Here is a 104,456-nt window from a genome sequence, read left to right as displayed (position 1 = left end):
ACGCGGCCGGCCGATGGCCGACCCTTGCCCCGCTCTGCGCGCGATGCCATACAAAACCGTAAGGTCGGGACGAACAGGAAGGCCAACCCGTCGAACAAACAGGAAATCCCTAACTCATACCTTGACAGCAAAATCCTCATGTGAGGGGGAGGGGCTTAACCTGCGGCTCCGTAGTGCCTCATCGAGGCAAGGAGCGTGCCGCGAGTCTTCTCCCCCCTTGTGGGGGAGATGGCCGGCAGGCCAGAGAGGGTCTTCGCGTCGGCCTCGACAATCGATATCCCCATTTGCTTCATCGCCCTTCGCAAATATGACATCTGTTTGAAACACATTAGGCCGACATTCCAATCCGCGGATCGCTTTAACCCGAAACCCCACGGTCATCCCCGCGCTAGCTGCCCTGCCAAGGCGCGAATGAAAAAGCGGTCCGCCCCCTTTCCTGCCGCAGATGGGCTACCGAAAAAGCCAGAAAATATTTTCAGCCCTCTGTCGGCTGATGCGCCAATCCCGCGTCCTTGGATCAGCCCGACCGACAGGGCCTATAAAAGTGAGGAGATTTCGATGAACGACCAAACGATGCAGACCGAAATGCCGCCGATGCCGAAGGTCCTGGGCGGGCTCATAGCCTATCTCTCCGTCGACGGCGCCTTCAAGGCGGCCGAATTCTACAAATCTGCCTTCGGCGCCGAACAGGTCTTCGCCTATCCGCCGGACGAACAGGGCCGGACCATGCATATCCATCTCTATGTCAACGGCAGCTCGATGATGCTCGGCGATGGTTACCCCGAACATGGTCATCCGGCTCTGCCGGCCCAGGGCTATACGATGCAGCTGATCTATGAGGATGGCATCGATGCCGCCTGGGAGCGGGCGGTGAATGCCGGCTGCGAGGTCGTGGTGCCGTTGCAGGTGATGTTCTGGGGCGACCGCTGGGGCCAGCTCAAGGACCCGTTCGGTGTCGCCTGGGCGATGAATTCGCCGGTGAAGAAGGGCTGAGGCCTGAAGAATCCATCAATACAAAGGCCGCCCGCTGCAATCGCAACGGGCGGCCTTTCTATGCTCGGAGATTACTCCGCAGCAGCGGTCACGGTGCGGCGGCGACCGACGGTCAGTTGCGTCAGGATGAAGGTCAGCGCCGCCACCAGTCCGATGCCGGCCGTCATCGGCAGCGCGGTGCCGTCGGCAAACACGCTGGCAATGGCGATGATGATCGCCGCGGCGACGAATTGCAGCGTCCCCAGCAGCGCCGAGGCGCTGCCGGCGATCGGGCCGTGTTCCTCCATGGCCAGCACGCCACTGGTCGGAATGACCAGGCCGAGGAAGCCATAGCCGACGAACAGGAAGGCCGCCAGCACCGGGAATTGGGTGACGCCGGCTTGCGTCAGGACCGCGAGCGCCACCAGCGTGAAGGCGAAGCCCGCCACCGCCGCCCGCATCACCCGCACCAGGCCGAAGCGGCTGCCGAGAGTGCCTGTCAATTGCGACACGCCGAAGAAGGACACGGCATTGATGGAGAAGGCCAGGCTGAATTCGGTCGGGCTGAGGCCATATTGGCGGGTCAGCACGAAGGGCGAATTGGCGAGGTAGATCAGGAAGCTGGAGATCGCCAGCCCGCCGATGAAGGTCATGGTCAGAAAATGCTTGTCGCCGAGCAGTGTTGCATAGGCCTTGACCGCCGAGCCGACGCTGCTTTCCGCCCTATGTTCCCTGCCCCGCGTTTCGCGCAGCTGGGTGAACAACAGCACGAGACCTATGGCCGCGGCAATGGTCACCGCCCAGAACACGCCGCGCCAGCCGAAGACGCTGATCACGCCGCTGCCGGTGAGCGGCGCCAGAATCGGCGAGATCGAGAACACCAGCATCAAGAGCGACATCAGCCGTGCGGCTTCGACGCCGGTATGCATGTCGCGCACCACGGCGCGCGGAATGACCATGCCGGCCGCGCCGCCAATGCCCTGCAGGAACCGGAAGGCGATCAGCGTATGGATATCGGTCGACAGCGCGCAGCCGATCGAGGCCACGGCAAAGATGGCAATGCCGATATAGAGCGGCAGCTTGCGCCCGAACATGTCGGACAGCGGCCCATAGAAGAGCTGCGACAGCGAAAACGAGATGAAGAAGGCAAGCAGCGTGAACTGCGTCACCGCTGTGTCGGCGTGGAGGTCCTCGCCGATCGAGGGCAGTGCAGGAAGATACATGTCGATCGCGAAAGGCCCGATGGCGGAGAGCAGGCCCAGAACGACCGCAATTCGATAAAAGGGAGCCGTCATTGTCGTAAACTTTCAAGACGCGGCAAAGCGCCGGATTGCGCGGCCGCTGGATTGATCGGGTTCGGGTGGACGGTGGCGAGGCGGCGTCGGGAACACGCTGTCTCGGCAAGATGCAATGTCCATTAATTTGGACACGAGTGTAAAATTAGACACTATTGTCTAATTCGTCAAGGCGCATTATCTTACCCGCATGAAGAAAAATATTGCGATTGCGAAGAAGCCGGCCGCAGCTGTGATGAAGGGTCAATGCGCCAAGCGCATGTCGATCCTGGAGGCAGCAGCCGACGTGTTTTGCAGGGAAGGTTTTGGTGGGGCGAGCATTGACGAGATCGCGGCTGAAGCCTGCGTCTCACGCCAGACCATATACAATCATTACCGGGAAAAGGAAACCCTTTTCATGGCGGTGGTCGAGGATGTGATGACCCGCACCAACGGCATGCTGTTCTCGATCCTCTCGACCTTCCCCGACAAGGCCGACAATCTCGAAGCCGATCTGACCGCCTTCCTGGTCAGGATCAATCGCAACTGCGTCTGCAACCATGACGGCCGTTTCCTGCGCAAACTGGTGCAGAGCGAAGGCGAACGGCATCCGCACCTGTTCGAATCCTGGCGCCAGCAGGGACCGCTGAAGATCACCACCGCACTCGCCGCCCTGCTCGCCCGGCTGAGCCTCGCCGGCGCGCTGGACATCGACGATTTCGATGTCGCCGCACGGCAATTCATGGCGCTCGGCAATGCCGATCTGCACATGCAGATGCTGCTCGGGGAAACGCCCAGCGACGTTGAGATCGAAAGTGCCGCGCGTAATGCGGTGCGGACTTTTTTGAAGGCTTATGGGAAGCAGCCGGCGCGGGAGCCGGCGAAGGTGATTGCGATGGCTTCGGCTTGATAGCCGCAAGGTCTCATCGCGTGCGGCACCCCCCCTCTGTCCTCCTGAGTTTATCGAAGGGCGGACATCTCCCCCTCAAGGGGGGAGATTGACCTGCGGCGCCACCGCTGCCTGACCTCAACATCACTGAGGATGTCACGGTAGAGGAGGCCGAGGCAGCGCCCCATCCAATCTCCCCCCTTGAGGGGGAGATGCCCGGCAGGGCAGAGGGGGGTGCGCCACACCCAAGAAGCACAAATGGCCGCCCCGCTCCATCCTCCCACCTTGCCGACCCCACCCAGCCCAGCGTAGACATACCCCAAAACATATCGGGAGACTCCACTATGGATCTGGGAATCAAGGACCGCTGGGCCATCGTCTGCGCATCGAGCCGCGGCCTCGGCCGAGGCTGCGCCATGGCGCTCGCGCGTGAAGGCGTCAACATCGTCGTCAACGGCGTCAACGAGGAACGGCTGACGAAGACAGCCGAAGAAATCCGTGCCGCCGCAAGCGTCGAAGTCATCGCGGTGGCCGCCGACGTGGCGACCATAGAGGGCCGCACAAAACTGCTCGCCGCCTGCCCCAACCCCGACATCCTGATCAACAATGCCGGCGGCCCGCCGGCCGGCAATTTCCGCGATTTCACCCATGAACAATGGCTCGCAGCACTCGAAGCCAACATGCTGGCACCGATCGAGCTGATCAAGGCGACGATCGACGGCATGATCACCCGCCGCTTCGGCCGCATCGTCAACATCACCTCCGGCTCGGTGAAGGCGCCGATCGCCTCGCTCGGCATGTCGAACGGCGCCCGCAGCGGGCTGACCGGCTACTGCGCCGGCGTGGCACGCGAGGTTTCGCGCTACAATGTCACGATCAACAACATCCTGCCCGGTTCGTTCGACACCGACCGGCTGCGCGGCGGCGCCAGCCGCCACCTGCCGGCAGGCAAGACGGTCGACGACATCATGAACGAACGCCGCGTCGAGGAAGCCTCCGGCCGCTTCGGTAATCCCGAAGAATTCGGCATGACCTGCGCTTTCCTCTGCGGCGCCAATGCCGGCTACATCACCCGGCAGAACATCCTGCTCGACGGCGGCACTTATCCGGGGACGTTCTAGCGCCAAACAACAGAGCTCGAGTGCTGCACTAAGTTCAAACTGGAGCGAGGCCAGCCCAACAGTCGCGGCATCCCTTCTTTGGCCCGATCGCGGCATCGGCGCCGCGCGCGGCAATTCAGCTAAAACGCAATTGTAGACATGCAGTGATGATTCGATCTCTCCAAACCTATAACCCACACGACACCAGCTATCGGTTGCGAATTGACAGCTATATCCCGATTAGCTTCTCGCTCCTGAGCAGAGGCGAACCCGTAATCTTTCTGTATATAGGAGACGGAAACAGAAATCTTATCGAGATACAGCTGATCCAAGAACTTACTTACTTAAGAAAGTTCGTTTTGATCGACTACGAATTTCACAGTCACAAGAAGCTTAGCTTGAACAAAGAGCCTGTCATGGGGCTTCCTGTCCTCGACATAGATATTACGTCCTGCACCAAATCAAGCTGGTACATGCCGGCTATGGATATCCACGCGCCGTTCAGCGTCTATGTCGATGAAACGACCGTCGAAATTCAGTTCAACAACGCGCAAAAGCACGATGAAATCCTGGAATTCGGCGCAGTGTTATTTTTTCTCCAGGAAACAGAACTTGTTGGCGTCAGCTTTGACAGAAGTCTCGCGACCGACTTTCTTGTCGACCGGATACTCAAGGCTTAATCCAAAAGCTCCCTGAGCCGCCCCGCCAGCTCGGCGGCCGTATACGGCTTCTTCAGCCAGTTGCCGGAACCCGCGACTTCCTTGCCGGCGACGCTCGGTTCGGCATAGCCCGAGGTGAACAGCACCTTGATCTCAGGCTTGATCGTCCGGGCTAAGTCGGCAAGCTCGTTGCCATGCATGCCGCCGGGCATGACGATGTCGGTGAACAGCAGCCGGATCTCGGCGTGTTGCTGGAGCAATTCCAGCGCGTCGGGTCCATTCTCCGCCTCGATGACGTCGTAGCCGATGTCGTTGAGCCGCGCGACGGTGACGCGGCGCACCCGGGGATCGTCCTCGACGACGAGGATCCTCTCATAGCCGCGACGCATCTGCGTTTCCCGCGGCGAGCCGCCGCCATTTGCGTTGGCTGGCTCTTGCTGATCCTGGATGACGGGCAGGAAGACACGGATGCTGGTGCCGTGTCCCGGCTCGCTATAGATCTGTATGTGGCCGCCGGACTGCTTGACGAAACCGTAGACCATGCTCAAGCCCAGCCCGGAGCCCGCACCCACTTCCTTGGTGGTGAAGAACGGCTCGAAGGCCCTCAGCTTCACTTCGTCGGTCATGCCGATGCCGGTATCGGTGACGGCGATGACGATATAGTCGCCGATGCGCACGTCGGAATACATCTGGGCATAGTCGGCATCGAGATGAACCCGCGATGTCTCGATCGTCAACATGCCGCCGCGCGGCATCGCATCGCGGGCATTCAGCGCCAGATTGAGCACCGCATTCTGCAATTGCGAACCGTCGACCAACGCCATGTTGCGGCCGGACGCCACCAATGTCTTGAGCTCGATGGCTTCACCGATCGAGCGGCGCAGCAGATCGGAGAAGCCCTCCATCAACTGCCCGACATCGATCGGCTTCGGCGCCAGCGGCTGGCGACGGCCGAAGGCGAGCAGCTGGCCGGTCAGCTTGGCGCCGTCGTCGGTGGCGTCGCGCGCTTCCTTGAGCAGGATCGCCTGCTTCGGATCGGTGATCCGCGCCTCCAGCATTTCGAGATTGYCGCTGATCACGGTGAGCAGATTATTGAAATCGTGCGCCACGCCGCCGGTGAGCTGGCCCACCGCTTCCATCTTCTGCGCCTGTCGCAGCTCCTCCTCGATCCGGTGGCGGCTGGTCAGGTCGCGGATGAAGCCGGTAAAAATGCGCCGGCCCTCGGCGATCGCCTCGCCGATCGCCAGCTCCATCGGAAAAGTCGTGCCGTCTTTCCTCAGGCCCGTGACGACGCGCCCGTAACCGATGATCCGCCGCTCGCCGGTCTGCAGATAATGATTGATATAGCCGTCATGCGCCTCGCGGTTGGGCGAAGGCATCAGCATACGGACATTGCGGCCGCGAACCTCGTCGGCGGAATAGCCGAACAGCGTTTCGGAGGCGGTGCTGAAGGAGGTGATCAAGCCGGCTTCGTCGATGACGATCATCGATTCCGGCAGGGTTTCGAGAATCGAGCGAAGATGCGCCTCGCGGGAGGCGAGATCGATCTGCGCGTCCTTGAGTTCGGAAATGTCGCTGTTGAGCTGGATGATCACCAGGTTTTCCGGCCGGCCGAGCGACAGGCACGACATCTGGCTGGAAACGGGAACGGCATGTCCCCTCTTGTGGTGATGAATGAGTTCGCCGCGCCAGCGGCCGGTGGTCTTCAAGGCATGACGGATCGAATCGGCATGTTCGGGGTATTCGGTTTCCAGGAGCTCGCTGACGATCTTGCCCGTGGCCTCCTCGCGGCTCCAGCCGTAGGTCAGCTCGGCTCCACTGGACCATCGGGTGATGGGGGCGTCAAAACCGTGAACGATGATCGTTGCCTGGTCGAGCACGCGGACGATTTCGTCAAGGCCTGCTTCAGTCGTCAGCGCCGGCGTCCAGCCAAGAGTCATTCTCGCCTTTCCGTCACCTCCTCAGGTCGGCCATACGGCTGGGCGCGTATGCTTCCGGGGCGATGACTCCACTTCGTCAGCGTCGGCATCCCCTGCGAGACGCAGCAGCGTGTCGACCTTCTTGATGGTCATGTCATGACGGCCCGACTGTCCGATGATTCCCCGGCCGATCAGGCTCGTAACCGTTCTCGATACAGTCTCGATGGTTAGACCAAGATAGTCCGCCATATCAAGACGCGACATCGGAATTTCGATATTCATCGACAGGTTATTGTCGTTCGACATGCGCCTGGACAGCATGACCAGGAAACTGCAGATGCGCTCCTCGGCATTCTTGCGCGACAGCAGGACCATCTGGTCCTGGGCGCTGGCCATCTCGTCACAGAGCTTGGCGAACAGCTGCGGCCGCAGTTCCGGCGACTGGTTGATCGCTTCCTGGAAGGCCTGGCTGGAGAAGCGCCGCACCTTGACGGCGGTCACCGCCTCGGCATTGTAGAGATAGACATCGCGCATCGACACGCCGACCAGATCGCCGGGATAGAGGAAGCCGGTAATGGCGCGGCGGCCGTCGCCGAGGATCTTGAAGATCCTCAGCACACCTTCGACCACTTCGAAAACGTGCTTGGCTTTGTCGCCTTCCCAGAACAGCGGATTGCCTGCCGCGAAGGCTTCCACCGGCCTATCGCTGAACACGGAGGCGAGGGAGACCTTTCCATCGCCTGCAGCGACGTTGGACGTGACAACCGATTGGCGGGACAGGTTAGCAGCGGAAAGCATCGTATTCGCTCCAGTTTTGATACTGGTAGTTCACCTCATCGTCGTAACGGTGAAATGATAGCTATGTAATCAAGCGTGGAATCATGTAACAGTTTGTAACAGCGCCGCGGGTGGTTCGCGGGAGGAATGGAATGGCTGTCACGGACGACATCGAACACATTCTGGTTGTCGACGACGATGCACGCATAAGGCAGATGCTCGCCCGCTATTTCGAGGACGAGGGTTATCGCGTCACCACGGTCGGCGACGGCGCCGCGATGCGAGCCCAGATTGCCGCCACCACATTCGACATCGTCCTGCTCGACCTGGTGCTGCCACGCGAAAGCGGCCTGGAGCTCGCCCGCGAGATTCGCGCCAAATCGGACATGCCGATCATGATGCTCACCGGCAAGGACGACGTGCTCGACCGCATTGTCGGCCTCGAACTCGGCGCCGATGACTATATGGCAAAGCCCTTCCACCTGCGCGAAGTGCTTGCCCGCGTCCGGACGATCCTGCGCCGCCGTAGCGTAGCCGCCGCGCCCGCCAACCAAAATGCCGGCGAAAGGTTCTCCTTCGAAGGCTGGACACTCGATCTCGGGCGGCGCGAGCTCACCGCGCCGGACCATTCCGTCACCGATCTGACGACCGGCGAATTCGACATGCTCGCCACCCTGCTCAGGCATGCAGGGCGGGTGCTCAGCCGCGACATGCTGATGGATCTCACCCGCGGCCGCAATCTCGAGGCTTTCGACCGCACGATCGACGCCCAGATCGCCCGTCTGCGGAAGAAGATCGAGGCCGATGCCGGCAACCCGCAATTCATCAAATCGGTGCGCGGTGTCGGCTATGTCTTCACCGGCCGGCTTGATCGTTAAGACCCATCCTGATCAGGCAAGACTGATCTGCACCCCGGAATAGCGCATCGACGATGACCAGCGCTCGGCAATCCGCGACCAGCTTTGACCGCCCGGCGTCCAGATGCGGATGTCGCCGCAGCCGGCAGCCTCAGCCTTGGCGGTCGCGGCCTCCAGCAGATCCTCGATAATGCCGTCCTCGTCGCCGGCGCTCGCCGTCACGAACAGCGGTATTTCGAGCACGCGCCCGAAGAGCAGGCTCTGCACCACTTCGGTGACGAACAGCCCCCTGATGTGGCCCTGCCTGTCGGTGGAAACGAAAACGTCGTCGTGCAGGCCGGTGGCACCGCGCCATTTGACGATGCGATGGCAGTAGGCGCGCCAATCGTCTCTTTTGACATCGCCGCGCGACGCCTCGATCAGGACATAGGCGAGGTCGATCTGTTCCTCGCCGATGGGGTGCGTCGCATAGGCGCTGGACATCCAGAACTCCGGCTTCTCCGACGGCATCCGAAAACGCATTGGTGCTGGCTGAACTGTCATTTTAAGTGCCGCAGTCGTTTCAGTTGCCCTGGACATTATCCATTCCGATCGCCGAATACATTGATTGGAATCAAGAAATCGGTTTCAGGCTGAAATAGTTAGCACAGGGTTACCGAAAGCGGTCGCCGGTTTCGCAATGAAAACGTGCGCAAACAATGCGCTAAGGCGCGGGACGCGAATCCTGCAGTCGTAAAGCGATCTAGGAATTCCTTCAGGACAGGGAACGTCTTGCCGGAATTTCACGCCTCTCCGATGGCCTGCGCTCGTTGGCGAGCAGTGTCGCTATTTCGCCTGACGCCACCGGCTTGCTGTAGAGGTAGCCCTGGCCGAGGCGGCAGCCGAGCATCCTCAACAGCGCCTCCTGCTCGCGGGTCTCGATGCCCTCGGCGATCGCCGTCAGGCCGAGATCATTGGCGAGCGTCAGCATCGTGCGGGTAATGACGGCATCGCCCGGAACCGTGGTGATGTTGCTGACGAAGCCGCGATCGAGCTTCAGCGTGGTCAGCGGAAACTGCTGCAGCGAGCTCAGCGACGCATAGCCGGTGCCGAAATCGTCGAATGCGATCCTGACGCCCATCTCCCGCAATTGCCGGAACGACTGCAGCCCGACCTCGTCGTTGAGCATCGCGATCGTCTCGGTCACTTCCAGCTCCAGCTGGCCCGGCTCGATGCCATAGGTCTCGATCAGGTCCGTGACGATCTTGACCAGCTTTTCGGAACGGAACTGCGAGGCGAAGAGATTGACGCCCATGCTGATCGGCGGCAGGCCTTCGGCCTGCCAGGCAGCGAGCTGCGCACAGGCGGCTTCGAGCGTCCACCAGCCGACCGGCAACGACATGCCGCCGTCTTCGACATCGAGCAGGAAGTCGCCCGGCTGCAACAGGCCGCGGGTCGGATGTTGCCAGCGCAGCAGCGCCTCTACCCCGTGGATGCACCCATCCGCCAGGCCGACCTGCGGCTGGTAGAACAGGCGGAATTCATCATTCTTCAGCGCCTGCAGCAATTCGCGGCGCACCTGGTCGCGCTCGCTGGAACGGATCCTGAAATGCTCGTCATAGACCCTTACCCTGCCGCCCTGGGCATGACGGGCCTCGTTGAGGGCCAAAGTCGCATTGGCCGACAATTCTGCCGCCGTCGCGCCATGCCGGGGCGCCAGCGCAAAGCCGACGCTCGCCACGGCCTCGATGATTCCGCCGCCAAGGTCGAAACCGCCCTCGAAGCTCTGGAGCAGGGCCTCACCGACCTGCCTGCCGTCCTTTTCATTGTCCACGCCGGTGACGACCACGGCGAAATGCCCTGCCCTGGCGCGGGCGATGACCGCCGCATTGGGAAAGCGGCGCCGCAGCCTGAGCGAGACGGATTGCAGCAGCGCATGCCCGATAGGTCGGCCAAGCGTCTCGCTCAGAGAATCGAAATCGTCGATCGAAAGCACGAACAGCGCCGGGCGCTCGCCACTCTCCAGCATGCCGCCAACCAGCCGGCCAAGGGCGATGTCGCTGCCGTCGATAGCTTCGCTGCGCTTGACGCCGAGCTGGCCAAGCGCCGCCGCCGCCTTCTCCGCCAGATCGCGCAGGACGATCGCAATGCCCGCGCCATTGGCGCTCTCCCAACGCGACACGGAAATCTCTACCGGCACGACGGAGCCATCGCTCTTCTTCGCGTCGCGCCTGAGCGGCCGGCTGACCAGCCCCTCCTTCGCGCCTTCGAAGACCGAGATCAGGGCCGTGGCGTTCATGCCAAGGCGCCCGTCGGAAACCAGATCGTCCATCCGAAGGCCCCTGATTTCCTCGAGACTCCAGCCGAAGAAATCGACCGCCGGCCGGTTGGCGAATTCGATCGCGCCGGATGGGCCGACCGCGATCAATGCCTGGCCCAGCGCCTGGGCAAGCCCAGCCAGCGCAATCGAGGATGTTTCGCTGCGGCGGAGCGCGATCTGGTTCATGGCAAGCGCCGCCAGATCCTTCAACGCCGCCTGCTGCTCTTCGCCGAACTGCCGCGGCACGGTGTCGACGACGCACAGCGCGCCGATCCGTGCACCTTGCTCGGTGACCAGCGGCGCACCGGCATAGAAGCGGATACGCGGCTCACCCGTGACCAGGGGATTTTCGGCAAAGCGCAGATCGAGCCAGGAATCCGGCACGACCATGACCTCGTCGCTCATGATCGTATGGGTGCAGAAGGAAACCGAGCGCGGCGTCTCCGTGATATCGAGCCCGACCGTGCTCTTGAACCATTGCCGGTCTTCCTCGATCAGGGTGAGAAAGGCCATGGGTGTTTTGAACAGCCCGCGCGCCGCCCGGGTTATCGCATCGAAGCGCGGCTCGGGCGCCGTTCCGGCAATGCCAAAATCCTTCAATTCCGCCAGGCGGTCCTGCTCGGCGTCTTCCTGCAAATGTTCACGTCCTGAAATATCCAGCATTGCGGCCCACCCGGAAAGCATCGACGGCCATATGTTAGCCGATGCTCAACTTATGGTTCGAAATGGGAAAGCCGTCTTTGCGCTACATCAATTATGGCCGACTTGACAAAAGAAAATTTCGCTTTCCGCGATAATTCTCCAGTCGAAGAATTTCAGGCGATCGAGCGTGTGCGTCAGCCTTCGCGATCAGCACCGGCGGCCAGCATGGCATTGATTTTGCTACCCGAAGCTGCAACGGAAAGCTTTTTGAAGTTGCCGTCATCGATGATCGCGGCCATCTGCTCGGCAATCGCCGCGTGGGTAACACGGGCGATCATCGAGCCGAGCGAGATGCGACGGGCGCCGATGGCCGCAAACTCCGGCACCGACAGTTGAATCAGCGGCCCCGCAGCCAGTGCGTTGACGGGCTTGCCGACCGACGCGACGACCCGCTTCAATTCCTCCACCCCCGGCGGCACCGGAATATAGAGCAGGTCGGCGCCGGCCTTTTCGAACGCCTGGATGCGGCGAATGCCTTCATCGAGATCATAGACCCCGTTCATCACGCCGTCGGCGCGGGCGCAGAGAATGAAAGGCCTGCCGAGGGATCGGGCAGCGTCCACTGCCGCCCTGATCCGCTCGACGGCCAGATCGAAGGCATAGGCGGGATTGCCTTCGATCATCTGGGTATCTTCGATAGAGCAGCCGGAAAGCCCGGCCTCGGCCGCCAACCGGATGGTTTCGGCGACATCATCCGGCGCATCGGCAAAACCATTCTCGAAATCGCCGGACACCGGCAGCGGCGTGGCGCGCACGATATCCTCGGCATGTTTCAGCGCTTCCTCGCGGCTGACCCGGCCCATATCCGGGCGGCCGAGCGTGAAGGCGAAGGCCGCCGAACTGGTCGCCAGCGCCACAGCACCAGTGGCAGCCATCATCCGCGCCGAGCCCATGTCCCACGGATTGGGGATGACGAAACAGCCCTTCTGGTGCAGGTCATGGAATGTCTGGTGGCGTTCGGCGAGACTGGTCACGGCAAATCCTCCCATTGTGTTGCACGCATGCTTAACATGGATGCCGCCACTTTCTGTCAGCATGGCGGTGGTTGTTGGTCAGATAACGCTTGATACAACAGATCTACATCGATACCAATAAATACTATATAGTGGTAACGAAAGGAGCCGCACCATGACCAAAGCAACCTCAGTGTCGCTAGGCGACCACTTCGAGAATTTCATCACCTCCCAGGTTCAGAGCGGACGTTATGGATCAGCGTCCGACGTGATGCGGGCCGGGCTCAGAATGCTCGAAGAGCATGAAGCCCGCGTGAAAGCCTTGCAAGATGCCTTGATCGCTGCCGAAAACTCCGGCGAGCCCAGACCATTCGACAATGCCGCTTTCCTCAAGCGGATGCACGAAACCCATGGTCGCTAGACGCCAGTATAGGCTTTCGCCGCTTGCCGAGCAGGACCTTGCCGATATCTGGGTCTACACGTTCGATAAATGGTCACCCGAGCAGGCTGACAGCTATCACGCTGAAATTGTCGACGCGTTTGAAGGCCTCCTATCCGGCGAAAAAATCGGCCGAACAGTTGATATACGAGATTCTTATCTGAAATATGCTGTCGGCTCGCATATGATCTATTACCGCAAGACCGACAACGGGATCGACATCATGCGTATTCTGCACCAGCGTATGGATGCCGCCCGCCATCTGCACTGAGTGGCGAACGGCACTTTTGCCTACGCCCTCACCCGCTCCGCCTTCGGATCATACATCGGCGCCAGCGACGCCTTGGCCGGCACCCGCTGCCCGGCAATCTCGATCTCATACTTCGAGCCCAGCACATCCGCCTCGCTCTCGCCCTCGCAGGGCACGTAGCCGAGCCCGACGGCGCCGCCGAGATGATGGCCGTAATTCCCCGAGGTAATGATGGAGACGATCTTGCCGTCGCGGACGATGGCTTCGTTGTGGAACAGCAGCGGCTCCTTGTGGTCGAGCAGGAACTGCACCATGCGCCGCTTCAGCCCGGCCTCCTGCTTCCTCAGCACCGCCTCGCGGCCGATGAAATCCGGTTTGTTGAGCCGTACGGCAAAGCCGAGACCGGCTTCGAGCACATGATCCTCGTCGGTGATGTCATGGCCGAAATGCCGGAACGCCTTTTCGATGCGGCAGCTATCGAGCGTATGCAGGCCGCAGAGTTTCAGCCCGACATCCTGCCCCGCCTCTTCCAGCGCCTCGAACACGTGGCACCCCTGATCGGACGACACATAGAGTTCCCAGCCGAGTTCGCCGACATAGGTGACGCGATGGGCGCGCGCGAGGCCCATGCCGACTTCGATTTCGCGCGCCGTGCCAAACGGGTGATGCGCATTGGAGAAATCATTGGGGCTGACCTTCTGCATCAGGTCGCGCGCTTTCGGCCCCATGATGCAGAGCACGGATTCGCCGGCCGTGACATCAGTGATGACGACGAATTCGTCGGCGCCGAGATTCTTCCTCAACCAGGCGAGGTCGCGCGTCAGCGTCGCCCCCGGCACGACGAGGAAGAAGGCCGTTTCCGAAAGCCGTGTTACCGTGAGATCGCTCTCGATGCCGCCATGCCGGTTGAGCATCTGGGTATAGACGATCTTGCCCGGCGCCACATCCATGTTGTTGGCGCAGAGCCGCTGTAGGAAGGCCAGCGCATCGCGGCCCTCGACGCGGATCTTGCCGAAACTCGACATGTCGAAGAAGCCGACACCATTGCGCACGGCCAGATGCTCGTCCCGCTGGTTGTCAAACCAGTTCTGCCGCTTCCAGCTATATCTGTATTCGCGCTCCTGCCCTTCCCGGGCAAACCAGTTGGCGCGCTCGTTGCCGGCGACTTCACCGAACACCGCACCGCGGGCTTTCAGATGTTCATGCAGCGGCGAACGCCGCACGCCGCGCGCCGTCGCCATCTGCCGATAGGGAAAATGGTCGGCATAGAGCAGGCCGAGCGTTTCGGTAACGCGGTTCTTCAGATAGGTGCGGTTCTTCTGGAACGGCTGGGCGCGACGGATATCGACTTCCCAGAGGTCGAACGGCGCCTCGCCATCGTTCATCCATTGCGCCAGCGCCATGCCGGCGCCGCCGGAGGAGACGATGCCGATGGAATTATAGCCGGCCGCAACCCAGTAGCCTTTCAGCTCCGGCGCTTCGCCAAGATAATAGCGATCGTCAGGCGTAAAGCTTTCCGGACCGCAGAAGAAAGTGTGGATGCCAGCCGTTTCCAGCATCGGCATGCGACTGACAGCCATTTCGAGAATGTGCTGGAAATGGTCGAAATCATCCGGCAGCTGGTCGAAGCAGAAATCCTCTCGGATCGCCTCACCCGCCGGCGGCCAGGGCTTTGCCTTGAGCTCGAAGGCGCCGACCAGCATCTTGCCGGCATCTTCCTTGTAATAGGTGTGCTCGTCAGGCACGCGCAGCACCGGCAATTGCTTCAGCCCGGCAATCGGCTCGGTGACGATGTAGAAATGTTCGCAGGCATGCAGCGGCACGGTGACACCGGACATATCGGCGAGGTTGCGGCCCCACATGCCGGCGGCGTTGACGACATTCTCCGTCTCGATGGTGAAACTCTCGCCATTCTGCTCGCAGGTGACGCCGGTCACCCGGCCGTTCTTCTGCAGCACGGCCGTGACCTTGACGCCCTCGATGATGGTGGCGCCGTTCTGCCGCGCGCCCTTGGCCAGCGCCATGGCGATATTGGCCGGATCGCACTGGCCGTCGAGCGGCAGATGCACCGCCGCCTTGATGTCGTCGATATGGAGATGCGGATACATCTCCTTGACTTCCCGGGGCGTAATCTCGCGGACATCGACATTGAAGGCGCGGGCGAGCGAGGCCTGGCGATAAATCTCTTCCGTCCGCTCGTCGGTCAGCGCCACGGTCATCGAGCCGTTCTGCTTCATGCCGGTGCCGATGCCGGTCTCGGCCTCGAGCTTGACATAGAGGTCGGCGGAATATTTCGCCAGCCGCGTCATGTTCTGGCTGGCGCGCAACTGCCCGATCAGGCCGGCCGCATGCCACGTCGTGCCCGAGGTCAGCTGCTTGCGTTCGAGCAGCACGACATCGGTCCAGCCGAGCTTGGCCAGGTGATAGGCGACCGAACAGCCCGACACGCCGCCACCGATGATGACCGCGCGTGCCTTGGTGGGAATTGTTTTTGTCACGCGCGCAGCCTTTCATTTTCCGGATCGAACAGCGGCTTGTCCTCCTGGACAACCGCCCGGTACTTGTCGCCGAAGATTTCGACATCCACTTCCGTGCCTGGCACCGCCAGGTCGGCGCGCAGCATGCCGAGCGCCACCGACTTGCCGATGCGATAGCCCCAATTGCCCGAGGTCGTCTCGCCGACCACCTTGCCGCCATGCCAGAGCGTCGACATGTAGGGCGCGTCATAATCGCCGGCATCGATGACCAGGGTGACGAAACGCTTGGTCACACCCTGCTGCTTCTCTCGCTCCAGCGCCGGCTTGCCTTTGAAGCTTGCCTTCGACCAGTCGACGAAGCGCTCCAGCCCGCCCTGCAGGATGGTGTAATCGGTCGAAAGATCCCCCTTCCAGGCGCGATAGCCCTTCTCGATGCGCAGCGAATCCAGCGCCTCCATGCCGAAGGGTTTGAGGCCGTGCTTCTGTCCCGCCGCCCAGACGGCATCGAAGACGACGCCGGTGTCCTCGGTCTTGGTATGCAGTTCCCAGCCGAGATCGCCGGCAAAGGAGACGCGCACGAGCTGCAGCCAGCGGCCGGCAATCTGGCAGGACTGATGCGTCAGCCAGGGTTTCGTCAGATCGGCATCGGTGACTTCGGCCAGGATGGCGCGCGACTTCGGACCCGAGAGGATCTGGCAGGAGAAATTCTCAGTGACGTCATCGATGGTGAAGGCGGCATCCTTGGGCATGTGCTTTTTCAGCCATTCGAAATCGTGCCATTGCGCCGTCGCCGCCGTGATCAGGAAGAAGAAATCCTCATCCAGCATCATGATCGACATTTCGGTGACGATCCGGCCCTTGTCGTCGGAGAAATAGGCAAGGCCGATGCGGCCCGGCTTGGGCACGCGGCCGGTGATCAGGCCTTTCAGCCACTCGGTGGCGCCTGCTCCCTTGATGCGGAAGCGCGAAAAGCCCGGGAGGTCGAGAATGCCCGCGGCATCGCGGACGGCCAGGCACTCTTCCTCGATGCGCGGCGACCAGGGGCCATTGCGGTTCCAGGTCTGCGTCGCCTCTTCGGACGTATCGTCGCCCGGCTTGGCATACCACATGGCACGTTCCCAGCCATTGTAGGGCTTGAACTGTGCGCCGAGCGCCGCGATCCGGTCGTGGATGGCCGAATGTTTCTGGTCCCTCCCGGCCGGCCAATAGTGCTTGGGGAAGGACATGCCATATTCATGGCCGTAGATTTCCACGCCCTTGGCGATCGCATAGTCCGGCTTCGAAGCGAAGCTGGTATAGCGGCGCGGGTCGCAGGACCACATGTCCCATTCGGTCTCGCCCTGGGTGACCCATTCCGCCAGAACCTTGCCGGCGCCGCCGGCCTGGCAGATGCCGAAGGTGAAGACGCAGGCTTCGAACGCATTCGGCACGCCCGGCATCGGCCCGATCAGCGGATTGCCGTCCGGCGCATAGGGGATCGGCCCATTGATCATCTTCGACAGGCCAGCGGTGCCGAGGATCGGCACGCGGGCAATGGCATCGTTGAGATACCATTCCAGCCGTTCGAGATCGTCGGGGAACAGCTGGAAGGAGAAATCCTCCGGCATCGGGTCGTCCTTGGTCACCCAATGCGCCCGACAATTCTTCTCATACGGCCCGAGATTCATGCCGTATTTCTCCTGACGGAGATAATAAGAGCTGTCGACGTCGCGCAGCAGCGGCAGCTTGTGGCCGGCTTCCTTCGACCAGGCTTCCAGTTCGGGAATCGTGTCGAACAGCATATATTGATGGCTCATCACCATCATCGGCACATCGCGGCCGAACAGTTTTCCCACTTCGCGGGCATAATAACCGGCGGCGTTGACGACATATTCGCAGCGCACCTCGCCCTTCGGCGTGGTCAGCACCCATTCGTCATTTTCGCGCCGCGCGGCGGAGACCGGGCAGAAACGGACGATCTTGGCGCCCATGTCGCGCGCGCCCTTGGCCAGCGCCTGCGTCAGTTGCGCCGGGTCGATATCGCCGTCATAGGGGTCATGGAGCGCGCCGGCCAGTTCATGCGTCTCGGCGAAGGGATATTTCGAGCGGATTTCCTCGGGGGAAAGGATGTTGAGATCCATGCCCTGGTAGCGGCCCATGCCGACGACGCGCTTGAACTCCTGCAGCCGCTCCTTGGAATGGCCCAGCCGCACCGAGCCGGTGACGTGATAGTTCATCGGATAATCGACTGCTGCACCCAGGCCGCGATAAAGCTCGGCCGAATAGCGCTGCATGTTCATGATCGACCAGGACGACGAGAAGGTCGGCACATTGCCGGCGGCGTGCCAGGTCGAGCCGGCGGTCAATTCGTTCTTTTCCAGAAGCAGGCAATCGGTCCAGCCGGCCTTGGCCAGATGGTAGAGGCTAGACGCGCCGACCGCGCCGCCGCCGATGATCACCACGCGGGCATGTGACGGAAGTTCAGACATGTTCTCTCCTCCCCATCCGCCTCAAAGGGCCTTTTCGAGTTCCGGCAGCGCCTCGAACAGGTCGGCAACCAGGCCAAAGTCGGCCACCTGGAAGATCGGAGCTTCCTCGTCCTTGTTGATCGCCACGATCACCTTACTGTCCTTCATGCCCGCCAGATGCTGGATGGCCCCGGATATGCCGACCGCGACATAGAGGTCGGGTGCCACCACCTTGCCGGTCTGCCCGACCTGCCAATCGTTCGGCGCATAGCCGGCATCGACGGCAGCGCGGCTGGCACCGACGGCCGCACCGAGCTTGTCGGCCACTGGCAGGATGACCTCGCGGAACTTTTCCGACGAACCCAGCGCCCGGCCACCCGAAACGATGATCTTGGCCGAGGTCAGTTCCGGACGATCGGAGGAAGAGAGAGCATCGCCGACATGGCTGGAAAGACCGGGGTTTGCTGCAGAGGCAATTGCTTCGACAGAGGCCGAGCCGCCCTCCGCCGCAGAGGCGAAGGACGCGGTGCGCACCGTGATCACCTTCTTCGCATCGGTCGCCTGCACCGTCTGGATCGCATTGCCGGCATAGATCGGACGCTTGAACGTGTCAGCCGAGACCACTTCGATGATTTCCGACACCTGCGCCACATCGAGCAGGGCGGCAACCCGCGGGAAGACGCTCTTGCCGGTGGCGGTGGCCGCCGTGACGATCGTGTCGTAGCTCGGAGCAAGGCTGACGATCAGGGCGGCGAGCGCTTCGGCGATGTTGTGGCCATATTCGTCGCTATCGGCGAGCAGCACTTTGGCGACGCCGGAAAGCTTTGCCGCCTGGTCGGCAGCAGCCTTGGCGCCCTTGCCGGCGACGAGCACATGCACATCGCCGCCGATCTTGGCGGCGGCAGTCAGTACCTTGGCGGTCTGGTCGGACAGGGCGGAATTATCGTGGTCGGCAACAAGAAGAATGGTCATATCGGTCTATCCTTAGAATTCATGGGTTCCTGAAATCCATCAGGCCCTGCCGAATACGGTGGGGCGCGAGAACCGGAGCGGAGCGTATTTCAATACGTGAGCACCGGAAGCGCAGGGCCACGCCGTTTGCAGGCGGGCCTCATGGATTTCCTCAGATGACGCCGGCGGTCTTGAGGCTGGAAACCAGCTCGGCGACGCTCTTGACCTTGACGCCCGCCTTGCGGCCCGAGGGCTCCTCGGTCTTCAGCACCTTGAGGCGCGGAGAAATGTCGACGCCGAAATCGGCCGGGATCTTCTTGTCGAGCGGCTTCTTCTTCGCCTTCATGATATTCGGCAGCGAGGCATAGCGCGGCTCGTTCAAACGCAGGTCCGAGGTGATCACCGCCGGCAGCTTGACCGCAATCGTCTGCAGGCCGCCATCGACTTCACGGGTGATGTTGGCGCTGTCGGCACCCAGGATCTCGACCTTGGAAGCAAACGTCGCCTGCGCCCAGCCGAGCAGCGCCGAGAGCATCTGGCCGGTCTGGTTGCTGTCATCATCGATCGCCTGCTTGCCGACGATCACCAGGCCCGGCTGTTCCGCCTCGACCACGCCCTTGACGAGCTTGGCGACGGCCAGCGGCTCGACGATCTCCTGATCGGTCTCCACCAGGATCGCCCGATCGGCGCCCATGGCCAGCGCCGTGCGCAGCGTTTCCTCCGCCTTGGCCGGACCGACCGACACCACCACGACTTCGTCCGCCTTGCCGGCTTCCTTCAGACGCAGTGCTTCCTCGACCGAAATCTCGTCGAACGGGTTCATCGACATCTTCACATTGGCAAGCTCGACGCCCGAACCATCCGCCTTCACGCGGATCTTCACGTTGTAGTCAACGACACGCTTCACGGTCACGAGAATTTTCATGGAGGCCTCATACGAGAAAATGTGCGGTGAAAAAATTCGATCAATTTTTCACGTTAGGAAAAATCTACACAGAAATCTTCAGAATGCAAGCGTGAAAATATTGCATGATTTTTTCATATGGCCTATATCTTACGGCATGTCTCCCGAACCTGGGAACCGGTTTCGGGACAAAGACACGCGAAAAATAATGACCCGAAGCCATCACTGGACAATGGACAAATGCCCCCTCGCCCGCTGCTCTCGCAGGACAACGACATCGCCGCTTCCGACGACAGCTCGCTCGACGAAACGGTCATCGGCGGCCAGATCCGCGAACTGCGCAAGGTCAAGGGCAGAACGCTGCAGCAGGTGGCCGACGCCGCCGGCATCTCGGTCGGCTATCTCTCGCAGATCGAACGCAACCAGTCGCAACTGCCTATCGGCGTGCTGAAAAAAATCTGCGACGCGCTCGACGTCCACATGAACTGGTTCTTCCAGCCCTCAGCCGACGTGCCGGCTGAGGAGCGCGACATCATCGTCCGCGCCCAGAACCGAAGGCGGCTCACCTTCACCGGCCTCGGCATCCAGGAAGAACTGCTCTCCCCTAATCTCGGCGGCCCGCTGGAACTGTTGCTCTCCACCATCGAACCCGGCGCCGACAGCGACTATTATTCCCACGACGGCGCCGAAGCCGGCCTCGTCATGTCAGGCCAGCTCGACCTCTGGATCGGCGACAATTTTTTTCAGCTCCACGCCGGCGACAGCTTTTCCTTCAAGAGCACGGAGACGCATCGTTGCGCGAATTCCGGCGGCGAACCGGTGAAGGTTGTGTGGGTGATCACACCGCCACATTATTGAGGCGGGTTTTGTGATGTTGGCTTGAAATCGCTTCATGCRGCCGGCATTTCGGTCTGCTATCTCAGCCAAGTCGAGCGCAACCAGTCACAATTCCCCATCGGTGCTGAAAGAAATCTGCAACGCACGCCGGTCGTCCAGAAGCCAATCATCTCACCTTGACCACCACCTTGCCTTTTGCCCGCCCCGTCTCGACATAGGCCAGGGCATCGCTGGTCGATGCGAAGGGGAAAACGCGGTCCACGACCGGCCGTATGATGCCGGAATCGATCAGTGAAGTGATCTCGCGCAGCTGGTCGCCACTCGCCCTCATGAACAGAAACGAATAGCTGACGCGATGGCGCTTTGCCTTCTTCCTGATCCCGGAGCTCAAGAGACGCATGACCAGCCGCAAGAACCAGCCTGATCCGAGTTCGTTGGCGAAATCGGGATCGGGCGGACCGGAGATGGAGATCAGCTTGCCGCCGGGTTTCAGCACGCGAAGGGATCTCTCGAGCGTGTCCTTGCCGAGACTGTTCAGGACGACGTCATAGCCACTGAGAACCTTTTCAAAATCGTCTTTCTTGTAATCGATGACGATATCGGCGCCAAGATTCCTGACCAGGTCGACATTGGCAGTGCTCGTTGTCGTGGCAACCGTTGCGCCGATATGCTTTGCCAGCTGAATCGCAAACGTTCCGACGCCGCCGGAGCCGGCATGGATCAGGACTTTCTGGCCCTTCTTGAGGTTGGCTTTCTCAATCAGTGCCTGCCAGGCGGTCAGGCCGACGAGAGGAATCGAGGCCGCTTCCTCCATGCTCAGGTCCTTCGGCTTGATCGCCAGGTCGGCTTCGCGGATGGCAATGAATTCCGCAAAAGTACCGATACGGTCTTTGTCCGGCCGCGCATAGACCTCGTCGCCCGGCTTGAAGCGCCTGACTTTCGGCCCGACCCGGACCACCACCCCAGCCACTTCGTTGCCGAGAATGAGCGGCAAACGATAGGGCAGGATCAGTTTGAACTCGCCATCCCTGATCTTGGAATCGAGCGGGTTTACGCCGGCAGCGTGAACCTGGATCAGCACGTCGCCGTCCCGCAGTTCCGGGTCCGGCCGTTCGCCAATCCGTGCGCCATTCTTCTTGCCATATCGATCGATGAAGAACGCCTTCATGTTGTTTTCCCATCCATTGTGTTTATCTTTCCGGTTTTCGCCGATTGCAGGAAGGCGCTATTGCTGGCGTATCCAGGTCTGCGAACGGCCGAGCAGCGATATGCCGATATAGCCGCGCACATTGAGTTTCCTGCCGCCGTCGAGCAGGTGCAGCTTGCTGCGATAGAGCTCGCCACTCTCCGGATCGAGGATTTGGCCATCGGCATAGTCGTCGCCATCCTTTTTCAGTCCGGATAGAATCTGCAAGCCGACGATGGGCGCATTCTTGAGCGCGCCTTCGCATTTGACGCATTTTGGATTCTGATCTTCGCTGGGGGCCGGGAAGACCTGTTCGACGGTGCCCTGCAACGTTCCGTTCGTTTCGGTGATGCGTATCAGTGCCCTGGACTTGCCGCTGACATCATCGATGTTCTTCCACAGGCCGACGGGAGATGTGTCATCCGCCCTGGCGATGGAATAGGTGAGCGCAGTTGTCAGTGTGATGGCCAGCATGGCCGCATGCTTGAAAGTCATCCGTTGTCTCCGGGAGCTTGAGTGTCATTTGTCTAAAAGCCGGCCGCGGCCGGGTTTGATGGGCGCTCCGCGCCCGCGGTGCCGGATCTTTCACCTGCAGCCCTTGGACTGCATCGCAGCCTCGATTGCATTGAGTTCGCCCTTGCCACGGGCAACATCGTCTTGCCTGTCCTGGCCGGTGACGGCGGCGATGGGAATATGGATGACGGCCATGGCTCCCATGTCACGCTCAGCTGCCCTGCGCTGGGCCTCCTCGAGGTTTTGCTGGGCGACCTGTTTGGCAGCCCGATCGGCGACAAGCTGGGTGCAGGGCAGCTGCAGATAGGGATCGGTCGAGACCGACAGTGCCGCTATCTGCCCGGGCTGCTTGGCGCAGCCGGAAACGACCAGCGCCAGCGCACACAGCACCGCTGTTTTCATAGGAATTTTCCCGGGGCTCACCCGCATGGTCATCAAACTCGATCGAGACCCAATTGCTTGCGCAGGATTTTGTCGACCATGGCCTCCGGGAAATAGCGACGCAGCGAGCGAACCTGGCCCGACTGTTTGCCGGCCGAATAGCGCAGTTTGGGTTTGGCGGCAGTGGCCGCCTTGACGACAGTTGCCGCAACGACCTCCGGAGAATCGCCGGCGCCGACCCATTTGCGCATCAATGCCTCGGAGCTTTTGCGCGCCGTGTCGTAAACCGACAGCGGCTGGTCGACCCTTGTGAGGTTGTCTTCAAACGACGTTCGGGTGACACCGGGCTCGACCAGCACGACCCGGATACCGAAGTTCCGCACTTCGTGATCAAGGGACTCCGAATAGCCCTCGATCGCATGTTTCGTGGAGGCATAGAAGGCGTTGAAAGGCGACGGGATAAGACCCAGGATCGAGCTCATATTGATGATCCTGCCCCGCTTCTGGCTCCGCATGATGGGCAGGACCGCATTCGCCACGCGAGCAACCCCGAAGACATTCACATCGAACAGCCTTTGTGCCTGAGCGATCGAAGACTCTTCCGCACCGCCAATGAGGCCAATGCCGGCATTGTTGACCAGGACATCGATCCGGCCGGCCTCCGACAGCACCGTCGAGACAAGAGAATGGACAGACGCATCGTCCGTCACATCGCAGACCAGCATCGATACGTTGCGCGGGCTGCTGCCGGTCATCCGGCGGCTCGTCCCGAAGACTTTGAATCCCGCCTGGGCCAGGGCCTCGGCGGTGGCGCGGCCGATGCCCGAGGAGGCTCCCGTCACGATCGCGGTTCGCTGCGACTGCATGTTCATTCCGTTCTCCAAATCCGCGGCAAGCCTTTCGCCGCTCTTTAAATTATGATCGTACTATGATATAACACTCGTAATATCATTTGAAAAGCCCTAAAGAGAATCATGCGCTACGAAAAAGGTCGAAAGGACGCCTCGCGTCGCCACATCATGAAGGTCGCAGCGGAGCGGTTTCGCTGTGACGGTATTGCTGCATCCGGACTTGCCAGCGTTATGAGCGATGCCGGGCTGACCAACGGGGCCTTCTACGCCCATTTCGAATCCAAAGCGGACTTGGTGCGGGAAACCGTCGCGGCAGCGCTGGAAGATCTGTCAAAACAGGTAGAGGACGCCATCGCCGCGGGAGGACTGGCGGGAGGCGTGGCAACCTACCTGTCGCCCGAGCATCGGGATGACCCGGCACATGGCTGCTCATTTGCAGCGCTTCTGCCGGAACTCGCGCGTCAGCCTCCCGAGGCACGCCAAGTCTATACGGAACGTTTCCTGACCCTGGTCAACCAGCTGGCAGCGACCCTGCCGCCGCAAACACCGAATGCCGAAGACGCGGCAATGGCGATGTTCGCGACCCTTATCGGCACGCTTCAGCTTGCCCGCACCCTGGAGGGGACTGCGTTGTCGGCCCGCATGTTGAAAGCAGGAGCGGATGCGGCGCTGCGGCTGGCAGAGCCGCGGCAGGACTAAGCGAGCACGGTGGGCATGAGGGCTCCGGCCAGTTCGACCTCTGGACCGGTGACATTTCTTTCAGCTCCACGCCGACGACAGCTTTTCCTTCAAGAGCACCGAGACGCATCGGTGTACGAATTCGGGCAGCGAGCCGGTGAAAGTGGTCTGGGTGATCACGCCGCCGCTTTATTGAGACGGGTGTGATACTGGCCTGGCGAAGCTTGATATCGCCCGGCAGCACCTGATCGAAAATGCTTGGCAACAGCCCGGCGTCGGTGGTAATTATTACCACCGAGCCTCGGAGACCAACCATGACCAATGTCGAAAAAGTCAGTGTCTCGATGACGCCGCAGCATGCGCAATTGCTTCGTGACGCCGTCGAAAGCGGTGCTTATGCCAGTGGCAGCGAAGTCATCCGCGAGGCAATGCGGGATTGGTCGGCTAAGTGGCAGCAACGGCGCGGCGATATCCAGCGTCTACGAGAGCTTTGGGCTGAAGGCAAGGCCAGCGGCCCTGCCACGCCTGTCGACTTCGACGAACTGCTTGAAGAGGCGCGAGAGGAACTGAAAGCCATCCGCTCTCATGGTGGCTAAACTTATCTGGACGCGACAAGCACGTGCCGACGCCAAGAAAATCTATCTCGACATTGGCCAGGAGCAGCCACTGAGCGCCGAACGATATTTCCAGCAATTCCGCCAGAAGGCGAACATGCTGGTGGATTATCCCCGCCTTGGCCCCCGTCATCCGGAGATCTTCCCAACGGCCCGTATGCTGGTCGAAGCGCCTTATGTCATCCTCTATGAAACGATCCCCGATGATGACGATGCGGATGTGCGCACCGTGGAAATCGTACGCATTGTCGATAGCCGCCGCGACCTCACTACACTTTTCTGAAAACTCCTATCGCGTCACATACTCCAAAAACTCCCGATGCCCGAGTGCGCGTGCAGATGCTAGCCGATATTCCTTCACCAGGCTGTCAGCCGTCTCGCGGGCAAATTTCCTCAGCGCCGGATCACGCTCCATCTCGGCGCGCGCGACAGCCGGATCGAGCAGGCCAAGCCCATCCAGCACCGGATAATGAAGCTGGGTCTCGATATGTGGCAGGCCATGGAGGAAATCGCCGAAATGCTCGTGCCGCGGCATTTCGCGTTTCCAGCGGGCCAGCCGCTCCCTGGTTTCCGGATGAATGCGTTCGGCGCGGACATTGCGCCAGAACGGCGTGTCGTCACGCTCGGTAACATAGTGGGTGTTGACGAAGGTCCTGAAGTCATCGACCTGCCGGCCGAACTTCTTGTTGTAGTCGGCGCGGTCTTGCTCCGTCATCCGCTCGGGGTGCTTGAGATAATGTTCGGCAAACAGCATCATCTGGACCACCGTGCCGTGGATCGATGTCGATTCCAGCGGCTCGATGAAGCTTGAGCTCAGGCCGACGGCCAGGCAATTGCCCATCCACGGCGTTTCCAGCCGGCCGATGCGGAAATGGATGTCGCCGCGCACCTCGATCTCATGGCCGAGCAGGGTTTCGATCTCGCGCTTGGCGCCTTCCGGATCCAGAAATTCGTCGGAATAGACATAGCCGCAGCCATAGCGCCATTGGGTCGGGATCTGCCACATCCAGCCGGAGCTCAGGGCGTGCGCAAGCGTGTAGTTGGCGAGCTCTTCGCCTTCCTTGACATCGACCCAGAACGGCATGGCGCGATTGACCGGCAATTCCTGGGCATAGGAGATCCAGGGGGCGTTGAGTTCGCCGACGATCAGCCGCTTGCGGAAGCCGGAAGCGTCGACGAAGAAATCGCCCTCCATCCGCGCGCCATCCTCAAACACCAGGGCCGCGATATTGCCGGTCTCGGCATTGCGCTCGACACCGGCAATCGTCGCGTCGATGATCTCGACGCCCCTGGAGCGGCGCTTAAGGAACTGGCCAACCCGCGCCTGGTCGAAATGGAAGGCATGGTGGAACGGGCCGAGCGCGATCAGCGATCCGTCATCCCTAAGTGCATAAGGCGCTTTCTTCTGTTCCAGCAGCGGACCGAAAAGGTGCATATCCTGCACCTTGCGGCCGGCGGCGACGGAAAAGACGTTGAGATAGTCAGAGGGCGCGCCTTGCGGCGGGGTCACGACCTGATGCGGGTCGTCGATCGGGCCGTAATAGGTAAAACCCTTGTGGCGCCAGTCCTGGTGGCGGATGCCGAGCTTGAAGCTCGCGCCGGTCTCCCTGAAGAATTCGAATTCGTCGAGCTTGAAATATTGCATCATCACCCGGAACGCCGCGGTCGATGCTTCGCCGACACCGACGGTGGGGATTTTCGAGGATTCGACGACCGATATCCGCGCGGCGATTTTCTGGCGCTTGAGACCATCCTGGATGATGAAGGCTGCCAGCCAGCCGGCCGTGCCTCCCCCGACGATGACGAAATGCGGCTCTCTCTCCATCCCGCGGCTCCCCCCTGGATTTTGCGTTTCTCATGAAGGGGATACGTTATCCTGCCACCGATGAACAAGGCCGATCGGCTGATATGGCGTCAAAAATGCGGATGGTTCACGCAACCTTCGCCGCGAGGATGCGGACAGGAGCGGTGACGGAAAGAGGCCTTAGCCCCGCGCCGGCACAGTCTCGATTGGCATCGGCCGCAAGCCATTTGGCAGTATCTGCCACTGCTAAAGAGCGTACCCATCCTTAGAAAACGGGGGGCGCCGAGACCCGATATCTCGGCGCTCAAGGATGGAAGTCGAGCCGGCCCAGCCGCCGAGACATCCTAAAGTAACGACAGCCATCGCCCCGACCGCTGACCTTTTGGCGCTGGCGGCAGCCAAACATCTAAAGGACATCTCATGCAGACCTTCAATCTATTCAGACGAATGGCCATCGCAATGGCGCTGGTCACTGCCGGACTGCTTTTTGCCCCCGCGGCCTTTGCCGGAGAGCCGGCTGCAGATGCCATTATCGGTACCTGGGCAGCTGACGATGGCAGCGTCAAGATCGACATGTACAAATCGGGCGACGCGTACCAGGCCCACCTTCTCTATGGCAACCACGTCGTTGAAGCCGACAACGTCACGTTCAAGAAGGACACCAGGAATCCGAACCCCTCGCTGCGCTCCCGTTCCCTCAAAAACATCGTACTCCTCTGGGGGCTGTGCTGGGACGGCGGGAAATGGACCGGAGGCTCGATCTACGACGGCTCCTCCGGCCGCACCTATAATTGCAAGGCTGAGCTCGATGGCGGAAAAATGCTGTTGAGGGGCTATCTCGGCGTCTCGCTGCTCGGCCAGACCCAGGTCTTCCACCGGGTCAGCAGCTGACATCTTGCGCGTTGGACGATTGACGTCCGGCGCGTCTCCACCTGTTCAATCGTTGCTTGGTGGTGTGTTCGGGCGCATGATTGGCGCATTATGCAAATGCCCTGGCATCCTTCGTCAGTGATCGATCCGACATGGGACCCCATAATAAGTCTCATAACCAAGAGAGGTCGACATGATTGACAACAGACAGAAGACAGCGCTCGTCACCGGGGCATCCTCCGGCATGGGCAAGGCGATCGCCAAGCGGCTCATCACCGATGGCTACAAGGTTTACGTGGCCGCTCGCCAGGTCGACAAGATGGATGACCTTGCCCGGCTCGGCGCCAGGCCGCTCAGCATGGACATTTCCAGGGACGATGAGATCCAGGCCGCCGTCCAGACCATTCTGACCGAAGCCGGTGGCGTCGATGTCCTGGTCAACAATGCCGGCTTTGGCCTCTACGGCCCGGTCGAGGATATCGGCCTCGAAGAGGCCCGCTATCAATTCGAAGTGAACATGTTCGGCCCCGCACGGCTGACCCAGCTGCTGCTGCCGGCCATGCGCCAAAAAGGCGCCGGGACGATCGTCAACATCACCTCCATGGGCGGCAAGATCTATACCCTGCTCGGCGCCTGGTACCATGCCACCAAGCATGCACTGGAAGGCTGGTCGGACAGCCTGCGGCTGGAACTGGCGCCTTTCGGCATACGGGTCGTCATCGTCGAGCCTGGCTTGATCGAGACCGGTTTCGGCGATGTGGTTGCCGATGGCTTGCTCAAGCGGTCGGGCCAGGGCGCCTACGCCAAGGTGACGCAGGCCGTCGCCAAATCGACACGGGAAGCCTATGGCCATGGCCGCTGCACCGACCCCCGCGTGATCGCCGACATCGTTTCCAAAGCGGTTCGGTCGAGAAAGCCGCGCACGCGTTACGTCGCCGGCAAATATGCGAAGCTCCTGATCACCATTCGCAAGTGGTTCGGCGATCGGATGTTCGACCGCATCATTCTGAGCCAGATGCGCTGAGGGAGACGAGGATGAGTGGAGCGCCGGCGGACAGGTGTAAAATCCCAAGGGCCTTCTGGCTCACGGTCGAACAGATCGGCGTGCCCGCGGCGGCTCTGTTGCGGCAGGCACGCCTGCCGGCGACCTTGCACCTGAGCGGCCAGGGCTTGGTCACGACAGCACAATTCTTCGCGGTGTGGCATGCGCTGGAGGAGCTGACGCAGGATCCGGGTCTCGGCATCAAGCTGGTGGAAACGGCGGAAACCTCCGTACATCCGCCCTCCAGTCTGGCGGCTTTCTATGCCCGCGACTTCCGCGACGGCCTGTCTCGCCTCGCACGGTTCAAGCGCCTGTGCACCCCCGAGCAGCTGCATTTTTCCGAAGAGGGCGGCGAGTGTACCGTCATGTTCGAATGGATCTACGCCACCGAGCCCGAGCCGGCGATCGCCGTGGATGTCGATTTCGCCACCCTGGTGGAGCTGGGTCGACGGGGCACCGGCCAGCGGCTGACGCCGGTGCGGGTGGAACTGCAGCGCCCGCGGTGCAAAGGCGGCGCACATCAGGCCTATTTCGACTGTCCGATCCGCTACGACGCGCCCCGCGATGCGCTGGTTCTGAAGTCGGCCGATCTGGACCGCCCGTTTCCCGGCCACAATCCGGAGCTGCTCGAACTCCTCACCCCGGCCCTTGGCTCTGCCCTCGGTGAAATCCAGGCCCGCAGTTCCATCCGTGAGCAGGTCAAGATCGTGCTCAAGCGCAGCCTGGCGAGCGGCCGGCCGGAACTGTCCGACGTGGCTGCCGACATGGGCTTGAGCGAACGCACATTGCAGCGGCGGATTACCGAGGAGGGCGCGACCTTGCGGGAACTGCTCATCGAGGCTCGCCAGGAGCTGGGGCGGCAGCTGCTTTCCGATCCCGCGGCCGAGATCGACGAGGTGGCCTGCCTGCTGGGTTACCAGGATGCGAGTTCCTTCTACCGGGCCTTCCGCGACTGGGAAGGCGTGACGCCGAACCAGTGGCGGGAACGCCATGCCCACAATTCCGGCAGCCAGCTTGGTCCCGACATCTCCCTGCATTGACGGCGCAACCGCTTTGGCGCCGAGCGCAAACGGATTGGCATGCCTTGCCACTGTCGCAGCAGCGTCCGGGTGTTACCTCTCGCGCACAGCATAGGCTGGAACGTCAACAATCCTGGAACATTATCATGTCTGGCAAAGTCTGGTTCATTACTGGAGCATCCCGCGGCTTCGGCCGCATTTGGGCGGAAGCCGCCCTTCAACGCGGCGACAGGGTCGCCGCAACGGCGCGCTCGCTGGCAAAACTCAAGGATCTGGTCGACCGCTACGGCGATGCCGTCCTTCCTCTCACCCTCGACGTGACCGACCCGGACCAGGCCTGGGACGCGGCCACCAAGGCGCACGCGCATTTCGGCAGGCTCGACATCGTCCTCAACAACGCCGGCTACGCCCTGGTCGGTGCCATTGAAGAAGCGCGCGAAGCCGACGTGCGGGACGAGTTCGAGACCAACTTCTTCGGTGCGCTGCGGGTCATCCAGGCCGCGCTGCCGCTGCTGCGCCAGCAGGGCCACGGCCATATTCTGGGCGTCTCCAGCGTCGCCGGCCTCGTCGCGCATCCGATCTCCGGTTTCTACAACGCCTCCAAATGGGCCTTCGAAGCCATGCACGAGGCGCTGGCGCAGGAAGTGAAAGGGTTTGGCATCCAGGTCACCCTGCTGGAACCGGGCGCCTATGCCACCGATTTCTCCACGGAATCCTCCCTCGCGATCTCGTCAATGCTCGAGGCTTATGCCGAACTCCGCAGGCATGCCTTTGAAGCAGGCGCCAAGATGGACTTTGGCGATCCCCATGCAACAGCAGAGGCCGTTCTCGCGATCGTCGACCACGAGAACCCGCCGCTGCGGTTCTTCCTGGGTACGGAAGGCATGCCCGCGGTGCGCAAAGCCTATGCCGAGCGTCTCGCCTCCTGGGAGGCATGGGCGGATGCTTCGAACATGGCACAAGGCTCGGCGCCCCAGCACAGGATTGCATCGCTCTAGGCTCGACGCTGTGGCCGTTTGTCGGCTTGGGTGTGGGGCTGGCGCCCCCACCCTAATTCCCATGCCCATTCTCTCTTGCCGCAAGCAGCTGAGCCTTGGCGCGTTCAATGAACTCATGCTTGAGCTCGTTGTATTGCGCACGACTGTCCGGCGATGCCGCGGCCGCATATTCTTTCTCTCGGATATATGCCGCACGCAGCTCCGGATTCTGCCGCAACGCATCTCTCAAGGCCAAGTTCGACTGCCAGGACTGGCCCATATATTCGACGACATGCACCAGATGTGTCCGCTCGGTCATGTCGCGGCCGCGTCCGAAAATGTAGTGCCCTGGCACGCCCGCATGCGCTGCATAATCGTAACCGAGCCCGAGCAGGGGGTCGTGGCACTTCTGCCAATTTGACAGCGGGAGAACACCCACCAGAATGTCCAGGATCGGTTTGGCACGCATGCCTGGCACCGCTGTCGAGCCGTAGTGCTCTATTCCTCTGGGGATATCGCCAAGCGCCGCGGCAAGCCGCTGCCGTTCGGAGTTGAACTCGACCTCCCAACCCGGATGGTAATCGAACAGGACATTCGTGTTGTGTTTGAGGCCCAACATGTGTGTTTCCTCGATATAGGACGAGGATACTACACCACGTTGCAGAGCCGAAAAAGCAGTCGCGCAAAGCCTGCGTTATCGGCGAGCAGGGAAACGGTCGCTTTCTTGCCTCGGGGGGCCGCACTACGCAAACTTGCGGAACGAGGACAGCAAAACTCTATGAAAGTTCGACTTTCATACCAGTGACGGCGGCTGAGATATCGCGAAGCCTTGTCAAAAGATGGACGCCCTTGATCTCCAAGCCTTCGAGGTCGGCGGAATTCGCGAAAATCAGATGCGTGCAATCGGGCCAGCCCGGCCCGCCGCCAACAATGGCATCCCAGAGAGCATCAAGGTTTCTTCCGAAAAAGGCGCAGTTATCCCTTCCGACGGCACTTTCATACCTGTTCCAAAACACCTCGCCGCTGGCGGCGTTTGCGCAATCAACTATCAGGGGCATGCTGGCAACCTTGGCAAGTTTGATCGTCGTTGGATCCACGACGGGCTGATGGCGGACAATACCATTCGGCAAAACTGACACATCTTCCTGAAAGAATTCAATGTCCGTACGGGTTGTTTTTGCCCGCACTGCCCTTGGGTTGGCCTTACCCAGATGACGGCAGGTTCCCGATCGCCACCGCCCGCCCATCATCCCTCCCCCCACATCTTTTGCCACGACCATCATCCAGGCCTTGACAATCGCTTCATCCTGCCGCTTTATCACCATATCCAATGCTATGGACACATGTCTATTATATTGGACACTATCAAAACGAGGGGAATGACCATGACCAAATCGCTACGCGCCTATGCACTCTCTTTCCTGGCCTCGCTCGCGCTCAGCGCCGCGCCGGCATTGGCGCAGGAGGCCAAAAGCAAGCTTGACGAAGTCCTCGCACGCGGACATCTCATCGTCGGCACCGGCAGCACCAATGCGCCCTGGCACTTCAAGGATGCCAACGACAATCTCGTGGGTTTTGACGTCGACATGGGCCATATCATCGCCAAGGCGCTGTTCGACGATCCCAACAAGGTCGAATATGTCGACCAGTCGTCGGATGCCCGCATCCCCAACATCACCACCGGCAAGGTCGACATCACCTGCCAGTTCATGACCGTCACCGGCGCGCGCGCCCAGCAGATCGCCTTCACCATTCCCTATTATCGCGAAGGCGTGGGCCTGATGCTGAAGGCCGACAGCAAATATGCCGATTATGCCGCGCTGAAGGCCGCAGGCTCCGCCGTCACCATTTCCGTGCTGCAGAACGTCTATGCCGAAGCCATGGTGCATGCGGCCTTGCCGCAAGCCAAGGTCGACCAGTATGATTCCCAGGACCTGATCTATCAGGCGCTCGAATCCGGCCGTGCCGATGCAGCCGCCACCGACCAGTCGTCGATCGCCTGGTACATGACCCAGAATGCCGGTCGCTACAAAGATGGCGGCTATGGCTGGAACCCGCAGACCTATGCCTGCGGCGTCAAGCGCGGCGACCAGGACTGGCTGAACTTCGTCAACACCGCATTGCATGAGGCAATGACCGGCGTCGAGTTCGATTTCTACGCCAAATCCTTCAAGACCTGGTTCGGCAAGGACCTGACCCCGCCGCAGATCGGCTTCCCGGTCGAGTATAAGTAAGCCACCCTCCCAACGGCCCCGCTGAGCGGGCGGGGCCGCCGCATATGAAGTGAAGGCCCCTCCCCAACCCCTCCCCACAAGTGGGAGGGGCTTAACCTGCGGCGCCGCCGTGCCCCGATTGAGGCAGAAAGCGAGCCGCGAGTCTTCTCCCCCCTTGTGGGGGAGATGGCCGGCAGGCCAGAGAGGGTCTTTTGCCATATTCGATTGTCCCAAGGGCAGTCCGAATGCACCGCAAACAGTAGGCTTGCATGGGTTACACACTAAATTTCGCCGCCGTCTGGCGGAGCTTCGATCTGTTGCTCGAAGGCCTGGCTCTGAGCCTCGGCCTGGCATTCGCTGCCATCCTGGTCGGTTTCTTCGTCGGCCTGGTGGTCGCCTTTGCGCTCGTGTCGAAAAAGCTCTGGCTGAGGAAACCGGCCGGCCTCTATGTGACGGTCATCCGCAACACACCGATCCTGGTTCTGGTGCTGTTCAGCTATTTCGCCCTGCCGGAACTCGGGCTCAGGCTCGACAAGATCGAAAGTTTCATCCTGACGCTGGCGCTCTATTCCGGCGCCTATCTGGCGGAAGTGTTTCGCGGCGGGCTTCTTTCCGTGCCGCCGGGCCAGCGCGAGGCGGGATTGGCAATCGGGCTCAGCGAGATGCAGATCCGCACTTCGATCATCATTCCGCTGATGCTGCGCAACGTGCTGCCGTCGCTGTCGAGCACCTTCATCTCGCTGTTCAAGGACACCTCGCTCGCCGCAGCCATCGCCGTTCCGGAACTCACCTTCGAGGCGCGCAAGATCAATGTCGAGACGTTCCGCGTCATCGAGACCTGGATCGTCGCCAGCTGCCTCTATGTCGCCACTTCATCGCTGCTCGCCGCATTGCTGCGGATGATCGAGCGGCGGCTTGCCGTGCCGAGGTGACCGTCATGGATCTTTCCGTATTCTTCCACCAGGCCTGGATCGCCCGCATCCCCCTCCTCAAGGGCCTGGGGATGACGATCTCGATCTCCCTGCTTGCCATCGTCATCGGCACGCTCATCGGCATCGCCGTCGGCCTGACGCTGACCTATGGCTACAAGCCGTTCCGTCTGCTGGTGCGCGCCTACACGGATTTCATTCGCGGCACCCCGGTGCTCGTCCTCGTGCTTGCCAGCTATTATGTGCTGGGCACGATCGGCATCGATCTCAGCCCGTTCGAGGCCGGCGTGCTGGCGCTTTCGGTGTTCTGCAGCTCGCATGTCGGCGAGCTCACCCGCGGCGCCTTGCAGGCGATCCCCAGAGGGCAGACCGAGGCGGCGAAAGCCATCGGCCTCACCTTCTCGCAGACCTTCCTCTACGTGCTCGGCCCGCAGGCGCTACGCGCCGCCCTGCCTGCCTGGGTCAACACCGCCGCCGAAATGGTCAAGGCCTCGACGCTGCTCTCCATCATCGGCGTCGCCGAGCTGCTGCTGCGCAGCCAGCAGATCATCTCGCGCACCTTCCTGAGCCTCGAATTCTATTTCTTCGCGGGCTTTCTCTATTTCGTCATCAACTACGCCATCGAGCGTTTCGGCCGCTACGTCGAGCGCAAGGTGACGGTTGCATCGTGAGGTCAAGGTGACAGACACACTGCTTGAGATACGCGACCTGCACAAGCGCTACGGCACCGTGGAAGTGCTCAAAGGCGTCGACTTCTCGATGAAGCGCGGCGAGGTGATCTCGATCATCGGCTCCTCCGGCTCCGGCAAGACGACCATGCTGCGCTGCATCAACATGCTGGAGGAATTCCAGGCCGGCTCGATCGAGATCGACGGCCAGGCGATCGGCTATGACATGGCAGGCGGCGTGCGCCGCCGCAAGAAGGAGGCCGAGATTGCCCGCCAGCGGGCGCTGACCGGCATGGCCTTCCAACAATTCAATCTCTTCCCGCATATGACGGCGGCCCGCAATGTCATGCTCGGCCTGATCAAGGTCCGCAAGATGGGCAAGGACGAAGCCCGCGCACTGGCCGAGAAATGGCTCGACCGGGTCGGGCTGCTGTCGCGCATCGACCACTATCCTGGCCAGCTTTCGGGCGGCCAGCAGCAGCGCGTCGCCATTGCCCGGGCGATCGCCATGAACCCGAAGCTGATGCTGTTCGACGAGGTCACCTCGGCGCTCGATCCGGAACTCGTCAATGAAGTGCTGCAGGTGATCAAGGCGCTGGCCGAGGACGGCATGAGCATGCTCCTGGTGACCCACGAAATGCGCTTCGCCTACGAGACCTCCAACCGGGTGATCTTCATGAACCAGGGCCGGATCGGCGAACAGGGAAATCCGCGAGAGATGTTCGTGAAGCCGCAGACCGAACGGCTGGCCGAATTCCTCAAAAACTCGACTTTCAACTAGACATCAGCAGACGGAGAATGAACGTGACGATCAAGCGATATGGCGCGGGTGAAACGGGCGCGGGCGGACAGGCATTGCCCTTCGCGCGCGCCGTCGAGGCGAACGGCTGGCTCTACGTTTCCGGCCAGGTGCCGATGGAAAACGGCGAAATCGTCAAGGGCGGCATCGTCTCGGAAAGCCGCAAGGCGATCGACAACATGATCGCCATCCTGCACGAGGCGGGCTACGGCCTCGAAGACGTGGTGCGCGTCGGTGTCTGGCTCGACGACCCCCGCGATTTCTGGAGTTTTAATGGCGTCTATGCCGAATATTTCGGCGCCCACCCGCCGGCCCGCGCCTGCGTGCAGTCGCGCATGATGGTGGACTGCAAGGTGGAAGTGGATTGCGTGGCCTATAAGGTGAAGTGACGGCCTTTGCGCGAGGGCTTTGACGCGGAAAGCCATTCATTGGTGGCCGGGCGTCGCGCCGGACGCTACTTTGTCTGTGCCGGCCACATAGGTTCTTACGCTACATCTTGACCTGCCGCCCTATGCGGCAGGTTCCTGCAAAGCCTTGGATTTGCGATCAGGCGTGTGCATGAGGATGGTGCTGCTGCCAGACCGACCAAAGCGATGCTGCGGCCACGAGAAGTCCGAGCACCACGTCAGTCCACATCGCATTCACGTTGGTTGCAAAACCAAGCAACCAGGGAGATGCGACCAGCCAGCAGCCTAGCACCAGGCCAACCCATTCTTCCCACTCGGCGAAAACCGAAATTTCGGCAACCGCCAGCGCGCCAAGCAGTCCTCCGACAAGCCACGCGTTCCAGCTCGGCATGGTTTCGGGTACGAAACCGACAACCCATGGCGAAGCGAAGACGCATGCCGCGAGGACCACATTGACAAGATCCAGCGCACTCTTTCCTTTCATCTGAACATTGGGCATGTCAGACCTCCATACTAGAAGTTCAACTGAAGTATTATACCTCTTCTTCGACATTCGACCCAAGGAAAATAATGACGGAAGGACCGTCTTTTGAAAGATTTTGTCTTTGAGATCTTAGCTGTTCGCGGCCGTCCCGCCTGTCTTAACTTTCGGTGGGGACGAAAGTATCAGGCAAGTGCTCGCCTTCGCTCGGGGCATTCCCCACCGCCGACAGCGTGGAGCTCGACCGCCCAGGTCATCGCTGCGTCCGGCCCACCCCGTCACCATGGTGCCCAATGACGTGAAGCGCAATGGCGCCTCGAAGGATCAGCCGCAGCCACGATGCGTCATGACACGCTCCTTAAGTGATCAGGCCTGCGGCAACAGGCTTCATTTGCGAAGCACAGTCGATTGGCTGCCCACTGCTGTCACAGGACTTTCAGAACAAGAAATCGCCAGCGGAAAGCGCGCGCACCCTGCAGCGCCGCCGCACAGCGGCGCTGGGAAAATCGCCGATCGCCTGTTGCAAGGGCCTGCGCACAGAGCGCGCCCAATCGCTGCTGTATGGCAGCGGCCTCGTCATCGCCGGCCAATTCGATCGCTGGATCGGCGACAATTTCTTTCAGCTCCACACCGGCGACGGCATTTCTCCAACCGAGGTCTATCCAGTCGCACGCCCAACAAATGCGAAGCCGCCCAGTTGTCAATTGTCAAACTACCTGAAAATATCTCCGGGTACTGAGACTGCAGGAACGATGATGGACACCCAGGCTGACCCGCGGACCGATTTCGAAACGGCCGGACTATTCGATGCCGGTCACACCGCGTTTCTCGAGACCATCACGCATCTTCGCCCCGCTTTGCACCGCTACTGCGCGCGCATGACGAACTCCGTCCTCGATGGCGAGGACGTCATGCAGGAGGCGTTGTTCGAAGCCTATCGCAAATTGGCAATGCACGATCAGAGCATGGCGCTCAGCCATTGGCTCTTCCGCATCGCGCACAACCGATGCATCGACTTCCTGCGCCGGCGGCGTGTTCGCCAACAGGCGGAGACGGCTGTCATGCCGTCCGATGTCGTTCTTCCGATCGAGCCGCCGGGTGGCGGTGTCAGCCGTGCCGTTGAGCGACTGGTCTATCACCTCCCGCCCAAGGAACGCGCCTGCGTCCTCCTCAAGGACGTCTTCGACTATTCGCTCGACGAAATCGCCGATCTGGTCGGTTCGACATCCGGCGGCGTGAAATCCGCGCTCAGCCGCGGGCGCGCAAAACTGCAGGCATTGCCGCAGACGCCAGCAGCCGGATCGATGCCGAATGCCGAGGCCATGGAACTGCTGCGCCTCTATGTGGATCGCTTCAATCGGCGCGACTGGGACGGCGTGCGTGAGCTTGCCAGCGCCGATGCAAGGCTGCGGGTCGCCGATTGCTTCTCGGGCCGCCTGGCCGACTCGCCCTACTTTGTCGAATACGAACGTCCGATCATTCCCTGGCGCATGGCGCTGGGTTCGATCGACGGCGAAATGGTGGTCATCATTCTGCGCGCCGACCTGCCGGAGCAGACCCCATTCTCGGTGATCCGTCTCACCACGACCCAGGACAAGATCAGCGGTATCACCGACTATATCAAGAGTTCCTGGATTCTCGACGCCGCAGAGCTGATCACGATCGCCGAGACTTGAAGCGGCACGCGGCCAAAAAAATGCCGCGGCCAAAAAAATGCAGTCGCCACGTATCTCGCGGCGACCGGGCTACGTCTTAGGAGCGCAACCATCGTCGACACCAGTTCGAACGGTTCGAACTGGTGTCGATGACAAAGGAGATCGCTCATATGACTTTAAAGACTTATTCCGGCAGCTGCCATTGCGGCACGGTCCGCTTCGAAGCCGACGTCGATATCGCCGCGGGAACGATTAAGTGCAATTGCTCAAGTTGTACGAAAGCGCGATCCTGGCTCGTCTTCACGCCAGCCGACAGGTACAGGCTCGTTGCAGGCAGCGAAACCCAGGCCGAATATCAATGGATACCGCCAGGTCGATCGGAGCCATCGATCCAATTTCATTTCTGCAAGGCCTGTGGCATCCGCACGCCCGGCCGTGGCGATCTTGAAACGATGGGCGGTGTTTTCTACGCCGTTCAGGTTCAATTGCTCGACGATGTGAACCCGGATGAATTGGCCGCAGCACCAATTCACTACCTGGATGGCCGCCACGATCGCTTCGACCGACAACCTGCCGATATACGTCTGCTTTGAAGTCGCCCGAATGGCTCGGGAACTGTGGACATGTGGTGGTAATGGTTATCGTCTGTTGCCACCACACCTCGCTCGATCGCGCTCTTTGCGCCGTTTCTGACTTTCCGGTTCGGTGCGGAGAGGGCCGCGTGCGGTCGGCGAGCACGTTGGCGTGTTTACGGTTTCAATGACATCAGGGAGGGCGGGAGCATCGACCCCGTCGAAAGCATCATCACACTTTCGGCTGAAAACCTGGAATATCTTCCTCATAGGAATCGATGTCAGGTTTCAGTCGCTTCCTTTGCATGTCAGCGCGGGAGGGGCTCAACGTGTCGAAGCGTGAGACGAAGGCCGACAGGCCGCCATTGCAAGCCGCACCCCCTCCAGCAAATGCGCGAGGTCACTCTCGCGTTCGAACTCGGTGCCCCGCTCAATGTCGGTCTCGACGCCAAGGTCGGGTTTCATATCCACGGCTATGGTGATGTAGCGGGCGGCGGCGGCCTCGTTGCCATTCATCGCGTGAGCGGCCGCGCGGAGGATTTCTGGCGCGCGGTGGTGGAGGGGTAGTCCTTCGATCGCCTCGACCGCCTCGGCATAGCGGCCAAGCACGTAGAGCGCCATTGACCGATCGAAGTGATACCATGGCGGATGAAACGGATTAAGGGCTGCCGCGCGATTGAGCCATCCAAGCCCGTCGAGCGCGTAACCCCGCATCGTGCGAAGATAACCCATTTGGGCAAGCGTGTCGGCATCGTAAGGATTGAGGTCCAGTGCACGTTGCAGGTGCCCCTCCGCGGCAGCATGTTCGCGAAGATATAACCGCACCAGCGCCATAATACGGTGGCAACGCGCCTCTTCGGGCGCGAAGGTGAGAGCCTGAAGCGCATTATTGCGGCACGCCTCCAGGACAGGTCTTGGAGCAGAGCCATATTCGGCGATTATCAGGTCGCTCAGTGCGAGATAGGCGTAAGCCAACCCATAACTTGAATCGATCGCGATTGCGCGCAGGAAATAGTCTCTCGCCTTCTCGTTAACGTCCTGCCCATAACCTCTCAGATAGACAATTCCCCGCGTGAGATATTCGAAAGCGTGCAGGCTTGCAGCCGGTTTCGTTGCGCTACGGCGAAGTACGGATTCTTCGATATTGGCGACGAGACGACTGATAATGCGTCTGGCGATGATCAAGTCGATGCCCAGAAGATCGGCCTCGGCGCAATCAAAACTCTCGCCCCAGATCTGCCGGCCGCTCGGAGCATGCGTCAGCGTCACGGAGATACGGAAACCGGCTGTCGTTCGGCGAAATGTCCCTTCGACGAGATGATCAGCGCCAAGTTTTTCGCTGACGACCTGCGGCGAGGGCCGGTTGGTCGCAGGAAAGGCAAAGGCCGATGCACGAGCGATGATGGTCACAGTCTTGAAACGGGCTAGACCATCGGTAATCTCTTCGATAATGCCATCCACCAGCACAGGGTCACTGTCACCAGCGACTGTGAAAGGGAGAACGGCAACGACCGGTTCGGAAGCCACCGTGGATACCGAGACATTCCTGGGAGACATTTGCGCCGCGCCCCTGACATTGGGATCGCCAATCTGCAGCGAATAGACATGGACTGGATCAGGGATGTTCTTGAGTTGCACTGCGCCGCGGTCGATAACCGCGACTTCGAGCCGTGCCCTGACTTGCCAGTAGGCCTGCTCGGACAAACATATGCAGCCGGGCTCGCAAACACCTTCAAGGCGCGCGGCCACATTCACCCCGTCACCCATCAGATCACCGTCGCTCTCTTGTACGACGTCACCCAGGTGAATGCCGATCCGCAACTCTACGCGGCGGTCGCTGGACCGGCCGGAATTGCGCTCCAGCATCTCCGTTTGGATTTTGATGGCGCACTGCACGGCATTTACGACACTGCCGAACTCGACAAGACTGCCGTCGCCGGTGCTCTTGACCACACGACCATGGTGCATGGCCACGGTGGGCTCGATAAGATCGCCGCGCAGCACTCGTAGCTGCGACAGGATATCGTCTTCGTCTATCCTCGCCAGCCGGCTGTATCCGACGACATCGGTGACCAAGATTGCTGCCAGCTTCCGGATTTCACTCATGCGGCACACTGCCCCATCTGGAGACCGGCAAGATACGGGGAGGCCAGGTCAAAGAAAAGATGCAAGTTGGCAAAATCGCCTCGGCCTTGGTTGGGAATGTGTGCTCGACAGGATTGGGTCAGCTTCTATTTGAAAACTTGACATGGTTTGCATGCAGGATTCGATTTCAGGTTTCGTTTCCCCCGGGCGGCGGAGAGATCGTCATCTATGCCATTAAGCCCCAATAACGGCGACCGATCAAATGGCGCCCGGCAAAGCCCGCCCCCAATCCAAGCACCATACCCCACCAAAAATCTCACAATGCAGTTGCAGTTATGGATCATCCCTACAAAGCAACAGGGCGAATTCCTGATTTTGCATCACCCGGCCGCTGGTCAGCCTCTCCAACCAGGCGGTGGAAATATCGGAGACGTCTTGAAGTCAAAGTTTGTCATGATCCACCCGCTTCCGTTCCTCATGAATATATATCTTAGAAATAGGAATTGATTGACCGGAAGATCCGGGTGCGGAAAATGCACATAGTCGATGATAATATTAATCGAGTTACCGTATTTCGTATTCAAGACTTCATCATCAACGTCGGCTTTGCCATTTTTGGTGAGGAGTTTGAAGGCGGTCGTCAATTGCTCGGAATTGGACTTTGTTGACGTCGTTGAGCGTAAATCTTTCTCAAGGGCGGCCGCCGCCTCATCAGGCTTGGCGTCGGCCAAGAGTTTGGATATCTCCGAAGACGCGGTGCTAGGCTCGACGACTGGATATGCATATTCGGCGGCGGAGGCTGGATAGACGTTCAGAAGCGCCAGAAACGCAATGTAGCAGCATGCTTTGTTCATTGTGCTCTCCCTGTGGTCACTGCTTTAAGATGAGCTTTCGCATTGGCTCGGCTTGTCGCGGAATTCATGACGCTCCAACAACCAGCCTGTCTTGCGCTTTACGTGCCCGATGAGCATCATCTGCGGCACGACGCCGAAATCGGACTCCAAAATGAGCCAAGTCACTGACTATTTGATCGACCAAAATGGCAAAAACTGGAAGGAATTGCTCTCCGATTGGCTTCCGGTCTTTCCGCCCAGGTTCACGGTCTGGCTCGTCAACAAAGTCGGCGACATCATCGCTGTCTTCGAGGACGGGAGCGTCCATTTTCTTGATCTTGGCGCCGGCAGCCTGACGCGGATCGCCGACAATCAAAACGACTTTGCCGCTCGGCTCAAGCAAGGCGACAACGCCTCGATTTGGCTTGCAACATCGCTTGTCGACAGCTGCGTCGCTGCCGGCATGGCTCTGGGTGAAGACGAGTGCTACAGCTACCGCATTCCGCCATTCCTGGGCGGTGAATATGCCGTCGAGAACCTGGAACCAACGGATTTGTCCGTTCACTACAGTGTCCTTGGACAAATATGGCAGCAGATCAAGGACCTGCCGGATGGCACACGATTGGGGAACTTTTCGATAAGCGATTGATAGGGCCACGCTTGCCCAAGTCTTGAATTTCGCGGGCCGATCACCCCCCCAGCGACATCATCTCACTCATATAAACGCTTCTCGCCATTTGCCCCCAACTTCGCCGCATAGAAGGCCAACCCAGTTCAGCGGCTTGGCAAGGCATCCTGCACGTCATGGCAGAGGAGTGCCCATCAGCTTCAATCATTCGTGATCCGCAGCCTCGTGCCCTCACGTCATCATAAAATAATCGTGATCAGGGCCGAATAAACTCCCTCGGCGACGCGTCTTCCACCATGCCGGCAGACCGCGCCAAAAGCGGTCGCGCGTGCGACTTTACCCGAGGGAGGCAAATGTTGCGGCTCAACGACCGACATGGTGATTTTACGCGTGCACCTGCTGCGCCGAGGCCTTTTGCGCTTCCCTTCACCAGACACAAATCCTTCATTTCGCAAGACAATTCATTGGCGGGAGGCATTCGATCAGCACTTCGATCTTGACTTGCCTCCGCCCGCACTGAAACATTGGATCATCGGCCCAGCGCCACAATCGGGAGCACTTACGTCCATGCGCACGTTCATCCGATCCGCCCTCATTCTCGGTACTTTGCTACTTCAGCCCTTCGCCGCCCACGCCGCCGGCGCCAACCACAGCGTGGTCACCGTCAAGGATGCGGATTATTTCGGTTTCGACCTGCGCACCGTGCAGAACCTGACGCTCGACCAATGCAAAACCACCTGCATGGGCGACGACCAGTGCAAGGCCTTCACCTATAATGTGAAAGCCAAGTGGTGCTTCCTGAAGTCGGATTTCAACAAGATGAACCCCTTCGTCGGCGCGATCGCCGGCAAGGTGGTCGACACCATAGCCGAGCCCGATATCGGCGCCGCACCGCCGCTGAAATTCCTCACCGAACAGCAGACCAACGACGCCAAACAGATGCGCGCCAATCTCGCGACCGCTGACGGCCAGGCCGATATGGGCCTGCAGTCGCTGCTGTTCATCGCCCGCAAGGACGTGACCTCCGGCACGATCGACCATGCGCTCGCCACGTTCAAGAGCGCGCTGGTGATCTCGCCCGACGATTCCCAGCTCTGGACCGAGATGGCCGATGCGGCCAACCGCATCACCGCCAACAGCGACGTCAACAATGCCGGCCTGCAGGCGGCGATCAACGCCTATCAGGTGAGCCGCAGCAAGGGCCTGCGTGCCGCAGCACTCTCCAGCCTCGCCAAGGCGCTGGCGAATATGGAGAATTACCGCCCGGCGCTGACCGCCTACAAGGCCAGCCTGAAGCTGGTGCAGAGCCCGGCGGTCGAGACCGCCTATGAGGACCTGCGCGCCCGCCAGGGTTTCCGCGTCACCGGCAACACCATCGACAATGACAATGCCAATCCGCGCGCCTGCGTGCAATTCTCCGAAGCGCTGGTGAAGAGCGGCACCGATTATTCGTCCTATGTCACCGTCGACGGCGCCGCCCCCAAGGCGATTTCCAACAAGGGCAGCCAGCTCTGCGTCGAAGGCCTCGTCCACGGCGACCGCTACAAGATCGCGCTGCGCGCCGGCCTGCCGTCCTCGGTCGACGAGCCCCTGCAGAACCAGGTCGACCTCGACGTCTATGTCAAGGATCGCGACGCCTCCGTGCGCTTCACCGGCGACAATTTCGTCCTGCCGGGCACGGCCCGCCATGGCATTCCGATTGTCTCGATCAACACGCCAAGCGCCCTGCTGAAACTCTATCGCATCGGCGACCGCAACATCACCTCGATCCTGACCAATTCGCAATTCCTCTCCCAGCTCGACGGTTATCGGGCGCAGACGGTCGAAAACGACCAGGGTCAGCTGATCTGGCAGGGCACGATCGACATCAAGTCGGAGCTCAACAAGGAAGTCATCACCTCCTTCCCGGTCGACACGGCGCTGCCGAAGCGCGAACCCGGCATCTATGTCCTGACCGCCGTCGCCGGCGACAAGGACAGTTCCGACAATTGGGACGGCAAGTCGACGCAATGGTTCGTCGTCTCCGATATCGGCATTTCCACCTATGCCGGCACCGATGGCCTCAATGTCTTCACCCGTTCGCTCGCCTCCGCCAAGCCGCTGCCCGGCGTGACGCTGACGCTGCTGGCCCGCAACAATGAAGTGCTCGGCACCGCGACATCGGACCAGAACGGCCGCGCCGTGATCTCCGCCGGCCTGATGCGCGGCAAAGCCGGCATGACACCCGCCATGCTGACCGCCAGGAGTGGCGACAAGGACTATGTCTTCCTCGACCTGACCCGCGCCGGCTTCGATCTTTCCGACCGCGGCGTCACCGGCCGTGCCGCCCCCGGCGCCGTCGACGTGCTGAGCTGGACCGAGCGCGGCATCTACCGCGCCGGCGAAACCGTACATGTCTCGGCCCTTGCCCGCGACATCGCCGCGCAAGCGATCGACAAGCTGCCGCTGACGTTCATCTTCACCCGCCCCGACGGCGTCGAAGATCGCCGCATGGTCGTCAATGACAGCCATGCCGGCGGCTATAATCTCGACCTGCCGCTGCTCAACACCGCCATGCGCGGCACCTGGACGGTCCGCGCCTATACCGACGTCAACCAGGCTGCGCTGAGCGAAGAGACCTTCCTCGTCGAAGATTTCACCCCCGACCGCATCGAATTCACCATGACGGCCAAGGATAAGGCCATCGAGCCTGGCCTGGCCGCCAAGGTCGATATCGACGGCCGTTTCCTCTATGGCGCGCCGGCTGCCGGTCTTGACCTCGAAGGCGATATCGGCGTCAAGCCGACCCATACCAGCGATGCCTATCCCGGCTATCTCTTCGGCCTCGCCGACGAGCAGGCCGGCGACGACACCCGCACGCCGCTCGATAGCCTGCCGTCCCTCGACGACCAGGGCAAGGCCACGCTCGACATCAACCTGCCGAGCCTGCCCTCGACCACCCAGCTCCTGCAGGCCAATATCGTCGTCCGCATGAAGGAAGCCGGTGGCCGCGCCGTCGAACGCCACGTCACGCTGCCGGTCAGGACCGGCAATGAAATGATCGGCATCAAGCCGGAATTCGACGGTTATGTCGGCGAGAATTCGCTGGCCGCCTTCCATGTCATCGCGCTCGACCGCGACGCCAAGAAGACCGCCATGACCGGCCTGACCTGGCGCCTGATGGCCATCGACCGCGACTACCAATGGTATCGCGATGGCACCTCCTGGCGCTATGAACCGGTCGACACGCCGAGACAGGTCGCCAGCGGCAATATCGACGTGACCACCGACGGCGCCCGTGTGCAGGCGCCGGTCACCTGGGGCCGCTATCGCCTGGAGATCGAGACCGCCAGCAGTGACGGCGCGACGTCGAGCGTCGAATTCGACGCCGGCTGGTATGTGCCGCAGGCCTCGACCGATACGCCGGATGGCCTTGAAATCGCGCTCGACCGCGACAGCTACAAGGTCGGCGATGTCGCCAAGCTGCATATCTCGCCGCGCTTTGCCGGCGAGGCGCTGATCAATGTCGGCACCGAAAGCGTCATCGAGACGATCAACGCCTCGGTTTCGAAGGACGGCACCGATATCGAAATCCCGGTCACCAAGGATTTCGGCGCCGGCGCCTATGTCACCGCGACGCTCTTCCGCCCCGGTGATGCACAGGCAAGCCGCATGCCGATGCGCGCCATCGGCGTCAAATGGCTGACGGTCGATCCGGGCGAGAACCATCTCAACGTGTCGCTGACCGCTCCCGACAAGATGCTCCCGCGCCAGCCGCTCGATATCGCCGTCGCCGTCAAGGGCGCCGGCGCCAACGAAGACGCCTATGTCACGGTCGCCGCCGTCGATGTCGGCATCCTGAACCTCACCAACTACGAACCGCCGGCGCCGGAAGACTGGTATTTCGGCCAGCGCCGGCTCGGCCTCGAAATCCGCGACATCTATGGTCGCCTGATCGATGGGTCGCTCGGCACGATGGGTGCGCTGCGCAACGGCGGTGACGGTACGGAAAGGCCGCTCGGCGCCAACCCGCCCACCCAGAAGCTGATCGCCTTCTTCTCCGGTCCGGTGAAGCTGGACGCGCAAGGGATGGCGCATGTCAAATTCGACATCCCTCAGTTCAACGGCACGGCCCGCCTGATGGCGGTGGCCTGGACCAAGGCCGGCCTCGGCCATGCGACCCGCGACGTGATCATCCGCGACCCCGTGGTGATCACCGCCTCGATGCCGAAATTCCTCGCACCCGGGGATCAGGCGGAATTGCGCCTCGACGTTGCCGACACCGATGCGCCGGCAGGCGACTATACACTGACCATCTCGCCGGATCCGACGATCTCGATCGACAGCAAGGCGCAGACCCGCAAGGTGACGCTGACTGCCGGCGGCAAGACGGCGCTGATCGTGCCGGTCAAGGGTGGCCTGCCCGGCCAGGGCGCACTGACCTTGACGCTTGCCAGGGAGGGCGGCTTCAACATCACGCAGAATGTCGATGTCCTCGTCCGGCCCTCGACGCTACCGATGACCGAGCGGCGCCTGGTGCGCATCGATCCGGGTCGCACTCTGCTCGTCGACAGCCAGCTGCTGGCCAATTCGATCATGCAGGGCGCCTCGATCAGCGTCAACCTGACGCGGTCGCCGGCCTTCGACATACCCGGCCTCTTGATGTCGCTCGACCGCTACCCCTATGGCTGCGCCGAGCAGACCACCAGCCGCGCGATGCCGCTGCTCTATCTCAGCGAGCTCAACGCCAAGGCCGGCCTGCCGGATGACGGCGAAGTCAAGAAGCGCGTGCAGGAGGCCATCTATCGCGTGCTGTCCTACCAGGCCTCGACGGGCAGCTTCGGCCTCTGGGGTCCGGGCTCCGGCGACTTCTGGCTCGATGACTATGTCACCGACTTCCTGACCCGCGCCCGCGAGCAGAAATATGACGTGCCGGAACAGGCTTTGGTCTCGGCGCTCAACAATCTCGAAAACCAGCTCGGCTATGACAACAATGTCGCCGGCCGCGGCGAAGAGATGGCCTATGCGCTCTATGTGCTGGCCCGCAACCGCAAGGCCGCGATCAGCGACCTGCGTTACTATGCCGACACGATGATCGGCCAGTTCCCCACCGAACTGTCCAAGGCCTATATCGGCGCGGCCCTGGCGCTCTATGGCGACCACGAACGCTCCGAGCGCATCTTCGCCGAGGCCGCGCATCAGCAGGGTCTGCTGACCGAGGTCAATTGGGCTCGCTCCAACTATGGTTCGAACCTGCGCGACGATGCGGCGATCCTGGCTCTGGCGGCCGAAAGCCGTCCGATGTCGCAGATCGTGCCTGACATGACCAACGTCGTCGGCAAGGAATGGGAGAAGTCGACCTGGACCAGCACCCAGGAACAGGCCTGGCTGACGCTCGCAGCCCGCGCACTCAAGGATGCCGACCAGGATATCCGCGTCGAGGTCAATGATCAGGTGAAGAAGGGCGGCTATGAAACCCGGCTGACGGGTGACGCGCTGCTGACCCATCCGATCAACATCGTCAACACTGCCAATGATCCGGTCACGGCAGTGGTGACGACGGTTGCCTCGCCCAAGGAGCCGCTGAATGCCGGCGGTAACGGCTTCGACATCTCGCGCGCTTACTATACGATGGACGGCGAGGAAGCCAATATCAGCGACATCAAGCAGAACGAGCGTTATGTCGTCGTCCTCAAGGTCAACGTCAACAACGACTGGTCGTCGCGCCTGATGATCACCGACCTCTTGCCGGCCGGCTTCGAGATCGACAATCCGAGCTTGGTCAACAGCGCCGACCTGACGAATTTCGACTGGCTGCCGCAGACCCAGGCTGCCCATCTCGAATTCCGCTACGACCGGTTCCTCGCGGCGGTCGACCACAATCCGGGCGACAATGCCGAGATCACGCTCGCCTATGTCGTCCGTGCGGTGAACCCGGGCGTCTATGACCATCCGGCCGCACAGGTCGAAGACATGTACCGGCCGCAATTCTCGGCCCGTACCGCAGCCGGCAAGATGGAAGTCGAAAAGAAATGAAGCTCGGGCACAGATTGCTGGCCTTCTCGGTGGTCCAGGCGGCATTGGCCGCCGGGATCACCTGGGGTCTGCATGCCGCCGACCAGGCCTTTCCGCCGCCGCTCACCGCGGCGTCGGAGCGTTCACGCGAAGTGCTGGATGCCGATGGCCAGCTGCTGCGCGCCTTCACCACCAAGGACGGCAAATGGCGCCTGAAGGTCAAGGCGTCCGACGTCGATCCGCGCTATCTCAAAATGCTGGTCGCCTACGAGGATCAGCGCTTCTACGATCATGACGGCATCGATCTCGTCGCCATGAGCCGCGCCTTCCTCCAGGTCTTCACCCATGGCCATGTCGTCTCCGGCGCTTCGACGCTGTCCATGCAGGTGGCGCGCCTGATCGAGCCGCGGCCGGAACGCTCCCTGGGCGCCAAGCTGTTGCAGATGGCCCGCGCCGTGCAAATCGAACGGCGGCTGACCAAGGCTGAGATCCTCGATCTCTATCTCAATCTCGCCCCCTATGGCGGCAATGTCGAAGGCATCCGCTCGGCGAGCCTCGCCTATTTCGGCCGCGAGCCGAAACGGCTGACCGTCGGCGAAGCAGCCCTGCTCGTGTCGCTGCCGCAATCGCCCGAACGCCGCCGCCCGGACCGCTTCTACGACAATGCCCGCGCCGCCCGCGAACGCGTGCTGGAGCGGCTGTCGGTCGAGACCGTCATCGGCGACAGCGAAGCCGGCCGCGCCCGTTTCACCGCCATTCCGCGCCGGCGCCTGATGCCGGCCTTCGCCGCCCATATCGCCGAGGCAGCCCTGCGCAAGCAGCCGAAGCAGCAGGTCTTCAAGACGACGCTGAAGCGCAATATCCAGCGGGCGCTGGAAGACGTGGCCCGCGATGCCGCGTCGCGGCTTGGCCCGAAAGTCTCGGTCGCCATGGTCATGGCCGATGCCCGCACCGGCGCCATCGTCGCTGAGATCGGCTCGGCCAATTATTTCGACGCCAGCCGCTTCGGCTGGATCGACCAGACGCGCATCCTGCGCTCGCCCGGCTCGACGCTGAAACCGTTCATCTATGGGCTCGCCTTCGAAGACGGCATGATCGCCCAGCAGACGATCATCGAAGACCGTCCGGCCGATTTCTCCGGCTATCGGCCGAAGAATTTCGACACATCCTACCAGGGCGACGTCACCATCCGCCAGGCGCTGCAGATGAGCCTCAACGTACCGGCGGTGCGCGTGCTCGATGCGGTGGGTACGACGAAACTGCTCGTCCGCTTCCGCCGCGCCAACGTCAAGCCGGTGCTGCCGACCGACGACACGCCGGGCCTGGCGATCGCGCTCGGCGGCGTCGGCATCACGCTGCATGATCTTGTGCAACTCTATTGCGGGCTGGCCAATCGCGGCCATCCGGTCAATATCGGCGACGGCATCCACGAGCAGCCGAGCCAGATCGACGGCGAGCCGATCCTCGATGCGGTCGCCGACTGGCAGGTGACCGATATCCTCTCCGGCATGCGCCCGCCGCTCGGCGCCATCAATCGCGGCATCGCCTACAAGACCGGCACCAGCTATGGCTTTCGCGACGCCTGGACGGTCGGCTTCGATGGCCGCTACGTGCTCGGCGTCTGGGTCGGCCGCGCCGACAATGCCGCGATCCCCGGCCTTTCCGGCTTCGTCTCGGCCGCGCCCATCCTGTTCGACGCCTTTGCCAAATCGGGCGTGGCCTATACGCCGCTGCACGAAGCACCGGCCGGTGCGTTCAGGCTCTCGGAGTCGGAGCTGCCGGTCACCCTCAAACGCTTCGCCCGCAATGCCAATGGCCTCGTGACGATCAGCGCACGCGAACCTGCACCGCAGATCGTCTATCCGCCCGAGGATGCGCAGATCGAGCTCGACCTCGCGACAGCCGACGCCATGCCGCTGTCATTGAAACTGCAGGGCGGCAGGCCGCCGTTCCGCTGGCTGGCGAACGGCAGGACGCTGGATGATCCGACCCGCAACCGGACCTATCAATGGCAGCCGGACGGGGCGGGGTATTCGACGCTGACGGTGATTGATGCCGTCGGGCGGGCGGCGACGGTGCATGTGTTTTTGAAGTAGGCATGCACGGTGGCGACACGACTGTTGGGTCTACCCCATTTCCGGACGGAGAACCGGTATCCACTTCTCCTGGAATTGCTCTGGGAATACGCAGCTCTGCCTATTTCAACCCGACTACTCATCGTTTGCAGAGGAACTATGTATGCAGTTTGAGATCCGCTTTCGAAGGACACATAAGAAACCAATTGCAGTGGAAATTGAATGCGCCGCCGACGCGGACTATGGCGTCAAGCTCCGCGAGGCCCTGGGCCAGGCGCTGGAAGCCAATGCAGATCTGACGGGGGCGGAGCTCAAAGGGATCAACCTTCAGGACGCACTTTTGCGAGGAGCCGACCTCAGCGACGTCGATTTGCGGAAAGCGGACTTGCGGGGCGCTGCGCTGACAGGCACCGATCTGACCGGCGCCGACCTTCGGGAGGTTGATCTCAGGGACGCCGATATGGCAGGCGCCACGCTGACGGGCGCCGATCTCAGGGGCGCCATCCTGCCGGCTGCGCCGAAAATCGACAATATCCACCGGACTGTCTACGCTGCGGCATCGCGACCCGGCGCACTTGATATGGAATACTGGCATACTTCGGAGACAACGCACAGCCGTGCCGGCTGGGTCGTGACATCCGCCGGAGATGCGGGACTGAAACTCGAAGAGAGCGTCGGTACGGCGACTGCGGCGATCCTGATCTATCTGGCCAGCGATCCGACAATCGATCGCGTTCCAGATTTTTACAGCGAAAATGCCGAGGCACTCGCCGACATGAAACGTCTGGCCGACGCCGAAGAGGCGAGATGATGGACCACAACGCGCTGGAAGGCTGTAAATGAGCGCAGCGCAGTCTGCCTTCCAGCAAGTTGGCCCAGTCGGCCCGAAGCTGCGATTTCGGCCAACTCGCAGAACAATCGTGGAATATGTAACATTAAAGTGGCTCGACCGCCCAGAGGGGGGTGCCACACGGTAAAATGCCGAAGCCCCAAGCAATCGCAGCGACAGCCGCTAAGCCACCAACTGCCCCGCCTCACCCTTCGCCGCATCGCCAATCCTGAACTGCCCAATCAGCGCCATGAGATTATCAGCCTCCGTGGCGAGATGCTGGGTGGCGGCATTGGTCTCCTCCACCATGGCCGCATTCTGTTGCGTCATATGATCCATCGAATTGACGGACGCATTGACTTCACCCAATGCAAGCGCTTGGTCACGGCTCGCCACGGCGATCATCTCCACCCGTTCGGAGACGGTGACGATTTTTTCCGAAATCTCCGTCAGGACCCTGCCGGTCTCCTGCACCAACTGCGATCCTGCTGACACTTCATTACTCGACGTTTCAATCAGGCCCTTGATTTCCTGCGCCGCCTGTGCCGACCGCTGCGCGAGCTCGCGCACTTCCTGCGCCACGACCGCAAAGCCCTTGCCGGCCTCTCCGGCGCGTGCCGCTTCAATGCCGGCATTCAGGGCCAGCAGGTTGGTTTGAAAGGCGATTTCATCGATCACGCTGATGATCTGGACGATCTGGTTCGAGGCTCCCTCGATCCGGCCCATGGCATCGATCGCATTTGCGACGACCACCGAGGACGCATCCGCGGACTGCTTGGTCTCGGAGACGATCTGATTGGCCTCCTGCGCCCGCTCGGAAGAGGATTTGACCGTCACGGTAATCTCCTCGACCGCTGCCGCGGTTTGTTCGAGAGAGGCGGCCTGCTGTTCGGTGCGCTTGGACAGTTCGTCGACCGCCGCACTCATCTCGCCGGCATTGCGCTGGATCAGGAAGATATTGTCGCGGACATTCGCCATCGTCGTCTGCAACCGTAGCAGCGACGTGTTGAAATCACTGCGCAGCTGTTCGAGACGGCCGAAGAAAGGCGTCTCGATCGTCTGCGAAATATCACCCTGCGACAACCGGCCGAGGCCTGCGGCAAGCGCATTGACGGCAAAGTCGATCTGGCCGTCGATATCGAGCTTTTCCTGGTCATTGCGCAGGCGCTCGGCTTCCGCAGTGGCGCGCTCGGCTTCGCTCTGGCGTTCGATCTCGATCTTGGCGACCGCATTCTGCTTGAAAACGCCGAGCGCGCGCGCCATTTCGCCGATTTCGTCGACGCGCGCTTGCCCATTGATCGCTGTGTCGAGCTTTCCTTCCGAGAGCTTGCGCATGGCCGACGTGATCTGCCCGATCGGCCCCTTGAAGGTCATGACCAATCCGATGCCGGCAAAGATGGCGATCAAGATCCCGGCCAGCGTCGTGCCGATCGAGATAGAATTGGCGCTGTCGCGCTCCGCTCCGGCGCTTTGCATCTGCGACTGGGCGAACTGGGTGAGATGTTGCCAGACCGCGCCGATTTCAGCGGAGCCAACGGCAAATTCGGTGCTGCGCTTCTCGCTGATATCAACCAGAGCCTGGCTGTGGGACAGCAGGCTGTCCGCCACTTTGCCAAGCTGCGTTCCCAAATCCTTGAACTCTGCAATGCTGCCGGAATTCGTCAGCAGCCCGCCAATGCTCTTCTTCATGAACTGCAGCCTGTCGGACACCGCAGCCTGGTTGCTCTTGCTTGCCTCGAGCAGAAAACTTGCAAACTGGATCTTGACGTTGAAGACATCCTCTACGATCTGCTTGGCGGCGAGCGTGGCGCGACCGACCGGGATCGCCGCGGTCTTCGCTTTGGTCAGCTGTGCCGCCGCCTCGCGCATTTTTTCGCCATAGGCGTCAATCAGCCTGGCCAATGTCTTTTTCGCGGCAACCGCGCTCTCGGTCAGCGTGTCATTCGGCAGGACGGAGGTCACGTCGACTGCCGCCTGCAACGCCTTGAAGGATTGGTCGAATTCATTCGGAAGCAGCTTGAACGCCACCGGCAGATTGCTCTCCAGCAGGCCGCGTTGCCAGCTGAAGCCGGCAATCAGTGCCTTGACCGCGGCCTGCTTGTCGCCAACGGATTTTGCCGCATCGAATTTGTCGAAGCCACCGGCGATTGCCTGGATGACATTGTCTATTTTGCTGGCGGCGAGAAAGATCTTGTCGGCCGCGTCCGTGTCCTTCTTCATCAGGAACTGAAGCTTGGCGCTATTGGTCTTGAGTCCCGCCTGCAGCTTGGTCAAAGCGTCCATGTCGCTCTTGATCTCAGCCCGCACAGCGCTTTCGTCCTCGAAAAGCTTCCAGAGCGTTTCGATCTGAGCGTCCGTGTGACCGACGCCCTCGATGGCCGCCGTCAGGTCCGAAGCACCGGCCGCATTTCCTGCCAACGAGGCGCGGACCGTCTCAAGTATGGTCTTCTGATTGGCCAATTGAGCGAGAACGGCGTCGCGCGCATTCGTGGACGAATGTTCGAGAAACTGGTTCATCGCCGCCGAGACGTCGCGGAAACCGCCAAGGGAGCGCATGATCTCGCTCGACAGCACAAGTCTGTTGCTCAGGGTGCGTGACGTCGCAAAGCCGATGACGCCGACTGCGCAGATACACAAGATGAACGGCACGACGAAGATCGATACCTTCGTCTGTATCTTGAAGCGCGAAAGAAGGTCATCGATTCTCACGGAGCAACTCCTTGATCGCTGTCGCATCGCATCGGATGCGGGTGTCGTCACACTGTTCGAATTTTGGTGGAATCGCATTTGAGAGAGGTTGGACGCGACAGTCGTGTCGCATCGGTGTGCTTTCGGCGCTTCCGGCCATCGGCGTTCCGCAGTGTTGACACCCCATCGGCCCTGCTGCGTTGATCGAAGGCGCGCATCTCCCAACGAGGCAAGGCTCGCAGATGCTTGCTCCCTCTTCTCCCATCGGGGAGAAGTTGGCCCATAGAGGCCGGATGAGGGGGGCGCCCCACGCGCGAAGCCCTCATCTGTCCTTAGGACAACTTCTCCCCGCGGGGGAGGACAGGGAGGGCGCGGCTACGCCCTGCCCTTGCGCTTCTGCCTGTAGACGTCGATCGCCACCGCCGCGACGATGATCGCGCCCTTGACGATTTCCTGGTAATACGCACCCACCCTGAGGAAGGTGAAGCCCGACGTCACCACGCCGAGAATGATCGTGCCGATCACCGTGCCCGTGATCCGTCCGACGCCGCCCGCCAGCGACGTGCCGCCGATCACAGCGCCGGCAATCGCGTCCAGTTCGAAGCCGATGCCCATATTCGGCTGGCCGGACTGGGCACGAGCCGCGAGCATCACGCCGGCGAGGCCGGAGAGCAGGCCGGCAACGGCATAGACCTTGATCAGGTGCCGGCCGATATCGATACCCGAGACGCGGGCCGCCAGCGGATTGGCGCCGATCGCATAGGTGAACTTGCCGTAACGCGTATAGGCAAGTGCGATGTGACAGATGATTGCCACAAGGAAGAAAATGATCACCGGCCGCGGCACCGGAAAGCCCGCAACCTCAAAGCTCTGGCCGAACCAGGCGAAATCCGGGCTGAGCAGCGCCACCGGCTGGCCTTCCGTGTACCAGCGTGCCAGACCGCGTGCCGACACCATCATGCCCAGCGTGGCGATGAATGGCGGAATGCCGGTCTTGGCGATCAGGAAACCATTCAACCAGCCAAGCAGCAAGCCAAGCAGCAGGCCGGCAACGATCGCCCAGACCGGGCTCGCATCGATGAACCAGCCGAAACCGAACTTCGACCATTCCGGCTGCAGGAAGACGGCGCGCGAATTGATCGCCGTCTGCGCAAAGCTGGCGGCCACCATGGCGATGAAACCCACCATCGATCCGGACGACAGGTCGACGCCGCCGGTGATGATGACCTGGGTGACGCCCACGGCGATGATGCCGGTGACCGCCACCTGCAGCACGATGATCGAGATGCGCTGCTTGTTGGCGATGAAGCTGTCGCCGATGAAATACCAGCCGAGCACCTCGAAGACCAGGATGATGCCGATCAGCACCGCAAGGATCGAAATCTCGGCCGGCAGTCTGCGGACCTTCTTCAGACCGGTGGCGGAAGTATTGCCTAATTCGTTTGTTCTCTCAGTCATAACCGTCTCCCCACACCGTCACCGATCAGTGTGACGCCAGTTCCATGATCTTCACCTGGTCCGCATCCTTGCGGTCCAGAATACCCGTCACACGTCCTTCATGCAGCACCAGGATGCGGTCGCTCATGCCGAGGACCTCAGGCATTTCCGACGAGATCATGATGACCGCCACCCCCTGCCCCGCCAGTTGCGAGATCAGCCGGTGGATTTCCGCCTTGGCGCCGACATCGATGCCGCGCGTCGGCTCGTCGAGGATGAGAATCTTCGGGTCGGTCATCAGCCAGCGGCTGATCAGCACTTTCTGCTGGTTGCCGCCGGACAGGTTCAGGATGCGCTCGTGCATGTCGGGCGTGCGCACCCTGAGCCGATTGGCCATGGTAGCCGCATCGCGCGACAGCTTGCCCTGCTGCACGAAGCCGAAATTGACATAGCGGTTCTGCAGCACCGCCATCTGGGCATTTTCCTGGATGTCGAGCAGCAGGAAGCAGCCTGTTTCCTTGCGATCTTCCGTCAGGAAGGCCATGCCATGCCGCATCGCCACCGCCGGCGACGACATCTTGACCTCCTCGCCGCGGATGAAGATCTGGCCGGAATTGGCCGGCGTGACGCCGAAGATCGTCTCGGCGACATTGGAGCGCCCGGAGCCGACCAGCCCGGCAAAGCCCAGAATCTCGCCGGCGCGGACATCAAAACTGACATCGTGGAAGATGCCCTTCAGCGTCAGATTCTTGACCGAAAGCACCACATCGCCGATCGGCACCGTCTCCTTGGGGAACATCTGCGTGATTTCGCGGCCGACCATCATGCGGATGATGTCGTCACGGGTGACCTCGCTCGACGGCTTGGTGGCAATATAGTGTCCATCGCGAAACACCGAGACCTCGTCGGCGATCTCGAACAGCTCGTTCATCTTGTGGGTGATGTAGATGATGCCTTTGCCTTCGGCCTTCAGCGACCGGATGATGCGGAACAGGTGGCTCACCTCCTTTTCCGTCAGCGCCGAGGTCGGCTCGTCCATGATCAGCACATCGGAATTGTAGGAGACCGCCTTGGCGATCTCGACCATCTGCCGGCTGGCGACCGACAGCCGGCCGATCTTGATCTCGGGGTCGATATCGATATCGAGCCGCTTGAACAGCGCCTCCGTCATACGGTTCATCTCGCCGTGATTGATCAGGCCGAAACGGCTCCTCGGCTCGCGGCGGATCCAGATATTCTCGGCCACGGTCATCGGATTCATCAGGTTGAGCTCCTGATGGATCATGGCGATACCGTTTTCCAGCGCATCGAGCGGGCTCTTGAGGCGGATGTCCTGGCCGCGCAGCTTGAAGCTGCCGGTGTCGGGCGTGTAGATGCCGGCGAGAATCTTCATCAGCGTCGACTTGCCGGCGCCGTTCTCGCCCATCAGCGCATGTACGGTACCGCGCTTGAGCTTGAGCTCAACCTTGTCGAGTGCGACGACGCCCGGAAATTCCTTGCGCACATCCTCCACTTCGAGAAGGTATTCGGAGCCGGGCACCGCACCGCTTTCGCGCACGGCCTGCATCGTGGACGGGCTGACTGTCATGGGCATGATCCTTGCAACGGCACTATCCTTGGAGCATACCGTGCGCCGCCCCTTGACAGGGCGACGCACGGCAATCGGATACCCTCGCCGATCAGTTCTTGGTCACGAACTTGGCCATGTTGTCAGGCGTGACCAGCTGGAACGGAATCCAGACCTTCGTCTCGACCTTCTCGCCCTTGGCAAGCTTGATCGCCGCGTCGACCGCGCCGGAACCCTGGCCGAACGCATCCTGGAAGACGGTGACGTCGAGATCGCCGTTCTTCATATAAGCCAGCGCTTCCTGGGTGGCGTCGACGCCGCCGACGACGACATCCTTCATATCCCAGCCGGCAGCCTTCATGGCGTTGATCGCGCCGATCGCCATATTGTCGTTGTTGGCGATCACGGCGGCAGGCTTGTGGCCGGCGGCGATCCAGTTGGTCATCAGGTCCTGCGCCTTGACCGGATCCCAGACGGCGGTCTGCTCGTCGAGGATCTTCATGCCAGCGCAGTCCGGCGTGGCGATCACGTCATGGATGTCCTTGGTGCGCTGTACGGCGGCCTGGTTGGCAAGGTCGCCTTCCATGACCAGGATGTCGCCCTTGCCCTTGAGCAGGCGGCAGACTTCCTTGGTTTCCAGCGTGCCGGAATCGGCTTCGTTGGAGGCAACGAACGCACCCTTGGGACCGAGCGCATCGACGTCGATCGGCTGGCGGTTGACATAGACGATCGGGATGCCGGCATCGTTGGCAAGTTTGGTCATCGGTGCCGAGGCCGAGGTATCGACCGCATTGACGATGATCGCATCGACCTTGGCGGCGATGAAGTTCTGGATCTGCGACAGCTGCTTCTGCACGTCGTCGTCGGCGATTTCGATCTGCACCGGCTGGTTGGCATCCGCCGCCGCCTTCTCGATGCCCTTGCGCAGCACCGTCAGGAACGTATCGGAATCGGCCATCGACACGCCGATCGTGCCGGCATGCGCCGAAGCCGCCATGATCGCGGCCATCGCTGTCCCGAGCAGGAATTTCTTCATTGTCTTTCTCCTCCACATGCGGTGTCCGGCGGCACCTCACTTGAACCGGAACCCCGTTCTTCGGGGCCAACTGTTTGCGGATATCTCCCAATATCCAATATGGAACATAAAATCCGCCGTTCCATATTTCGGAATTTTTATTCCATTTTCTGCGGCTGTCAATCCGGTCCGTTCCCTTTTTTGTGGAACGGACCGGATTTCGCCCTCGCTCATCGAACTTTCAGACCGGCCGGTCGATATAGTCCATGCTGTCTTTGATCATCTTCTCAGGATCGGCATTGTCGTGTACCGACGCCGCGAACGGCTCGAACGAGAAGTAGCCGTCGTAACCAGCGGCGCTGAGCGCCCTGATCTGGCTGACATTGTCCATCCGGTCGCCCGGCCCGACCATGACGCGATGCGCATCCAGCATATCGTCGATGCCGACGGCAGTGTCGGTGACACCGGAAATATGCACCAGTCCGGTCCGCTCGGCAAAAATTTCCGGTTCGCCAGCGAGCACGTGATGGAATGTATCATGCACCAGGCGAAAAATGCCGGTGCCGCCGACGGCATTGATGGCGTCGACCGCCTCCCGCTTGGAGCGCAGCGAACAGATCTGGAAGCCGAGCGGCTCGACCAGGCCGGTCAAGCCGTGATCGGCCAGGATCGGCTTCAGCGCCTTGAGCGATACCCGCACATTGCCCTGCCGCTCGCCTTCCGCCCGGCCGCTGCCGTCATTGACGGGCACCAGGACCAGCGCCTTGGCACCGCAATCGCGGGCATAGGCCGCAAGCTCGACCGCTTCCTTTTCCCGCGCATCATTCCATTCGTTGAAGCGCTGCAAGGCATTGATCGAAATGATGTCCAGACGGGCTTCGCCGGCCAGGTCGCGGATTTTTGCCGGCGGCGTGCCGTCGAGAATGGCGTTGCCGGCGAGGTCGTTGCGGATTTCCACCGCGCTGATGCCGAGCGATTTTGCAAGCTCGAAAAACTTGGAAACGCCGAGACGCGGCGCGGTCATATGGTTCAATGCGTATTTCATTCTGCCTCATTCCGGCGCTTATGTCAGCGGCCGGTTCCTCCGGTTTCGCGCATAAGTCAGCAGGTTCGGAGGCTTTCGTCAAAGCGGAATCGGCTTGCGAAAGTAGCATCCCTGAAAGAAAGAACGGCAGAAATGATGGGATTCTTGCAAGAGAAGGTCGCCGGCTCCCTCTTCTCCAGCGGGGAGAAGAGGGAGCCGGAAGCGCTCAAATATTCTCCGGCACATACATCTCGAACGGCAGGAACGTCTGCCCCGGCACGCTCGCCGGACCATTCTCGATCGTTTTCACCATCAGGCCGATCAAGTCGCGGCAGAGATGCTGCAGCGGCGTGGCGATCGCCATCATCACCACGTCGTCGGCGAGCGCCGAGCGCGAATCCGGCGTCAGTTCGTTGACGACGATGTTGAGCTTGCCGCCGAGTTGTTCCTCGCGGATCGCCGAGATCGCCCCCTCCATGCCGCCGCCGGCGACATAGAAGCCGATCAGGTCCGGATGCCGGTGCAAGAGATCGAGCGTCGCCTCATGGGTGATCTGCCGCGTCTCGAGATTGACCAGCGTGTCCAGCACCTCGAATTCCGGCGCATGTTCGCGGAAATAGGAGCGGAAACCCATTTCGCGCAATTCATGGCCATGAAATCTGTGGCTGCCGACGAAAACCGCCACCTTGCCCGGCCGCTTCGCCGCCTTGGCGATCATCCACGCTGCGGTCCGCCCGACCTTGCGGTTGTTGAGGCCGAGATAGCCCTCGCGAATGCCGGAGGCGAAGTCGGAGAGCAGCGAGAACACCGGAATGCCCTTGGCCTTCAACTCCTCGACCGCCACCGTCAGCGCCGGATAATCGGGCGCCGTCATCGCCAGCGCCTGGTTGCGGCCGCCGACCGTGCGGATCATGTCGGCAAGCGCGGTCGGCGTCTGGTTGGTGGCGAATTCGATCTGCGGCACACCGCGAATACCCGGCGCGGACAGAACCGCATTTTCCAGTTCGCGGGCGAAAGCCTGGTAGAAATCATGCTTCGGCTTCTGCAGGATGAAGCCGAGTTTATATTGCGGCAGGCCTTCGAAGACGCGTTGCCGCAGCAGGCTGACCGCATGGAAGCCGATATCGGTGGCGGCGTCATAGACCCGCCGCGACGTTTCCTCCCGCACCTTGTGACGGCCGTTGATCACCCGGTCGACCGTGGCGACGCTGACGCCCGCGGCCTTGGCAAGGTCGGCAATGGTGGGGCGCGAGGCCATGCCCTCTCCTCCGTTTGAGAGAAACATATCATCATGAGGATGTGTTTTGCAATGAATGATAGAATATTTCATAGGTGCATTGAGCAACGCCGCCGATCACCCTATCCTTTCGTCATTCAACGCGCACCCGATATCCGGCGCCGGCGGCCCGAACCACCGCGGGAGGAAGTTTATGAAGACACCGACGAAAAGAGATTACAGCCTGCTGGGGATCGATGGCGCCAAAGCCGCCGAGGACGGACTGTCTGCCGCCGAATGGTATCACACAGACATCCCGCRCAAGGAGATGAAGGAAWTGATGAGCCGCAGCGATGGCCCGGCGATCCGCGACACGATCCTCTGGTTTGCGCTGCTGATCGGCTTCGGCGGCACCGCCGCGCTGCTCTGGGGCTCCTGGTGGTCGGTTCCGTTCTTCATCGCCTATGGCGTGCTCTACGGTTCGTCTTCGGATTCGCGCTGGCACGAATGCGGCCACGGCACCGCCTTCAAGACGCGCTGGATCAACGACGCGGTCTATGCCATTGCCTGCTTCATGATCATGCGCAATCCGGCGATCTGGCGCTGGAGCCATACGCGCCATCACACCGACACGATCATCGTCGGCCGCGACCCGGAAATCGTCGCCATGCGCCCGCCGGCCTTGTGGAAGATCGCGCTCAATTTCTTCAACATCATCAACGCGCCCACCGCGCTCTGGAGCGCCGTCAACTATGCCTTCGGCCGGCTGAGCGAGGAGGAGAAGACCTTCGTTCCGCAATCCGAATGGCCGAAGGTTTACTGGACCGCGCGGGCCTGGATGGCGATCTATGTGGCAACGATCGCGATCGCCCTTGCTTTCCATTCCATCCTGCCGCTGATGCTGATCGGCATCCTGCCGACCATGTATGGCGGCTGGTTCTCCAACATGGTCGGCCTGACCCAGCATGCTGGCCTTGCCGAGAACGTGCTCGACCATCGGCTGAATTCGCGCACCGTCTACATGAACCCGGTCTTCCGCTTCCTCTATTGGAATATGAACTATCATGTGGAGCATCACATGTTCCCCATGGTCCCCTATCATGCGCTGCCCAGGCTGCATGAGCGGATGAAGGCCGACACGCCGAAGCCCTATGCCTCGACCTGGGAAGCCTATCGGGAAATCATTCCCGCCCTGTGGCGCCAGCGCCGCGAGCCGGAATGGTATGTCCGCCGCGAACTGCCGGCCTCGGCCAAGCCCTATCGGCCGGAATTCCACGGCGAGGTCGTCGCCATGCCGGCCGAATAGATCATTTTGATGCCAAATTGATCACGACACACCTCAAAAAGACGCTATAACGACATCATCATTTCAGGAGGAAACCCGATGAGCGAATGGGTCAAGGTCTGCGACAAGGACGATATCGACGAAGAGGACGTGATGCGCTTCGATCACGGCGGCAAGACCTATGCCGTCTATCGCAGCCCCGAGGATACGTTCCACGCCACCGATGGGCTTTGCACGCATGAGCAGATCCATCTCGCCGATGGCCTGGTGATGGACGACATCATCGAATGTCCCAAACATAACGGCCGCTTCAACTACAAGACCGGTGACGCCAAGGGCGCGCCGGTCTGCGTCAACCTGAAAACCTATCCGGTCAAGGTCGACGGCGACACCGTCTTGCTCCAGGTGCCCTGATGCTGCGCATGGATCAAAGCGCCGTCATCATCGGTGCCGGCGAATGCGGCGCGCGCGCCGCCTTTGCGCTCAGAGACAACGGCCATGCCGGCCCGATCGTGCTGATCGGCAGCGAGGTGCTGCATCCCTATGAGCGGCCGCCGCTCTCCAAGCATGGACTGGCTGCCGATGCGCTGCCCACCCATGTCGCACCGCGCGAAAAATTCGCCGAACAGAATATCGATCTGCGCACCGGCGTGTCGGCCATGGCGCTCGACCCCGCATCGCGGGCGATCGAACTCTCCGACGGCAGCCGGATTGCCTTCGACACGGCCCTGCTCGCCATCGGCGCCAGCCCGCGCCGGCTGCCGTTCATGCCGGCCAACAGCCGCCGGATCGTGACGCTGCGCAGCCATGACGACGCGGTGACCATTCGGGAGGCGCTCGGCCAGGGCCGGCGTCTGGCGATCATCGGCGGCGGTTTCATCGGCCTCGAACTCGCCGCTTCGGCGCGCAAGGCCGGCACAGCGGTGACGCTGGTCGAGGGCCTGCCGCGCGTGCTGAGCCGCGGCGTGCCGGAAGCCATTGCCACGCGCATCGCCGCACGCCATGTCGCCGAAGGCGTCGACCTGCGCTGCGGCGTTTCCATTGCCGGCCTCGAAGAGACGACGGACGAGGCAGTCATCGTGCTCGCCAATGGCGACAGGATCGCTGCCGACCTGGTGATCGTCGGCGTCGGCGCCGCACCCAATGTCGGCCTGGCTCAGATCGCCGGCCTCGCCATCGACAACGGCATCGCCGTCAATGACAGGCTGGAGACCTCCGCGCCCGGCATTTTCGCCGCCGGCGACTGCTGTTCCTTCCCGCTGCCCATCTATGGCGGACGGCGGGTGCGGCTCGAAGCCTGGCGCAATGCCCAGGACCAGGGCACGCTCGCGGCCCGCAACATGCTCGGCCATGACGAACCGATCGCCTCGGTGCCGTGGTTCTGGTCGGATCAATATGACCTGACGCTGCAGGTCGTGGGCCTTGCGGACGGTGCGACCACCCATGTCACCCGCACCCTCTCCGACGACGCCTTCCTGCAATTTGATCTCGCCGAGGACGGGCGGTTGCTGGCGGCGAGCGGCATGTCCACCGGCAATGCCGTGGCCAAGGATATCCGCATCGCCGAAATGCTGATCGCCAGGCGCACCCATCCTGATCCGGCAGCGCTTGCCGACCCCGCGACAAAGATGAAGGCGTTGTTAGCCTAACTGCATCGCCGATTGCGGCGCAAACGGGTCGTCCTGCTCCGCCTGGGCGCTGACGATCAGCCTGAGCACAAAGTCGATCTTGGTGATCACCATCGGCGTCAGCACGAACGGATAGAAATCCGGCTGGCCGAGACTGCGGTTGAGGCTGTTGATCGCCACGGTGAGCGGCACCCAGGAGGCAATGACCGGCCTTATATTGGTGGCCCGATAAGGATCGAAATCGGGATCGGCCGGCTTGCCGAGCCCCATGTCGACCTTGAAATCCGGATGGATGCCGAACACTTTTGCTGTTTCCAGCCCGTCGACCATGTGGAAGCAGTGCGCCCAGGTCTCGGCAAAATCCTCCCAAGGATGGGCCGAAGCATAGGCGCTGATATAGTTGTCGCGCCAGCCGACGAGCGCGCCGCTCTGGTAATGCTGCTGCAGCGCTGCGGCATAGTCCCGGTCGGGATCGCCGAACAAAGCCGTGAACGCCTCCATCCGCTCGCCGCTGCGGACCAGCAGGTCCCAATAGAAATGCCCGATCTCATGGCGGAAATGGCCGATCAGCGTGCGATAGGGTTCACCCATCGCCGTACGCCGCTGCTCTCGCTCGGCATCGTCGGCCTCGGCGATGTTGATCGAGATCAGGCCGCTGGCATGTCCCGTCATGACAGGCTCCGCCGTGCCGTCCGCATTGACCGTGTCGGCGAGGAATTCAAAGCCGAGGCCGTTCTCAGGATCGGCGGCTCGATTCGGAATCGGCAGTTCGAAACGCGTGAGCGAATAGAAAAGGTGCTTCTTCGCCTGCTCGATCTTCTGCCACCGTTCGCGATTGTCAGGCACCGAAAGATCGGGAATTGTGAGATTGTAGCGGCAGGCAAGGCAGAATGTCTCACCCGATTCCTGCGCCACCAACCAGTTGCAGGCGGCCTCGCTGGCATTGTGGCAGAAGATATAGGGACGGTTCGGATCGACCAGCGCGCTCAGATGCTCGCCTTGCGGCTGGAGCGCCGACATGGTGAAAAGCTCGGGTATATAGCCGACCTTCAGGCCGCAGTTCAGGCAGGTGTCATTGTTGAAATGGAGGGTATTGCCGCAATTCTGGCATTTGAAGATCTTCATTCGTCCACCTTGATCGAGTTCATTGCACCACCGCTGCCTGGTTCCGCATCTGCACGGTATTGCGCAAAAGAGCATAGATGACCAGCAACGACGGCACGGCGATGAAGCCGCCGATCGGCCCCCAGAGCCAGATCCAGAAGGCCAGCGCCAGAAACACCAGGAACGGGTTCATTGTCATGGTCACGCCCAGAATCTGCGTCGTGACGAATTGCGACTCGATGAGGTGCAGGCCAAGATAGACGCCCGGGGGCAGCAATATGTCGAAACCGTGTCGCGTCGCCAGGCCGATGGACAGGAGCACCACGGCCATCATGGCCGGACCGACATAGGTGACATAATTCATCACCGCTGCCAGCACGCCCCAGAGCACAGGCGACGGCATGCCCACGGCCCAGAGTGCCAGCGTCACCGCGATTCCGAGACAGATATTCACGCTGGTGATGGTCAGCAGATAGCGCGAGATCAGGATTTCCACATCGCGGAAGAAATGGGCGATACGCCAGCGCAGGCGGCGCGTCATGCACAGCGCCAGAACCGAAAGCCGGAACTGGTCGCGCGTGGCGATGAAAAAATAGATGCTGGCGAAGAACAGCAGCAGTTCCGCGACGATCGTCGGTCCAAGCGTGGCCACGCTTTCCACCGGACTGCCGTTGTCGAGCTTGACGATCATCGCGCCGGTCTGCCCCATCAGGCTGCCGAACTGGCTCTGCAGGCTGGTCAGCGAGGAGAGCACGCTCTTCCAATCCCTGATATGCAGTTGCAAGCTTTTCCAGATGTCCGGCGCCTTGTCGATCCAATTGGAAAGCGGCACCGCGATCGCCGTCGCGATCAGCAGCAACAGCAGGATGAAGACGAAGACGATGACCAGCCCCGAAAGCCAGTTCGGCACCCCATGCCGCTCGATGGACCGGGCGACCGGAGAAAACATCAGCCCAATCACCAGGCCGAGGAAAATCGGCGCCAGGATGATCTCGGCATAATCAAGTGCATAAACGGTGGCGATCAGCGCCACGACGACTTGCGAGACGCGCGCGGCGATAACGAAGACATTCTCGATGCCGGTCCGCGGCGCCAGTTTCACGGTGCGCAGCCCGAAAGTGCCAGTACGCATACTTTTTCGCCCAGGATTTCCCCGGAAACGCGACGGATTGGGGTTTTGTTCCGGGGGAAGGGGGTGGGCGAACAGGGAACAGCGAATAGTTATTGACCAATAGCGAATAGTTAAGAAGCAGTTGACGTCATTGCTGTAAAACTATTCGCTGACAACTATTCGCCATTCGCTCACCCACGGACTTCCAATGCCCCACACCACCGGCCTTTCCACATGGCTGCTTCTGGCGCTGATCATTCTCGTCTGGCCGGTCTTCTTCGGCGGGCTGTGGACCTTCGTCCTGATGTCCATGTCCTTCATCGGCGGATGGCGGCGGCTGGCCAGGCGCTATCGCGCCACCCGGCCGCCGGAAGGCCGGCGCGCGATCCGGGGCATGACCGGCATGGTTGGCATCACGAGCTACAATCGGGTCCTGACGGTGACCATCGCCGATGATGGCATGTTCCTCGCACCGCTTTGGATGTTCCGGATCGGACATCCCGTACTCTTCATTCCCTGGCGTGACATCCGCAATTCTCGCCATGCTCGGTCGTTCTTCCGCGACTATGTCGCCTTTGATGTCGGCGATCCCAAAGTCGCGGGCATGCGCTTGCCATCGGACGTCTTCGACGGCACGCCGGTATTCATCGACTAAGCAGGTCCCTGAAAGCAGCCCCCATGGCAGGCCGGCCGGTCACCTCTGACTGACGGCGAGGGGTGGGTCGACGCCATCGTTCTACGCCGTTCACTCAGACACATCGTGGGCGCCACGCGATCCAGGATCTGTGCGTCACGGCAACAATGGAAATGAAGGCGTCGGAGAGGGGCTGCCGATGCGGCCCCTCCCCAATTCGATCGATCACGTCAATTGCAGGCCGGCTTTGCGCCGTTGCAAGCATCCGTCAGTTCTGCAGGCGGGTCCTTCTTGAAAACGGTCTTGTAGGATTCGAGCACGTTGGATTGCACGACCGGCAATGACTGGACGCCGACCCAGGCCGGCGGCGTCTTGCCGATGAGCGCATTCATCATTGCCATCGCTTCGGCAACACCCTGGTCATAGGGCCGCTGCGAACCTGTCGCCTTCAGCGGACCGCCCTTGGCTATTTCGATCGAGGACTGCAGGCCCAGATCCACCGTCGCGATCGGGATGTCGACGCCCTGTGCCCGCATCGATGAGAGCGTGTCAAGTGCCGGCTGGTCCCAGACTGCAAACAGGCCCTTTACATCGGGATTTGCCGTCAGGAAGTCCCCTGCGATCTGCGACACTTTCGACGGGTCGGTGAAATCGACCTGCTTCATTTTGATGTCCGGCCGGTTCTTTGCCATCCAGTCGTGGACACCTTTGGTGCGTTCATTGGTGCTGAAGTAATCGACGCCGAAATTGACCAAGCCGATCGTGCCGTCCTGCGGGACGCAGGATGCCAGGATCTGCGCAGCGATCCAGCCATTTCCCTGGCTGTCGGCAGAGATCATCGATGCATATTCTTCCGGATGCTTGAGACCGGTCGGAACGTTGTCCATGAACACCAGTTTGATGCCGGCCTGGGAAACCTTTTTGTAGGTTGCAGCCGTCGCGGTTCCATCGACGGGGATGGAGATGATGCCGTTGGGATGCTGCTGGATGGTGTTTTCAATGTCGGCGATCTGCTTGTCCACCTGATATTCGGCAGATGCAACGCCGGTCACTTCGACGCCATATTTTTTCAGCGTATCGGTAATGCCCTGCACCTGCAGTTGCGACCAGTCGAGATTGACGGTCTGCATGGAAATCCCGACCTTGAAGTGGCCAGCCTTGACCTTTGCAGCATCGTCGTCCGAAAGCTTGAGTTCATCAACCGAGGCTGCTTTTTCGCCGTTCGGCCCCTGCCCTATGATCGATGTCGGCCCGAGTTTCGTAAGATCGACACCTGTCACGCAGGATGCGGTCGTCTCCGCCCGGCTGACGGCGGCGGACAGCGCGACCGCGCTCGTTGCCAGCATCAGCGCCGCAAACAATGTCTTTGATTTTGAAACGTAATTCATGATTTCCTCCATTGATGTCTTGTGCTTTGGTCATCGATGCATCCGCCTCGGCGACCCCTCCTCTAGAGCGTGTCCTGGCTAACGGTCTGGGCGCATCGGCTACCTCCTCGTGAAAGCGACTGCGGCAACGATGATCGCGCCTTTGATGACAAGCTGCAGCGAAGAGGTGACGCCAAGCAGCACCAGTCCATTGTTGAGCGTGCCGATGATCAGGCTGCCGAGCAGTGTGCCCAGGATAAAGCCGCGCCCGCCGAACAGGCTGCACCCGCCGAGGATCACCGACGCGATCACATCGAGTTCAAGCCCTTGCATCACATCCGGGCGCGCCGCATGCGACCGCGCCGAGAGCACGAGGCCAGCCAAGCCCGCAAGCATGCCGGTGAGCACGAAAGCCAGCGTGGTGACGCGCTTGGTGTTGATGCCCGAATAGAGCGCCGCCGTCGGGTTGCCGCCGGAGGCGTAGATCTGGCGGCCATAGACGCTGTAATGCAGCAGCAGGATGCCGAACACTGTCGCCGCCGCCGTCCAGATGATCGGCGCCGGCATCCCCGCAAGAGTGCCTTCGCCGAACAACGCGAAATAGGTCTCGTTGGTGATGATGACGGGTTTGGTATCCGTCACCAGCAAGGCCAGTCCACGTGCGGCGCTCAACGTTCCCAGYGTGACCAGAAAGGACGGGATCGCGAGCCGCGTGGTGAGAACGCCATTGATTGCACCAACCAAAGCCCCGGTCCCCAATCCCGCCAACGTACCGACGAGCCAGTTATTGCCGATGTGAGCCATGGCCAGCGCCGCACACATGCCGGAAAACGCCAGCGTCGATCCGACCGACAGGTCGATCTGCCGCGCGATGATGATGAATGTCATGCCAATCGCGACGATCGAGACCAGCGTCGTCTGGCGTCCGATGTTGAGAAAGTTGTCGATGGAGAGGAACCAGGGAGACGCCATGCTGAAGATGACGAGCAGGACCAAAAATGCGATATAAAGCATATAGGGTCTATCGCCTTGCAGCAGCAGCCGAGCCAGCCGGCGGCCACGCGGCGGCTGGTGTGCTCCGAAAGCTGGCCGCTCAGCCGGAGAGGAAGTAACAGTTTCGGTCATGCCGCGCCCTCATCCTGGGATTGGGAGGTTTGAATCAGATGGTGAAGTTGTTCAGCGCTGTCGAACGCCCCGCGGTCCACGGTCTTGACGACCCTGCCATCGACGACGAGCGAAATCCGGTCGGATAGGAGCAGAAGCTCCTCGAGGTCGGAGGACACGACCAGGACGCCGGTACCGGCATTCGCCGCTTTGCGGAWCGAGTCGTAGATTTCCTCACGCGCGCCGACATCGACCCCGACGGTCGGTTCATCAAGCAGGAGAACCTTTGGTCGCGGATGGCTCCATTTTGCGAAAACGACCTTCTGCTGGTTGCCGCCGGAGAGGTTCTTGACCTCGGTCGACGGACCCGGCGCCTTCACCGACAGTGTCCTCATCGCCAGCTCGGCCTGCCGGACGGAGGAGCGATGCTGCAGCCATCCCCAGCGAGAAAAAAGACGCAGCCGCGGCAGGGTGAGATTTCGCTCGATGGAATGTTCGAGGACGAGGCCCTGTTCGTGACGGTCTTCCGGCACCAGGGCAACGCCGAGTTCGATGATTTCTGCCGGCGTGCGCTTGTTGAGCGAAACCCCATCAAGCGCGACATTGCCCGTATCGATGCGCCGGAGGCCGAAAATCGTCTGCAGGATCTCCGTTCGAGAACTGCCGATCAACCCGGCAATCCCGTGAATCTCCCCTTTGAGAAGCGTGAGATCGACGTGGCGAAGCCGGTCGTTGCAGACACCCGACAGGGTCAGAACCGGATTGTCGCCGGCAGCCAGCCTTTGCCGATGCGATGCGCCCGGTTGCGGCAGCTTGCCACTCTGTTCGCCGGACTTGGCGACGGAATGGCCGGGTCCGACAATCGCGGCAACCAGTTGCTTCATGTCCGTTTCGGCCGTCGCGAAAGAGCCGGCATTGACACCGTCGCGAAAAACGGTGACCCGCTGCGAAATGCGAAACACCTCGTTCAATCTGTGGGTCACGTAGATGACGCCAACGCCGCGGTCGGTGACCGTGCGGATGGCATCGAAGAGAATCTCCTCTTCATCACCCGTGAGCGCCGAGGTCGGCTCATCGAGGACGAGGACACGGACATCCCCCATCAATGCTTTGCAGATTTCGGTCATCTGCCGGTAGGCAAAGGGCAGCGAACCGACGGATGCGCGTGCATCGAGCGGCATGCCATGCTGCTTGAGAAATGCATCGGCCTCCTCCATCAGCTGGCGCTTTCTGAGAAAACCCAGACGCGTGCGCGGTTCTCGACMCAACATCAGATTGGCGCCGACGGAGAGCGACTCGACCAAGCTTAGATCCTGATAAACCACGGCAATGCCGGCATCGCGCGACTTCGCCGGGGAATCGAATGCCACCCTTTGTCCGGCGATCTCTATGAACCCGCCATCACAGGCATGAACCCCGCTGAGGATCTTGATCAGAGTGGATTTCCCGGCGCCGTTTTCACCCAGAAGCGCATGCACTTCACCTGGATAGACGTCCAGATTGACTCCTCGGAGTGCCTGTACGCCGCCAAAATTCTTGGTCACCCCCTCGACGCGAACCAAGGGCGTTGGCGACGGCGATTGCTTCGCAACCGAATTCGTTTCGACCATACTGCCTCCCCGCCGAAACAGCCGCGCGCCTCAAAATTGTGGCCAGCGCTGTGAGTGACGGCACCCAACGCTGTTAGAATTTCATCAACATTTTGCGATGTCAATCACAAACGCGCAAAAACTCACGACCAATCTGTTATACTCTGTTAAAATCGCGGCCTTCGAACCAGACGGGGAAACCCAGGCATGCACTTGATTTTTATTGTTATTCGTCATCTTTTCTTCGCAAGAAAGCGATTTTCATAGGCAAGCAGGGCCTGGAATTCTGCCCGGTCGCGGCACTCGAGACTGCCTCCGCCGATTGCCGCGCGCCCAACTGCCAATTTTCATGAACCTCCATCTTGACGCTTAGTCCCCATGATGAAATTCTAACAATGAATGAAACAACCATAACATCGACTCCACATAGAGCAGGCAACGGGAGAGGACGCGTGAAGGCGGGCATTTCAATTCTTGGTATTTTTGTCGCCGACACCGCTTATCTCGCAGGGCGCATGCCGAAGCCCGGCGAGACGATCAAGGGCACCGGCTTCTCTATCGGGCCGGGGGGCAAGGGCTCCAACCAGGCAGTCGCAGCCGCGCGAGCGGGCGGCCGCGTGTCGTTCATCTCGAAAATCGGTCGCGACGCATTTGGCGATCTGGCCCTGGCAACCTATGCCGAGGCAGGAGTCCTGCCAAAGCTGACAAGAATGGACGATATGCCCACAGGCGCTGCCTTCATCTATGTCAACGATGACAATGGCGAGAACGCCATCATCGTCTACGCTGGCGCGGCAGGCACGATCGGCATCGACGATGTCGAGGCCGCACGAGAAACGATCGAGGCATCGAAAGTCTTCGTCACGCAACTGGAGCAGCCCGCCGCCGCGGCCGAACGGGCCTTGGAGATTGCCCGCGCAGCCGGTGTTGTCACGGTCTTCAATCCCGCTCCGGCCGAGCCTTTCCCGGACAGCATATACCCGCTCTGCGACTATATCGTTCCCAACGAGACCGAAGCGGAAGCACTGGTCGGTTTTGCCCTCACTTCGCTCGATGACGCGCGGCGGGCGGGAGATGTACTGCTTGGCAAAGGCGTGGGGACGGCGCTGATCACCCTCGGCAGCCGCGGCGTTCTTTACCATAAGACCGGCCATTCCGAGCTTGTCCCGGCGATCGCCGGCGGCGCCGTCATCGACACGACGGGCGCGGGAGACGCCTTCATCGGCGGTTTCTCCGCAGCCCTGTCGAATGAGGCAAGTCCCATCGACGCCGTGCGCTTCGGCTGCGCCACGGCTGGAATCTCCATTACCCGCCGCGGCACGGCACCCTCGATGCCAATCCTCGACGAAATTCGCGCGCTCCTGGCCGTTTAAGCGCCAGCGATATCAGCCCTTCGCAGCGTGTCGCTGGGTGGCGTCATCAGCCCTTGAGCGATCGCGAGGGAAAAAGATATGTCGCTTCCCTGCGCGCCGCGTTGATCACTTGCCTTGTCGCCTCGTCGTCAATGGCTGCCTCCGCCTGTTCCAAGCCGGTGAGCGTGTCATCGAGAATCTTGTCGATATCCTGGTCGGAAAGCGTTCCCGTTCTCCTGAGGGTATGGACCAGCGAATTCAAAATGCCTCCGATAGCAAGGACTTGGGCTGCGGTATTGTCTTCTCTGCCCGGCATTGGTTCATACCTTTGCAAAAGAGCAAGCTCATTGGAGCTAACCGATCCAGGCTGCGATGGTTGCGTGCGGCTAAATCACGCAGTGTCGTCAGCGGCACCGTGGCGCCCATGTCGCAGCGTCGCACTGCCCTGGAAAAGCTGTGACCTCGTCAGTACTCTTCCCAAGCGCCCTGCGAAGCTGCACCGCCTGCCGCGACTTTCTTCGGTGCGGAAGCATGGAGCGGCGCGCGAACGGGTTGCGCCATGGCGCGCGCCGTCTGGCGTAGCGCCGCGGCCGGAGAATTGGCCCGCTGCAGTTTGAACTGGCCGACGAGTTCGCGCAGCTTGGCCGCTTCCAGCGCAAGGTTTGCCGATGCCGCGGTCGATTGCTCCACCATGGCGGCGTTTTGCTGCGTCGTCTGGTCCATGGCGTTGACGGCAGTGTTGACTTCGGCAAGGCCGGTGGACTGTTCCCTGGCCGATGTGCTGATCGCCTCCATATGGCTGTTGATGTCCGAAATCTGGTCGCCGATGGTCTTCAGCGCGACGCCGGTGTCGCGAACCAGCTTGACCCCGCCCTCGACTTCCGCGGTCGACTTCTGGATCAGCCCTTTGATCTCCTTGGCGGCCTGCGCCGAACGCTGGGCAAGTTCGCGCACTTCCTGGGCGACGACCGCAAAACCCTTGCCGGCTTCGCCGGCGCGTGCCGCTTCCACCCCGGCATTGAGCGCCAGCAGATTGGTCTGGAAGGCGATCTCGTCGATCACGCCGATAATGTTGGAAATCTGCTGCGAGCTTTCCTCGATCCGGCGCATCGCGTCTTCGGCATGGCTGACCACACCAGCCGATTGCGCGGCATTGCGATTGGCGTCGGTGGCGGCCAGTCGAGCTTCTTCCGTGCGCTTGGTGGAGTTGGAGACATTGACGGTGATCTCGTCGAGAGCCGCGGCCGTCTCTTCAAGCGCGGAGGCTTGTTGCTCGGTGCGTTTGGAAAGGTCCTGGGCACCTGAGGAAATCTCGCGCGAACCATTGTCGATCGCGGCAATGCTTTCCGAGATCGATGAAAGGGTCGTGCCCAACTGCTCGACCGAACTGTTGAAGTCCTGGCGTAGCGCTTCGAAATCCGGAGCAAAGGCTTCGGTGAGCTGGAACGAGATGTCACCGGCGGCGAGACGCTGCAGGCCGGCGGCAAGCCCCGAAGTAGCAATGCGCAGTCGTTCGGCGGCATCGGTCTCGGCCTGCTGCTGGGCGGCGATGCGGTCCGCCTCGGCGCGCTTGCGGCTTTCCTCTGCCTCCTGCTCAAGGCGCTTATTGCTGATCGCGGCCTGACGGAACACTTCCACGGCGCCCGCCATGGAACCGATCTCGTCGGCACGCCCGGCAAAGGGAATGGTCGAAACCGTATCACCGTCGGCAAGCCTGCGCATCGCGCCGGTGATGCGGCCGATCGGGTTGGCAATGCCGGTGAGTGCAAACAGGCAGCCGGCGATGGAAATCAGAATGCCGAAACCGAGCGCAATATAGGTCAGACCTACCGTCGAATCGTAGACTGCCTGGCTTTTCTTCTCGTTGCTCGCAGCCTCGTCCAGATTGTGCCTTACGAGTTCTTCTACGGCGTTCATGGTCTTTACGCCGATCGGCGCCATGTCGTCGTTGAAGACTTTGGTTGCGTCCTCGTTCTTGTTCTGCCGCGACAGCGCAAGCATCTTTTCCGACGCCTGGTCGAAGGCGGCTGCCGTCGTTTTGATCTCCTCGATCAAAGACCTTTCGCGCTCATTGGAAACGAAGGGCTCGTAAACCTTTATTGCGGCATTGGCGGCTTCGCGTGCTTTCAGGATGTCCTGTTCCGCAACGGCCATGGCTTCAGGCGTAAGCGAAAGGATATGGCCGACATAGGCGAGGCGCAGCTTGTACCGCGCCACCTGAATGCTCTTGACCGCTTCGACGCTCGGCAGCGAGTCCCCGGCAATCTCCAATGTCGAACTGTGCTGCGCCTGCATGCCGCTGACACTGAGATATCCCGACAGGCAGCTCGAGATGATGATGAGGGAGAAAATCCCTGTCAAAAATGCCTTGATACTGGGTCTCCGCATCTTAGAATTCCCCTTTAGGGGCGCAACCGGCAAAAACGTAAAAGGTGGCTGCCCGCGTTAGAACAATGCATGAGCTAGATTTGACAAAATATTTAAAGTTTTCATTAACCTTGACCGCAACCACGGCGGAATTTCGTGAAATTTACGGAAAAACATCTAATTAAGCAAATGGTGAAATAATATTCATCAAATAAACGCTGATTTTTCCGTCTTTTTAATGGTTATTCCCGGAAGATGGCATCGATTGCCGCCCTGGAGCGGCCGGAGTGATTCGCCGGCCGAATATTGTTGGCGACTGCAAAGTCAGTGCTCGAAATGGATCGTAACCTCAGGTCAAGTCATTTCGAACCGGCGCCCTCAATTATGCCTGTCCAGAACTTGCTGTCCTTTATATGTCTGTATCTTCGCAAAGACTCTACTTGCGTTTCATCGGCGATAAACTTCCCGCCTGCGTCAATTAATATGGTTGCGCATTGAACACAATTTGCCAAAGCGGCGCTAAAGAGCGGACTTATTCCTCCCTCTGTCTGATTCACATCAGCTTTATATTTAAGAAGTATTTTGATCTCCGGAATATCTCGGTTGGATACAGCGGCCCCTAACGGGGTATCGCCATCGGGGCCTCTGCAATTCGGATTTTCCCCTGATTTGAGGATGCTCTCTAAAGTATCGGCCGAGCCAGAGGCAACTGCATCCAACATGTCAATCGCACGCTCACAAGCTCGGGCAGGAGATGCTCCGAGCAACACAATGAACAACACACAATAAAATCTTGATATGATGTGCGCCCTCATGGCTTATACCCTATACGGTCAAGTATTTGCTGGCCACTCATTGTTCCCACCGGCACAGAAAGGTCCGGATAACCAGCTGTGCCCAATCTCCAGCCCACACCCCAGGGTGATAGGCCAGTGTCACTGCCTTTTATTGGCCCTGTAAGACCGTCCAAGATGCTGTCCTTCAACGAAACCACACGGTCAATTGCCGAGAGCGTCCGGTTAGCGCAGTTGTTATGGAAAAGGTCATACGGCTGCTTGGCCATTTCCTTTAAGTTTTTAACAATTGCTTGATCCTGTTCAGGAGTTGTTTTTATTGAATAGATGTCCTGATCACGTTGCTGGGCCTGCTTTCCCAAAAAATCGCCTGGGTCAGAGCCAAGTTTTGTACCCGTCTCGAATGAAAATACACCGAAGCGATCTACGACGATAGATGCATGTCCGAGGGGATTTGTCGACTTCTCAGGAGGTATTGCTTTACTCTTCCAATGTCCCCAGACAACATATGCGTCTGCAACTTCTGTGTCATCGTTTTGCAGTTTCTGTTTCTCATCTTGAGAAGTTACACTGCCACTACCTTCTTTGGCTCCGGAATCCGTCCGCATTTGCGGAGACTCGTCATCGTCAGTCTCTGTCCCGCTTAGGCTATGCCCATCATTGTCGGCATGATTAATCGGATCGTCTTCTGCATAGGCGTACCTATTCGTTCCGACACCATCTTTGGTTGGGTCCCAATTGTCCGGCGAAACAAATCGCGCCTTGATCGGATCCATGTACCGGAAATTGAGGTACATAAGCTTAGTTTCGGTGTCGTAGCGTTCACCGATATATTGGACCTGACTGGGTATGAGTGGGTTCGTCGGTTCGCCGTAGGCGGCGTATCGAGTGGGTGATGGGTCGATCGCGCCGGTGTCCTTCAGCACCATCTTTACCGAGCCAAGGTGATCGCGCATGAGGAACTCTTTGGTCGTTCCTGTAGTCGTTCCCCTGATCATCAGGTCGCCGAAGGGATAGCGTGTGAATGTCGCAATGCTGGTGCTTGGATCGATGGAGATTTCAGTCTTGGCGTCCGGATAGAGGGTGTAGAGCCCCGTCGCCGGCGCCTTCTTCACGCGCGCCCCATCCGGCCCGTAGACGAACTTGGTCACGAGACCACCGACGGTCATGGTTACCTGCTTCAGACGGTTGGCGGCATCCCACTGCAGGCTACGTGCATCATCAAGTGTCATGTTGCCGTTCGCGTCATAGGTGAAGTTGACCGAGCTGCCGCTGATCGAGGAAACTTGGTGCGGCGTCAGGCCGTTCAGGCCGCTATAGTGGAAGGTGAGGTTTCCGCGCGAGCGGGTCCAGATGTTGTCGTTGTCCGTATAGGTGAAGCTCGGTTCCGAATAGGCGTCTTGAGCAGTGTTCTTTGCCGATGTCAGCCTCTCCAGTCCGTCATACGTGTACGTCCAGGTGTCTGCCGCATTTGGGCTCCCATCGGGGTTGAAATCATTGATGTTGGTGATCAGGCCGGAGGCATCATGCTGATATGTGTCTGAGATCAGCTGTGTTGTCGTGCCGAGCATGGTCAGTCTGCTCGTGACCCAACGTCTGTTGGGATCATAGGCATAGGTGGTTTTGGCATTGTTGTTGTAGAGGATCGAGGTGGTCTGGCCGTCTGCCTCATAGTTCAGGCTGACATAGCCCGGAATATGCTGCACCTCGCCCTTGATGGTGTAGGTCCAGGGATCGGTCGTGGCGCCGACCGTCAATGCGCCAGCACTCAGGGTATTGCCGTTATTGTCCTGTGCCGAATAGGATTTGCCGGTGATCAGCTTGGACTGCGGATCGTAGGTGGTAACCTCGTTCTGGACGATACTCTTGCTGGCCGCCCAGGCGATGGTGGTCTTCTTCCTGGTGACCATGCCATTGGCATCGTAGAAGAACTGCTGCTGGGCGAAGTCCTGGTCGGTGGCAAGAAGACCGTTTGTGGCCGTCGTCAGGTGACCGATGCTATTATCGGACGTCGGTTCGTCATATGTGTTGGAGACGATGACGGCGCCGGCAACCGTGTCGGTCGTCACGCGGTTCAGCTTGTCATAGGCAAATATCGACGTCTTGCCGCGCGCATCCACCTGCGTGACGAGATTGTTGTCGTTGTCATAGGTATAGTTCCAAGCCCCCATGTCGGGATCGGATACCTGCTTCCGGTTGCCGGCATTGTCATAGATGTAGGACCATGTCGCGCCGCCAGCGTCCTGCACGTTCAGCAGCTGGTGCAGCGGTGTGTAGGTGGCGGCTAGCTTGAGCGTGTAGCTGGTGTCGCYGGGGCCCTTCTTTTTGAGCAATGCAATATCGCCGGCCGTTGTGTAGGTCGATTGCGTCACCCTGCTCTTCTCGTTGGTGACCGTTCTCTGACCGAGAAGCAGGTTCGATGTCGGGAGGCTGTGATCCTCGTTGTCATTGGCGACATTGCTATAGTCGATGTGCACATGTTGCCCATCTGGACGGGTGACCGTGATCAGGCGGTTGCCCCAATCGTGATCGTAGGTGGCGACATACTGCGTTCCCGTCGGCAGGGTTTGCGATTTGATATTGCCGCGGGGGTCATATTCGGTATTGACGGTCGACGTGGGTGAATTGCTGTCGCCGGTCTTCACGGCGCGATAGATGCGGCCGAAGCCGTCAAAATACTGGGTCGTTGTGGTAAGCTTTTCCACCGCATGGCCACTACTGTCGTAACTGTCGAATACGGGCGCCTGGGTGACGAGGCTCGGTGCCGCGGTGCCGCTGCCGAGAAGGCCGTTGGTGCCGAAATTCCCTTCATTGGTGAAGGTTGTCATCGTATAGGCGCCGGTGTTCTGATTTATGACTTTCTGCGACCGGCAGAAGACATCGTAGAACGTATCGATTTCGATGCCGTTCGGATCGGTCTGGCTTCGGATCGCTCCGCAGACCGGATTGTAGGTGTACGTGGTTGTTTGGGTTAGGGCATTGGTTTCGGTTGCCGGGAAGAGGTTGTAAGTGGTGTCATAAGTCCACCTGGTGACATTGCCGAGCGAATCTGTCTGTTTTGTCCGGTTGCCGTAACTATCATAGACGTAGTTCGTTGTCTCCGCGGTGGTGGTATCGGTTACGTCCTTGAAGATTGTGCTCTGCACCAGGTCGGTCGAGATCGGCGGGTTGCCGAGCACTGGTGTGCTGTTGCCATCCGGATAGACCGCCGTGGTTCGCTTGATCTGGCTGCCGTTGGCCGGCGCGTTGTAGACGATCGTCTTATAGGGTAGCGAGACGATATATTTGGATGTATTTGGCGCGAAGGAAACCACGGTCTGCGTTCCGTCGCCCGCGATATCGGTGTCGGCATTGTTTCCAGGCGCCGTGCCCGTGATTACGTCCGAGGCGGCGACGCCAGGCGATATCAAACCGAAAGCGGTTTTGGTCGTGACATTGTTGTAAGGATCGTAGTCATTGATGACTTTGAGCGTCCGCGCCACACCGCCGTCATTGGTGTAGAACCAGTCAGCCGTATCCGTCGCCCGATAGGGCTTGGACGTCTGCAACGTCCAACGATGGGCAATGATCTTGCGCCAAGTCGACCCGCTGGCGGTATTCTCGTAGAAGACGCTCGTGAGCGGCGAACCGCTGTTTTGTATACTCTGGTCGTAGGTCGTCACGACACTGGGCGCCAAACCGTCGGCGGCGATCCTCGGCAACGTCTTGGTCTGCTGCTGGAAGCCAAGGAACTTGCGCGGGACGGAATCGTAGAGGCCGCCAGAGAAAGTGTAGGATGTCGTCGAGGTGTTGCCGCGGCCATCGTCGGCCACTGTCTGGCCGATCGTCTGCAGCACGAACGGCAGGAAATTGTTGGCGTAGGCGGTCGACGGCTTGTAATTGAACGTGACTTTGGCGCCGGTTTCGCTGCGCACCGACATGAGCGCGTTCGGAACATAGCCCGTCTGGCTGCTCTGGCCCCAGCGGATGTGGTGGCAGCTGCAATCCAGAGCATTGCCGGTCCCGATCATGTCGGCAATGCCGTCACCGTCGAAGTCAGCGATATTCCCGACCATATGATTGTTGAACACAGTATCGTCGGCGAGCGCATAGCCGCTTGAGGTCTGCATGAGACGCTCGATATACGACACGTACTTGCCGTTGGTATACTTGTCGATCATGATTTCGGCTTTGCCGTCGCCATCGAGGTCGGCAATACCGCTCTGGTCCGATGAGAACGTCGGGCTATGCGGAGTCACCGAACTCGTGTCTTGCAGCTGCGCGCTGTAGGCCAGTTTGAGGCCGTTCACGCCATCCGCCGCGCCCGTGCCGAGATAGACGTTCAGCGTTATTGTTATCTCAGTGGAGACAACGCTACCTTGATTGAAGGTATTGTATTTCTTGGTCAGCAGATTGACCACGTCGTCTATACCGTCACCGTTGACATCCCCCACACGGCAGTCCGGCTTCAGGATTGTGGTGCCGTCAGAGGTCGGAATGCAGCCCACTATGTTGGAAATCTTCGTCAGCGCCAGTACGCCGCCGAACACCTTTTGGTGGGCATAGAGGCCATCGGGCTGTGCCACCACTGTCTCTTGGCGGCCATCGTCATATAAATTGGCCGTGCCCACCGTAACGATTGTCGGATTGTCTCCAGGGGCGATGTAGACATTCGTGTAAGCGGGAGTGGATTTATCGATATAGGTGGTTTGCAGCGTGGCGCGCCCATCGCCATCGACGTCGAGGGTTTGCGAACTGTCCTTGCTCTTGTTGCAATCAACGCTGATCGGATTGCTGCTGTCGATCGCCGAGCAATCCGTCGTCGAGGGCTGGAAGTTGTTCAAGCGGGCCAACTTCACCACTTTGTCGACCGGCGATTCGATGCTCTGAGATGGATTGTTAAGGCCCTTCCGGAACAGAAGCTGCGTTTCTTTGAGATTGCTGCCGAAATTGCCGATGCTGAAGCGAGGCGCGCCATCGCCCATGTAGAGGTAGCATGGCGTGCTCAGTGCCTGACTTTGCACATTCGCCCGGTTTGTGGGATCAACATAATACAGCGAGTAGTTGCACGTGCCGTTCTGGGTCGTCCACAGGATCTCGGAAACGCCGTCTCCGTCTACATCGACCGGCACAGCCTGACCACCCCCTGTCATGTTGGTGACTTGCTGAACAGAAGAAAATCCGTTGTAGTTGGCATAGGTAAACTGCGTCGCGGGCATCACGGTGCCACCCGTGACGGCTCCCCCGCTCACGGTGGCGTCGTTGCCATAACGGGTGACGCTTGAAAGGCGCAAAGTCCCAAGATCGCTCTCGGTTGCATAGTTGAACGCCCATGCCGCCACCATCGAACCAGATGTCGTGACAGAAACGGCGCTCAGCTGTTTCTTGATGTTCGACATGCCAACGCCGTTGGCCGTGGAAAGATATTTGTTCTGGTCCACCATGTAGAAGTGGACGATGGTGCCGTTGTAGGAAATCGTCGACGGATAACAGACCGGCAGCGTCGGGCAATCGTAGGCATAGGTGACTTGGTTTCCGTGTATGTCGGTAACCGATTGCACCAGCCAGCGCGCCTTATAGGCAAGTCTGTCGTCGCCGCTGCCCGCTACATACCCGCTGAGATCACCGACAGTGGCGAGCACAATCTGCGTGCCATCCCGCTGCGTTAGCGTCCAAGTATTGCCGGCGGTATTGCCGCCCTGGTGGACGATCTTGAGATAATTCTCGTGTTCGGTGACATGCGTGCCGCCCGCGGTGCAGGATGCGCTGGAGGTGCTCGACACAACGACTTCGGCGGCAACCGGGTTCTTACCGGAGCAGACGTCAAGCTCTTCGCCGTTAAACTGAACCGTGTCCTGGGCATTGTCGAACGACGGAACGCCGCCTTTTTGCCGTGTCCGCTCGATGACGTCGAAGCCGTTCAAACCCCAGCCGTAACCGAGCCAGCCCTGGTACGTGCCGCCCAGCCGCGTCTTGCGGTTTGATGAGTAATTGAGGGTGACATTGGGCTCGATGCCATGAAAATCGGGGAGGTCGAGCTTATAGTCATACCCCAGCGTTCCGGCGCCGCCGATATCCGGCACCTTGGCCGCTTCCATGACTGGCTTCTGCGTCGGGTCGGATGGATCGTCGGTCGATGCCAGCGTATCGTCGTCCGCGACATGGACCAGCCCTTCGAGCCCGGCAAGCCGCGTAGCGTGAAGACGGAGAGCCCGCACGATGTCCTTATCGGATTGAAGGGCGAGTGCAGGGAAGCCGGGGCTTGTGTATTGCGGGAGTGGTACGGGCAAGGATTGCCGAGCGTCGATCGATGCAGCCGCGCCGCTGGCATACAACGCCAAGCCGGAGAATGCTGCGAACTTGACAAAAAAGCACGAAAAACCAATCGATCGACGCATGCCGGATCGCCCCTCTAGGTACAAAAATCCCCGCGGAATTGCTATCATGGTAATTTTTAGATCAGCAATATTTGGTTGTGCATAGGCACCTAGAAAAGATCGAAAAACATATATGACAACATTCTTCAATACTTTGATTGAGATCAGATTTTCTTACGTGTTGCGACAAAAGCGCACAGGCAATACGGGAGCATGAGCACCCTGAGGGCACAAATACCCAGCCCGGCAACCAATCTGTCGCCGGAATTAAAAAAGGCTGGATCTGAGTCGGAAGACCATCGAATTCAGCAGACGCTTGGCGAATGTTCGCTGCAGCGGCCGAAGTGGACAGCCTATTGCTGCGTGCTTTGTTGGTCGGTGACCGTGGTGTTGTCGGCGGTGCCCTGGTCGGTCACCGTCGAAGTGTCGGTCTGCGTGGCCGTGGTATCCGTCGTCGTTACCGAACTATCGCTCGTCGTCGTGTCCGTGGCGGTTGTCGTCGCGGACGTGTCGCCAGTCGTGTCGGTTGCCCCTTGAGAGGTCGTATCGTCCGTCGACACATCCGCCGTGGTCACCGGCGGCGGATCCTGCGTCACCTCAACGCTGATCGCATCCGTCGTTCCATCCGTGCAGGTCACGTGCACGATCTGGTCGATGGCAAGCTGATCCATCGAAACGGTATCAGTCAAATTAAGCGTCTCGCCCGTCTCCAGCGTCAGCTGCCGCAGATCGCTGTCGAGCGACACGATCCGTCCGTCGAGCGTGCTCGCAAAAGCCGGAATGCTCGACAGCGCCACAAGCGCTGCCCCTAATGTCAGTCCCCTCAACATATCGCCTCTCCATGCATAGTAAAATCACCGGACGCATGTGCACATGCAATCAACCACAGGGCAAGAAGCCGGCCGCCCAGGAGGTGGGGTATTTCCCTGCGTCATGGGGTCGCATGGCAGGGCGTGTGATTGGAAACGGAATCATCGTTCTTATCCGCCGCCATCCATTTTCGATTTCTCAAACTTTTGAAGGCATTGTCACTGCTGACGGACTGTATTGCGTCTGTGCCATCTTCTGCGCCGGCGGGGAAGAACACACCTGCCGGGGCGCCTCGCAACGTGTATAGCCGGCGATCAAATTGTGCGCACATCCCGGATTCGACCATATTTGCTGTTGAACCCGCGCCGCGAAGCCGTTAAGAACAACCCGTGCGGGCAGGAACCCCTCAGGAAAAGATGCCCCAATATCTTTCGAGTAAACCCCTCGAACTTGATACCTGCCCGCATGTTTCCACTCTCAAGATTTGACATCCGCAAGCGCAGACGGCCATAGCGTCATCAGGATCGCGACACGAAAGCGGCGAACCTGTCCGACTTGAAATCCCTTTTCAGACCGAACAATCTGGCTGACCGCGACGCCTCCGGCGCGGGACACTTGCGTCGAGAATCCCGCTCACACAGGGACACGCCTAAACAACGAACTCATCCGGATACATATTCTGCCTGAGAAGCTGTAGGCGATCGCTGCATGATTTGGCCTTTTCACCAGCGATCCTCCGTTACAATCCAAGCCGATGAGATCAGTGTTTTCGGAGCCGGTCCTCCGGCCGCGTTGACGGCCATGAGTCGGCTGGCTATCAAATGGACATATCGGCGATCAGGGCAGGTCTTGAGTCGAGCCTTGGGAGTCGAACGAGGATAGGCGGCCCGCCAGGCGGGTGTTGCAAACATCATCGAAAGGAAGCCCGCGGCTCGGTCTTAGGTCAGAGAACAACAGGCAAGCCCTCGATCAGCGGGAATACAGGACAGATTGTCAAATGGATGACGGCGTCTATCATCGGGAACTAAGACGAGCGCAGACGAAAACAGACATTTTTCGTGTTTTGCGGATGGCCTGTGACCTCTTTTCGATCGAGGGCTTCGTGTTGCTCGATTTCGACGCAGCCTTAAAAAAGGGCCTGGCGGAATCCATCGTCTTCGACAACTTCTCGCAGGCAAGGCTGGATCGTTTCCTTTCCGAACCCGGGGCCCTCGCGAAGATCGACACGCTTGCAAGCATGCGATTCAGCCATTGGAGTTCGGAGGACGGGGAAACATCGCCCTTGGACAATCTCGGCGCCCCCAATGCCGTTTCACTGATGATGGCGACGAAGAATGGCTCGCCGCTGCTGCTCATTCTGGTGAATTGCAAATCCTACGCATCGGGACTGGATTTCACGTCTCAGATGCTCGAATTCCAGGGCATTCTGGCCCGGTTTCTCGAACTGACCGTCTCGACGGCCGCGTCCGTTTCTTTGACCGAGCGGGAAATCGAGATCGCTCGATGGACCGCGCGTGGAAAGACGTCGGCCGAAATCGCGGTGATATTGGGATTGTCGCAACATGCCGTCAACGATCACATTACCGAGGCGATGAAGAAGACCGATGCGGTCAATCGGGTGCAATTCGTCGCCAAGTCCATTCGCCTGGGGTACATTTAGTCAAACGGAGTCATTTCTCATGGATCGTCCCGCGACAGGCCATCAACCCAAGCCGATCTCGATTCTGTTTGTCGACGACAATCCGGAAGAGTTCGACTACCTGCAGCAGAGGATGTCGCTTGCGCCCAACAGCGAAATTGCGCTGCAATATGCCATTTCGATCGAAGAGGCACTTGATGAATTGCGCAAGTCGACCATCGATATCATCCTGGTCGACAACCAGCTGCTGCCGAACAACGACTTCCGCGAAACGGTGCCGGTCCTCAGGCAGAGCGGCTATATCGGCCCGATCGGCGTGATTTCGACGGATATCGGCGGAGAGTATTTTCAAAAATTCCGCGATTACGGCGTCGATTTCCGCATGGGCAAGGACGAAATCGATCCCGGCAGCCTGAGATACATTCTCAGCGAATATTTAAGGGACAACACGCCAGGCAGCCCGGAAGATTTCCTCTGATCACTGTGTTTGAGGAGCGACCGGCAATCGAATTTTGAAGACGCTGCCTTGAGGGCCGGAGGAGTCGAGCCACAATTCGCCGCTATGGGCTTCCACAATACGGCGGCAGAGCGACAGGCCAAGCCCCGAGCCGGTTGCGACGTTTCGGTTGGGGACGCGTTTGAAAACCTCGAATATGTAATCCTTGTATCTGGCCTCGACGCCGATACCGTTGTCGGCAACGCTGACAATCGTATCGGTTTCGGATCGCTCCACACCGATGGATATCCTTGGAGAGGCGGAGGACCGATATTTGATCGCATTGGCGAACAGGTTCTGGAACACCTGCCGAAGCAGGATTTCGTCGCCGACGACATCCGGCAATTCGCCATAGTCGATCCGGCCACCGGATTGGCGCAGTTCAGGCAAAACGATCTCGATGGCATCCTCGATGACGGGAACCAAAGAAATCGGTTCCACCGCGATATCGTCAGCCGCCTTGGCCAGGGTCAGCAGATTTTTGATGAGCTCCTGCAGATAGCCTGACTTCGAGGCAATTGCGTTGACGAACTTGCTTAGCTCCGGATTTTGTCCGTGCCGGAGTTCGGCCTCCAGCAATTCGGTCTGCAGGCGGATGTGGCGCAAGGGTGCCTGAAGATCGTGAGACGCAAATGAAGCGAATTCCTTCAGCCGCATATTGGCTTGCGACAATTGCTCCACCAGCTGCTTTTGGACGGTGATATCCCAATTCGTGCCGATCAGCATTTTGGGATCGCCCTTCTCGTTGCGGGTGAGCAGGGCAAGCGCCCGGATATGGCGAAGCTCACCTTCGGGTGTGATGATCCGAAACTCTCCATCGAACTTGGCGTCGCCCTCAATGACTCTGTTCAGGAGCTCCGTTGTTTGCGGCAGATCGTCCGGGTGAACCCGATCGGACCAACTGTCCGACATACCGGCAAAGGTCGCCGGATCGGTTCCGTAGAGCGCGTGCATCCGCTCGTCCCACGATAGTTTGTCGGCCTGGGGATCCCAATGCCACAACCCGACCTCGCCGGCCTGGACGGCGAGCTTCGTGCGCTCGCTCAGAAGCAGGATTTCTTCTTCAATCTCCTTTTGGTGGGTAATGTCGGTATGGGTGCCGACCATCCGCAGCGCTTTGCCCTCTGAACTTCTCTCGATCACCAGGCCCCGATCAAGAATCCAGATCCACCGTCCGTCCTTGTGACGCATACGGAACCGGGCCTCAAAATCGGCGCTCTTGGCGGCGATCTGGTTCTGGTTGAGCGCGATGGCTTCCTCCCGGTCGTCTGGATGCATAAGGTCCAGCCAGCGGCCGCCATCGTCCCCGACTTCCGCACAATCATAACCCAACATCGAACACCAGGTTGGCGAATAATAGGTTTTCCCGGTCGCCAGGTTTGCATCCCAGACCCCCTGCTTGGCGGCCGAGAATGCGAGCTGCCATCGCTCTTCCATGGCTTCGAGCGCAGCCTGGTATCGCTTCGAAGCGTCGATATCTTCGACCTGGGAGATGGTATAGTAGCCCTTGTCAGGCGATCGGATGACAGATCCGGCGAGCAGCGCCCAGAAGGTTGAGCCGTCCTTGCGCTTATAGCGCTTCTCGAAGCGGAACCGATCCAGTTGACCGTGGGCGATCTTGGCGAACGTGTCGGCGCCGAGCTTGAGGTCATCGTCATGCGTGATGTCGGCGACGCGTAGCGTTTCGAGCTCATGGGCGGAATAGCCCAGCATTTCGGCAAAGGCTCGGTTGACTTTCGTGATGCCCCCGGTTCCCGTCACCAGCGCCATGCCAACGGCGGAGTCTTCCATCACCCTGCGAAACTGATCGGCTGCTGCGAACGCCTTCTCCTTCTCAAGCCGAAGGTTATCGAGGACCAGACTCAACACGATCGCCGGGAGAACGGCGACGGCTGCATGCAGATGCAGGGCATTGCCAATGGCACCTGGACCATCGGCGAAGCTGAACACGTTTTCGAAAGCACAGATCGTGATCGTCACGACGACAAGCGCAGCACAGATTGCGGTCCACAAGGGCCGGCAACGGATGGCAACCAGCATCATCGCGAGGCCGACATAGACGAACGGATAGGATATGTAGGATACCGAAAGAACCGTGACGAGAATGACGGCTGGAAAGAAGAGCAAATTGGAAAGCGTCTCAGACAGGGAAACGTCGGGGGCCTTCCAGCTTGGGAAAAGGACGATCGCGGGCAGGAGCGTGGCCGTTCCGGCGGCATCGGCGATCCACCACGACGTGAGGAAGCCTGGGTCAGGTTGTATCCCCGCGATCACCAGAAGGCCGGTGGCGGTGAAGCTGCTGATCATTGGCGGCAGCGCGGCTGCAACGACGACAAGGCGCGTGAAATCCATCGGATTCAGGTTGGGATTGCCGCGACGCAACAACCACTGAATGAGGAAGGTGGCAATACCGACCTCCACCAGGTTGGCCGTCATGAAAGCAACTGCAGGCACGACCTTGCTGCCCGCGATCATGTTCGCCGTTGCCCCCGCGGCAAAGCACGCAGCTATGATCAGCGCCTGTGTCCGAAGCGTCCGGTGGAGGCAAAAGCCGACGGTTGCGATGTTTGCCAGCCACAGAAGCGCAAAATCGCTATGGGCGCGGGACAGAGCAATGCTGATGCTGGCAATGATAAAGAAGCTTGCGGCCGCTGCGAGGGCAACTGAAATGCTCGACCGGAACGCAATTCTCATGTCAGCCGTGAACGCCTCTGATACCATCCGTACGTCTTGCAACCTTCTACCTTGGCAAGCGGCCTCCACTCCATCGAACGATGCTCGATCCCAGGCTGTCGACGCCCGGAGCTACCCCTGCTCCTGCATGCCGTCAAAAGCTATCTGCTTCACCTTGCCTGCAGATGGATGCGGGACGATGGCTCTGCCGCGCAAAAAACCAGTTTTGCTCAAGCCACGATGAATAGGCTGAGCAATCACTGGTAGTCGTCTGGCTGCCAATCGACGACGTGCCGCGCCCGGTCGGATTGAATATTGAAGGACACATATGCCTGGCTGCGCGCTGGTCAATTCCCTCGACGAATACGAAGATCTCTCCGATGTGCCACGGCAACGGCGGCTGCGGGAAAGCTCGGTCGTAGAATTCCTGCGCAAGGCGGTTCCGTTCCAGCACATAGCCGTCGGAGGGCTCGATCTCGACGGTTATAATTTCGGGCATGGGCATTCGATCGATACGGACATGCCGCCCGCCTTTATCGAAACCTATTTTTCGGAAGGTTTGGGACAGGCCGATCCCGTCGTCATACAAGCTTTGCAGACAGACAAGCCCTTTACCGAAGWACAGGCCAACGACGGGGTCCCGCCGTCACCGCGGCTCGAAAGCCTCATGCAATTCTTTGAAATACGAAACCGGTTTTTCATTCCGATCGCCCGCGAGGGAAAGGTTTACGGAGGCGTATGCTTCACCAACACCCGGCCGTTCACCACCGGAGAGGCCGAGTTTTTGATCATGACCGCCGAGCCTCTTCACCGCACCCTGACAAAACCGCTTATGGACCGCTTCGCTGAAAAAGTTCTGAAGCTGACCCCTGGCGAGATCACCTGCCTCGAGCTCGCAAGCACCGGATTGACCAGCGAGGAAATTGCCGAAGTCTCAAAATATCAGACCGAAACGATCAACAGTTATCTCAAATCGGCGACCAAAAAGCTCGGTGCATCCAACCGCGTCGAAGCCGTCGCAACGGCGATCCGACGCGGCCTGCTGCGCTAGGTCTGTGGCATTGGCCCTCCCGAAAAAGAGGATAATTGCCCTCCTGTTAACGTTTAGCCAAAGCCACCCGTCCCTTTTTCATCGTCTCATGGAGTTTGGCCTTGATGCGTTCGAATAGTTCTGGCGGGACCATTCCATAATCATATCGGTTTGGATCAGAGGGTAGTGTCCTCAGATGAATGCCGGGCCACTCGAATCTATTGACCTCGCTCACGCGAATCCAGTTGGCGTCATCGTCCAAGCCAAGCTGGCTGCAGAGTTCCGCTGGAACCTCGATAGATAGGTCCTCCTCACCAAGTTCGGGTGGAGAGTGCGTGATCGGTACGACGATCGTATCATTGGTCCTGGAGTGGTACACGACAATAGCACAAGGCCTGTCCTTGCCCCCTAAGGAGAACCCTTCGCTCTTTTCCTTGTCCCATAGGTAATTGTATCGGATGACAAGACCTGCAACCGGGGTCGGATAACTCACTCGGATGCTTTGCCGTATTCAGAATTCATGATCAGCGCCATGGTTTCGTCATCCATTTCGCTGACACGAATAACCTCGCGCTCACGCCTTTTCATGTCATGATAGTGGCTGAGTTCAGCTGCAGACAGGAATCCTCCAATCGTGCGGTCATGAGCTGTGATCTCAATGACGCCCACCGACTGCACCCGCTCCCTGAATGTCGTGAATTTGCGAGCGAACTCAGTCGCCGACACCCTTAAAGCTTGAGCCATGATTGCCAGTCTCCTTTTTGAGTAAAATACGAGTTTTACGCATTTTATCAAGGGCTGACAACTCAACGCCTGTGCGGGCCTATGAGACTTATATGACAGAAGGCTTGACGTGATCGCCTTACGCGGCGCGAGACGAACCTGGCGTAAGAGCGGCTCACGGCAGAGAACGCGACGGCTCGAAGTCAGATGCCGGCAAGACTGGTGGCATCTGCGACCTCATTCCGCTTTTTTACCCCATTCAGGAACGGCAATTCCGGAACCGCATTGCGCAGCGGGAATTGGGTCGCCTTGACCGAACGTTATCGATCTGCACTCCCATGGGGATCATTAACTTCTCAGAAATATTCGCGTTTTACCTGCAGTATTCCGATACTCGCGCGACAAATCTCTAAAGAAACCGGTTTATTTCCGATATTTTTCTGAATCTGTCTGACGATAGTCAAATTCGCTGCTGTTCATTTACGATCCATAAAGACAATTGACCCCATTTCTGGGGTGTGTACGGCGCTCGATATCTGTTGATGGGCGCGAAAGCGGCCCGGCAACACGGCGTGTGCCCACCATTTCTGGGGAATTGCATGGCCGCCGCCACACCAAGAAGCACATAGGGGAAGCACCAACATGGGAATACTGGGGTTCAGTTCTGACGCAAAAGCAATTCTTGCTGCTATGAGCAAGTCGCAGGCCATCATCGAATTTGACTTGACCGGGAAAATACTGACCGCAAATCAGAATTTCTGCCAGGCACTGGGGTATCAGGTCAGTGAGATCATAGGCCAGCATCACCGGATGTTCGTCGATCCGGCTGAAGCAGCGTCTCCGGACTATCGCGAATTCTGGGCCAAGCTCGGCCGCGGCGAATTCGACCGGCGGCAATATAAGCGCATCGGCAAGGGCGGCAAGGAAATCTGGATCGAGGCGTCCTATAACCCGGTCTTCCGCGGCGGCAAGCCTTACAAAGTGGTGAAGTTCGCCACCGACATCACCGCGCAAAAACTCAAGGCCGCCGAGGATGCCGGAAAGCTGGATGCCCTGTCGCGTGCCCAGGCGGTGATCGAATTCACGCCGAGCGGCGAAATCCTGACGGCCAATCAGAATTTTCTGGTCACGCTCGGTTACCAACTGGCGGAAATCCAGGGCAAGCACCACGCTATGTTCTGCGACAGCAGCTACACCGCCGGTGATTATTACCGTCGTTTCTGGCAGAGATTGGCGGGCGGCGAATTCATCGCGGATGAGTTTCTGCGCATCGGCAAAGGCGGCAAGAAGGTCTATATCCAGGCCTCCTATAACCCCATCTTCGACATGAACGGCAAAGTGTTCAAGGTCGTGAAATTCGCCACTGACGTCACGAGCCGTGTCGCCAATGTCGACCAGCTTGCCGGCGCCCTGCAGGCGCTTTCCGGCGGTGATCTGACGCAGGACCTTTCTACTCCGTTCATCCCCACCCTGGAGAAGCTGCGGAGCGACTTCAATGCGACCGTCGACAAGCTGCGCGGCGCCATGCAAGGGGTGGCTGAAAATGCCGGCGCCATTGCCGCTGGAGCGCAACAGATCCGCTCGGCCTCCGACGATCTGTCAAAGCGAACCGAGCAACAGGCTGCATCGGTCGAAGAAACGGCTGCGGCGCTTGAGGAGATCACCACGACGGTCACCGATTCCAGCAACCGCGCTCAAGAGGCCGGCCAGCTTGTGCGCAAGACGCGGGAGAACGCCGAGCATTCCGGCATCGTCGTCCGCAGCGCCGTCGATGCCATGGGCAAGATCGAAACCTCATCCGCCGAAATCGGCAATATCATCGGCGTCATCGATGAAATCGCTTTCCAGACCAATCTTCTGGCGCTCAATGCAGGCGTCGAAGCCGCACGCGCCGGGGATGCCGGCAAGGGATTTGCCGTCGTCGCGCAGGAAGTACGCGAACTGGCGCAACGCTCCGCCAAAGCTGCCAAAGAGATCAAGGAATTGATCACCGCCTCCAACGAGCATGTCAAAAGCGGTGTGGCGCTGGTCGGCGAAACCGGCAAGGCGCTTGAAGAGATCGTCTCCCAGGTGCAGCAGGTCAACGGCAATGTCGCGGCAATCGTCGAAAGCTCGAAAGAACAGGCAACCGGGTTGAAGGAAATCAATACGGCCGTCAACACCATGGACCAGGGCACGCAGCAAAATGCAGCCATGGTCGAGGAGTCGACGGCTGCGGCTCACAGTCTGGCAAAGGAAGCGGATAACCTCTTCCAATTGCTGAGGCAATTCAACATCGGAACGGTCCCGGCCGCACATCGAGGCCATAGCCCGCGCGCGGCAAGTGCCCCCGCCCTCGTCAAGCCGTCGGCAAAGCCCGTCGTCTCGCCGGCCCGCCAAATGTCCGCCAAGCTTGCCACGGCTTTCAACGGCAATGCCGCCGTCTCCGGCGACACCTGGGAAGAATTCTGATGGCTGATCCGAATTCCATGGTCGGGCTTGAGCGCGACACCCTTGAAATCATTGCTTTCCGTCTGAACGGCCAGCAGTTCTGCGTCATGACCACGACCATCCGCGAAATCCGCGGATGGTCACCGTCCACACCGCTACCCTATTCGCCACCGGACGTCCTCGGCGTCATGAATTTGCGGGGGTCGGTGATTCCCATCGTCGACCTTTCCCGCAAGCTTGGAATGCCGGCCACCGTTCCCAACGAGCGTAGCGCGATCGTCGTCGCGGACGTGCACAACACGATGCTCGGTCTGCTCGTCGACCAGGTGTCCGACATCCTGACCGTCAAGGGCAGCCAGATCCAGCCGCTGCCCGAAATATCGTCCTCAAGCGATCGCGGGTTTTCCGACGGGATCATCACCCACGAGAACGGCATGATCTGTTTTCTCAATCTCGGTCGTATGTTCCAGCCGCAGGATTTGGGCGACATGGCTGCTTGATCGGCGGCAAAGTCGCACGCATCGGACCTGCACCGCTGCCAATGAACGCAATTTTGCCGGCGGCTCGCTCCGAGACGAGCGCGTTTCGAAGCCGCGCCGATCCCCCGGCCGGCCGGCAACCGATGGCGATCTCTCGGCCATTTACGCAAGATTATTGTTTTTCTAACATAATTCCCGTTGTGCTCACGATGGTTGACGTATGGGGTCGGTAATGAGCAATGGAATTTTGACGAACCAGATTTGCATTACAAAATCGATTGCAGCGGAAACATCCGAAGATCACAGCCCTGAACGCCCCGGCGATGGCTTGGGTGAAAAATTGGCGGGCTTGATGACCGCGCTGGATTACGACACCGCGGGGGTGACTTTCTTCGGCGGCACTGGTCATCTCGGGTATGTCAACCAGGCATTTCTAACGATATTGGGACTATCGCCTGCCGCGACATTGATCGGCCTCGATGTGCGGCAACTGGAAGATCTGCTGGCTGTGGCGTTCCTTCGCAAGGCCGATATCCGGGCATGCCTCATCCCTTCTGATGGCAGCAGGCTGCACCACCTGCCGGAACAACTGACGGCAACTCTGTCGAATGGCGGAGTTTTGAAGGTCAGCCACTACCCCCAGACAGAAGGCGGCTGGGTCACGCGGCACGAAATAGCGCGTGACATCGGCTCGCAATCGAGCAGCAGCAACGTGCTCGTATCGCTTCAGACTCTGATCGATCAAGTCCCTGACTATCTCTGGATAAAGGACACCGACAGCCGATTCCTGGTCGCAAACCACGCCCTTGCGTCGGATAGCGGACGCGAGCGGTCAAGCGACATGGTGGGTCTCACGGATTCCGATTTGCACGATGCGGCCAGGGCCGCCGAATTCCGTGCGAAAGAATGCGAGATCCTCCGCACCGGGCATGCCATGATCGACGAAGAGGAGGCCGTTATCGATGCCAAGGGGCACGAGAAATGGCTTTCCTCAAGCAAGATTCCGCTGCGCAATGCCGATGGAGATATCATTGGCCTGATCGGTGTCGCCAGGGATATAACCGCTCGAAAGAAGACGGAAGCCTTGAAACGAAGGGCTTTCGAGGCTGAAGAAACATCACGCCGGCTGACAGATGCCTTGGAACGCGAGCAGAAGGCAAGCGCGCTGCAGAGACAATTCGTGGCCATGGCCAGCCATGAGTTTCGAACGCCCCTGGCGATCATCGATGGAGCCGCCCAGCGGCTGGTCAGACGGCAAGGAGAAATCGAGCCGAACTTTGTCGCGGACAAGTCTCAGCAAATTCGCCTCGCCGTCAGCCGGATGGTCGAACTGATGGAAAGCATTCTCTCCTTCGACAAGCTGGAATCCGGCATGGCTGGGATGAAGGCCGAGGAATGTCATATCCGGGATTTATTGTCCGCCTGCTGCCAACGCCAGCAGGAATTATCCAAAGACCACCACATCTCCCTGGATCTCGCGAATTTGCCCCAGACGATCGTGGCGGACCGGTCTGCACTCGAACAGATCTTCGGCAATCTGCTGTCAAATGCAGTGAAATATTCACCCGGTTCGGCCGAGATCGAAGTCCGAGGCCGGTCCGACGGAAGCAAAGTGGAAGTCTCGGTGCGGGATGGCGGAATTGGCATAGATCAGGACGATCTGCCAAAAATGTTCGAACGCTATTTTCGCGCGCGAACGTCGACGGGGATTGCCGGCACCGGCATCGGTCTCAACCTGGTGAAATCCTACGTCGAACTCCATGGCGGCAAAATAACCGTCGAAAGCAGGAAAGGCGAAGGTTCGACCTTTATCGTCTCGCTGCCGATTTCCGGCCGCTGACAAGCAGGAGAGCATTCGCGGTGTGGGCGCACCGATCTATCTGGCCACGATGCGTTTTCAACGCTGCGGTCACACGCGCATCGCCTCGATGACGGCCCTCAGGCCGGCCGACATATGCCTGCGGGTCGGGTAATAGATGTAGAGCCAGTCCTCGAGCGGACACCAGGCGCCGAGACACTGCACGAGCCTGCCGCTCTCGATATGCGGCCGGACACGATCCTCCCAGACATAGGCCAATGCCAGGCCGGAGAGCGCTGCCTCGACCATCAGTTCGTGGTCATGCAGCGACAGCGGCCCGCTCGGCTCGAAATCGACCGCCTCGCCGTTCAATGCAAAAGACCATGGATAATAAGCGCCGCTTGCATACATGTTGCGGATGCAGACATGATGTCTGAGATCGGCCGGTATTTCCGGCATGGGCCGATGCTCGAAATAACGCGGTGACCCGACCACGGCAAGGCGCAGCCGCGGCCTGATCCGGACCGCCGTCATGCCCTCCTTCAAGCTCTCGCCCAGCCGAATGCCGGCGTCGAAGCCTTCCTCGACAATATCGACCAGCCGGTCGGTGGCGACGATTTCCAGTTCGAGATTGGGGTTGTCGCGGATCAGCCTGCCCATGACCGGGCCGAGCACGAAAGGCGCGATCGAATTGGGCGCGTTGATCCGCACCTTGCCGAACGGCGTCTCGCGATATTGGTTGAGCGCATCCAGCGCCGAGCCGATCTCGCCAAGCGCCGGCGACAGCTGCGCCAGAAGCATTGCCCCGGCATCGGTGGTCGAGACGCTGCGCGTGGTGCGGTTGAGAAGCCGGATGCCCACCCGCGCTTCGAGGTCGCTGACCGCATGGCTGATCGCAGAGGCGGTGACGCCGCGTTCCTCGCTCGCCTTGCGGAAGCTGCGATGGCGGGCAACAGCCTCGAAAGCCGCCAGTTCGGAGAGATCAGTGGCGCGCATTGCTGAGTTTCACTCATGATTGTTCTGATTATTATCGCTCTAATCGTTGGAATAGCAAAGCGCTAAATCTCTCTCACCGGCCAATGAGGGCCGCCGCTCCAGAAAGAGGATAGAACAATGGCCGACTTCATCGCACCCGCAGCCAACACCGCTTCGCCCTTCGCCGACATGCGCGGCCACCATGTCGCCGTCCGCACCCCCGATCTCGAAACCGCCAAGCGCTGGTATGTCGAGAAACTCGATTTCCGCGTCATCCACGAATGGGATTTTGCCGACGAGAAGCTGGCCTATCTTGCCCCGCCCACGGACGACCATTTCTTTATCGAAGTACTCGGCGGCGGCGAACCCGCCCCTGAGCGCGTCCGCCCCTATACCGATCTGGCCGACAGCCTGAAATATGGCGGCTACCATCATTTCTGCCTCACCGTGAAGAGCATCGACAAGACCGTGGCGACCTTGCGTGAACGCGGCGTTCCTGTCGTCACCGAAGCGTTCGAACTGCCGGCCATCAGCCGCCGCCTCGCCTTCTTCGCCGATCCGTTCGGCAACCTGATCGAACTCGCCGAAGTGCTCGACTGAGCCGAGCGGCGACCACTCCGACATTTCGGAGGCCGGCATCCGGCCGGTCTCCCGCTCTCCATCCATCACAAATTCGAGGTTACTCCCATGCAAACCTGGTTCATCACCGGCGCCTCCCGCGGTCTCGGCGCCCTCATCACTGAACGCGCACTGGCCAAGGGCGACCAGGTCGTCGCCACAGCGCGCAATCCCAATTCCGTGCTCGATCGCTTCGGCAATTATGCCAACCTGCTGGCCGTCGCGCTCGACGTGGCCGACGAGACACACGCGGCAGCGGCCGTCGAGGCAGCCATCGCCCGCTTCGGCCGCATCGATGTGCTGGTCAACAATGCCGGCTTCGGCCTCTTGGGCGCCGTCGAGGAAGCAACGGCGGCGGAAGTCGAGGCGATCTATCGCACCAATGTGTTCGGCCTGCTCAAGGTCACCCGCGCCGTCCTGCCGCACATGCGCCGCGAGCGATCCGGCCGCATCCTGAATTTCTCCTCCATCGGCGGCTATCGCGCGGCCGCCGGTTTCGGCATCTACTGCTCGGCGAAATTCGCCGTCGAGGGATTGAGCGAAGCGCTGCATGACGAACTTGCACCGCTCGGCGTGCATGTGACGGCGATCGAGCCGGGCTATTTCCGCACCGATTTCCTGGACTCATCGTCGCTATCCGTCAGTCCGGCTCGGATTTCCGATTACGACACAACCGCCGGCGTGGTTCGCCAGCGGGCGGCCGGGATCAGCAACAACCAGCCGGGCGACCCGGCCAAACTTGCCGATGTGCTGATCGATTTCGTCCAGGTCGCCAATCCGCCGGTCCGCCTGCCGCTCGGCAGCGACACTGTCGCGGCGATCGAGAAGAAGCAGGCTGGGGATGCGGCGATTGTCGCGGCGTGGCGCAACGTGTCGGCTTCCACCGACTTTGCGCAGTGAAGCCATCAACATCTCGGTGTCGCCAAGCAACAGGCCGTTAAAGCTTGGCCCTTGTGCTGCGCGGTGTCGCCAGCAACAAGCTCGTTTCGCTGCCGATAATGCCGGGGATCAGCCGGATGCGGCGCAGGACGGCGTCGAAATCGGTCAGCGTCGCCGCGCCCAGTTCGGCGATCAGGTCCCAGCGGCCATTGGTCGTGTGGATGGCGCTGATCTCGGAAAACCCGCCAAGCGCGCGGATCACCTTGTCGGCCGAATGGCCCTCGACCTCGATCATCATGATGCCGCGCACCGGCAGCGACACCGCATCCGACTTCAGGATCACCGTATAGCCGATGATCTCGCCCGACCGCTCCAGCCGCTCGATGCGGTTCCTGACGGTGGCGCGCGCCACGTCGAGCTCGGCGGCAAGCTCGGAAATGCCGCGCCGCGCATCGTGCCGCAGCAGCGTGATCAGTCTGTGGTCCAATTCATCCATGTGACCATATCGGCAATCATATTGATCGAAATGGCAAGCTACATTCACAAGATTGCCAAATCAATATGTTCAAATCGCCGATCACATATGGTTCAATCGAGATAGTTGAGGGAGCGCGAACATGCTGGTAAAACTTTTGGGTGCCCCGGTGCAGGAAGGATCTGGCCGACGCGGTTGCGACATGGGTCCGGCCGCCTATCGCGCTGCCGGTCTCGCCGAGTCGCTGGAAGAACTCGGCCATCAGGTCGTCGATCTCGGCGATGTCAGGCCGGCGGCCCACAAGGTCGAACCGCATACAAATCCTGCGATCAAGAARCTCGACGAAGTCGTTGCCTGGATCGAGGCGCTGTCGGATGCCGCCTATGCCGCGAGCGCTGAAGGCATGCCGATCTTTCTCGGCGGCGACCATGCGCTGTCGGCCGGCACCGTCCCCGGCATGGCGCGCCGCGCCAAGGAGATGGGCAAGCCGCTCTTCGTGCTCTGGCTCGACGCCCATACCGATTTCCATTCGCTGGCGACCACCGAAAGCGGCAATCTGCACGGCACGCCCGTCGCCTATTTCACCGGCCGTCCCGGTTTCGACGGCCACTTTCCGCCGCTCGCCACCACCGTCGATCCGAAGAACGTCGCGATGATCGGCATCCGCAGCGTCGATCCGGCCGAACGCGCCGCGATCCGCGATGCCGGCATCGGGGTCTGCGACATGCGGATGATCGACGAAGAAGGTATTGCCGCGCCGCTCAAGCGTTTTCTCGCCGCGGTCGAGGCCGCCGGCGGCATGCTGCATGTCAGCCTCGACGTCGATTTCCTCGATCCGTCGATCGCACCGGCCGTCGGCACTACCGTACCTGGCGGCGCCACCTTCCGCGAGGCGCATCTGGTGATGGAGATCCTCTGCGACAGCGGCCTGGTCGGCAGCCTCGACCTTGTCGAACTCAACCCCTTCCTCGACGACCGCGGCCGCACTGCCATCCTGATGGCCGATCTCGCCGCCAGCCTGGTCGGCAAGCGCGTCATGGACAGGCCAACCCGGAGCTATTCATGAACCCGATCCCGAACCTCAACATCGTGCCCTTCGTCAGCGTCGACAACATGATGAAGCTCGTCATGAAGATCGGCATCGAGAGGGTCATGACGGAACTCGTGGCCTATCTGGAGGAGGATTTCCGCCGCTGGGAACTGTTCGACAAGACGCCGCGCGTGGGCTCGCATTCGGCTGACGGCGTCATCGAACTGATGCCGACCAGCGACGGCACGCTCTACGGCTTCAAATATGTCAACGGCCATCCCTACAACACCCGCACCGGCCGCCAGACCGTGACCGCCTTCGGCGTGCTTGCCGACACGGCCAGTGGCTACCCGATGCTGATCACCGAAATGACCATCCTGACGGCTTTGCGCACTGCCGCGACCTCCGCCATGGTGGCCAAATATCTGGCGCCGAAGGGTGCCAGGACAATGGCGATCATCGGCAACGGCGCCCAATCCGAATTCCAGGCGCTGGCCTTCAAGGCCGTGCTCGGCATCGACAAGCTTCGCCTCTATGACATCGATCCGACCGCGACGAAGAAATGCATGCGCAATCTCGCGGCTTACGGCTTCGACATCGTCGCGGCGGCAACGCCGGAAGAAGCCGTGGCCGGCGCCGATATCATCACCACAGTCACCGCCGACAAGAAGAATGCCACGATCCTGACCGACAACATGGTCGGCGAAGGCATCCATATCAATGCCGTCGGCGGTGACTGCCCGGGCAAGACGGAACTGCATCGCGACATCGTGCTGCGCTCCGACATCTTCGTCGAATATCCGCCGCAGACCTGGATCGAGGGCGAGATCCAGCAGATCGACAAGACCCATCCGATCCATGAGATCTGGAAGGTGATTGCTGGACAGGAACCCGGCCGCGCCAGCACCCGCCAGATCACCCTGTTTGATTCCGTCGGCTTCGCCATTGAGGATTTTTCGGCACTGCGCTACCTGCGCGACCGCCTGAAGGATGAAAAATTCTACGAGGAACTCGATCTGCTTGCCGATCCGGACGAACCACACGACCTCTTCGGCATGCTGCTGCGATCGGTAAAGGCTTGATCCCAAAAGGCCTGTCAGTATCGCCATGCAAAACCGACTCACGGTATTTGCGAGACATGCATTTGTAGCATGATTTCAATGGTTTTGATCAAACCTGTCGCTTTTGCGTAACACCTTGCTCACCGGAACCCGATTTTCAGGTAAAGTTTTGTAAATTCGCCGCGTTTTTAGCATATCGCCACTTGTGCGACGCAAAACTATGTCCAAATAGGTCGCATTGAGAGATTTCTGCACGCGATCAGGCCGCCGGTCCGGGTCAGTTGTGTGGGTCGGGGATGGGGTCGAAAAGACCGCGCGGGGCATAATCAGCCGGCTTGACCGGAGCCCACCAGCGCAGAGGGTATGCGATGGGGATCGCGAACCACACCAAAGCCCCGACTGTGCTTGTTTCCGGCCGAGGACGTCCGTATGCCCATTGTCAAGACCGCAGCCATTCTGGCCGCCTCCATCCTCATGGCTGCCCCCGCTTTGGCCGCGGCCGAAGACACGAGCGCCACGCCCGCGGCCAAAGCCCAGAGCTTCCCGGCAATCCGCGTCGTCACGGTGCGTGAGCGGACGCTGACCGATCGGGTCATCGTCACCGGCACGATCCAGGCGGTGGAAGAAGTCTATGTCCAGCCGGAAGTCGATAGCTTGCAGATCGACAAGCTCGACGCCGATGTCGGCGATGTCGTCAAAGCCGGCCAGACGCTGGCGACGCTGAAACAGGATTCGCTCATCCTGCAGAAGAGCCAGCTGCAGGCCAATCGCGCCAAGACGGTCGCCGTCGGCGCCCAGCTCGAAGCGCAGCTCGCCGAAGCCCAGGCCAATGAGCAGGAAGCCATCCGCCAGGCCGCGCGTGCCGAAAACCTGGTGAAAAGTGCTGCCGTGCCGGTAAGCCAGGCCGAACAATTGCGTTCCGCCGCGACAGCGTCGACCGCCCGCGTCAACGCCGCCCGCCAGGGCATTCTCGCCAACGAGGCTGATGTGAAGGTGCTGGACGCGCAAATCAGCGATATCGACCTGAAACTCGCCCGCTCCGACGTCAAGACGCCGGTGGCCGGCGTGGTCTCGGCACGCACCGCCAAGATGGGCGCCAATGCGATGATGAATGCCGGCAGCCCGCTCTTCACCATCATCCGCGACAACGCCGTCGAATTGAAGGGCGACGTCGCCGAAGGCGATCTCCTGAAGCTCAAGCCCGGCCAGACCGTGCATGTCTCGGTCGCCGGCACCTCGACGGAAGTCGACGGCAAGGTGCGGATGATCGATCCCGTGGTCGACGCCCAGACCCGCCTCGGTACGGTCAAGATCACCATCGAAGATCCGGCCGTTGCCCGCATCGGCATGTATGCCAGCGCCGAGATCATCATTTCCGAGCGCAAGGTCCTGTCGCTGCCGCTGACCGCCGTGACCGCGGAGAAGGAAGGCATGGACGTCCGCCGCGTCCAGGATAACCGCGTCGAGATGCGCAAGGTCGAGACCGGCGTCCAGGACGGTGACTATATCGAAATCTCCAAGGGCCTCGCCGCCAACGACGTCGTCGTCGAAAAGGCCGGCGCCTATGTCCGCGACGGCGACCGGATCACACCGGTGCCTGAGAAAACCGCGTCGAACTGACGGAGCAGAGGGTCATGAATTTTTCCGCCTGGTCCATTCGCAATCCCGTAGCACCCCTGCTGGCATTCTTCCTGCTGCTGCTCTTGGGGCTGATTTCATTTTTCTCGCTGCCGATCACCAAATTTCCGAACATCGACGTACCGATCGTTTCGGTCACGGTGACGCAGGCGGGCGCTGCCCCTGCGGAACTCGAGACGCAGGTGACGCGCGAGGTCGAAGATGCGGTTGCCGGCATTTCCGGCGTTGATTTCATACAGTCTACCGTTAACGACGGCGGTTCGACGACGGCCATCATGTTCAAGATCGAAGTGCCGACCGACAAGGCACTTCAGGATGTCAAGGACGCGATAGACCGCATCCGGCAGGACTTGCCTGCGACCGCCGACACCCCGCTGGTCACCAAGATCGATGTCGAGAGCAATCCGATCCAGACCTTCGCGGTATCCTCGCCGAACATGACCCTGGAAGAGCTCTCCTGGTTCGTCGACGACACGATCAAAAGGGCGTTGCAGGGCAAGCCAGGTGTCGGCCGGATCGATCGCAACGGGGGTGCCGACCGTGAAGTGCATATCGAACTGGACCCTGCCAAGCTCAATTCCTACGGCCTCACAGCGGTTGATGTGAACCGGCAGCTGCGCAGCACCAATGCTGATATGGGTTCGGGGCGCGGCCAGCTGGCGGGCTCGGAACAGGCGATCCGGACCCTGGGTGACCAACGGGACGTCAAAGCCCTGGCGAACACGACGATCTATGTCTCCGCCAACCGTTTCGTGAAGCTGTCTGATCTTGGTACGATCAAGGACACCTATAAGGAGCCCGTATCCTTTTCGCGCTTCAATGGCGCCCCGGGTGTTTCCTTCTCCGTGTTCCGCAGCAAGGGTGCGAGCGAGGTGACCGTTGCGGAAACCATTGCCGCCGGCCTGAAGGACGTCCGTGCCAAACATCCCGACGTCAAGATCGAACTGGTCGACGACGCGGTCTACTTTACCTACGGCAATTATAACGCGGCCATCGACACCTTGTTCGAGGGCGCCATTCTTGCCGTCATCGTCGTCTTCCTGTTTCTGCGCAACTGGCGGGCGACGCTGATTTCCGCGGTGGCGCTGCCGCTCTCGGCGATCCCGACCTTTTGGATCATGGATATGATGGGCTTCTCGCTCAATCTCGTCAGTTTCCTGGCGATGACACTGGCGACAGGCATCCTCGTCGATGATGCGATCGTGGAGATCGAAAACATTGCCCGCCACATCAAGATGGGCAAAACGCCCTATCGGGCAGCGATCGAAGCGGCCGACGAGATCGGCCTCGCCGTCATTGCGACCAGCTTCACGATCATCGCCGTGTTTGTGCCGGTCTCGTTCATGGGCGGCATTCCGGGCCAGTACTTCATCCAGTTCGGCCTGACGGTGGCCATTGCGGTCTTCTTCTCGCTGGCTGTCGCCCGCCTGATCACGCCGATGATGGCCGCCTATCTGATGCGCGCATCTGACGCCAATGTCGGCCATGACGATCACGGCGGAGAAGGCTGGCTGATGCGCCGCTATACCGCGGTCGTCAGTGCCGTGACCCATCGCTGGTATGGCCGCTATGGCACCGCCGTCGCCGCCGTCGCCGTGGTGGTCGGGTCCTTCTGGCTGCTGTTTGTAATGGTGCCCGGCAGCTTCATGCCGCCGGAAGATTCGGGCCGCGTGATCCTTTCGGTGGAACTGCCGCCGAGCGCGACTTTGGACGATACCGACAAAGCGACCGCCGAGGTCACCGAGCGCATCAAGAACATCGAGGGCATCGATAACATCTATATCATCGGTGGTTCGTCGCCGAAGGGCGATTTGGAGCTGCGCCGGGCGTCGATCTACATCAATTTGAAAAAGATCGAGCATTCCCTGGTGAAGAAGCTGGTCAACAATGTTGCCGGCCGCCTTCCGCTGATCGGCCCATACCTTCCTAAAATGGAAGTGCACGGCCGCACGGTGCCGCAGTGGGACATCGAGGCCGAGATATTCAAGCGTGTTGCCGACATTCCGGATGCCCGCATCCTGAAGCTCGACGACAATGGCGAGCGCGACATCGCCTACAACTTTACCTCACCGAATGCCGACGACCTCAGCAAAGCCACCGCGGTGCTGGAGACCCAGTTGCGTCAGTTGCCGGAGCTTCAGAATGTGGGCGCCGAAGGCGCGTTGCCGCGCTCGGAGATCCAGATCCGCCCTGACCCGGTGCGCATGGCGCGGCTCGGCATCACCACGGCCCAGATTTCGGAACTGGTTCGCGTCGCCACGATCGGTGACGTCGATACCGCCTTGTCGAAGGTCTATCTCGATGACCGGATGATTCCGGTGCGCGTCCAGCTCAATCTGTCCGTCCGTCGCAACCTGGCGGCCATCAAGGCGCTGAAAGTGCCGACCAATACGGGCGCGAGCGTGCCTTTGGCTTCAATCGCCAACGTTGATTATTCGGAAGGTGCAAGCACGATCAAGCGTTACGACCGCAATCGCGTCATCACGCTCGGCGCAAGCCTGCCTCCAAGCGTTGCCCTCGATACGGCCACGGCCGCCTTCAAAAAAGCGGTCGAGAAAGCAAAGCTGCCGCCAACCGTGCAACAGATCGAAAGTGGCAATACCAAGATCCAGGGCGAGATGGTTCAAGGCTTCGTCAAAGCCATGGCCTTGGGCATCATGCTGATGTTTGCCGTGCTGATCCTGTTGTTCCGCAACGTGCTGCAGCCGATCACGATCGTGCTGTCGCTCTTGCTTGCCACCGGCGGCGTGGCGATCGCGCTGATCGTCACCCATAATTCGCTCTCCATGCCAGTGCTGATCGGCATCCTAATGCTGATGGGTATTGTCGCCAAGAACGCCATCCTGCTGGTCGACTTCGCCATCGAGATGATGCATCGCGGCATGAAGCGCAGCGAGGCCATGGTCGAGGCTGGCCGCAAGCGCGCCCGGCCGATCATCATGACCTCGATCGCCATGTCGGCTGGCATGCTGCCCTCAGCGCTCGGCGTCGGCGAAGGCGGTGCGTTCCGTGCCCCGATGGCGATCGYCGTCATGGGTGGCATCATCGTCTCGACCGTGCTGTCGCTGGTCGTCGTGCCGGCATTCTTCCTGATCATGGACGACCTGTCGCGGCTGCTCGGCTGGATCTTCGGCCGTATGTTCGGCAAGAAGGAAGAGGAGCAGGAAGCGCTGGAGAATGAAGAGCTGACCCGCATCCTTGGCGAAAACAGCCGCACGCTGTCGTCGCTCGAGGAAAGGCTGCAGTCGCTGGAAATGGACAAGGCCGCCGTCGAGCCTAAAACGACGCACGCCCGGCCGCAGCGCGCGGCCGCAAATGACATCCAGGAAAAGCCCCTGGCCGCGGAATAGCCTGCCCCATCCTCAAACCACGCGTAAAAAACCCGGCACAATGCCGGGTTTTTTCATTTTATTGCCGGAAAAGGCCGAGCAATTTGATCCTCATCAAATTTTTCTCCGACGCTTCAGGGTATTATGACGCCATAACTCAGGCGCGCCCGGAGGTACGAATGAACAAGGTATTGAGGATGAATCTCCGCGACAGGGATATTTTACAGTCGACACCGCTGCTGGCTGGGCTCAATCCCAGTCTGGTCAAAAGGATTCTCGACGGCGTGGTGATCTTCAGCGCCGAGGCGCGTGACCTTCTGTTCCGCGAAGGCGTTGCGGCCGACTGCTTCTATGTCGTGATCGCCGGCTATGTCAGGCTTTACCGGACCGGCCTGGACGGCAAGGAAGCGGATACCGGCGTGTTCGGCCCCGGCGACGTTTTTGGCCAATGCGCCATGTTCCTCAGCGACCGCCACACATTCAACGCCCAGGCTGCCGAACCCTCGACACTGGCTCGTTTCGACTATGCCAAGATCCGCCACATCATGGCGGAGGAGCCGGAACTGTCGCTGTCGCTGATGAACATCATGGCCCGGCACCTCAATGACGCCCGCATGAATGTCGCCAATGACCGGCTGCATACGGCGCCGCAGCGCGTCGCGCGCTACCTGCTCGAACTTTCGCATAACCAGGGCGACGGACACGCCAATTCCTTCCGGCTGCCATTCCAGAAGAGCCTGCTGGCGGGCAAGCTCGGCCTGGCGCCCGAAGCGCTGTCGCGCGCCTTCTCGCTCCTCAAGAACTCGGGCGTAACCATCCGCGGCCGGGTCATCCAGATCAGCGACGCAGAAGCGCTGCGCAAAATATAACGCTTGTTACCCCTCTTCCCTCCAAGCCCTGCCCTTTACCCCGGCAGGGCTTTTTTTGCACGCCACGCTGTCACGACAATTTCATCTCTTCTGTCAACGTAAGCATGCGCCCGTCGCAGTGCTCGATTGAAAGCTTGTCCAGTTCGACATTTTCCAGGCATCGCACATTCACGCTATACCCCTCCGGCTTGAGATCGTGCCGAATTCACGGCAGGCTGAGCTTTGCCATGCGGCCGCCGTCGATGGTCCAGACCTGGCCGGTGACGAAGCCGGCTTCCGGCGAGGCGAGCCAGGCGACAAGGGCTGCCACCTCTTCCGGCTTGCCGGTGCGGCCGACCGGATGGATGCGGCCGATCTCGCGGCGGAACGCGGCCGGGTCCGGCATGCTCTCGATGAAGTCCATGTTGAGATCCGTATCGATCCAGCCGGGTGCGACCGCGTTGCAACGCACGCCCTCGGCCCCGTGATCGATGGCGACGGCGCGGGTCAACCCGTGCAGGCCGGATTTCGAGGCGCAATAGGCCGCGTGCTTCGGGTTCGAACCCAGCCCCTCGATGGAGCCGATATTGACGATGGCGCCCTTTGCCGCTCTCAGATGCGGCATCGCCGCCTTGATCAGCATGAAGGGCGTGGTGAGGTTGACGGCGATATTGCGCTCCCAATCGGCAAGCGACATATCCTCGACCAGCGCTTCCTGCATCATGCCCGCATTGTTGACGAGCACGTCGAGCCGCCCGGCCCGAGCCACCACTGCGTCCACGGCCTTACCGGCGGAAGCCGGATCGGTGAAATCGGTCGGAATACTCTCGAACTCAGCGTCCTCCCCACGCTGGGCGGTGAAGACGCGCGCGCCTTCTTCCCCGAGCCGCCGGGCAATCGCCTGGCCGATGCCGGAGCGCCCACCTGTCACCAGTGCAATCTTGCCGTCGAAGCGCATCAGCCCACCGCCTTTCCGCCATTGATCTCGACCAACGAGCCGCACATGTAGCGCGCGGCATCGGAGGCGAGGAAGAGCACGACGTCGGCAATATCTTCCGGCTCGGCGATGCGGCCGATC

At 60.3% G+C, this 104,456-nt stretch carries 87 protein-coding genes and 1 pseudogene (1 of these 88 cut by a window edge); 45 read left to right on the top strand and 43 right to left on the bottom strand.

Features of this window, described 5'->3' with window-relative positions; all coding sequences use genetic code 11:
- Nucleotides 1–558 precede the first annotated feature (558 nt).
- Complete coding sequence (locus AC1DYF_RS13180) at nucleotides 559–993, top strand: VOC family protein (protein WP_477877188.1); 435 nt, start codon at nucleotides 559–561, stop codon at nucleotides 991–993.
- A gap of 71 nt (nucleotides 994–1,064) precedes the next feature.
- Here the strand turns inward: AC1DYF_RS13180 and AC1DYF_RS13175 are convergent, their stop codons facing one another.
- Nucleotides 1,065–2,267 (bottom strand): multidrug effflux MFS transporter, encoded by a 1,203-nt coding sequence (locus AC1DYF_RS13175; protein WP_477877187.1) that lies wholly within the window; start codon nucleotides 2,265–2,267, stop codon nucleotides 1,065–1,067.
- Between the two features lie 190 nt (nucleotides 2,268–2,457).
- Here AC1DYF_RS13175 and AC1DYF_RS13170 point away from each other — a divergent pair, with 190 nt between their 5' ends.
- From AC1DYF_RS13170 to AC1DYF_RS13160, 3 genes are all read left to right on the top strand, one after another.
- Complete coding sequence (locus tag AC1DYF_RS13170) at nucleotides 2,458–3,156, top strand: TetR/AcrR family transcriptional regulator (RefSeq protein WP_477877186.1); 699 nt, start codon at nucleotides 2,458–2,460, stop codon at nucleotides 3,154–3,156.
- Between the two features lie 323 nt (nucleotides 3,157–3,479).
- Complete coding sequence (locus AC1DYF_RS13165) at nucleotides 3,480–4,256, top strand: SDR family NAD(P)-dependent oxidoreductase (RefSeq protein ID WP_477877185.1); 777 nt, start codon at nucleotides 3,480–3,482, stop codon at nucleotides 4,254–4,256.
- A 338-nt stretch (nucleotides 4,257–4,594) separates the two neighbouring features.
- On the top strand, nucleotides 4,595–4,915 hold the full coding sequence (locus AC1DYF_RS13160) for a hypothetical protein (protein WP_477877184.1): 321 nt from the start codon (nucleotides 4,595–4,597) through the stop codon (nucleotides 4,913–4,915).
- Here the strand turns inward: AC1DYF_RS13160 and AC1DYF_RS13155 are convergent.
- Complete coding sequence (locus AC1DYF_RS13155; RefSeq protein WP_477877183.1) at nucleotides 4,912–6,834, bottom strand: hybrid sensor histidine kinase/response regulator; 1,923 nt, start codon at nucleotides 6,832–6,834, stop codon at nucleotides 4,912–4,914. The two genes, AC1DYF_RS13160 and AC1DYF_RS13155, sit on opposite strands and share 4 nt — an antisense overlap.
- 21 nt (nucleotides 6,835–6,855) lie before the next feature.
- On the bottom strand, nucleotides 6,856–7,611 hold the full coding sequence (locus AC1DYF_RS13150; RefSeq protein WP_477877182.1) for a Crp/Fnr family transcriptional regulator: 756 nt from the start codon (nucleotides 7,609–7,611) through the stop codon (nucleotides 6,856–6,858).
- A gap of 131 nt (nucleotides 7,612–7,742) precedes the next feature.
- Here AC1DYF_RS13150 and AC1DYF_RS13145 point away from each other — a divergent pair, with 131 nt between their 5' ends.
- Nucleotides 7,743–8,468 carry a response regulator gene (locus AC1DYF_RS13145; protein WP_477877181.1) on the top strand — a complete coding sequence of 242 codons (726 nt, stop codon included), beginning with the start codon at nucleotides 7,743–7,745 and terminating at the stop codon, nucleotides 8,466–8,468.
- 12 nt (nucleotides 8,469–8,480) lie between these two features.
- Here the strand turns inward: AC1DYF_RS13145 and AC1DYF_RS13140 are convergent, their stop codons facing one another.
- The 3 genes from AC1DYF_RS13140 to AC1DYF_RS13130 form a co-directional block, all read right to left on the bottom strand.
- The gene (locus AC1DYF_RS13140) at nucleotides 8,481–8,930 is read right to left on the bottom strand and encodes a hypothetical protein (protein ID WP_477877180.1); all 450 of its coding nucleotides are present in this window, start codon (nucleotides 8,928–8,930) and stop codon (nucleotides 8,481–8,483) included.
- A 271-nt stretch (nucleotides 8,931–9,201) separates the two neighbouring features.
- Nucleotides 9,202–11,409 (bottom strand): sensor domain-containing phosphodiesterase, encoded by a 2,208-nt coding sequence (locus AC1DYF_RS13135; protein ID WP_477877179.1) that lies wholly within the window; start codon nucleotides 11,407–11,409, stop codon nucleotides 9,202–9,204.
- A gap of 173 nt (nucleotides 11,410–11,582) precedes the next feature.
- Nucleotides 11,583–12,422: an isocitrate lyase/PEP mutase family protein gene (locus tag AC1DYF_RS13130; protein WP_477877178.1), complete on the bottom strand. Its 840-nt coding sequence runs from the start codon at nucleotides 12,420–12,422 to the stop codon at nucleotides 11,583–11,585.
- Nucleotides 12,423–12,576: 154 nt separating this feature from the next.
- On the opposite strand from AC1DYF_RS13130, the gene AC1DYF_RS13125 reads away from it, so the two are divergent.
- Together AC1DYF_RS13125 and AC1DYF_RS13120 are read left to right on the top strand one after the other, a co-directional pair.
- Nucleotides 12,577–12,822, top strand: a complete 246-nt coding sequence (locus AC1DYF_RS13125; RefSeq protein ID WP_477877177.1) for a type II toxin-antitoxin system ParD family antitoxin — start codon at nucleotides 12,577–12,579, stop codon at nucleotides 12,820–12,822.
- Complete coding sequence (locus AC1DYF_RS13120; RefSeq protein ID WP_477877176.1) at nucleotides 12,812–13,111, top strand: type II toxin-antitoxin system RelE/ParE family toxin; 300 nt, start codon at nucleotides 12,812–12,814, stop codon at nucleotides 13,109–13,111. The genes AC1DYF_RS13125 and AC1DYF_RS13120 overlap by 11 nt, the downstream gene beginning before the upstream one ends.
- A 20-nt stretch (nucleotides 13,112–13,131) precedes the next feature.
- Here the strand turns inward: AC1DYF_RS13120 and AC1DYF_RS13115 are convergent, their stop codons facing one another.
- The 4 genes from AC1DYF_RS13115 to AC1DYF_RS13100 all read right to left on the bottom strand — a co-directional run bounded on the left by AC1DYF_RS13115 (nucleotide 13,132) and on the right by AC1DYF_RS13100 (nucleotide 19,890).
- Complete coding sequence (locus AC1DYF_RS13115; RefSeq protein WP_477877175.1) at nucleotides 13,132–15,588, bottom strand: GcvT family protein; 2,457 nt, start codon at nucleotides 15,586–15,588, stop codon at nucleotides 13,132–13,134.
- Complete coding sequence (locus tag AC1DYF_RS13110) at nucleotides 15,585–18,035, bottom strand: GcvT family protein (RefSeq protein WP_477877174.1); 2,451 nt, start codon at nucleotides 18,033–18,035, stop codon at nucleotides 15,585–15,587. Before AC1DYF_RS13110 ends, AC1DYF_RS13115 begins: the two co-directional genes overlap by 4 nt.
- A 21-nt stretch (nucleotides 18,036–18,056) precedes the next feature.
- Nucleotides 18,057–18,986: an electron transfer flavoprotein subunit alpha/FixB family protein gene (locus tag AC1DYF_RS13105; RefSeq protein ID WP_477877173.1), complete on the bottom strand. Its 930-nt coding sequence runs from the start codon at nucleotides 18,984–18,986 to the stop codon at nucleotides 18,057–18,059.
- A gap of 151 nt (nucleotides 18,987–19,137) precedes the next feature.
- Nucleotides 19,138–19,890 (bottom strand): electron transfer flavoprotein subunit beta/FixA family protein, encoded by a 753-nt coding sequence (locus AC1DYF_RS13100; RefSeq protein ID WP_477877172.1) that lies wholly within the window; start codon nucleotides 19,888–19,890, stop codon nucleotides 19,138–19,140.
- A gap of 219 nt (nucleotides 19,891–20,109) precedes the next feature.
- Here AC1DYF_RS13100 and AC1DYF_RS13095 point away from each other — a divergent pair, with 219 nt between their 5' ends.
- On the top strand, nucleotides 20,110–20,727 hold the full coding sequence (locus tag AC1DYF_RS13095; protein WP_477877171.1) for a helix-turn-helix domain-containing protein: 618 nt from the start codon (nucleotides 20,110–20,112) through the stop codon (nucleotides 20,725–20,727).
- Between the two features lie 145 nt (nucleotides 20,728–20,872).
- On the opposite strand, the gene AC1DYF_RS13090 is transcribed toward AC1DYF_RS13095, so the two are convergent.
- The 4 genes from AC1DYF_RS13090 to AC1DYF_RS13075 all read right to left on the bottom strand — a co-directional run bounded on the left by AC1DYF_RS13090 (nucleotide 20,873) and on the right by AC1DYF_RS13075 (nucleotide 23,658).
- The gene (locus AC1DYF_RS13090) at nucleotides 20,873–21,874 is read right to left on the bottom strand and encodes an NADP-dependent oxidoreductase (RefSeq protein ID WP_477877170.1); all 1,002 of its coding nucleotides are present in this window, start codon (nucleotides 21,872–21,874) and stop codon (nucleotides 20,873–20,875) included.
- A gap of 57 nt (nucleotides 21,875–21,931) precedes the next feature.
- Complete coding sequence (locus AC1DYF_RS13085; RefSeq protein WP_477877169.1) at nucleotides 21,932–22,387, bottom strand: DUF2147 domain-containing protein; 456 nt, start codon at nucleotides 22,385–22,387, stop codon at nucleotides 21,932–21,934.
- A 90-nt stretch (nucleotides 22,388–22,477) separates the two neighbouring features.
- Entirely contained in the window at nucleotides 22,478–22,807 is a 330-nt protein-coding gene (locus AC1DYF_RS13080) for a hypothetical protein (RefSeq protein WP_477877168.1), read from the bottom strand.
- 32 nt (nucleotides 22,808–22,839) lie between these two features.
- A complete protein-coding gene (locus tag AC1DYF_RS13075) occupies nucleotides 22,840–23,658 on the bottom strand; it encodes an oxidoreductase (protein ID WP_477877167.1) in 819 nt (272 codons plus the stop codon).
- 102 nt (nucleotides 23,659–23,760) lie between these two features.
- On the opposite strand from AC1DYF_RS13075, the gene AC1DYF_RS13070 reads away from it, so the two are divergent.
- From AC1DYF_RS13070 to AC1DYF_RS13055, 4 genes and pseudogenes are all read left to right on the top strand, one after another.
- On the top strand, nucleotides 23,761–24,336 hold the full coding sequence (locus AC1DYF_RS13070) for a TetR/AcrR family transcriptional regulator (protein WP_477877166.1): 576 nt from the start codon (nucleotides 23,761–23,763) through the stop codon (nucleotides 24,334–24,336).
- 103 nt (nucleotides 24,337–24,439) lie between these two features.
- Nucleotides 24,440–24,511: pseudogene (locus AC1DYF_RS13065) on the top strand (helix-turn-helix domain-containing protein); the annotation flags it as partial.
- A gap of 118 nt (nucleotides 24,512–24,629) precedes the next feature.
- Entirely contained in the window at nucleotides 24,630–24,911 is a 282-nt protein-coding gene (locus tag AC1DYF_RS13060; RefSeq protein WP_477877165.1) for a type II toxin-antitoxin system ParD family antitoxin, read from the top strand.
- Nucleotides 24,901–25,212, top strand: a complete 312-nt coding sequence (locus AC1DYF_RS13055) for a type II toxin-antitoxin system RelE/ParE family toxin (protein WP_477877164.1) — start codon at nucleotides 24,901–24,903, stop codon at nucleotides 25,210–25,212. Before AC1DYF_RS13060 ends, AC1DYF_RS13055 begins: the two co-directional genes overlap by 11 nt.
- A gap of 6 nt (nucleotides 25,213–25,218) precedes the next feature.
- Here the strand turns inward: AC1DYF_RS13055 and AC1DYF_RS13050 are convergent, their stop codons facing one another.
- Complete coding sequence (locus AC1DYF_RS13050) at nucleotides 25,219–26,754, bottom strand: tryptophan halogenase family protein (RefSeq protein WP_477877163.1); 1,536 nt, start codon at nucleotides 26,752–26,754, stop codon at nucleotides 25,219–25,221.
- A 399-nt stretch (nucleotides 26,755–27,153) separates the two neighbouring features.
- On the opposite strand from AC1DYF_RS13050, the gene AC1DYF_RS13045 reads away from it, so the two are divergent.
- The 4 genes from AC1DYF_RS13045 (at nucleotide 27,154) to AC1DYF_RS13030 (ending at nucleotide 30,662) form a co-directional block, all read left to right on the top strand.
- The gene (locus AC1DYF_RS13045; protein ID WP_477877162.1) at nucleotides 27,154–27,624 is read left to right on the top strand and encodes a DUF2147 domain-containing protein; all 471 of its coding nucleotides are present in this window, start codon (nucleotides 27,154–27,156) and stop codon (nucleotides 27,622–27,624) included.
- 172 nt (nucleotides 27,625–27,796) lie between these two features.
- The gene (locus tag AC1DYF_RS13040) at nucleotides 27,797–28,627 is read left to right on the top strand and encodes an oxidoreductase (protein ID WP_477877161.1); all 831 of its coding nucleotides are present in this window, start codon (nucleotides 27,797–27,799) and stop codon (nucleotides 28,625–28,627) included.
- An 11-nt stretch (nucleotides 28,628–28,638) separates the two neighbouring features.
- Nucleotides 28,639–29,685: an AraC family transcriptional regulator gene (locus AC1DYF_RS13035; protein ID WP_477877160.1), complete on the top strand. Its 1,047-nt coding sequence runs from the start codon at nucleotides 28,639–28,641 to the stop codon at nucleotides 29,683–29,685.
- 125 nt (nucleotides 29,686–29,810) lie between these two features.
- On the top strand, nucleotides 29,811–30,662 hold the full coding sequence (locus AC1DYF_RS13030) for an SDR family NAD(P)-dependent oxidoreductase (protein ID WP_477877159.1): 852 nt from the start codon (nucleotides 29,811–29,813) through the stop codon (nucleotides 30,660–30,662).
- Nucleotides 30,663–30,714: 52 nt separating this feature from the next.
- On the opposite strand, the gene AC1DYF_RS13025 is transcribed toward AC1DYF_RS13030, so the two are convergent.
- A complete protein-coding gene (locus tag AC1DYF_RS13025) occupies nucleotides 30,715–31,260 on the bottom strand; it encodes a GrpB family protein (protein ID WP_477877158.1) in 546 nt (181 codons plus the stop codon).
- Between the two features lie 157 nt (nucleotides 31,261–31,417).
- Nucleotides 31,418–31,966, bottom strand: coding sequence for a barstar family protein (locus AC1DYF_RS13020; protein WP_477877191.1), 549 nt, complete (start codon nucleotides 31,964–31,966; stop codon nucleotides 31,418–31,420).
- 60 nt (nucleotides 31,967–32,026) lie between these two features.
- On the opposite strand from AC1DYF_RS13020, the gene AC1DYF_RS13015 reads away from it, so the two are divergent.
- The 5 genes from AC1DYF_RS13015 (at nucleotide 32,027) to AC1DYF_RS12995 (ending at nucleotide 35,639) form a co-directional block, all read left to right on the top strand.
- Nucleotides 32,027–32,875, top strand: coding sequence for a transporter substrate-binding domain-containing protein (locus AC1DYF_RS13015; protein WP_477877157.1), 849 nt, complete (start codon nucleotides 32,027–32,029; stop codon nucleotides 32,873–32,875).
- A gap of 248 nt (nucleotides 32,876–33,123) precedes the next feature.
- Nucleotides 33,124–33,786 (top strand): amino acid ABC transporter permease, encoded by a 663-nt coding sequence (locus AC1DYF_RS13010; RefSeq protein ID WP_477877156.1) that lies wholly within the window; start codon nucleotides 33,124–33,126, stop codon nucleotides 33,784–33,786.
- 5 nt (nucleotides 33,787–33,791) lie between these two features.
- On the top strand, nucleotides 33,792–34,454 hold the full coding sequence (locus AC1DYF_RS13005) for an amino acid ABC transporter permease (protein WP_477877155.1): 663 nt from the start codon (nucleotides 33,792–33,794) through the stop codon (nucleotides 34,452–34,454).
- 7 nt (nucleotides 34,455–34,461) lie between these two features.
- Nucleotides 34,462–35,232 carry an amino acid ABC transporter ATP-binding protein gene (locus AC1DYF_RS13000; protein ID WP_477877154.1) on the top strand — a complete coding sequence of 257 codons (771 nt, stop codon included), beginning with the start codon at nucleotides 34,462–34,464 and terminating at the stop codon, nucleotides 35,230–35,232.
- Between the two features lie 23 nt (nucleotides 35,233–35,255).
- Nucleotides 35,256–35,639 carry a RidA family protein gene (locus AC1DYF_RS12995; RefSeq protein WP_477877153.1) on the top strand — a complete coding sequence of 128 codons (384 nt, stop codon included), beginning with the start codon at nucleotides 35,256–35,258 and terminating at the stop codon, nucleotides 35,637–35,639.
- Between the two features lie 157 nt (nucleotides 35,640–35,796).
- Here the strand turns inward: AC1DYF_RS12995 and AC1DYF_RS12990 are convergent, their stop codons facing one another.
- Nucleotides 35,797–36,156: an SPW repeat protein gene (locus AC1DYF_RS12990; RefSeq protein ID WP_477877152.1), complete on the bottom strand. Its 360-nt coding sequence runs from the start codon at nucleotides 36,154–36,156 to the stop codon at nucleotides 35,797–35,799.
- A 737-nt stretch (nucleotides 36,157–36,893) separates the two neighbouring features.
- Between AC1DYF_RS12990 and AC1DYF_RS12985 the strand changes: the two genes are divergently transcribed.
- Nucleotides 36,894–37,814, top strand: coding sequence for a sigma factor (locus AC1DYF_RS12985; RefSeq protein ID WP_477877151.1), 921 nt, complete (start codon nucleotides 36,894–36,896; stop codon nucleotides 37,812–37,814).
- Between the two features lie 149 nt (nucleotides 37,815–37,963).
- Nucleotides 37,964–38,386 (top strand): GFA family protein, encoded by a 423-nt coding sequence (locus tag AC1DYF_RS12980; protein WP_477877150.1) that lies wholly within the window; start codon nucleotides 37,964–37,966, stop codon nucleotides 38,384–38,386.
- Between the two features lie 303 nt (nucleotides 38,387–38,689).
- On the opposite strand, the gene AC1DYF_RS12975 is transcribed toward AC1DYF_RS12980, so the two are convergent.
- A complete protein-coding gene (locus AC1DYF_RS12975; protein ID WP_477877149.1) occupies nucleotides 38,690–40,471 on the bottom strand; it encodes an adenylate/guanylate cyclase domain-containing protein in 1,782 nt (593 codons plus the stop codon).
- A 374-nt stretch (nucleotides 40,472–40,845) separates the two neighbouring features.
- Entirely contained in the window at nucleotides 40,846–41,304 is a 459-nt protein-coding gene (locus AC1DYF_RS12970; RefSeq protein ID WP_477877148.1) for a hypothetical protein, read from the bottom strand.
- A 151-nt stretch (nucleotides 41,305–41,455) separates the two neighbouring features.
- Here AC1DYF_RS12970 and AC1DYF_RS12965 point away from each other — a divergent pair, with 151 nt between their 5' ends.
- The 4 genes from AC1DYF_RS12965 (at nucleotide 41,456) to AC1DYF_RS12950 (ending at nucleotide 50,791) form a co-directional block, all read left to right on the top strand.
- A complete protein-coding gene (locus tag AC1DYF_RS12965) occupies nucleotides 41,456–41,932 on the top strand; it encodes a DUF1851 domain-containing protein (protein ID WP_477877147.1) in 477 nt (158 codons plus the stop codon).
- Between the two features lie 546 nt (nucleotides 41,933–42,478).
- Complete coding sequence (locus AC1DYF_RS12960) at nucleotides 42,479–47,926, top strand: alpha-2-macroglobulin family protein (RefSeq protein ID WP_477877146.1); 5,448 nt, start codon at nucleotides 42,479–42,481, stop codon at nucleotides 47,924–47,926.
- Nucleotides 47,923–50,001: a penicillin-binding protein 1C gene (pbpC, locus tag AC1DYF_RS12955; protein ID WP_477877145.1), complete on the top strand. Its 2,079-nt coding sequence runs from the start codon at nucleotides 47,923–47,925 to the stop codon at nucleotides 49,999–50,001. The genes AC1DYF_RS12960 and pbpC overlap by 4 nt, the downstream gene beginning before the upstream one ends.
- A gap of 190 nt (nucleotides 50,002–50,191) precedes the next feature.
- Nucleotides 50,192–50,791, top strand: coding sequence for a pentapeptide repeat-containing protein (locus AC1DYF_RS12950; RefSeq protein ID WP_477877144.1), 600 nt, complete (start codon nucleotides 50,192–50,194; stop codon nucleotides 50,789–50,791).
- Nucleotides 50,792–50,992: 201 nt separating this feature from the next.
- On the opposite strand, the gene AC1DYF_RS12945 is transcribed toward AC1DYF_RS12950, so the two are convergent.
- The 6 genes from AC1DYF_RS12945 to AC1DYF_RS12920 all read right to left on the bottom strand — a co-directional run bounded on the left by AC1DYF_RS12945 (nucleotide 50,993) and on the right by AC1DYF_RS12920 (nucleotide 59,798).
- Nucleotides 50,993–53,518 (bottom strand): methyl-accepting chemotaxis protein, encoded by a 2,526-nt coding sequence (locus AC1DYF_RS12945; RefSeq protein ID WP_477877143.1) that lies wholly within the window; start codon nucleotides 53,516–53,518, stop codon nucleotides 50,993–50,995.
- 354 nt (nucleotides 53,519–53,872) lie between these two features.
- Nucleotides 53,873–54,955, bottom strand: coding sequence for an ABC transporter permease (locus AC1DYF_RS12940; protein ID WP_477877142.1), 1,083 nt, complete (start codon nucleotides 54,953–54,955; stop codon nucleotides 53,873–53,875).
- A 25-nt stretch (nucleotides 54,956–54,980) separates the two neighbouring features.
- Nucleotides 54,981–56,522: a sugar ABC transporter ATP-binding protein gene (locus tag AC1DYF_RS12935; protein ID WP_477877141.1), complete on the bottom strand. Its 1,542-nt coding sequence runs from the start codon at nucleotides 56,520–56,522 to the stop codon at nucleotides 54,981–54,983.
- Nucleotides 56,523–56,613: 91 nt separating this feature from the next.
- Nucleotides 56,614–57,537 carry a sugar ABC transporter substrate-binding protein gene (locus AC1DYF_RS12930; protein ID WP_477877140.1) on the bottom strand — a complete coding sequence of 308 codons (924 nt, stop codon included), beginning with the start codon at nucleotides 57,535–57,537 and terminating at the stop codon, nucleotides 56,614–56,616.
- A 220-nt stretch (nucleotides 57,538–57,757) separates the two neighbouring features.
- Entirely contained in the window at nucleotides 57,758–58,561 is an 804-nt protein-coding gene (locus tag AC1DYF_RS12925) for a TIM barrel protein (protein ID WP_477877139.1), read from the bottom strand.
- 205 nt (nucleotides 58,562–58,766) lie between these two features.
- Entirely contained in the window at nucleotides 58,767–59,798 is a 1,032-nt protein-coding gene (locus AC1DYF_RS12920) for a LacI family DNA-binding transcriptional regulator (RefSeq protein ID WP_477877138.1), read from the bottom strand.
- A gap of 172 nt (nucleotides 59,799–59,970) precedes the next feature.
- On the opposite strand from AC1DYF_RS12920, the gene AC1DYF_RS12915 reads away from it, so the two are divergent.
- The 3 genes from AC1DYF_RS12915 to AC1DYF_RS12905 all read left to right on the top strand — a co-directional run bounded on the left by AC1DYF_RS12915 (nucleotide 59,971) and on the right by AC1DYF_RS12905 (nucleotide 62,690).
- A complete protein-coding gene (locus tag AC1DYF_RS12915; protein ID WP_477877137.1) occupies nucleotides 59,971–61,062 on the top strand; it encodes a fatty acid desaturase family protein in 1,092 nt (363 codons plus the stop codon).
- Between the two features lie 78 nt (nucleotides 61,063–61,140).
- Nucleotides 61,141–61,455: a MocE family 2Fe-2S type ferredoxin gene (locus AC1DYF_RS12910; protein ID WP_477877136.1), complete on the top strand. Its 315-nt coding sequence runs from the start codon at nucleotides 61,141–61,143 to the stop codon at nucleotides 61,453–61,455.
- An 8-nt stretch (nucleotides 61,456–61,463) separates the two neighbouring features.
- Nucleotides 61,464–62,690: an NAD(P)/FAD-dependent oxidoreductase gene (locus AC1DYF_RS12905; RefSeq protein WP_477877190.1), complete on the top strand. Its 1,227-nt coding sequence runs from the start codon at nucleotides 61,464–61,466 to the stop codon at nucleotides 62,688–62,690.
- On the opposite strand, the gene AC1DYF_RS12900 is transcribed toward AC1DYF_RS12905, so the two are convergent.
- Together AC1DYF_RS12900 and AC1DYF_RS12895 are read right to left on the bottom strand one after the other, a co-directional pair.
- Entirely contained in the window at nucleotides 62,682–63,794 is a 1,113-nt protein-coding gene (locus AC1DYF_RS12900; RefSeq protein ID WP_477877135.1) for a zinc-binding metallopeptidase family protein, read from the bottom strand. The genes AC1DYF_RS12905 and AC1DYF_RS12900 overlap by 9 nt on opposite strands.
- 19 nt (nucleotides 63,795–63,813) lie before the next feature.
- Nucleotides 63,814–64,905, bottom strand: a complete 1,092-nt coding sequence (locus AC1DYF_RS12895) for an AI-2E family transporter (RefSeq protein ID WP_477877134.1) — start codon at nucleotides 64,903–64,905, stop codon at nucleotides 63,814–63,816.
- Between the two features lie 187 nt (nucleotides 64,906–65,092).
- On the opposite strand from AC1DYF_RS12895, the gene AC1DYF_RS12890 reads away from it, so the two are divergent.
- Nucleotides 65,093–65,539, top strand: coding sequence for a hypothetical protein (locus AC1DYF_RS12890; protein ID WP_477877133.1), 447 nt, complete (start codon nucleotides 65,093–65,095; stop codon nucleotides 65,537–65,539).
- A gap of 209 nt (nucleotides 65,540–65,748) precedes the next feature.
- On the opposite strand, the gene AC1DYF_RS12885 is transcribed toward AC1DYF_RS12890, so the two are convergent.
- The 3 genes from AC1DYF_RS12885 to AC1DYF_RS12875 all read right to left on the bottom strand — a co-directional run bounded on the left by AC1DYF_RS12885 (nucleotide 65,749) and on the right by AC1DYF_RS12875 (nucleotide 69,599).
- On the bottom strand, nucleotides 65,749–66,906 hold the full coding sequence (locus tag AC1DYF_RS12885) for a substrate-binding domain-containing protein (protein WP_477877132.1): 1,158 nt from the start codon (nucleotides 66,904–66,906) through the stop codon (nucleotides 65,749–65,751).
- Between the two features lie 99 nt (nucleotides 66,907–67,005).
- The gene (locus tag AC1DYF_RS12880) at nucleotides 67,006–68,010 is read right to left on the bottom strand and encodes an ABC transporter permease (protein WP_477877131.1); all 1,005 of its coding nucleotides are present in this window, start codon (nucleotides 68,008–68,010) and stop codon (nucleotides 67,006–67,008) included.
- Nucleotides 68,007–69,599 (bottom strand): sugar ABC transporter ATP-binding protein, encoded by a 1,593-nt coding sequence (locus AC1DYF_RS12875; protein ID WP_477877130.1) that lies wholly within the window; start codon nucleotides 69,597–69,599, stop codon nucleotides 68,007–68,009. Before AC1DYF_RS12875 ends, AC1DYF_RS12880 begins: the two co-directional genes overlap by 4 nt.
- A gap of 431 nt (nucleotides 69,600–70,030) precedes the next feature.
- Between AC1DYF_RS12875 and rbsK the strand changes: the two genes are divergently transcribed.
- A complete protein-coding gene (gene rbsK / locus AC1DYF_RS12870) occupies nucleotides 70,031–70,951 on the top strand; it encodes a ribokinase (protein WP_477877129.1) in 921 nt (306 codons plus the stop codon).
- Nucleotides 70,952–70,997: 46 nt separating this feature from the next.
- Here rbsK and AC1DYF_RS12865 read toward each other — a convergent pair whose 3' ends face one another.
- The 5 genes from AC1DYF_RS12865 to AC1DYF_RS12845 form a co-directional block, all read right to left on the bottom strand.
- The gene (locus AC1DYF_RS12865; RefSeq protein ID WP_477877128.1) at nucleotides 70,998–71,192 is read right to left on the bottom strand and encodes a hypothetical protein; all 195 of its coding nucleotides are present in this window, start codon (nucleotides 71,190–71,192) and stop codon (nucleotides 70,998–71,000) included.
- Nucleotides 71,193–71,395: 203 nt separating this feature from the next.
- On the bottom strand, nucleotides 71,396–73,318 hold the full coding sequence (locus AC1DYF_RS12860; protein WP_477877127.1) for a HAMP domain-containing methyl-accepting chemotaxis protein: 1,923 nt from the start codon (nucleotides 73,316–73,318) through the stop codon (nucleotides 71,396–71,398).
- Between the two features lie 338 nt (nucleotides 73,319–73,656).
- Nucleotides 73,657–74,112 (bottom strand): ankyrin repeat domain-containing protein, encoded by a 456-nt coding sequence (locus AC1DYF_RS12855; RefSeq protein ID WP_477877126.1) that lies wholly within the window; start codon nucleotides 74,110–74,112, stop codon nucleotides 73,657–73,659.
- Entirely contained in the window at nucleotides 74,109–80,468 is a 6,360-nt protein-coding gene (locus tag AC1DYF_RS12850; protein ID WP_477877125.1) for an RHS repeat-associated core domain-containing protein, read from the bottom strand. The genes AC1DYF_RS12855 and AC1DYF_RS12850 overlap by 4 nt, the downstream gene beginning before the upstream one ends.
- 332 nt (nucleotides 80,469–80,800) lie before the next feature.
- A complete protein-coding gene (locus AC1DYF_RS12845; RefSeq protein WP_477877124.1) occupies nucleotides 80,801–81,277 on the bottom strand; it encodes a hypothetical protein in 477 nt (158 codons plus the stop codon).
- 977 nt (nucleotides 81,278–82,254) lie between these two features.
- Here AC1DYF_RS12845 and AC1DYF_RS12840 point away from each other — a divergent pair.
- Both AC1DYF_RS12840 and AC1DYF_RS12835 read left to right on the top strand, forming a co-directional pair.
- Complete coding sequence (locus tag AC1DYF_RS12840) at nucleotides 82,255–82,917, top strand: helix-turn-helix domain-containing protein (RefSeq protein ID WP_477877123.1); 663 nt, start codon at nucleotides 82,255–82,257, stop codon at nucleotides 82,915–82,917.
- Nucleotides 82,918–82,936: 19 nt separating this feature from the next.
- Nucleotides 82,937–83,374 (top strand): response regulator, encoded by a 438-nt coding sequence (locus AC1DYF_RS12835; RefSeq protein WP_477877122.1) that lies wholly within the window; start codon nucleotides 82,937–82,939, stop codon nucleotides 83,372–83,374.
- Here AC1DYF_RS12835 and AC1DYF_RS12830 read toward each other — a convergent pair whose 3' ends face one another.
- The gene (locus tag AC1DYF_RS12830; RefSeq protein ID WP_477877121.1) at nucleotides 83,375–86,086 is read right to left on the bottom strand and encodes a PAS domain-containing protein; all 2,712 of its coding nucleotides are present in this window, start codon (nucleotides 86,084–86,086) and stop codon (nucleotides 83,375–83,377) included.
- A gap of 133 nt (nucleotides 86,087–86,219) precedes the next feature.
- A complete protein-coding gene (locus AC1DYF_RS12825) occupies nucleotides 86,220–86,564 on the bottom strand; it encodes a hypothetical protein (protein ID WP_477877192.1) in 345 nt (114 codons plus the stop codon).
- Between AC1DYF_RS12825 and AC1DYF_RS12820 the strand changes: the two genes are divergently transcribed.
- Nucleotides 86,448–87,116, top strand: coding sequence for a LuxR C-terminal-related transcriptional regulator (locus AC1DYF_RS12820; protein ID WP_477877189.1), 669 nt, complete (start codon nucleotides 86,448–86,450; stop codon nucleotides 87,114–87,116). The genes AC1DYF_RS12825 and AC1DYF_RS12820 overlap by 117 nt on opposite strands.
- A gap of 468 nt (nucleotides 87,117–87,584) precedes the next feature.
- Here AC1DYF_RS12820 and AC1DYF_RS12815 read toward each other — a convergent pair whose 3' ends face one another.
- A complete protein-coding gene (locus tag AC1DYF_RS12815) occupies nucleotides 87,585–87,839 on the bottom strand; it encodes a hypothetical protein (protein WP_477877120.1) in 255 nt (84 codons plus the stop codon).
- Between the two features lie 621 nt (nucleotides 87,840–88,460).
- On the opposite strand from AC1DYF_RS12815, the gene AC1DYF_RS12810 reads away from it, so the two are divergent.
- The 3 genes from AC1DYF_RS12810 to AC1DYF_RS12800 all read left to right on the top strand — a co-directional run bounded on the left by AC1DYF_RS12810 (nucleotide 88,461) and on the right by AC1DYF_RS12800 (nucleotide 92,567).
- Nucleotides 88,461–90,269, top strand: a complete 1,809-nt coding sequence (locus AC1DYF_RS12810; RefSeq protein WP_477877119.1) for a methyl-accepting chemotaxis protein — start codon at nucleotides 88,461–88,463, stop codon at nucleotides 90,267–90,269.
- The gene (locus tag AC1DYF_RS12805) at nucleotides 90,269–90,748 is read left to right on the top strand and encodes a chemotaxis protein CheW (RefSeq protein WP_477877118.1); all 480 of its coding nucleotides are present in this window, start codon (nucleotides 90,269–90,271) and stop codon (nucleotides 90,746–90,748) included. Before AC1DYF_RS12810 ends, AC1DYF_RS12805 begins: the two co-directional genes overlap by 1 nt.
- A 211-nt stretch (nucleotides 90,749–90,959) precedes the next feature.
- Nucleotides 90,960–92,567, top strand: coding sequence for a sensor histidine kinase (locus AC1DYF_RS12800; RefSeq protein WP_477877117.1), 1,608 nt, complete (start codon nucleotides 90,960–90,962; stop codon nucleotides 92,565–92,567).
- 69 nt (nucleotides 92,568–92,636) lie between these two features.
- Here AC1DYF_RS12800 and AC1DYF_RS12795 read toward each other — a convergent pair whose 3' ends face one another.
- Entirely contained in the window at nucleotides 92,637–93,521 is an 885-nt protein-coding gene (locus AC1DYF_RS12795) for a LysR family transcriptional regulator (RefSeq protein WP_477877116.1), read from the bottom strand.
- Nucleotides 93,522–93,638: 117 nt separating this feature from the next.
- Between AC1DYF_RS12795 and AC1DYF_RS12790 the strand changes: the two genes are divergently transcribed.
- Together AC1DYF_RS12790 and AC1DYF_RS12785 are read left to right on the top strand one after the other, a co-directional pair.
- Nucleotides 93,639–94,100, top strand: coding sequence for a VOC family protein (locus AC1DYF_RS12790; protein ID WP_477877115.1), 462 nt, complete (start codon nucleotides 93,639–93,641; stop codon nucleotides 94,098–94,100).
- A gap of 87 nt (nucleotides 94,101–94,187) precedes the next feature.
- A complete protein-coding gene (locus AC1DYF_RS12785) occupies nucleotides 94,188–95,018 on the top strand; it encodes an oxidoreductase (protein ID WP_477877114.1) in 831 nt (276 codons plus the stop codon).
- A 37-nt stretch (nucleotides 95,019–95,055) separates the two neighbouring features.
- Here the strand turns inward: AC1DYF_RS12785 and AC1DYF_RS12780 are convergent, their stop codons facing one another.
- Nucleotides 95,056–95,493 (bottom strand): Lrp/AsnC family transcriptional regulator, encoded by a 438-nt coding sequence (locus AC1DYF_RS12780; RefSeq protein WP_477877113.1) that lies wholly within the window; start codon nucleotides 95,491–95,493, stop codon nucleotides 95,056–95,058.
- Between the two features lie 121 nt (nucleotides 95,494–95,614).
- On the opposite strand from AC1DYF_RS12780, the gene rocF reads away from it, so the two are divergent.
- The 5 genes from rocF (at nucleotide 95,615) to AC1DYF_RS12755 (ending at nucleotide 103,399) form a co-directional block, all read left to right on the top strand.
- Nucleotides 95,615–96,538 (top strand): arginase, encoded by a 924-nt coding sequence (gene rocF / locus AC1DYF_RS12775; RefSeq protein WP_477877112.1) that lies wholly within the window; start codon nucleotides 95,615–95,617, stop codon nucleotides 96,536–96,538.
- Nucleotides 96,535–97,584: an ornithine cyclodeaminase gene (locus AC1DYF_RS12770; protein ID WP_477877111.1), complete on the top strand. Its 1,050-nt coding sequence runs from the start codon at nucleotides 96,535–96,537 to the stop codon at nucleotides 97,582–97,584. Before rocF ends, AC1DYF_RS12770 begins: the two co-directional genes overlap by 4 nt.
- A 408-nt stretch (nucleotides 97,585–97,992) precedes the next feature.
- A complete protein-coding gene (locus tag AC1DYF_RS12765) occupies nucleotides 97,993–99,183 on the top strand; it encodes an efflux RND transporter periplasmic adaptor subunit (RefSeq protein ID WP_477877110.1) in 1,191 nt (396 codons plus the stop codon).
- 14 nt (nucleotides 99,184–99,197) lie between these two features.
- Nucleotides 99,198–102,551, top strand: coding sequence for an efflux RND transporter permease subunit (locus AC1DYF_RS12760; protein WP_477877109.1), 3,354 nt, complete (start codon nucleotides 99,198–99,200; stop codon nucleotides 102,549–102,551).
- A gap of 158 nt (nucleotides 102,552–102,709) precedes the next feature.
- Nucleotides 102,710–103,399 carry a Crp/Fnr family transcriptional regulator gene (locus tag AC1DYF_RS12755; protein ID WP_477877108.1) on the top strand — a complete coding sequence of 230 codons (690 nt, stop codon included), beginning with the start codon at nucleotides 102,710–102,712 and terminating at the stop codon, nucleotides 103,397–103,399.
- Between the two features lie 205 nt (nucleotides 103,400–103,604).
- Here the strand turns inward: AC1DYF_RS12755 and AC1DYF_RS12750 are convergent, their stop codons facing one another.
- Both AC1DYF_RS12750 and AC1DYF_RS12745 read right to left on the bottom strand, forming a co-directional pair.
- Complete coding sequence (locus AC1DYF_RS12750; protein WP_477877107.1) at nucleotides 103,605–104,336, bottom strand: SDR family NAD(P)-dependent oxidoreductase; 732 nt, start codon at nucleotides 104,334–104,336, stop codon at nucleotides 103,605–103,607.
- On the bottom strand, nucleotides 104,336–104,456 hold the final stretch of the coding sequence (locus AC1DYF_RS12745) for an SDR family NAD(P)-dependent oxidoreductase (protein ID WP_477877106.1). The gene runs 611 nt beyond the window's last position; the window shows 121 of its 732 coding nt (coding positions 612–732); its start codon lies beyond the right edge, outside the window; the stop codon is at nucleotides 104,336–104,338. The genes AC1DYF_RS12750 and AC1DYF_RS12745 overlap by 1 nt, the downstream gene beginning before the upstream one ends.

The sequence above is a fragment of the Rhizobium sp. P2_G9 genome, from assembly GCF_056403475.1.
This window is presented reverse-complemented; position numbering and strand designations above follow the sequence as displayed.

Bases quoted from the DNA above. Each gene is read 5' to 3' on its own strand.
- AC1DYF_RS12980 (WP_477877150.1), top strand. From the start codon at position 37,964: ATGACTTTAAAGACTTATTCCGGCAGCTGCCATTGCGGCACGGTCCGC.
- AC1DYF_RS13090 (WP_477877170.1), bottom strand. From the start codon at position 21,874: ATGAAGGCGTTCTTCATCGATCGATATGGCAAGAAGAATGGCGCACGG.
- AC1DYF_RS13080 (WP_477877168.1), bottom strand. From the start codon at position 22,807: ATGAAAACAGCGGTGCTGTGTGCGCTGGCGCTGGTCGTTTCCGGCTGC.
- AC1DYF_RS13145 (WP_477877181.1), top strand. From the start codon at position 7,743: ATGGCTGTCACGGACGACATCGAACACATTCTGGTTGTCGACGACGAT.
- AC1DYF_RS12825 (WP_477877192.1), bottom strand. From the start codon at position 86,564: ATGCCCGAAATTATAACCGTCGAGATCGAGCCCTCCGACGGCTATGTG.
- AC1DYF_RS12790 (WP_477877115.1), top strand. From the start codon at position 93,639: ATGGCCGACTTCATCGCACCCGCAGCCAACACCGCTTCGCCCTTCGCC.
- AC1DYF_RS12935 (WP_477877141.1), bottom strand. From the start codon at position 56,522: ATGACAGTCAGCCCGTCCACGATGCAGGCCGTGCGCGAAAGCGGTGCG.
- AC1DYF_RS12985 (WP_477877151.1), top strand. From the start codon at position 36,894: ATGGACACCCAGGCTGACCCGCGGACCGATTTCGAAACGGCCGGACTA.
- AC1DYF_RS13010 (WP_477877156.1), top strand. From the start codon at position 33,124: ATGGGTTACACACTAAATTTCGCCGCCGTCTGGCGGAGCTTCGATCTG.
- AC1DYF_RS13110 (WP_477877174.1), bottom strand. From the start codon at position 18,035: ATGTCTGAACTTCCGTCACATGCCCGCGTGGTGATCATCGGCGGCGGC.
- AC1DYF_RS12780 (WP_477877113.1), bottom strand. From the start codon at position 95,493: ATGGATGAATTGGACCACAGACTGATCACGCTGCTGCGGCACGATGCG.
- AC1DYF_RS13075 (WP_477877167.1), bottom strand. From the start codon at position 23,658: ATGAACATGCAGTCGCAGCGAACCGCGATCGTGACGGGAGCCTCCTCG.
- AC1DYF_RS12905 (WP_477877190.1), top strand. From the start codon at position 61,464: ATGGATCAAAGCGCCGTCATCATCGGTGCCGGCGAATGCGGCGCGCGC.
- pbpC (WP_477877145.1), top strand. From the start codon at position 47,923: ATGAAGCTCGGGCACAGATTGCTGGCCTTCTCGGTGGTCCAGGCGGCA.
- AC1DYF_RS13050 (WP_477877163.1), bottom strand. From the start codon at position 26,754: ATGGAGAGAGAGCCGCATTTCGTCATCGTCGGGGGAGGCACGGCCGGC.
- AC1DYF_RS12970 (WP_477877148.1), bottom strand. From the start codon at position 41,304: ATGAACAAAGCATGCTGCTACATTGCGTTTCTGGCGCTTCTGAACGTC.
- AC1DYF_RS13045 (WP_477877162.1), top strand. From the start codon at position 27,154: ATGCAGACCTTCAATCTATTCAGACGAATGGCCATCGCAATGGCGCTG.
- AC1DYF_RS12990 (WP_477877152.1), bottom strand. From the start codon at position 36,156: ATGCCCAATGTTCAGATGAAAGGAAAGAGTGCGCTGGATCTTGTCAAT.
- AC1DYF_RS12975 (WP_477877149.1), bottom strand. From the start codon at position 40,471: ATGAGTGAAATCCGGAAGCTGGCAGCAATCTTGGTCACCGATGTCGTC.
- AC1DYF_RS12835 (WP_477877122.1), top strand. From the start codon at position 82,937: ATGGATCGTCCCGCGACAGGCCATCAACCCAAGCCGATCTCGATTCTG.
- AC1DYF_RS12785 (WP_477877114.1), top strand. From the start codon at position 94,188: ATGCAAACCTGGTTCATCACCGGCGCCTCCCGCGGTCTCGGCGCCCTC.
- AC1DYF_RS12920 (WP_477877138.1), bottom strand. From the start codon at position 59,798: ATGGCCTCGCGCCCCACCATTGCCGACCTTGCCAAGGCCGCGGGCGTC.
- AC1DYF_RS12755 (WP_477877108.1), top strand. From the start codon at position 102,710: ATGAACAAGGTATTGAGGATGAATCTCCGCGACAGGGATATTTTACAG.
- AC1DYF_RS12805 (WP_477877118.1), top strand. From the start codon at position 90,269: ATGGCTGATCCGAATTCCATGGTCGGGCTTGAGCGCGACACCCTTGAA.
- AC1DYF_RS13015 (WP_477877157.1), top strand. From the start codon at position 32,027: ATGACCAAATCGCTACGCGCCTATGCACTCTCTTTCCTGGCCTCGCTC.
- AC1DYF_RS13040 (WP_477877161.1), top strand. From the start codon at position 27,797: ATGATTGACAACAGACAGAAGACAGCGCTCGTCACCGGGGCATCCTCC.
- AC1DYF_RS12795 (WP_477877116.1), bottom strand. From the start codon at position 93,521: ATGCGCGCCACTGATCTCTCCGAACTGGCGGCTTTCGAGGCTGTTGCC.
- AC1DYF_RS13150 (WP_477877182.1), bottom strand. From the start codon at position 7,611: ATGCTTTCCGCTGCTAACCTGTCCCGCCAATCGGTTGTCACGTCCAAC.
- AC1DYF_RS13100 (WP_477877172.1), bottom strand. From the start codon at position 19,890: ATGAAAATTCTCGTGACCGTGAAGCGTGTCGTTGACTACAACGTGAAG.
- AC1DYF_RS12840 (WP_477877123.1), top strand. From the start codon at position 82,255: ATGGATGACGGCGTCTATCATCGGGAACTAAGACGAGCGCAGACGAAA.
- AC1DYF_RS13095 (WP_477877171.1), top strand. From the start codon at position 20,110: ATGCCCCCTCGCCCGCTGCTCTCGCAGGACAACGACATCGCCGCTTCC.
- AC1DYF_RS12895 (WP_477877134.1), bottom strand. From the start codon at position 64,905: ATGCGTACTGGCACTTTCGGGCTGCGCACCGTGAAACTGGCGCCGCGG.
- AC1DYF_RS13025 (WP_477877158.1), bottom strand. From the start codon at position 31,260: ATGTTGGGCCTCAAACACAACACGAATGTCCTGTTCGATTACCATCCG.
- AC1DYF_RS13030 (WP_477877159.1), top strand. From the start codon at position 29,811: ATGTCTGGCAAAGTCTGGTTCATTACTGGAGCATCCCGCGGCTTCGGC.
- AC1DYF_RS13055 (WP_477877164.1), top strand. From the start codon at position 24,901: ATGGTGGCTAAACTTATCTGGACGCGACAAGCACGTGCCGACGCCAAG.
- AC1DYF_RS13070 (WP_477877166.1), top strand. From the start codon at position 23,761: ATGCGCTACGAAAAAGGTCGAAAGGACGCCTCGCGTCGCCACATCATG.
- AC1DYF_RS12890 (WP_477877133.1), top strand. From the start codon at position 65,093: ATGCCCCACACCACCGGCCTTTCCACATGGCTGCTTCTGGCGCTGATC.
- AC1DYF_RS13085 (WP_477877169.1), bottom strand. From the start codon at position 22,387: ATGACTTTCAAGCATGCGGCCATGCTGGCCATCACACTGACAACTGCG.
- AC1DYF_RS13180 (WP_477877188.1), top strand. From the start codon at position 559: ATGAACGACCAAACGATGCAGACCGAAATGCCGCCGATGCCGAAGGTC.
- AC1DYF_RS13125 (WP_477877177.1), top strand. From the start codon at position 12,577: ATGACCAAAGCAACCTCAGTGTCGCTAGGCGACCACTTCGAGAATTTC.
- AC1DYF_RS12815 (WP_477877120.1), bottom strand. From the start codon at position 87,839: ATGGCTCAAGCTTTAAGGGTGTCGGCGACTGAGTTCGCTCGCAAATTC.
- AC1DYF_RS13165 (WP_477877185.1), top strand. From the start codon at position 3,480: ATGGATCTGGGAATCAAGGACCGCTGGGCCATCGTCTGCGCATCGAGC.
- AC1DYF_RS12800 (WP_477877117.1), top strand. From the start codon at position 90,960: ATGAGCAATGGAATTTTGACGAACCAGATTTGCATTACAAAATCGATT.
- AC1DYF_RS13170 (WP_477877186.1), top strand. From the start codon at position 2,458: ATGAAGAAAAATATTGCGATTGCGAAGAAGCCGGCCGCAGCTGTGATG.
- AC1DYF_RS13035 (WP_477877160.1), top strand. From the start codon at position 28,639: ATGAGTGGAGCGCCGGCGGACAGGTGTAAAATCCCAAGGGCCTTCTGG.
- AC1DYF_RS12925 (WP_477877139.1), bottom strand. From the start codon at position 58,561: ATGAAATACGCATTGAACCATATGACCGCGCCGCGTCTCGGCGTTTCC.
- AC1DYF_RS12940 (WP_477877142.1), bottom strand. From the start codon at position 54,955: ATGACTGAGAGAACAAACGAATTAGGCAATACTTCCGCCACCGGTCTG.
- AC1DYF_RS12765 (WP_477877110.1), top strand. From the start codon at position 97,993: ATGCCCATTGTCAAGACCGCAGCCATTCTGGCCGCCTCCATCCTCATG.
- AC1DYF_RS13135 (WP_477877179.1), bottom strand. From the start codon at position 11,409: ATGCTGGATATTTCAGGACGTGAACATTTGCAGGAAGACGCCGAGCAG.
- AC1DYF_RS12860 (WP_477877127.1), bottom strand. From the start codon at position 73,318: ATGCGGAGACCCAGTATCAAGGCATTTTTGACAGGGATTTTCTCCCTC.
- AC1DYF_RS12965 (WP_477877147.1), top strand. From the start codon at position 41,456: ATGAGCCAAGTCACTGACTATTTGATCGACCAAAATGGCAAAAACTGG.
- AC1DYF_RS12885 (WP_477877132.1), bottom strand. From the start codon at position 66,906: ATGAATTACGTTTCAAAATCAAAGACATTGTTTGCGGCGCTGATGCTG.
- AC1DYF_RS13005 (WP_477877155.1), top strand. From the start codon at position 33,792: ATGGATCTTTCCGTATTCTTCCACCAGGCCTGGATCGCCCGCATCCCC.
- AC1DYF_RS13140 (WP_477877180.1), bottom strand. From the start codon at position 8,930: ATGTCCAGCGCCTATGCGACGCACCCCATCGGCGAGGAACAGATCGAC.
- AC1DYF_RS12930 (WP_477877140.1), bottom strand. From the start codon at position 57,537: ATGAAGAAATTCCTGCTCGGGACAGCGATGGCCGCGATCATGGCGGCT.
- AC1DYF_RS13060 (WP_477877165.1), top strand. From the start codon at position 24,630: ATGACCAATGTCGAAAAAGTCAGTGTCTCGATGACGCCGCAGCATGCG.
- AC1DYF_RS13175 (WP_477877187.1), bottom strand. From the start codon at position 2,267: ATGACGGCTCCCTTTTATCGAATTGCGGTCGTTCTGGGCCTGCTCTCC.
- AC1DYF_RS12910 (WP_477877136.1), top strand. From the start codon at position 61,141: ATGAGCGAATGGGTCAAGGTCTGCGACAAGGACGATATCGACGAAGAG.
- AC1DYF_RS12830 (WP_477877121.1), bottom strand. From the start codon at position 86,086: ATGAGAATTGCGTTCCGGTCGAGCATTTCAGTTGCCCTCGCAGCGGCC.
- AC1DYF_RS12810 (WP_477877119.1), top strand. From the start codon at position 88,461: ATGGGAATACTGGGGTTCAGTTCTGACGCAAAAGCAATTCTTGCTGCT.
- AC1DYF_RS12960 (WP_477877146.1), top strand. From the start codon at position 42,479: ATGCGCACGTTCATCCGATCCGCCCTCATTCTCGGTACTTTGCTACTT.
- AC1DYF_RS13120 (WP_477877176.1), top strand. From the start codon at position 12,812: ATGGTCGCTAGACGCCAGTATAGGCTTTCGCCGCTTGCCGAGCAGGAC.
- AC1DYF_RS12770 (WP_477877111.1), top strand. From the start codon at position 96,535: ATGAACCCGATCCCGAACCTCAACATCGTGCCCTTCGTCAGCGTCGAC.
- AC1DYF_RS13020 (WP_477877191.1), bottom strand. From the start codon at position 31,966: ATGGTGATAAAGCGGCAGGATGAAGCGATTGTCAAGGCCTGGATGATG.
- AC1DYF_RS13105 (WP_477877173.1), bottom strand. From the start codon at position 18,986: ATGACCATTCTTCTTGTTGCCGACCACGATAATTCCGCCCTGTCCGAC.
- AC1DYF_RS12855 (WP_477877126.1), bottom strand. From the start codon at position 74,112: ATGAGGGCGCACATCATATCAAGATTTTATTGTGTGTTGTTCATTGTG.
- AC1DYF_RS12750 (WP_477877107.1), bottom strand. From the start codon at position 104,336: ATGCGCTTCGACGGCAAGATTGCACTGGTGACAGGTGGGCGCTCCGGC.
- AC1DYF_RS12845 (WP_477877124.1), bottom strand. From the start codon at position 81,277: ATGTTGAGGGGACTGACATTAGGGGCAGCGCTTGTGGCGCTGTCGAGC.
- AC1DYF_RS12900 (WP_477877135.1), bottom strand. From the start codon at position 63,794: ATGAAGATCTTCAAATGCCAGAATTGCGGCAATACCCTCCATTTCAAC.